At 38.2% G+C, this 84,399-nt stretch carries 62 protein-coding genes and 1 pseudogene; 40 read left to right on the plus strand and 23 right to left on the minus strand.

All coding sequences use genetic code 11. The features are described 5' to 3' along the window. Positions 1-142: 142 nt before the first annotated feature. Positions 143-1,420, plus strand: coding sequence for a hypothetical protein (locus I6E70_RS15395; RefSeq protein ID WP_197189067.1), 1,278 nt, complete (start codon positions 143-145; stop codon positions 1,418-1,420). A 676-nt stretch (positions 1,421-2,096) separates the two neighbouring features. Here the strand turns inward: I6E70_RS15395 and I6E70_RS15400 are convergent. Together I6E70_RS15400 and I6E70_RS15405 are read right to left on the minus strand one after the other, a co-directional pair. Next, the gene (locus tag I6E70_RS15400; RefSeq protein WP_197189068.1) at positions 2,097-3,224 is read right to left on the minus strand and encodes a zinc-binding dehydrogenase; all 1,128 of its coding nucleotides are present in this window, start codon (positions 3,222-3,224) and stop codon (positions 2,097-2,099) included. Between the two features lie 106 nt (positions 3,225-3,330). Beyond that, positions 3,331-4,008, minus strand: coding sequence for a glutathione S-transferase family protein (locus I6E70_RS15405; RefSeq protein ID WP_197189069.1), 678 nt, complete (start codon positions 4,006-4,008; stop codon positions 3,331-3,333). Positions 4,009-4,182: 174 nt separating this feature from the next. Between I6E70_RS15405 and I6E70_RS15410 the strand changes: the two genes are divergently transcribed. From I6E70_RS15410 to I6E70_RS15425, 4 genes are all read left to right on the plus strand, one after another. Then, positions 4,183-5,109 carry a LysR family transcriptional regulator gene (locus I6E70_RS15410; protein WP_197189070.1) on the plus strand — a complete coding sequence of 309 codons (927 nt, stop codon included), beginning with the start codon at positions 4,183-4,185 and terminating at the stop codon, positions 5,107-5,109. 159 nt (positions 5,110-5,268) lie between these two features. Next, positions 5,269-7,227 carry a hypothetical protein gene (locus I6E70_RS15415; protein WP_197189071.1) on the plus strand — a complete coding sequence of 653 codons (1,959 nt, stop codon included), beginning with the start codon at positions 5,269-5,271 and terminating at the stop codon, positions 7,225-7,227. A gap of 95 nt (positions 7,228-7,322) precedes the next feature. Continuing rightward, the gene (locus I6E70_RS15420) at positions 7,323-7,781 is read left to right on the plus strand and encodes a TlpA family protein disulfide reductase (RefSeq protein WP_197189072.1); all 459 of its coding nucleotides are present in this window, start codon (positions 7,323-7,325) and stop codon (positions 7,779-7,781) included. A 215-nt stretch (positions 7,782-7,996) separates the two neighbouring features. Beyond that, entirely contained in the window at positions 7,997-8,383 is a 387-nt protein-coding gene (locus tag I6E70_RS15425) for a hypothetical protein (RefSeq protein WP_197189073.1), read from the plus strand. Positions 8,384-8,448: 65 nt separating this feature from the next. Here the strand turns inward: I6E70_RS15425 and I6E70_RS15430 are convergent, their stop codons facing one another. After that, positions 8,449-9,327, minus strand: a complete 879-nt coding sequence (locus tag I6E70_RS15430) for a LysR family transcriptional regulator (RefSeq protein ID WP_197189074.1) — start codon at positions 9,325-9,327, stop codon at positions 8,449-8,451. 121 nt (positions 9,328-9,448) lie between these two features. Between I6E70_RS15430 and I6E70_RS15435 the strand changes: the two genes are divergently transcribed. Beyond that, on the plus strand, positions 9,449-10,528 hold the full coding sequence (locus tag I6E70_RS15435) for a YeiH family protein (protein WP_197189075.1): 1,080 nt from the start codon (positions 9,449-9,451) through the stop codon (positions 10,526-10,528). Between the two features lie 29 nt (positions 10,529-10,557). On the opposite strand, the gene I6E70_RS15440 is transcribed toward I6E70_RS15435, so the two are convergent. Both I6E70_RS15440 and I6E70_RS15445 read right to left on the minus strand, forming a co-directional pair. After that, positions 10,558-11,877: a DASH family cryptochrome gene (locus I6E70_RS15440; RefSeq protein ID WP_197189076.1), complete on the minus strand. Its 1,320-nt coding sequence runs from the start codon at positions 11,875-11,877 to the stop codon at positions 10,558-10,560. A 131-nt stretch (positions 11,878-12,008) separates the two neighbouring features. Further along, positions 12,009-13,736 carry a DUF885 domain-containing protein gene (locus I6E70_RS15445; RefSeq protein WP_197189077.1) on the minus strand — a complete coding sequence of 576 codons (1,728 nt, stop codon included), beginning with the start codon at positions 13,734-13,736 and terminating at the stop codon, positions 12,009-12,011. Positions 13,737-13,964: 228 nt separating this feature from the next. Here I6E70_RS15445 and I6E70_RS15450 point away from each other — a divergent pair, with 228 nt between their 5' ends. Both I6E70_RS15450 and I6E70_RS15455 read left to right on the plus strand, forming a co-directional pair. Next, entirely contained in the window at positions 13,965-14,552 is a 588-nt protein-coding gene (locus tag I6E70_RS15450) for a DUF4202 domain-containing protein (RefSeq protein ID WP_024592999.1), read from the plus strand. 41 nt (positions 14,553-14,593) lie between these two features. Continuing rightward, positions 14,594-15,097 carry a TFIIB-type zinc ribbon-containing protein gene (locus I6E70_RS15455; protein WP_197189078.1) on the plus strand — a complete coding sequence of 168 codons (504 nt, stop codon included), beginning with the start codon at positions 14,594-14,596 and terminating at the stop codon, positions 15,095-15,097. A gap of 80 nt (positions 15,098-15,177) precedes the next feature. On the opposite strand, the gene der is transcribed toward I6E70_RS15455, so the two are convergent. The 9 genes from der to ndk form a co-directional block, all read right to left on the minus strand. Then, complete coding sequence (der, locus tag I6E70_RS15460) at positions 15,178-16,644, minus strand: ribosome biogenesis GTPase Der (RefSeq protein ID WP_024592997.1); 1,467 nt, start codon at positions 16,642-16,644, stop codon at positions 15,178-15,180. A 74-nt stretch (positions 16,645-16,718) separates the two neighbouring features. Beyond that, the gene (bamB, locus tag I6E70_RS15465; RefSeq protein ID WP_007583433.1) at positions 16,719-17,897 is read right to left on the minus strand and encodes an outer membrane protein assembly factor BamB; all 1,179 of its coding nucleotides are present in this window, start codon (positions 17,895-17,897) and stop codon (positions 16,719-16,721) included. Positions 17,898-17,907: 10 nt separating this feature from the next. Further along, positions 17,908-18,528 (minus strand): YfgM family protein, encoded by a 621-nt coding sequence (locus tag I6E70_RS15470; protein ID WP_007583431.1) that lies wholly within the window; start codon positions 18,526-18,528, stop codon positions 17,908-17,910. A 19-nt stretch (positions 18,529-18,547) separates the two neighbouring features. After that, complete coding sequence (gene hisS, locus I6E70_RS15475; protein ID WP_007583429.1) at positions 18,548-19,828, minus strand: histidine--tRNA ligase; 1,281 nt, start codon at positions 19,826-19,828, stop codon at positions 18,548-18,550. A 398-nt stretch (positions 19,829-20,226) separates the two neighbouring features. Then, positions 20,227-21,345: a flavodoxin-dependent (E)-4-hydroxy-3-methylbut-2-enyl-diphosphate synthase gene (ispG, locus tag I6E70_RS15480; RefSeq protein ID WP_007583427.1), complete on the minus strand. Its 1,119-nt coding sequence runs from the start codon at positions 21,343-21,345 to the stop codon at positions 20,227-20,229. A gap of 5 nt (positions 21,346-21,350) precedes the next feature. Next, complete coding sequence (locus tag I6E70_RS15485) at positions 21,351-22,220, minus strand: RodZ domain-containing protein (RefSeq protein ID WP_024591180.1); 870 nt, start codon at positions 22,218-22,220, stop codon at positions 21,351-21,353. Then, positions 22,217-24,055: a type IV pilus biogenesis/stability protein PilW gene (pilW, locus tag I6E70_RS15490; protein ID WP_197189079.1), complete on the minus strand. Its 1,839-nt coding sequence runs from the start codon at positions 24,053-24,055 to the stop codon at positions 22,217-22,219. The genes I6E70_RS15485 and pilW overlap by 4 nt, the downstream gene beginning before the upstream one ends. A 126-nt stretch (positions 24,056-24,181) precedes the next feature. Then, positions 24,182-25,312: a bifunctional tRNA (adenosine(37)-C2)-methyltransferase TrmG/ribosomal RNA large subunit methyltransferase RlmN gene (locus I6E70_RS15495; RefSeq protein ID WP_197189080.1), complete on the minus strand. Its 1,131-nt coding sequence runs from the start codon at positions 25,310-25,312 to the stop codon at positions 24,182-24,184. A 167-nt stretch (positions 25,313-25,479) separates the two neighbouring features. Further along, positions 25,480-25,911 carry a nucleoside-diphosphate kinase gene (ndk, locus tag I6E70_RS15500; RefSeq protein ID WP_007377442.1) on the minus strand — a complete coding sequence of 144 codons (432 nt, stop codon included), beginning with the start codon at positions 25,909-25,911 and terminating at the stop codon, positions 25,480-25,482. Between the two features lie 279 nt (positions 25,912-26,190). On the opposite strand from ndk, the gene trhP reads away from it, so the two are divergent. After that, positions 26,191-27,576 (plus strand): prephenate-dependent tRNA uridine(34) hydroxylase TrhP, encoded by a 1,386-nt coding sequence (trhP, locus tag I6E70_RS15505; protein WP_197189081.1) that lies wholly within the window; start codon positions 26,191-26,193, stop codon positions 27,574-27,576. Positions 27,577-27,807: 231 nt separating this feature from the next. On the opposite strand, the gene I6E70_RS15510 is transcribed toward trhP, so the two are convergent. Continuing rightward, positions 27,808-28,188: a GreA/GreB family elongation factor gene (locus tag I6E70_RS15510; protein WP_197189082.1), complete on the minus strand. Its 381-nt coding sequence runs from the start codon at positions 28,186-28,188 to the stop codon at positions 27,808-27,810. A gap of 624 nt (positions 28,189-28,812) precedes the next feature. Here I6E70_RS15510 and I6E70_RS15515 point away from each other — a divergent pair. Beyond that, entirely contained in the window at positions 28,813-29,685 is an 873-nt protein-coding gene (locus I6E70_RS15515) for an EamA family transporter (protein ID WP_197189083.1), read from the plus strand. A gap of 44 nt (positions 29,686-29,729) precedes the next feature. Here I6E70_RS15515 and I6E70_RS15520 read toward each other — a convergent pair whose 3' ends face one another. The 3 genes from I6E70_RS15520 to I6E70_RS15530 all read right to left on the minus strand — a co-directional run bounded on the left by I6E70_RS15520 (position 29,730) and on the right by I6E70_RS15530 (position 32,573). After that, positions 29,730-30,623: a LysR family transcriptional regulator gene (locus I6E70_RS15520; RefSeq protein ID WP_197189084.1), complete on the minus strand. Its 894-nt coding sequence runs from the start codon at positions 30,621-30,623 to the stop codon at positions 29,730-29,732. Positions 30,624-31,000: 377 nt separating this feature from the next. Then, complete coding sequence (locus I6E70_RS15525; protein WP_197149767.1) at positions 31,001-32,293, minus strand: type II toxin-antitoxin system HipA family toxin; 1,293 nt, start codon at positions 32,291-32,293, stop codon at positions 31,001-31,003. Next, on the minus strand, positions 32,283-32,573 hold the full coding sequence (locus I6E70_RS15530; protein WP_024604372.1) for a helix-turn-helix domain-containing protein: 291 nt from the start codon (positions 32,571-32,573) through the stop codon (positions 32,283-32,285). The genes I6E70_RS15525 and I6E70_RS15530 overlap by 11 nt, the downstream gene beginning before the upstream one ends. A 486-nt stretch (positions 32,574-33,059) precedes the next feature. On the opposite strand from I6E70_RS15530, the gene I6E70_RS15535 reads away from it, so the two are divergent. The 4 genes from I6E70_RS15535 to I6E70_RS15550 all read left to right on the plus strand — a co-directional run bounded on the left by I6E70_RS15535 (position 33,060) and on the right by I6E70_RS15550 (position 37,480). Further along, on the plus strand, positions 33,060-33,233 hold the full coding sequence (locus tag I6E70_RS15535) for a hypothetical protein (RefSeq protein WP_197189085.1): 174 nt from the start codon (positions 33,060-33,062) through the stop codon (positions 33,231-33,233). A gap of 633 nt (positions 33,234-33,866) precedes the next feature. Then, positions 33,867-35,003, plus strand: a complete 1,137-nt coding sequence (locus I6E70_RS15540; RefSeq protein ID WP_024604373.1) for a PD-(D/E)XK nuclease family protein — start codon at positions 33,867-33,869, stop codon at positions 35,001-35,003. Positions 35,004-35,342: 339 nt separating this feature from the next. Next, positions 35,343-36,317, plus strand: coding sequence for a helix-turn-helix transcriptional regulator (locus I6E70_RS15545; protein ID WP_231620123.1), 975 nt, complete (start codon positions 35,343-35,345; stop codon positions 36,315-36,317). A 74-nt stretch (positions 36,318-36,391) separates the two neighbouring features. Beyond that, positions 36,392-37,480 (plus strand): cell division protein FtsZ, encoded by a 1,089-nt coding sequence (locus I6E70_RS15550; protein ID WP_197189086.1) that lies wholly within the window; start codon positions 36,392-36,394, stop codon positions 37,478-37,480. Between the two features lie 571 nt (positions 37,481-38,051). On the opposite strand, the pseudogene I6E70_RS20725 reads toward I6E70_RS15550, so the two are convergent. Next, positions 38,052-38,338: pseudogene (locus I6E70_RS20725) on the minus strand (transcriptional regulator). 561 nt (positions 38,339-38,899) lie between these two features. Between I6E70_RS20725 and I6E70_RS15555 the strand changes: the two are divergent. Next, the gene (locus tag I6E70_RS15555; RefSeq protein WP_182720721.1) at positions 38,900-39,292 is read left to right on the plus strand and encodes a hypothetical protein; all 393 of its coding nucleotides are present in this window, start codon (positions 38,900-38,902) and stop codon (positions 39,290-39,292) included. 199 nt (positions 39,293-39,491) lie between these two features. Next, positions 39,492-39,959 carry a hypothetical protein gene (locus I6E70_RS15560; protein WP_231620124.1) on the plus strand — a complete coding sequence of 156 codons (468 nt, stop codon included), beginning with the start codon at positions 39,492-39,494 and terminating at the stop codon, positions 39,957-39,959. A gap of 291 nt (positions 39,960-40,250) precedes the next feature. On the opposite strand, the gene I6E70_RS15565 is transcribed toward I6E70_RS15560, so the two are convergent. After that, on the minus strand, positions 40,251-41,129 hold the full coding sequence (locus I6E70_RS15565) for a hypothetical protein (protein WP_197189087.1): 879 nt from the start codon (positions 41,127-41,129) through the stop codon (positions 40,251-40,253). An 810-nt stretch (positions 41,130-41,939) separates the two neighbouring features. On the opposite strand from I6E70_RS15565, the gene I6E70_RS15570 reads away from it, so the two are divergent. Continuing rightward, on the plus strand, positions 41,940-42,149 hold the full coding sequence (locus I6E70_RS15570) for a hypothetical protein (RefSeq protein ID WP_197099277.1): 210 nt from the start codon (positions 41,940-41,942) through the stop codon (positions 42,147-42,149). A 1,484-nt stretch (positions 42,150-43,633) separates the two neighbouring features. On the opposite strand, the gene I6E70_RS15575 is transcribed toward I6E70_RS15570, so the two are convergent. Continuing rightward, positions 43,634-44,398, minus strand: coding sequence for a hypothetical protein (locus tag I6E70_RS15575; protein ID WP_197189088.1), 765 nt, complete (start codon positions 44,396-44,398; stop codon positions 43,634-43,636). Positions 44,399-44,744: 346 nt separating this feature from the next. On the opposite strand from I6E70_RS15575, the gene I6E70_RS15580 reads away from it, so the two are divergent. The 20 genes from I6E70_RS15580 to I6E70_RS15675 all read left to right on the plus strand — a co-directional run bounded on the left by I6E70_RS15580 (position 44,745) and on the right by I6E70_RS15675 (position 75,465). After that, positions 44,745-46,265 carry a sigma-54 interaction domain-containing protein gene (locus I6E70_RS15580; protein ID WP_231620125.1) on the plus strand — a complete coding sequence of 507 codons (1,521 nt, stop codon included), beginning with the start codon at positions 44,745-44,747 and terminating at the stop codon, positions 46,263-46,265. 62 nt (positions 46,266-46,327) lie between these two features. Further along, positions 46,328-49,864 (plus strand): type I restriction-modification system endonuclease, encoded by a 3,537-nt coding sequence (gene hsdR, locus I6E70_RS15585; RefSeq protein ID WP_197189089.1) that lies wholly within the window; start codon positions 46,328-46,330, stop codon positions 49,862-49,864. An 89-nt stretch (positions 49,865-49,953) separates the two neighbouring features. Then, on the plus strand, positions 49,954-51,573 hold the full coding sequence (locus I6E70_RS15590) for an N-6 DNA methylase (protein ID WP_197189090.1): 1,620 nt from the start codon (positions 49,954-49,956) through the stop codon (positions 51,571-51,573). Further along, positions 51,573-53,081 (plus strand): restriction endonuclease subunit S, encoded by a 1,509-nt coding sequence (locus I6E70_RS15595; protein WP_197189091.1) that lies wholly within the window; start codon positions 51,573-51,575, stop codon positions 53,079-53,081. Before I6E70_RS15590 ends, I6E70_RS15595 begins: the two co-directional genes overlap by 1 nt. Before the next feature lie 109 nt (positions 53,082-53,190). Then, on the plus strand, positions 53,191-54,000 hold the full coding sequence (locus tag I6E70_RS15600) for a DUF726 domain-containing protein (protein WP_197189092.1): 810 nt from the start codon (positions 53,191-53,193) through the stop codon (positions 53,998-54,000). Between the two features lie 72 nt (positions 54,001-54,072). Continuing rightward, entirely contained in the window at positions 54,073-54,807 is a 735-nt protein-coding gene (locus tag I6E70_RS15605; RefSeq protein ID WP_197189093.1) for a DUF3944 domain-containing protein, read from the plus strand. Position 54,808: 1 nt separating this feature from the next. After that, positions 54,809-55,714 (plus strand): hypothetical protein, encoded by a 906-nt coding sequence (locus tag I6E70_RS15610; protein ID WP_197189094.1) that lies wholly within the window; start codon positions 54,809-54,811, stop codon positions 55,712-55,714. Between the two features lie 67 nt (positions 55,715-55,781). Further along, entirely contained in the window at positions 55,782-56,336 is a 555-nt protein-coding gene (locus I6E70_RS15615) for a hypothetical protein (RefSeq protein ID WP_197189095.1), read from the plus strand. A 132-nt stretch (positions 56,337-56,468) separates the two neighbouring features. After that, a complete protein-coding gene (locus tag I6E70_RS15620) occupies positions 56,469-58,691 on the plus strand; it encodes an AAA family ATPase (protein WP_197189096.1) in 2,223 nt (740 codons plus the stop codon). Further along, a complete protein-coding gene (locus I6E70_RS15625; protein WP_197189097.1) occupies positions 58,691-60,019 on the plus strand; it encodes an McrC family protein in 1,329 nt (442 codons plus the stop codon). The genes I6E70_RS15620 and I6E70_RS15625 overlap by 1 nt, the downstream gene beginning before the upstream one ends. Positions 60,020-60,045: 26 nt before the next feature. Then, entirely contained in the window at positions 60,046-61,062 is a 1,017-nt protein-coding gene (locus I6E70_RS15630; protein WP_197189098.1) for a hypothetical protein, read from the plus strand. Between the two features lie 176 nt (positions 61,063-61,238). Next, positions 61,239-62,501, plus strand: a complete 1,263-nt coding sequence (locus I6E70_RS15635; protein ID WP_197189099.1) for a DUF2130 domain-containing protein — start codon at positions 61,239-61,241, stop codon at positions 62,499-62,501. Positions 62,502-63,191: 690 nt separating this feature from the next. Next, positions 63,192-63,527, plus strand: coding sequence for a hypothetical protein (locus tag I6E70_RS15640; protein WP_197189100.1), 336 nt, complete (start codon positions 63,192-63,194; stop codon positions 63,525-63,527). A 45-nt stretch (positions 63,528-63,572) separates the two neighbouring features. Next, positions 63,573-64,265 (plus strand): vWA domain-containing protein, encoded by a 693-nt coding sequence (locus I6E70_RS15645; RefSeq protein WP_197189101.1) that lies wholly within the window; start codon positions 63,573-63,575, stop codon positions 64,263-64,265. Then, a complete protein-coding gene (locus I6E70_RS15650) occupies positions 64,259-64,972 on the plus strand; it encodes a PP2C family serine/threonine-protein phosphatase (protein WP_197189102.1) in 714 nt (237 codons plus the stop codon). Before I6E70_RS15645 ends, I6E70_RS15650 begins: the two co-directional genes overlap by 7 nt. Next, a complete protein-coding gene (locus I6E70_RS15655) occupies positions 64,962-66,422 on the plus strand; it encodes a serine/threonine protein kinase (protein ID WP_197189103.1) in 1,461 nt (486 codons plus the stop codon). Before I6E70_RS15650 ends, I6E70_RS15655 begins: the two co-directional genes overlap by 11 nt. 4 nt (positions 66,423-66,426) lie before the next feature. Beyond that, positions 66,427-69,705, plus strand: coding sequence for a DEAD/DEAH box helicase (locus I6E70_RS15660; RefSeq protein WP_197189104.1), 3,279 nt, complete (start codon positions 66,427-66,429; stop codon positions 69,703-69,705). Then, positions 69,702-71,204, plus strand: a complete 1,503-nt coding sequence (locus I6E70_RS15665; RefSeq protein ID WP_197189105.1) for a hypothetical protein — start codon at positions 69,702-69,704, stop codon at positions 71,202-71,204. Before I6E70_RS15660 ends, I6E70_RS15665 begins: the two co-directional genes overlap by 4 nt. Beyond that, positions 71,204-73,624: an AAA family ATPase gene (locus tag I6E70_RS15670; RefSeq protein ID WP_197189106.1), complete on the plus strand. Its 2,421-nt coding sequence runs from the start codon at positions 71,204-71,206 to the stop codon at positions 73,622-73,624. Before I6E70_RS15665 ends, I6E70_RS15670 begins: the two co-directional genes overlap by 1 nt. Continuing rightward, a complete protein-coding gene (locus tag I6E70_RS15675; protein WP_197189107.1) occupies positions 73,624-75,465 on the plus strand; it encodes a DUF2357 domain-containing protein in 1,842 nt (613 codons plus the stop codon). Before I6E70_RS15670 ends, I6E70_RS15675 begins: the two co-directional genes overlap by 1 nt. Positions 75,466-75,846: 381 nt before the next feature. On the opposite strand, the gene I6E70_RS15680 is transcribed toward I6E70_RS15675, so the two are convergent. Together I6E70_RS15680 and I6E70_RS15685 are read right to left on the minus strand one after the other, a co-directional pair. Then, on the minus strand, positions 75,847-77,298 hold the full coding sequence (locus I6E70_RS15680) for a tyrosine-type recombinase/integrase (RefSeq protein ID WP_231620126.1): 1,452 nt from the start codon (positions 77,296-77,298) through the stop codon (positions 75,847-75,849). A 233-nt stretch (positions 77,299-77,531) separates the two neighbouring features. Then, on the minus strand, positions 77,532-79,205 hold the full coding sequence (locus I6E70_RS15685; protein WP_197189109.1) for a tyrosine-type recombinase/integrase: 1,674 nt from the start codon (positions 79,203-79,205) through the stop codon (positions 77,532-77,534). Positions 79,206-79,464: 259 nt separating this feature from the next. Here I6E70_RS15685 and I6E70_RS15690 point away from each other — a divergent pair, with 259 nt between their 5' ends. The 3 genes from I6E70_RS15690 (at position 79,465) to I6E70_RS15700 (ending at position 83,958) form a co-directional block, all read left to right on the plus strand. After that, a complete protein-coding gene (locus tag I6E70_RS15690; RefSeq protein ID WP_165726734.1) occupies positions 79,465-79,713 on the plus strand; it encodes a YfhL family 4Fe-4S dicluster ferredoxin in 249 nt (82 codons plus the stop codon). Positions 79,714-79,927: 214 nt separating this feature from the next. Further along, positions 79,928-80,641 carry a metallophosphoesterase gene (locus I6E70_RS15695; protein ID WP_197189110.1) on the plus strand — a complete coding sequence of 238 codons (714 nt, stop codon included), beginning with the start codon at positions 79,928-79,930 and terminating at the stop codon, positions 80,639-80,641. 395 nt (positions 80,642-81,036) lie between these two features. Then, positions 81,037-83,958 (plus strand): TonB-dependent receptor, encoded by a 2,922-nt coding sequence (locus tag I6E70_RS15700; protein ID WP_197189111.1) that lies wholly within the window; start codon positions 81,037-81,039, stop codon positions 83,956-83,958. Positions 83,959-84,399: the final 441 nt, after the last annotated feature.

Below are 84,399 nucleotides of genomic sequence, written 5' to 3' on the forward strand. Positions count from 1 at the left end.
AATTTGATTGCAGCGGAGTACGTTGCACGGTTTAATTTTGTCATTTTTTTCACCCAAATTTGTATGCAAATAGCATAACATTTCTTTCTTAATGGGTGACCAAAATTACTCTACCACTACACCATTAATAAACGTTATAAACGTGCTGTCTCTAGAGGAGAGTAAGCAACATTCAACAGAGGCCTTATACTCATTTGAAAGGCATATTTTAAGTTTAGAAGATGTTGAAAGATCCTCATTTGAAAACGCTCTTTTAAAATTTTCTGAGTCAGTTTTTCGACCACTGGATTTTATTACTGCAAAGCTAAAGCTAGATAGAGTAAATATCGAGTTTTTGAGAATATTATTTGAAGACGCATACAAGCTATTATGTTGTGAAGAGCTAAGTGATGTATGGGAAGGCTTGCTTTTAAAGCATCGCAGACATCTAGAAGGGATGGGGCAACTTGTTACTCGGTTTGGGGTTAATGAACTTCGAACGCAGATAAGCTCATTCAATATCAAAAAAGGTTTAACGTCACCAATTGAAGCAGAGCAACTTTTGCTAAATTATCACAATACTGACATTGATACTAAATTGCACAGCTCAAAACTACGTTTTGGAAAAGGAACTGATATTAATCAAGTAAGCTTCCAAGTAAATGGTGCGATGTTATCTAAATTCTTAGGGATAAAAATGAATTCATTGACGTATATGGTAAAGGAAAATACGTTACCAGCATTAAGTTGTAGTACTTGGCCTGAAAAGTCATTCTTTGAGCTTGAAGCCATCAAAAACATTATGTTTAAGTCATATGAGCCGAGTACTCAAATGGAGACCTTAGATAAGTTTTATAACATTAATGACATACCACAAGACATCTATGATTTATTTGATTTAACTGCTGAGGAATTGGTTGATTATGCAATAACTGGAAGAGTCGAATCTCAGTTTAAAGTTAATAGCTCTTTACGTCATGTAAACTCCTTGCATATATCTGAAATCGGACTTAAAGAATTACTCAAAAGTAAATGGCAATTATTTAAAGATATGGAGCATAAGAATGTTACTAAAATGCTTAAGTTGGATAATAAAACGCTCCTCAAATTAATAAATGAAGGTTTTCTTAAACTTACAAAAAATAAGAAGTTAATAGATGCTAACTCTATCCGACAGTTTGTAAGTCATTATATTGTACTGAATAGAACAGCAAACTTTGAAAGATCACGTGATTGTGAGAAACGAGTTAGAGATTGCTGTAAAGCGGAACCCGTTTTCATGATTTACATGAATGGTTATTTAACTGACTTTGTAGTATACAAAAAGGAAAGTTTAAACGACTGTTGCTTGCGAAAGCTGGAGTCTAGATTCAGATATTTTGGAGAACCCAAATTAGATTTATCTAAAATAGTGATTACTTATCAAACCAAGCCTAGTTAGATGATCCCTGACTAGACTGAGTCTTATATTTTGATTTAGTAATTGAAAAGCATGTACGGTAACTGCGAATAGTTCATACCCCCTTTGGCAAAACAATATTAGTAACGAATTGACTCCCCACTCATCAATACTTCGACTTCTTAAAGTAGGAGGTAGAAGTTTATTTTAAATCCCCGCTAAAATAATCTATTATGAATATATCTTTAGAAGCTAGCTCACTTAGGGCTATTTTTTTTTTCGCCTTAAATTTACCAAAAAGTTAGGTTTGGGATTAAAAACTTCTTCATTCCAGCGTTAATTGAGAAATTAGCTTAATTCCAGCATTGAATGGGAAATATTCCAAATTCCTATTGGAAAATCACTTATTAAATCCTCGCTGTATATAGATCCTAATTCCAAGCTTGAATGAGAAAGAACATTTGTTGAAATTTTATAATGCTAGAAGGTGATCCCAGGTGATATTTCTAAAGATACGTTCTTAAATGCGTTAAGTAATTTAGATATTCATTTACACCAAAATTTCATTGATGGCTTGAATGAGTGTATTAAAAATTATAAATTCAATAACAATTAGCGAGCCTATTGCGCATTCATTATATTTTTAAGTTTTTATTACGACAAAAAAGCAGATACCTAATTAGCATCTGCTTTTATATTTCTAACGAAGAATATTCAATTAAGCTTGAGGTTTAATTAAGTACTTCTCGCCGGTAGCTTGTTTAGAATAAGCCGCGATTGATTGTAAATGTAATACCTCAGCTAATGACACTTCGTGCGTGTAGTTGCTCGCAAATGTAGTGGTAATTTCATCAGCAACGCGTTTGCGCATTTTCATTACTGTATCTGTGCCTAATTTACCTAAAGCATTAAATAACAAGAACCCGTTTACAGCCCAAGCAAAGCCAAAGTTACGGTTTAATGTAATAGGGCCGCGGTCTAGTGCGCCATAAATGTACACTTGTTTAAATGTATCAGAGCCATAAATTGTGTGCTCTTTCATATCGCGCGCAGCTGCAACTTCCATACAGTTAAGAATGTCACTTGTTAGTTGGCCGCCACCAATAGGGTCAAACGCTATAGTTGCACCTGTCTCAATTATTGCAGCTGTTAGGTCAGCAAGAAAAGTGTCGCTGCTTGAGTTAACAATATATTTTGCACCCATATCGCGCAGTAATTTTTCTTGTTCTGGCTTGCGAACAATATTAATTAAATCAACGCCATCGGCAATACAAATACGGTTTAGCATTTGGCCAAGGTTAGAAGCTGCAGCGGCATGGATAATGGCTTTATGGCCTTCAGCGCGCATGGTTTCTACCATTGCAAGTGCGGTAAGTGGGTTAACAAAAGATGATGCACCTTTTTTAGCGGTAGTCCCTTCTTTTAGCTCCAGGCAACTTTGTACATTGGCACAAATAAATTGACGATACGTACCGCCGCCAATTACTGCAACGGTTTTACCCATTAATGCTTGTGCGGCTGGTGATGAGCCTGCTGCCACTACGGTGCCTGCACCTTCATTACCTACGGGTGTTGCTTTTCCAACACGGGTTTTAAGTGATGGCATAAATTGAGGTGGAACATCGGCAGTAATTACTGGGTCTACATCAGTACCCGATTGTTTTGCAGTAGACATATCAGCTGCGCTGAATAAAACGCCTAAGTCTGATGGGTTTAATGGTGCAGCTTCAATGCGAATAACCACTTCATCGGCACTTGGTTTTGGCATCTCGATGTTTTTTAAGGCAAGTGTTAGTTTATTGTCTTCGCTGATAGTTGAAGTAAGTTGGATATTTTTATCTGTCATAGGTGTCTCCTGCAAAGAATTAAATTTGTTAAGCCAATTACGTTATTGTATTGGCGATACAGTGTTAGTAATTAAAATTTAGAATAGATACTTTTATAGCTACGCTTTATTTAGCGTTTGCTGCTTGAATTTGCGCTTTCACTTTTTGCATAAATTCAGCCATATTTGATTGGCGATCGGCCTCTATGCTTTGGGCAATGGCTAATTGGCTCATTGATTCGTTCCACTCTTTCATGCCGGGTACTTGTGCAAGTACATCCCAATCAAGCTGGCTTGAGCCAAAGGCGCTAACAATGGTGTTTACGTAATAAACGTAAATGTCTGCCATTGTAAATTGCTCGCCTGCAATCCAAGGTGAAAACTTACACACGCTACTCAAAGCGGTTACGCCACGCGTTAATACTTGGCGTACTTCGGCTTTAGTTGTTTCAGGTACTTTAGCGCCTGAAAATACATAAGGGATGAACCGTCTGCTTGGCAGTTCAAAATAAAGCTCTGCCATTTTCATAATTTGACGTACAACTGCGCGCTCACCTGCATTTTCAGGATATAGCGGGGTTTGTGGGTACGACTCTTCAATAAAGTCGCAAATAACACTCGACTCAGAAATATTAAGGCCGTTAGCTGTTGTGATTGCAGGCACTTTGCCTGCAGGGCTGATTGCTAATAACTCTTCACTTCCGCCGTAAACAAGGTGTTCTTTAAATGGCAGTTGTTTGTGTAAAAGTACATGTTTAACTAGGTTGTAATAGTTGCTAGCAGCAAAACCGTGCAAAGTAATCATAAGTCAGCTTTCCATCATTAAGTGAAGGTGTTTAATTGCAAAAAAATGCAATTTAAGTCCCTGTCTTTAGGTTGAGTACATTATTACTTGTTTTAATTTGCTTATATATAGGGGAAAATGCGAATCACTTTTGTCTTTAAGACAATAAAGCATTTTATTTAATGGAGAAGCGACTTGGATCAACTAAAAGCCATACGGTATTTTATTATGGTGGTTGAAACGGGCAGTTTTACCAAAGCTGCCAAAGCTTTTGATGTGCCGCCCTCGTCGTTGTCGCGGCGAGTTGCTGATTTAGAAAAAAGCCTAGGGGCTACGCTTTTAAAGCGTTCTACCCGCATAGTTAAATTGACCGAAGTTGGGCAAATTTACTATAACGATGTTCAGCAAATATTAAATCAGCTAGAGCAAAGCCACGAAACTGTGCGCAGTTATCAAACAACACCAATGGGGCGATTATGTATAAGCTCAATGGTGAGTTTTGGTGACAAAATATTACTGCCACTGCTTGATGAATTTAGCGCGCTATACCCCGAAATTATATTAGATGTTAGCTTAAGTGATGAGCTGTCGACACTTGGGCGTGACGATGTTGATATTGCGATTCGCGGTGGCTATGCGCCAAATGAGCGCGTGTTGGCAATAAAACTGATGGATAACGGCTTTATTCCTGTTGCGTCACCGAGTTATTTACAAAAATACGGTGTACCTACTAATGTTATGGAATTAAAGGGTCACAGTGGCCTTTATTTTAAAACGCCAGCGGGGCCAACTCCGTGGTTATGTAAAGTGGATGAGCAATGGCACGACGTTTCTGGCCCTGCGGTCGCTATTTCAAATAACGGATCGTGGCTGGCTAAAAAAGCATGTAATGGTGAGGGCATTTTAATGTCAACTCGGTGGGCGCTCGACTCATACCTTGAGTCTGGCCAGTTACAAGAGCTTAAATTTGAGCATGAGTTAGCGATAAGCCAAAATGCGACCATGGCGGTTTATTTGTTGTATCAAAAGCAGCGTTATTTAGTACCAAAGGTAAAAGCGGCGGTCGACTTTTTAGTACAAAGAATAAAAGAAACAGATGGAAGTGTTAAGCGAATAGAATAGTGAATTGTCGGATGGCGTTGTGCTTATCTGACCTACACTTATCCGATTTATTAATGGGTTGTTTGTATAAATAATAGGTAAAAAACGTCTCCTTAAGCTAAAGCTTTTAATGCTGCGACCGATAAATTACTTAATAGGGTTTAGCGATTAAGGATAATCATGGTTAATAATGCACTTGGCAGCCAGTCTAATTTAAGCACTTTACTTGCCCAATCAGTTAATAACGCTAACCAAACCTCTGTGAGTCCTTCACTACTAACCGGTAGCGACCTTCAAGCTATTAATGATTTACAAACTAACGCCCCCAAAATATCCGATGAATTATTAAGCCAGCTAAATAACGAAACTATTGACGAAGCACTAGCCAGTAATCAAAAAGCAGGGGACGTGTTAAAGCAGCAACTTACCTCGTTATTTACTATTTCAAGCACGCTTAACTATAAACTCTCCGATGAAGAACTCGCCCTGCGCACCGTAATAAGTTCTCAGCATGAGGGGTTATTAAAAAACGAAAACAGTACCCAATTAATTGAGCGATTAAATACGTCGGTTAAAAATATTCAGGGTGCTTATGCTAATACCAGCGATATTTTATCGAGTTTAGGTCAGCTTGGACATGAGCAAAAAACGTTTTTAGCCTCAAGCCAGCAACGTGTTGAGCGCTCACTTAATCCATACATGGAAAGCCTTAATCGCGCAAAATACGAGGATGACGATAACTACCTGTTTGAGCTCTCGGTAAAAACTAAAGAAGGCGATGTTATAAACATTACCTTTAACTCATCGCAAGGGTACGATGAAAAAACAGGTGAAGCGATAGATGGCTTTGGCATAAGTTACGAAGTTAATGGCGATTTATCTGAGGCTGAACATACGGCTTTAACGCAGGTTATGGCGGGTGTTGGTGAAATGGCCGATGAATTTTTTAAAGTGAGTGAAAATTCATTTAATCCTCTTATAGTGCCAAACCAAACAGACATGAGCTTAGATTTTTTAGCGGGCTTTAATAGTGAACAGTTAGCCGGTTTTAATGTGTCGTTTTCGACAACGCAAAATAAAGATCTTGATTCGAAAGAGAACAATCTTGATTTAAGTTACTCCATTGATGAAGCATTAAACCAACAAGCACTGGTATTTAAAGCAGTAGGTGGGCAAAACGACATCGATTTTGCACTCGATATGTCAACCATTGGCGCTAAAGACACGCAGCAAATGCAGCAGTATTTAGCGTCGCTCGATCAAAGCCTAGAAGATAGCCGAGTAAACAGTACCGAAGACGATAAAGAGTCGGCATTTGGGCGCAAAGGCGACGAGGCAATGCAGCAAGGTTTTGCTTTGTTTAAAGGGGCTTTTGCGAGCATGTCGTCGGCTGCTGAGCGTTATAGCAATTTGGAGTCACTTGCAGATCAGCACTTTAATGACGGGCGCGCCATGGTTGCCGATTTGGTTGATAACATGATTACAAACGATGTCCGTTACCAAGGGCTTGGTAATAAAGCGCCAAATACATTAGGCACGGGTATTTCTAAGCTCGCTGATTTTGATGCTACGTTTTCTTATGCGTTTGATAACGGCGACTATCAACCTAAAAGTACCATTGAGCTAAGCCAAGCGACTGAACAAGCCCAATTAGGGGAGCTTAGCAGTGTAACGCAAAGTAAAAATGTAAGTAGCCACTTTGATTATCAATACAGTCGCCCTGATTATTACAACAAAGAAGAGAGTTATAACGTAAACACCGCCGTTAAAAATAAAGAGCTTGTGGGGCTTGATCAGTCTCACGAGGTTGATGTTGATACAAAAATGTTTGAGTTTAATCCGCAAACTAATCAATACGAGCTGCAAATGGCGATGCAAGAGCAAACCATTAGCAAAAGTGACATTCGCTTAATTGATGATATTTGGCTTGAAGAAAACGAAAACAGCTACAACATGAATAAAAAAGAGCGTGTTGAGAGCGACGAAAAACAAGATGAGTTTAAAAAAACAAGCAGCCATTCTCATAATAAACTAGTTACCTTGATTGGTGATTTAGACAAGCTAGCTGAGAATAAAGACGTAAGGCGAGAATATTTAACTAACTTATCGCAAGTTAACTTTTTTATGGATAAAAAGTAACGGTCTTGAGTTGTTCACTCCACACTCAATATTGGGTATAGTCTTTTAATACCTAAATTAATACCTAAATTAATACCTAAATTAAGAGCAACCTTATGTTTAAACAATTAATTTTACTCTGCGCTTTAAGCATGCCGCTTGTAAGCTGCGCTGCTGATGCACCGTTTTCGGGCGGAATTAGCACTGATGTACTGCTAAGCGACTACGACAAGTTTAACGAACAATACAAAGCGTTTACGCCAACAGCACAAGACATTGCCCTAATGCAAAAGCTAGAAGGCAAAGAGCTAATTGTATTATTTGGAACGTGGTGCCACGACAGTGAGCGCGAAGTTCCAAAACTCATTAAGTTACTTTCTACGTCGAAAGTACAACTTGCAAGCATTGAATACGTGGCCGTAGGTTACAACAAGCAAGACGATGCAGGCATTGCAGAAGCTAACGATTTACAATACACACCTACGTTTATAGTAAAAGACGATGGTAAAGAGTTAGTACGCGTAATTGAAAAGCCAACGGGTACATTGGCGCAAGATTTAACGCAGGGTTTGTAAATAGAGCTTGTTCGTATTTGGGGTTAACGATTTAGCAAATAGGTTTATAAGTTAGCTGTTGGGCTGCTATGAGTAGTTTCCTGATACTTTAATGTGTAAGGCCAAAAATTTCCCCCTTTGGCTGAGCCAAAATAGGAATTCAGCTATGGTTTGCATATCAATTAAAACAAATAAAAAACTAATTAATCTACAAGCTCGTTATGGTGTTTCTTAATATGTCTAAGGATCTACGTAAAAATTTGATTGCTGCGATTTTTAGTCCTTTAATTGTATTACCAGCCCTTGGTTTTTGTTATTTTTATGCGGGTATAGAAAATTATACTTCTCTTAGTTCATTAATCTCAGGTGTTGGTTTTGGTGTATCAATAGGGATGGGAAGTTTATTTTATTTCTATCCTTTAATGTTCATTTACGGATTACCTATTAGCTTATTACTCCAAAAGTTAAATTTATTCAAATTACCTGTAGTTTTAATCTTAAGTATACTTCCAGTTTTTTTACTTAGTCTTTTTAGTGAATTTAATCGTGCAACATTGGTTCTTCATTTATTAGTACTTTCAATGGGTTTAACTAGTTGGCTTATATATAATAAATTAAGGTAACACCACAACAAGCGATTAATGTTACACAACCGTTTTCTTACTCGACTTACAGCTCAGATCAAACATTATTCACTAAATAGGCTTTTTTCGAATGCTTGCGCAGCATGTGAAGACGGTCTGTCTTTATAATGTAGTTGATACAGTGGCCGAGAGAGTTGCTCGTTATTTTTTTGACTCAGGCGCGTTAATTTACCAAGCTGCACTAAATCCTCAGTGACTACATTAGGCAATAAAGCAACGCCCATGCCTTGAGTGACGGCCCTTGCTATTGCTTCGTTACTCCCGAGTTGCATATTATTTTTTGCTGTAATGCCATGTTGCTGTAGTAATTTAACCGAGACCTCTAAAGTGCCCGAGCCTGGTTCGCGCAGTAGCCAAAACTGTTTGTTTAACCATGGTTTTAAGTCTTTCGTGGGCTTAAAGTTACTGGGTATAACCACACTCATTAAATCGTGCTTCCAGTGCTTACTTATAATATGTGGCTCGGTTGGTGTGCCTTCAACCAGTGCTAAATCGATAGTGCATTCAAGTAGGGCGTGCTCAATTTGCGCGGTATTGGCAACTTGTACTTCTACTTTTATATGGGGGTACTGCGCGCAAAAATTGGCTAAATAGGGCGGTAGCCAATAGCTGGCAATGGTTGTACTGGTGCCTATAACGAGTGTGCCGCGCTTAAGCCCTGTGCGTGATTTAATATCTTCAATGGCTGCCTTTTCAATAGCAAAAATACTACGTGCATGATCATACAAGGCTTGGCCGCCCTCGCTTAAGGTAAGTTTTTTGCCTTTAGATGCACGCTCTATAAGTTGTATATTTAGCTGATACTCAAGCTCTTTTAAAGCTTTAGATACAGCCGGTTGGCTTATAAAAAGTGCCTCAGCTGCGGCTGAAAAACTACCAAGCTTTGCTACCGTATAAAACACCCGTAGTGCATGCAAGTTCATTGTGCCTCTCAAATCACATAACCTTAAGTTATCGAATCATGATTTTAATGTATTGGAGTTATATTTTGCGCTTTCTTAAAATGAAGTCAATTAATTACGATGACTTTATTAAGGGATGATTATGCTTAGTGCAATTAAAGATATGCCACAGCCTTTTAGTATTAATACTAAGCAGTATACCAACTCGCGTTGGTGGCTAGGAATGCTATTGGTTATAGTTTTAGCGGGTGTTGCTGTTGCCATGAGTAAGTTGCTGGTAATGCAAAGTGCCCAGTTTAGCTCCTTAACTATTGGTATTGTGCTTGGCATTATTGTGGGTAACAGTGTGTTTTCGCGTATTGCTACGCAAACCGATATAGGTGTTGATTACGCTAAAAGTATTTTACTCAAAGCGGGTATTATTTTATTTGGTTTTAGAATTACCTTTGCACAGGTAGCAGGCGTTGGCTGGAGTGGATTGCTAACCGACATTGTTATGCTCAGCGGTACGTTTATATTAGCAATGCAGCTTGGTAAACGTGTATTTAAACTTGATGAACAAACAACCATATTAATTGGCGCGGGTAGTTCTATTTGTGGTGCCGCTGCGGTTATGGCAACTGAGCCGGTTATAAAAGCGCAAGCGCATAAAGTATCAGTAGCGGTGGCAACGGTGGTGGTGTTTGGTACGTTGAGTATGTTTGCCTACCCAATTATGTTTGAGTATATGGGGCTGAGTGAGCACGCATATGGTATTTTTGTAGGCTCAACCATTCATGAAGTAGCGCAAGTGGTTGCAGCGGGCACAGCTGTAAGCGCCAATGCAGCAGATACCGCCGTTATAGAAAAAATGCTACGCGTGATGATGCTTGCGCCATTTTTAGTGGGCTTATCGTTTTGGCAAAATAAAAAGGCGAGTAAACAAAGCACACTAAATCACGGGACTCACAAAGGCGGCGTTACCATTCCTTGGTTTGCTGTATTGTTTATTGTGGCAAGTGGTATTTACTCGCTTGCTATTATTCCTAAAGCGACCACCGACGTAATAGTACAGTTCGACAATATACTACTTACAATTGCCATGGTGGCTCTAGGATTACGCACCCATATTGGAGCAATTCGCCAAGCGGGTATTAAACCGTTGTTACTGGCGCTGTGTTTATTTTTGTTTTTAACGTTGGGCGGCTTTGCCATTAATATAGGTATTGCTGAGCTGTTTTAAACGTTACTTGGTAAAAGTTGATTGGCGGCTTAAATCGGCCAATCAACTTCGTTTAAAGTATCTAGCTGTTTGCTGGTGTTTTCATTGCCTTGCCATTTATTAGTGTAAAAAGCGTGCGGGTCAAACTGTAACGTTTGTTTTTCAATATTGAAGTGCCTACCACCACGCGGATCTACGCCTACACCTGCTATATATTGCCAATTACCCCAATTAGCGGCTACATCGTAATCAATAAGTTGTTGTTCAAAATAAGCCGCGCCGTAGCGCCAATCAATACCAAGTTCGTTAACTAAGCAGCTTGCGGCAATTTGCCTTGCTCTATTTGATATATAACCGGTCGCATTAAGCTCGTTCATAATGGCATTGACTAATGGGTAGGGTGTTGAGCCATTACACCACGCAGCAAAGCGGTTTGGCATAAACGTTGTAAGGGGTTTTGTTTGCTTTTGGCCTTTAAAGCTAAACAGGCTTTTACCTGCCTTAAGTGCATGCCATTTAAAATACTCCCGCCATAGCAATTCAAATTTAATCCAGTAGGTAGACTCGTTTGTTATTTGATTATGTTCGTACGCCTCAACGGCTTTATAAACTTGCCGCGCACTTACACAGCCAAAAGCAAGCCAGGTACTAAATTTTGTGGTGTTATTGAAGCCATCAAGCTCGTTTCGAGTTATTTTATAAGTGCTTGGTAGCAAGCCTGAAAAGTATTGATTTAAATGTGTTTGCGCACTTTTAAACCCGCCATGCATTACTGCGTTGTTATAATTAGTATGCTCATTAAGCTCAATTGGTTTTGCAGCACATAATGTTATAGGCTGAGGGAGTAAACCTTTAGGTAGAGCTGAGATTGTTATAGGTATGTTTATCGCCTCTACCATTTTTCTAAATGGGGTAAAGCTTTTAGGCAGCTCGTCTAAATCAAAAGGGAGGTCGCTTTGTTGAAATAAAGTGTCTTGTTGAGTTGTTTTAAATATGACATGTGGGCAATGTGCTTTTAGTCGCGCGAGTTGGCGCTGCTCATAGGTTCCAACTAGTTCACTGCACACCACTTCGTCAATGTGTTGCTCAGCTATGCGCTGCTTTAAAACACTAACCGGTTCACCCTCAAGTACGTGCAATGTTTGCCCGCGTTCAATTAGCGCTTGTTGGAGTTCATACAAGCTTTGCATTAAAAACTGTTGTTTATGCACACCATATGGCTTTTGTTGGTAATTATTATTTTTAAACCAGTGCGGGTTAATAACAAATACAATATCGAGCGCACATTGCCCGGTAGCAAGTTCGCTTAAAATAGGATTGTCGTCTATTCGTAAATCGTTTTGTAGCCAATATAAAATGCGTTTGCTCATAGGTTTGCTCTGGTTTTTGTAATCATTAAGTTTACGAAGCAAAAGCGGGTAGGGATTAGTTTTGAGGTGTTTAATAAGGTTTTAAAAAGGGGCGATAAGTTTACCGCCCCTTAGTTTGTAAGAGCATTGTTTTAACTCGCTGATTTTTGCTCTGCAATCCAATCGTTTATTACGTCTTCTAGCACTTCCATAGGGAGTGATCCTTGGCCGATTACGGTGTCGTGAAAGCTGCGAATATCAAACTTAGCCCCGAGTTCTTTTTCGGCTTTTGCACGCAGTTCGCGTATTTTTATTTCGCCCATTTTGTAAGAGAGCGCTTGGCCTGGCCATGATATATAACGATCTATTTGATCCTCCACCGCGCTTTGTGGCAAAGCAGTGTGATCTGCCAAGTAGTCAATTGCCTTTTGGCGGCTCCAGCCAAATGCATGAATACCGGTATCAACAACGAGTCTCACTGCACGCCACATTTCGTAACCTAAACGACCAAAGTCGCTGTATGGGTCTTGATAAAAGCCGGCTTCTTTACCTAGGCGTTCGGTGTAAAGTGCCCAACCTTCGCCAAATGCTGAGTGGCTAAGTGTGCGTCTAAACTGAGGTACATCTAACTCCATTGCAATAGCGTTTTGTAAATGGTGACCTGGTATTGCTTCATGTAAGCTAAGTGCTTCTAAATTATACAAAGGCTGTAGCTTAGGTGTTGAGGCTAAAAAGTAAGTGCCAGGGGAGCGGTTATCAGCAGGTGGCATATAAAACGCGCCGCGACTCGCTGAACCTTTTATAGTAAAGGTGTTACGCGGTAAATGATTAAAGTAGGTGGGTAACTTGCCATACATTTTTTGCGTAATAAAGGCTGTTTTTTCAAGCAGGTCTTGCGCGTCTGTTGCGTAAAATTGCTCATCGGTCGCTAAAAATTCTAAAAACTCAGCATACGTGCCATCAAAACCTACTTTATCAATGATGTTTTGCATTTGCGTTTTTATACGCGCCACTTCTTTTAAGCCAAGCTCATGAATTTGCTTTGGTGTGGCATTGGTTGTGGTGTAGTAATTAACTGCATATTTGTAATACTCAAGCCCGTCTTTAACGCTTGAAATACCTGGCTCTGTTCTACAGTTCGGCATGTAATCGTTTTCAAAAAAGTCGTAAAAGTGCTGATAAGCCGGGACTACTTTTGAGCTAATTAAGGCTTTTGCTTTGTTTTGGTATGTGGCCTTTTGCTCTGCTGTAAACGTATTTGGTATACGTGTAAAGGGCTCGTATAAGGCACTGTTTTCAGGTTGCTTAACAATATGAGCGTTAATGCTCTGGCTGTAATTTTCAAATGTTTTGCAGTAGTGCGTATACCCCAGTTCAATTCCTTCCTTCATCAAGTTAATGTTTTCTTGGTTAAAGCGAGGGTAGTCGGCAAGGCTTACTAAAAATGCGTTGTAATCATCAGGTGTTAAAAATGCCATATTAGCTGGTGCTTCGGCAAAGTAGGTATGCCAGCCACTTAAAAAGTTAACCTGAAAATACTTATCTTGAAAAAGGTAGCTTTGCTGCTCTGTTTCTCGCTCGTATTTAAATAAACGGTAGTTCATTAGTTGCGAGCTGCTCAGCGTTTTAGGATCTATTTTACTTAAGTTTTTTAATACATTGTTATTATAAGCTTGGCGCTTTGCAACGGCTTGTTCGGTCCAATTTGGTAATGTACCACTGGGTTTCCAGCCGTCAGGGTCGGTACGAAAGAATATTTTTTCGGCTTTTGCGTTTTGCCAGTGGTTATCAATAATGGTTTTTAAATCTGCATTGCTATCGGCTGCGCTCGGCAGTGATGCTACAGCTAAGCAAATAGCTAAAATTGTTTTTTTAAACATATTATTCTCATTTTTAGCGCGTTAATTTTTATTAGTGTACGCACATTTATCATTTTTGTTTTTAATATAGTACCAAGTTAACTTTATTAATGCGCTTAATTTTATAACCTGTATCTATTGGTTTTGCTTTTTGATTGAACAAATTTCACTGTGCAAGTGAGTGACGCACTAGTTTATTGCTTTATCAGCGTTTAGAATGATTAAAACTAATTACAATAAAAGACCGTCATGTTTAATAAAGTAATAACGCTGATTGATGAAGCTAATAACCAAGACCCTAATACTGAGCAGCACAATGGAGAAAGTTTTCCAAAAGAGTATTTATACTCACAGCGTATGAGCGAAATGCTAACTCGCTTTAAACCTGATGCCGATGCACTCATGCAAATTGCAGTGCGTGCACAGCATATTCAGCGTTGGAAATCGCCACGTAGCGACTTTGAAATGAACAAGCAGGGTTATCATCAATGGCGTAGCGCACTTTATATTTTTCATGCGTCACTAGCCGTTGAATTAATGAAACAAGCTGGGTTTAACGATACGGACCAAAACCGTGTTTATAACGCGGTTGCTAAAAAAGATATTAAGCGCAATCCAGATAGCCAATTAGTAGAAGATGTAGCGAGTTTGGTGTTTATTGAACACTACATGCTTGGGTTTGCCAATGCAAAACCAGATTACAATGAAGAAAAATGGATTGGTATTATTCGCCGCACATGGCAAAAAATGTCAGATGAAGCCCATGAGTTTGTACTTACAGGTAATATTACATTACCAGATCCACTTGTTGGGCTTATTCATAAAGCGCTTGAGTAAAGTAGTGTAAGCTAGGTATTAAAATAAAAAGGATTTTTAGAATGTTATGCCCACGTACAAATGCCTCTCTTGAGCCGTTATTAATTGGCGGTATTACTGTTTACACTTCAGTGCAAGGTGGCGTATTTTTTGATAACAGCCAAATTTTTAAGTTTAGCTCGCCAGCGTTAAAACATGGTCAGGTATTACTTAAACATTTAAGTGATCATATCGAGAGTGAATACGATGTATCGCTACGAATTAATTGTCCACAGTGCAAAAGTATTGTGATGATGCGCAGGTATTTTTCGCCAGTAAAGGCTGTCGAAATAGATGAATGCCCAGGCTGTGCAGGCATATGGCTTGATAGCGGCGAGCTGGCAAAAATACACGAAAACCATTTAACACCTCGAGAGCGTAAACTGTTAGCCCACGAAATGGCCACCAATCATGGGTTTATAACTATTAAATCACCTGCTTCTAGGTTTACGCCAACTAATAAAAATAAAAGTGCACATGAAGCCACGGTGGAGAACTTAGTGCGCTTAGCTTTACTTGGTTTGTAACTCTTAATAACATATTAAAACAAAAACGGCGTACTAAAAAGTACGCCGTTTTTATAGTAATAAACTAACTCTTGAAAAGTTTATTTATTACGGTTTTCTTTAGCAAATGCACGTATTTTACGCTTTTGCGACAGTGTTACTTTATTAACACGACCAGCAAATGGGTTTTCACCTTCTCTAAATTCGATTTTGATAGGTGTGCCCATAATTTTAAGCGCTTTACGGTAGTAGTTCATCAGGTAGCGTTTATAACTATCTGGTAAATCTTTAACTTGGTTACCGTGAATAACAATACGTGGTGGGTTATAACCACCGGCATGCGCATATTTGAGCTTAACACGACGACCACGAACAAGTGGCGGCTGGTGATCGGCTTGAGCCATGTCCATAATACGACGTAACATTGCAGTACTTATACGTTTAGTCGCTGATTCATACGCTTCGTCAACAGACTCGAATAAATGACCAACACCTGTACCGTGTAGTGCAGATATAAAGTGTAGGCGTGCAAAGTCAATAAAGCCTAAACGGCGATCGAGCTCTGATTTAATACGATCTTTAACATAATCGTCTAAGCCATCCCATTTGTTCACTGCAATTACCAATGAACGACCTGAGTTAAGAGCAAAGCCTAATAAGCTTAAATCTTGATCAGAAATACCATCGCGAGCATCAACAATCAATAACACAACGTTACAATCTTCGATTGCTTGAAGCGTTTTAATTACAGAGAACTTTTCAACTACGTCGCTTACTTTTTTACGCTTACGAACACCTGCGGTGTCAATTAACACATACTCTTTTTCATTTCGAGTCATCGGAATGTAGATAGAGTCACGTGTTGTACCTGGCATGTCGTATACAATTACGCGATCTTCACCCAGTATACGGTTTGTAAGCGTTGACTTACCAACGTTAGGGCGACCAATAATTGCAAGCTTTACAGGTTTGTCTGCAAATGCCTGGTGATCGGTATCGCTGTCTTCATCTTCTTCGTAAAGATTAATAAGCTCTTCGTCATCGCCTGTTACGTCTTCGTCTTGTGCAGCTAATTCAGCAATAAGCGGCTGAAGTGTTTGCTCAAGTAATAACGTAATACCACGGCCATGCGATGCAGCAATGTGATGAATTTCACCTAATGATAATTGGTAAAATTCAGCACAGTTTGAATCTGCATCAATACCATCGGTTTTATTGGCAACAACAAAACACTTTTTATCTTGTTTACGCAAGTGATTAGCAATTGCTTGGTCAGCTACGGTCATACCTACACGAGCATCTACTAAAAACAGAACAATGTCAGCTTCTTCAATAGCTAGCAGAGATTGATCTGCCATTTCGATTTCGATGCCTTCTTCTGAGCCATCAATACCGCCCGTGTCTACCACGATAAATTCATAGCCATCGTAACTAGCTTGGCCATATTTTCTATCTCGTGTTAAACCTGGAAAATCGGCTACGAGTGCATCACGAGTACGTGTTAAACGGTTAAATAATGTGGATTTGCCCACATTGGGTCGCCCAACTAGAGCGATCACGGGAAGCATAAACTACCTCTTTAAAAAACAACAAAAGGCTTCGCAGTGCGAAGCCTTAAAAAAACCATATGACTATTAGTAACTTAGTTTGGTATTTTTACCATACTAACTTCACCATCACGGGTGTATAAAATTAGCTTATCGTCGGCAACAACTGGCTCAACAAAAAAGCCCGAGCTGTCAAAGTCTTCACGAGATACTAGCTCGCCAGTTTCTTTATTTAGCCAATGTAGGTTACCTTCTTGGTCGCCTAAAGCTAAGTGGCTACCTGCAACTGCAGGGCCTGTTAGGTACCAACCGCGTAGAGCGGGTTGGCTCCAACGTTCAATACCTGAATTTTTATCTAATGCGTAAATAACACCATCGCTATCTACTAAATAAATTGTTTGTGCATCCATCGCAATTTCGCGGTAGCTGCTGTACTCGCGTTTCCATACAACATTGCCAGAGCGAATATCTACAGCGGCTAAGTTGCCGTTGTAAGCTATAGCGTAAGCGTATGGACCGCTAATAAGTGGTTGAGTGTCTACGTCAACTAGGCGTTCAAATTCTGATGCGCCTTTAGCAACCGCAATTTCTGCGCTCCATGCTGAGTAACCACTGTCTGAAATTAATACGCTTAGCTTGCCTGTCTCAAGGCCTACTAATACACCACCGTTAGCAACGGTTGGCGAGCTTTGTCCGCGTAATGTTAGTGGTGGAACTTCTTGTTCAAAGCTCCAACGCTCTTCGCCTGTATCTGGGTGAAGGGCTAACAATTTACCAGAGCCTAAATTTACAAATATTAAGCCATCGCCTGCTGTTGGTTTAGACAGAGATTCGCCTGGTACGTTTTTACGCCAAACTTCTTCACCAGTTTCGCGATCAAGAGCAATAATAAAGCCGTGTTCAGAACCAATATAAATTTTACCATAGGCTTGCAAAATACCACCTGATAATTTTGCATTACCGTTGTCAGCCCAAGGCCAAAACGATAAATCTTGGCGTACATCGGTTTCCCATTTTGTATCGCCATTATCAAGCGAAAGCGCTTCTACTTGGCCTTCGCGGCTAGCAACATACACAGTATCTTTGTAAACTGCGGGTGTTAAACGAGAAAAATAATGCTCTACGCCATCACCTACAGATTCTTGCCAAACAACGTCAGTTTCAAATTGGTTTACAATTTCAGGAAGTACTAGTTCATCTTCATCATCACTTGATGAACAACCCATCAGTGTTGCCATACATAGGGCAAGGGCTGCTGTTGTAAATTTTTTCATGCCTAAAACCTTATGCCGCTGGGCTAGTTACTGCTAGGTCATCTAACTTAATTTGTAATAGTGGGTTACTTGTTAATCCACCCGCATCTATTGCTGCTTGGTATGCAGTACGTGCTTGATCTTTATTACCTTGCTCAGTGTAAATATCGCCTTTAAGCTCGGCCACGTTTGCATTGAACGCTTCAGGTAATGGTGCATTTAATGTTGTTAATGCATCGTCATATTTAGTTTGCGCAATTTGAACACGTGCTAAACGTGTAATCGCAATTGCTTTTAATTCTGTATTTGGAGTATTAGACACAACCCAGCTTAGCTTTTCGCTTGCTACGTCTAGTTTTTTTGCTTCTACTGCGTCTTTTGCAGCAACGAATGCAGCAAGTGTTGCGTAGTTTGTGTCTTTATTTTCGCTAATAAACGCATCAGCTGAAGATAATACATCGTCGCTTTCAACAAGCGCTGTATATGAATCTGATGCTTTTTCAGCGGTAGTAATTTGGTTTTGGTTATATGCTTTCCAGCCATATAAGCCACCTAGGCCAACAAGTATACCTAGCGCAAGTGAAATGCCGTTTTCACGGAAAAAGCGTTTAATGGCTTCTGCTTGTTGTTCTTCTGTTGAATAAATATCCATTCTTACCTCTAATGTTCGCTTAGCCGTTAATAAGCTCAGCTAATAGTGCTTTAGCTTGTTCTAATTCTAATGTGACTTGTTCTTTACGCTCGCGTAAATACTTGATGGTCACAACGCCTTTTTCTAATTCATCTTCACCAATAATCACTGCAACAAGTGCATCGCTTTTATCAGCACGTTTTAATTGTTTTTTAAAGTTGCCGCCGCCCGCATGTACCATAACGCGTAAACCCGGTACGTCTTTACGTAGTTGCGCTGCAATTGCAGGAGCTTGAATGCTTGCTTTGTCGCCCATTGCTGCTAAATATACATCAGCATTACGACGAATGTCACCTACACACTCAAGTGCTTGTAGTAATAATACTAAGCGCTCTAGACCCATTGCAAAACCAACTGCTGGCGTTGCTTTGCCGCCAAGTTGTTCAACTAAGCCATCGTAACGTCCGCCAGCACATACAGTGCCTTGTGCACCTAAACTGTCGGTTACCCATTCAAATACAGTGCGGTTGTAGTAGTCTAAACCACGTACTAACTTTTCATTAACCGTATATGAGACGCCAGCAGCGTCTAAACGTTCACATAAATTTGCAAAATGTTCTTTTGATTCAGCATCTAAATTTTCAGACAATTTAGGCGCATCAGTTAAAATTGCTTGTACGTCTGGGTTTTTGCTATCAAGTACGCGTAATGGGTTTGAATACATACGACGTTTTGAGTCTTCATCAAGCACATCAATGTGTTGCTCAAGGTAGGCTACTAACGCATCACGGTAATCTGCACGCGCTTCGTTAGATCCTAGAGAATTTAGCTCTAAGCGAACGTGGTCAGTAATACCAAAGGCTTCCCATAGTTGCGCTGTTAATAAAATAACTTCTGCGTCTATATCTGCTGTAGCAATACCAAATGTTTCTAAACCAAATTGGTGAAACTGACGGTAACGACCTTTTTGCGGACGCTCGTGACGAAACATTGGACCCATGTACCAAAGGCGTTGTTCTTGGTTGTATAGTAAGCCATTTTGGTTGCCAGCACGTACGCATACTGCGGTGCCTTCTGGGCGAAGTGTTAATAAGTCGCCATTGCGATCAGCAAAGGTGTACATTTCTTTTTCTACTATATCGGTAACTTCACCAATAGAGCGTTTAAATAAGTCGGTTGATTCTACAATAGGAAAACGAATTTCTTGATAACCGAACGATGCTACTGTCTCGCGTAAAATGTTTTCTACTTTCTGCCAAACTTGTGTATCGCCCGGCAGACAATCGTTCATACCGCGAACTGCCTGAATTTGTTTTGCCACTGATAAATCCTAAATGCTGTTTTTTTGTGTAATGAAAAATGCTTACACAACAAGAATGCTAAAAATTGACCCGTCATTATATACCCAAATGACCCCATGATGCGAGTTTCAGTTGGAATTAAAAGCGATTTAGGCAAGGCATTGATTGAAAGTAATAGTGGTTCTATTGTTAAAATCAATAACGCAGTATAAATCGCTTTTAAACCAACCCGTTGGGCGGTTCACAGACACTTACTCTCATCGTTGTTACTTTTTAAAAGGGATTGCCATTCTTGCAAAGTAACGCCTTGATATTAAGAGCCTGTGAAACGCTGAATTCTGTATCTTGGGGTCGTTTGGGTATCCACTAGCTATAAAGGTAAACGGCAAACCACGGGGTTTGCCACCTTAAACGGTATTTATTCGACTATTTTTATGTCAATCGGTGTTTGGCTCTGCTTTTTTTCTATAAAGTCGCGTACATAACCTTCAAGCTGGTCAACAATATTATTGTTATCAATGCGCGCTTTTTGGCGTTCGCCATTTATATACAAACCTGAACGACGATTTGCACCGGCAAGCCCTATATCACTCACAAGCGCTTCACCTGGTCCATTTACAACGCAACCAATTACCGAAACTGACATAGGTTCGATAATATCCTCTAAGCGCTCTTCAAGTTGGTTCATGGTGCTTACCACATCAAACTCTTGGCGTGAGCAGCTAGGGCAGGCAATAAAGTTAATTCCACGCGAACGAATGCGCAATGAATTTAAGATATCAAAGCCTACTTTAATTTCTTGTACCGGGTCGGCAGCAAGTGATACACGCAGGGTATCGCCAATACCTTCGGCAAGAAGCATACCTAAACCTACTGCAGATTTAACAGAGCCTGAGCGCATGCCGCCCGCTTCGGTAATACCTAAATGTAGTGGTTGGTCTATTTCTTTAGCGAGTAAGCGATATGCACCTACAGCTAAAAATACGTCAGACGCTTTTACTGATATTTTAAATTGGTCAAAATCAAGGCGGCGCAAGATATCTACATGGCGCATTGCTGATTCTAATAAGGCTTCTGGTGTTGGTTCGCCGTATTTTTCTTGTAAGTCGCGCTCTAGTGAACCGCCATTTACACCAATACGAATAGGAATGTTGTGCTCGCGTGCTGAGTCTACTACGGCTCTAATACGCTCTTCACTACCTATATTCCCCGGGTTTATACGCAGGCAATCTACACCGTATTTTGCTACTTTTAAGGCAATACGATAATCAAAATGAATATCTGCAACTAGCGGAATCGTTACTTGCTCTTTTATACTTTTAAACGCTTCGGCTGCATCCATTGTTGGTACTGATACACGGACTATGTCGGCACCTGCATCTTGTATTGCCTGTATTTGTGCAACAGTTGCATCAACATCCATGGTGTCGGTGTTGGTCATTGATTGCACTGCAATAGGGGCACCATCACCAATAGGGACGTTACCTACATTGATTCGGGTGGATTTTCTGCGTTTAATTGGAGATTCTGAAAACATAGCGACTACTCTGCTAGTGGTAATGTAAATTTGGCTAAACGGTTTTGAGGAAATGCAGAAACATCTACAGGTTCACCGTTTAAAGTAATGTCTACAGCGTCATGCTTACCAAGCACAACTGAAAAAGGAGGCGTACCGCTTACGGTCATAATGTAGCCTGCTTTTTTAACGCCGAATGCTATTTTTTCGCCTTCGCCGTCGTAAATTTCAACCCAACTTTCGCCATTAAAGTTCATGACAATTGTGCTGCTAGCATCTTCTTGGCTTGCATTGTTAGAAGCAATAGGAGCCGTTTCTTTAACTATTTCTGGGCTTGTTGATGTTTCACTAGACGTGCTTTGTGATTCTAATAATGATTCATCGTCAATTTCGGCTTGTTGCTGTTGCTCTGAGATACTGGGTTGAGCGGCTTGGCGCTCGCTCATTTTTGAGTTGGCAACGTTTATGTTACTTGTTTGCTCTTCAATAGGTGTCGCGTTTTGCCAAAACCATAAAGCAGATGAGCCAATAACAATCGCTAAAATTAAATAGCTAAAAAACATTAAACGGCTGTCGTTTGCTTCTTTTTCTGTACGGCGTGAAAAACTCTGCATATTAGCGGGTTTAGCCGGCTCCGGTGGGGCTGGCATCATTGCTAATATAGGTGCGCTATCTACTTTTAATTCACGGCAATAGTTTTTTATATAGCCTTTAACAAAAGTAATAGGGCCGAGTAATGTAAATTCATCATTTTCAAGGCGCTTAATTTGAAGTTCAGACAGCTTTAACGGTGCAGCAATAGTCGCTATGCTAACGTTCGCTTGTTCTCTGTGATTTTTTAATATTTGGCCTACAGTTGGCTGTTCGCTCTGTGTTTGCGTATTTTCTTCATTCATAATGTGTATGAGTCTGGATCCACTAGTAAAAGTTTGTGCCCTGGTTTTAGTGCTATATCAGGACTTAATTTATTCCATCGCATTAATTCATCAATTAATACATGCCGCTGGGTAGCTATATCGTAAAGGGAATCACCAGCTTTAATTTCGTAATAAATATTTGGATCGTTTAGGTATATTTTACTTCCATTCATTACCCGATCCGACTCTTTTAGACCATTCCATTGCAGGAGCTTTTGTAGTTTAACATTGTATCGCACCGAAATGCTAAATAGGTTTTCGCCAACAGCAATTACGTGAAATGGCACGCGTAAAGGCGATACTTTAGGGTTAAGCATTGGGAGCTCTGTTTTTTGTACTGCTTCGTAACTTTTAAATTCAATATCTGCATCATTTTGATAGCTGCTATTTTCAAATACAGTTGTATTTTTAGTCGCTTCGTAGAATACCACGTCACTACTATTTTTTTGAGCGGTAACTGCAGGAACTGAATTACTATAGTTACTAGTTTGCTGCGAATTAAACTGGCCTGTTTTAGGTGCGCCAAACGAAATTATTGTAACTTCGTCATCAGCTTTAGTTGGTTGCTTTCCTGCTATAGCTTCTTTTTGAGGTTCGTAAACGGGCTTAGCTTTTTTAGGTGCTGCTACTACGGAATCTGCAGAGTCGTGCTCAGTAGTAAGTGCAAGCATAACAGCCGATGTATCGGTAGGTTTGCTTGGCGCGACGACTTTAGGAACTTCTTCTTTTTGAGTTGTTACTTGTTTTGCTATTACGGTTGCTTCGTCGGCTTGCTTACTGACCGTGTTTTGTACCGCCTTAGCTTGCTTTTCTCTTACTATAACTGGATTTACATCTTGGTTATTTGCTATTGCGATCTTTTTATCTGTTTTTTGCGCGTCGTTTGTTACCAAGCTTGTTGAACCGTCTTGTGGTGAACGTTTCTTTCTGATTACTTTTATTTTTGGTTTTGAACTAACGTGCGCGCCGCTTTCGTCATTTTTTAGTTCTTTTAACTGCGCTTTGCGGTATTTTTCTCGCAGTATTTCAAACTCATTAAAACGTGTTCTTTTCTCTTTTAATGCATAGGCTTCGTTACTGCTAGAGTAAGTTTGTAAAATAGTGCTGGAAATTTTTTCAGCCTCTTCTATTTTGCCCATTCTGTTTTTTACAAGGTAGCTAAGCATTAATGCGCGAGAAGATACTCGACCTGTGCTTTCGTAGCGTTTTAAAAGTTCACTGGCTTTGTATAAGTCACTTTTTGCGTAATACAGCGCTGCTAAACTAATTAACGTAGATGTACGCTGAGAGCTGTGATTAAGTGCCTGTTGAAAGTAACTTTCTGCATTTTCAAAATCATCAAATTCAATAGCACACAAGGCTAAATTTTCGTAACTTTCGGCAACGCGAATATAACTTGGTACTTCAATGGCTTTTAAAAATTGATCAGTTGCACGATCGTATTCATCAATACCACATAAAAACACGCCGTAGTTATTAAGGGTATTAGGATCGTCAGGCTTTATTTCGAGTGCTTTTTGGTAGGCTTTATCAGCTAGCGGGTTTTCGCCTACTTGTTGATAGTAATAAGCAAGAGAGTAATGTACTTCAGGTAGGTCAGGAGCAAATGCAGCTGCACGTTCTAAATTGTATTTGGCTTGAGAGTTATTACCCGTTTTTAAATACTGTAGGGCTAAAGCAATTCGTGTTCGTGCTGCGCCAGTATTATTAATTTTATTTTCGACGACGGGCTTATTACTGCCGTTATAACTACTTTCGCTAACACAGCCACTTAAGGCAAGTGTTGATAGTGTTATAGCAAGTATAGATCGCATTACCTTATCTCTTTATTTTTAGTCCATGGCGCCTATCTTACCTAAAACCTTTGTTGTTGCATCATTTATTTAAAAATAAACAACTTAACCACCCTACATGACTAATTCACATAGGGTGGTTACAGATTATGCTTGGTGGATATTAACGCTAATTGCGTTATCGTCACGCATTTTCTTTTTAGCTAAACGTTTAGTACGGTCAACTACATCACCTACTAACTGTCCGCAAGCGGCGTCAATATCGTCACCGCGAGTACGACGCACAATACAGGTAACGCCTGCTGCTTGTAATACTTTTGAAAAACGGTCAATACGGCTATTGCTTGAGCGCGTGTATTCATTACCCGGGAACGGGTTAAACGGAATAAGGTTTACCTTACAAGGTGTGCCTTTTAACGTTTGCACTAATGCATGCGCCTGATCGGTGCTGTCGTTAATACCGTTAAGCATCACGTATTCAACCGTTACATCTTTATTTGCTTTTGAGCCATCGATATAACGACGACACGAGGCTAAAAATTCTTCAATAGGGTACTTTTTATTAACTGGCACTAAAATGTCACGCAGTGCGTTATCTGGTGCGTGAAGTGATATAGCCAGTGCTACGTCAATTTTCTCTCTTAGTAAATCAAGTGCAGGTACAACGCCTGAAGTACTTAATGTTACGCGGCGCTTAGATAAACCAAAGCCCCAATCGTCCATCATTAGTTCCATTGCTGGCACTACGTTTTTAAGATTAAGTAAAGGCTCGCCCATACCCATCATTACAACGTTAGTTACTGGGCGCTTTTCGCTATGACCATCAAGGCCTATATCTTTAGCTACACGCCAAACTTGACCAATAATTTCAGATACTTTTAAGTTACGGTTAAAGCCTTGTTGAGCAGTAGAACAAAAAGTACACTCAAGAGCACAACCCACTTGTGATGATACACATAACGTAGCGCGCTCTTTTTCAGGGATCCAAACGGCTTCTACTTCTTGGCCGCCTTCCAGAATAAGTGCGTACTTAATAGTACCGTCGCTTGCTTGTTGGCGAACGGTAATTTCTGGCGCTACAATTTCGCACTCAGCTTTAAGTTTTTCTTTAAGCTTTTTGTTTACGTTGCTCATATCGTCGAAGTTATCTACGCCAAAATGATAAATCCATTTCATCACCTGGTCACTACGAAACGGCTTTTCACCGAACGATGCAAATAGCTCGCGCATTGCTTCTCGGTTTAAATCTAATAAGTTAATCTTTTTTTGCTCGGTCATGAAACAACCTCAATCGGTGACGGTGGAGATAAAATTTACGAGGACGAATTGTACACAATTCACTCACTTTAATCATTAAGTAAAACATCATGAGTTTCTGATTAATACTTTACGTAATGACTAAAAAAGGGCCCGAAAGCCCTTTTCAATATGTTAACGAATTCGAATTAACGAGTACGTGAACAAAGCTCTTCGTCAGCGAAGAAGTACGCGATTTCGCGAGCAGCAGATTCAACAGCGTCAGAACCGTGAACAGCATTTTCGTCGATGCTATCAGCGTAGTCTGCACGTAAAGTACCAGCTAGTGCTTCAGCAGGGTTAGTAGCACCCATGATTTCACGGTTTTTAAGAACAGCGTTTTCGCCTTCAAGAACTGTAACCATTACTGGACCAGATGTCATGAAAGATACTAAAGCACCGAAGAAAGGACGTTCGCTATGTTCAGCGTAGAAACCTTCAGCTTTCTCTTGTGAAAGGTGAACCATTTTAGCTGCAACGATTTTAAGGCCAGCAGATTCGAAACGGTTGTAGATAGCGCCAATGTGGTTTTTAGCAACTGCATCAGGTTTTACGATTGAAAAAGTACGTTCTAAAGCCATCTTTATGCTCCAATAATTTTAAGTAAAAGTGTGAATATTAACGGGCGCGAATTATACGCGTTTTAAGTGAAAAATCCTAATTTTATTAAAAACCAGTTTGGTTGCCGTTTTGTGATCTCGATCAAATACAAATTATTGACCGCATTTATACTGCCGCGCTTCTGTTTACTTATTTGTTAATGACTAATCTGAATTCTGCTTGGGATAGATTTATTTTTCAGAGTTTAGGTTAACTACTTATGCAACTGGCTTAAACCCAGTTTGATGTATGGAGCGCACATGTCACCCGTTATTTCTTCAATGCCTTTTATTCCTGAATTACTATGCCCCGCAGGCAGTTTAAAAAACATGCGCTACGCTTTTGCTTATGGCGCAGATGCGGTTTATGCAGGGCAGCCTCGCTATAGTTTGCGTGTGCGCAATAATGAGTTTGACCTTGATACTCTGCAAGTAGGCATTAGTGAAGCGCATGCGCAAAATAAAAAGTTTTATGTGGTGTCTAATATTGCACCGCACAACGCTAAAGTTAAATCGTATTTACGTGATATAGAACCTGTTATTGCGATGCAGCCCGATGCGCTGATTATGTCAGATCCTGGTTTAATTATGCTTGTTCGTGAAAAATGGCCAGCCATGCCTATTCACTTATCGGTACAAGCAAATGCGGTAAATTACGCGAGTGTACAATTTTGGGCAAAACAGGGGATTGAACGTGTTATTTTATCACGGGAGCTGTCGCTCGAAGAAATAACCGAAATACGCACACTCTGCCCAGACACCGAACTTGAAGTGTTTGTACATGGTGCGCTTTGTATGGCGTATTCGGGGCGTTGTTTACTCTCTGGTTATATAAACAAGCGCGATCCAAATCAAGGGACGTGTACTAATGCATGTCGTTGGGATTACGATGTAAAACCTGGTGTTGAGAACGAAACCGGCGAAATGGTGCATAAAATTGACCCCAAACAGGTGATTCCTACACTGGGTGAAGGCGCGCCAAGCAAAGATGTATTTATGCTAGAGGAACAAGGTCGCCCTGGTGAGTATATGCCTGCGTTTGAGGATGAACACGGCACGTATATTATGAACTCAAAAGATTTACGCGCTGTGCAATACGTAGAGCAGTTAACAAAAATGGGTGTACATAGTTTAAAAATAGAAGGGCGTACTAAGTCATTTTATTATGTAGCGCGCACAGCACAAGTTTATCGCAAAGCAATAGACGACGCAGCTTCGGGTAAACCATTTGATACTAACTTATTTAAAACACTCGAAAATCTAGCACATCGTGGTTATACCGAAGGCTTTTTAAAACGCCATGCCCATCAAGATTATCAAAATTATGAATACGGTCATTCGGTATCAACTAAGCAGCAATTTGTGGGAGAAGTACTTGAGCGCTGCGAAAATGGATTAGTTGAAATAGACGTTAAAAATAAATTTTGTACAGGTCACTCCTTAGAGCTTATGACACCACAAGGTAACATTACTTTTAAGCTTGAATATATGGAAAACAAAAAGGGGGAAACTATTAGCGATGCTAAAGGCTCTGGTCACATTGTAAAAATACCGCTAAATGAAGGCATTAACTTAGCGCACGCTATTTTAATGCGTAATCTTGAGGAACACCAAGATACTCGTAATCCATTTAAACAAGCTGTTTAGCTACAGCTGAATATAGTTTTTTCAAAAAAATCGGGGTTATAAAAACCCCGAGTTTGCGACTTTATTTAAAATAATATTAATTATTTTTCAAGTTGCTTTAGCTTATCTCTTCGCTCTTTACGTTTTTGTTTTAATGTTTTGCTTGCATGTTTTTTAGGTTTTTCTTTACTCATTACAAATAACTCCAATTAAATATATAAAATTAATAAATAAAAATTGAAATAATTTACTCTATATTTCCTCCTTAATATTAATGGCTATTATTTCCCAAAGGTGGGATTCCCCAGCTTCTTTATATTCAATAATATGATTTATTTTATGCCCTAAAAGAGCGACCCCAAGAGAAGAGTGAAATGATACGTCACTAATAAAGTGCTTTCGTTGGATTGGAGGCACTAAAGTTATACGGCGCTTAAAACCGGTGGTTATATTTTTAATAACCACCGTGCTATTAATTTGTACATGCGGATTGAATTTTGACCAAGGCCGCTGTGAATACTCGACTTCTTGTAGTAAATACGCAAGCTTCAGCGGTTGTAATAGTATCGCTGCGTCTGTGAAGTCATTTTTAGACAGGAAAGGTTTTTTACGCTCGAACATAAAAGAAAGCATGGACTTATCCCCACAAAAACTGAATCGAATTTAAATATATAAAGGTACAGTGTAACTGCCGAGTGTAAGGGTTACACTCGGCTTAAATTCCGAAGGTGGTATTTGTTTTTAGCAGGTATGTGATTAAAGTAAACATATTATCCTCTTTGTTTAAATCAATCATATTGAGTTTAAAAATAAAGTCAATTGAGTTTTAGGTTAAAAATATATTGGCGATAAAATTACAGTTTAAAACTGTTTTTTATGTTTTTATAAATTCGTTTTTTCACTAAGTTGTTGTTATTTCTGTGTGTTAGTTGGTCACTATGTGATTAAATTTAAAAGACTAAATAGTTAAATGCTATTTATGGGAAATATAGTGCCATTTATGCCTATTTATAATATTTATAGATTAAATATACTGGTGTTGTTGTTTATTAAAGTGTAATTGTGTGGCTAGTATTTTATTATGTGAAGCTTAAGCTGTTTATTTTATAGAGTAGAAGCTAGGTATCGGGTAACGCTTTTGTAGTGGCTACGTGTTTTACAGCTGAACCTTTATGTAATAGTTACTCCATTCAACAATGTTAAATAACCACTTTTTATTCGGGTTTATCAAAGTAAATTATAAAGGGTCTCATTTATATGTGGATAATTTTTGCATTACTCGCCACTATTTTTTTTGGTGCGCGAGGAATAATGTACCAATGGACGTCACAAAAAAAGATTAATCGTAATCTATTATTATTCGGTGTTTTTTTTGTGGGGTTTATAATTAGTGCGCTAGGTACTGTGGTGTTTGAGCACACGTGGTACGGCTGGGCTGATATTACTGTTGGGCTCGCTTTAGGTTTTGGATCTTTTGCGGCTAATGGGTTTTTGCACAAAGGGTTTTCGGTTGGGAAAGCGTCTTTAATTAGCATCCTGTCGGGGTTAACGCCTTTATTTGTACTTTTATTTGCCTTTTTATTATGGCAAGAAACCTTAACTGCTATTCAATTAATCGGCTTTTTTATTATTTTTGGTGGCCTTTATATCATTCGTTATTCAAGCGATATTTCGTTGAATAACCTACAAGGTGCACAATGGGGATTACTCGCTGCACTTGCCTTTGCATTTAATGATTTAATGGGTAAGCAATCAACACTTCTTGAAGCGGATACGTTTGCAACGCTAACATCTATGTTCGGGTTTGGTAGTTTTCTTTTTGCTGTTAGTTGGTTAGTAAAACGTAAAAAAATGTTAGCAGAGCAAGGCACTTCTCAAGGGGATTGGTCTGCGAGTAAAACATTTTCATGCGGGTTACTGATTGGATTAACAAACGTGGCAGGTATGGTGGCAATAATATCGGCTTTTGCAATTGGTAATACAGGGCTAGTTTCAGCGATTTCAGGTATGAATATTTTAATTATTTTGTTGTACTCACGCATCGTTCTAAAAGAGTCTTTTACACGCCAAGAAGTTATAGGATTAACAACGGCGTTTTTAGGTGTAATTGTACTAAGGCTTAGTTTTTAACGGTCGAATTAGCTTAATTATTTCAATGATAAAAACCCACACTGCTACATTTTAGTAAAGTGTTGCAGTGTATGCTCTATAAGTAATCGCACTCGATAAGGGATTTGTTTTCTGTCGCGATAAAGCATAGAAAATGGCTGCCCTTTGCTTTGCCAATCAGGAAGAATGTGTTTAAGCTTTCCGGCTTTAATAAGTGGTAATGCTATATAATCAGGGATGTAGCTAATACCCACACCAGACTCAACTGCTTGTTTCATCATTTGAATTTCATCAACTTCTAATCGAACATGTGTGTTTGGATTAAAACTGTACTCTTCACTCGTTTGCTGATTTTTTAATTGCCACGGTACCAACCCAACGCACGTAACTTTTGATTGCTCTTCTAATTGCTCAGGATGAGTGATGGATTGATAATCATGATTTAAGTGAGTACATAATATATTGTGAGTAAGCTTAAGCTCCCTAATAACCCAATTATCAATAGCAGGGTTTCTTACTCTAAACGCTATATCAATCCCTTCTTTTTCAATATCAATAAGGTTATTTGAAAAGCGTAAATCTAGTTGAATATCGGGATACTGCAGTAAAAAATTACAAAAAATAGCACTTAAAAAATGTTTACCCATGTAAATGGGTGCGCAGATCCTAATTTTCCCTTTAGGTTGGTCTTTCTCATCACAAAGTGCTTGCTCTATACACTCTACTTCATCGAACAGTTTACGATAGCGATCGTAATATAACTCGCCAGTATGCGTAAGTGTAACTCGATGGGCATCTCGATTTAGTAACGTTAATTGAAGTGCTTGCTCTAATAAACGTATTCTACGGCTTAAAGTTGATAGTGACATATCAAGGCTTATTGATGCTTTTTTAAAGCTACCTAATTTTACTATGGTGCAAAAGTAACGTAAATCATCGAGAGAATAACTAGCTGCCATCAGAACTACTTTATTGTTTAGGATGTAGGAATATAATATTAACAGCGACGCTTTAAAATTTCATTAGAGATTAAGGGGGGGAGGGAAGAACTGAAATTAGGCAACCAAATTTTATGTGATTTTAATTTAATAACTCTCAATAAGAGCACTGGTAAATAATGTAACTCAATCTGATCAGCTAAATGAATTAAAAGTAGTTTGAAGTTGTGCTTGTTAGAGTCATTGAAATAGATTTAGAAATGTTAATTAGAAATAAAGTTGCCGCTGCCTTTTTAGAGGTATAAATAAAACGATACTTTTAAAAATTAAAACCTCGGCACAAGTAAAGTAAGCAGCGAGGCTTTATAAATAGCTCAATACTATTAAGCTTAATACAATTAACGACCCGTTAAATGCTTATTCATGGCGTACGTGTTATCAAGCTGTTGCTCTATTAAACTAATCGTTTGTTTATTTACGTCTAATGCTTTAGCTGTGTCTTTAAAGTTTAAAATAATCTCTGCTATTTCAGATATTATAACTTGTACTTGTTTCCAGTTTGCATAACCTGCTGCAGAGGCCAGCTTTTGAATCGCTTTTAGTGGCGGGTTTTTTCCAAATCCAGCAAACGAAGTAGCATGCTCATTAAAAGGGTGAGGACTAAAAGTTACATCATAAAAAGGCGCTAAATCCCACTCACCAGAATCACCTTGTAAAAAAGCCCAGTTTTTACTGTGGTCATCTTGGTTACAGCTAAATAAATTAAACATAGCCCGACGAAATTGTAATTGCCCTGCAGCAGGTGATTTGCATAAAACACGGCTCGCTTTAATTAAATCCTCATAATCTAATGTAGGTGTGCGAAAATCAGCATCTAGCAAGCCACATGCACTATGCATATGTTTGCAGCCCATTTTATCACCCATTAATTTAAACCTATCGAATCGTTTTAAGGCAAGCCATTGCTTTGCACCGGTCCCTTCTGGGGCGGGTACCAGTAACCTCTGAGGAGGGTTTAATCCCGCTTGTTCAGCTAAATTCAAATACACAGCTTCACATAACCCTTCCTCATGTCCTAAAGCGAGGTTTTTGGATGTGAATTTGATTAACCAAGCATCATCACCTGTTTTAGGTTTTGTTCTACATTCTTGTATATTATTGTCAGGAAAATAAATTTGGGCTTTAGGGCGTGCACCGCCGGAGCTACCAGCAGCCACTAACGCAGAAAGTACTTCTTCTGTTTGTCCGTCAAATATTGCTTGGGCTTGTTGACCCAATGTAGCAAGACCAGCTTCATCGTTATTTGTGCCATCATAATGAGTTTCAGGTGTAAACGATAATGCTCCCATAGCCGAATGGCCAACAAAAGATAAGCGGTCCATTGCGGTAACAAAGTTAGGCATTATATTATTTTGTCTGAATACACGGTCCTGTAGTAGTAGCCCCCACCCATCAGGTAAACAATCAGAAAAGACCCCATGCAATCCATTATGTGGGCTTTTGGGTGCTAACTGAACATCTCTATTGAAGGCGAGTGAGAATGGCGAAAGATTACCATATGTGTCTAAATAGCTTTGAGCGAATTGAAAGTAAACACCTTGTCTATTTTGAGCAAGTACACCCACCATTAACTCTGTTGAGTCTGACAGTGTACGTTTTACTTCTAGCTTTTCTATGGGTTTAAAGGCCATTGTTTAATACCTGAGCAATAGACGTTGGCGCATTATTACCTTGAGTTGGCGCTTTTGTTAATTCATATAAACGAGTCAAATCGTCGAGAGATTGCCATAAAAGCAATAGCTGCCTAAACGAAATAAGCCCTGTAACCTCAAACTTTTTTATTGTAGAAGCAGGTACTGTGCTTTTTTTAGCTAACGCCTCGCGTGACATTTTTGCTTTTTTGCGACGTTCTTTTAGGTGCTCAGCAAAAGCTAGCTGCACATCACCTTCGCTTAATAATAAATAATTAATAATAGAGCCTCCAAAAAGACACTTGTGTATCCAAAGTCTATTTTAAATAGGGTTAATGGGTACTATAGTGTCTATTTTGTTGCGAGTAAAGCGTTTGAGATGTGTTAATGCCAAGCAAAGTAGATACTGACTAATTTTGTTCAGGTTCCTTATACAATAGAGTGTAAATCAAATTAGAAGCGTAAAAAATTAAAACGCATTTTAGTGTTTTTTACTTTTCATAATAAAGTGCCTTTTAGGGATCATTAAGCTGCATTTAAGGCCTTAAAGTGACTTATAGGTCACTTTAACTGGCGACGGTTATACCCAAAAGTTTTGTATTTTTTTTTACTTAATTTACTTTCTTAGCTTGTGTATTTGTCTTAAAAGCAAAGCGCCCAATTCCTGCGCGCTTTTTTAGTGTCGTCATTTTTATAATGCCAAAAATCATATTATAATATCTTAAAGTCTGTTGCAGTAAATGTAGGCTTAAATTAGGCTCGGACTATGAACCCTTATGATGATATTTTTGAAACGGTATTAGCGTTAAACGAGCCTAATAGCAACGTAGCTGATAGTGATTATAACCTCAACTTAAAAGAGGTTAATTCGGCTCACTACCTCAGTATTTCAACTAATGAAAAGCGAGTTCTATTAGAAAAGCTTGGCATTTTGATTTAGTAAAATCAGACAATAAAATCGCATTGTTAAAACATGATACCCAAAATGTTCATTTAATCGCTGTAACAAATACCAAAATAACTAAAAAGTCAGGCTTAAAAGTTACAAAATGTATTATGACGCGCTTTGATTCGGTATATACCCCTAGAGATGTAGCTGATCATGTAATGTCAAACACATACTCGCGAGCACGGAGGTGTTAATTACAGATCTCCATAAAGGAGGTAGCGATGGGCGTTTTTGGAGCTCAAGAATTAGCACCGCATTCAAATTAGGATGCTTTGTGTACTTTTTAGATTATGAAAAAAAAGAAATTTTGCATGCTACTGACCCAAAACATTTCAATGCTTATATTCACTCAATGGAAATTAAATACTCAGACCCCCAGAAACTTAGGGTAATTATAGCTGATAGGTTAATTGATAATATTGAAAGTGACGCATTCTATGCTAAATTGCGTTATTACTTTTAAATTATTATGCACTTACAGATTTTTAAGCATCTATGTGGGTCTTTTCCTCTAACTTTGCTGGTCGACATGCAAATTAGTTAAATAAACTCTAATCTAGTTTAATACGAAAATGAGGCTAACTTGCTAAGTTAGTTAGCGGAGCAATTTTACAGGTAGTAATTATGGAAAGCCTTTTAGTCAATTTAAGAAAATACCGCCCTAGAGAAAATAATGATCCACTAGAAAACTTTTTAACAGAAGCGTTTGCTTGGCTGTTAAGAAGTAACCGAGAAGTTTTACAAGCAGTACTGGAGTGTATAAATAACAAACTGCAACCACCAATTAATGTGCCCGATGGTGATGTTTTTATTTCAACGCAGGAAAATTTTAATAATAAATTCCCTGATCTAGTCATTAGTTGGCATGATTGCACGCTTGTATTTGAGCACAAGGTTAATTCTCCATTGCATTTAAATCAACTTCAAAACTATCGAGAATATGCACTCAAAACTTATGACAACCACAAAATAATATTAATAACCGCTACTTCTTTTCAGCACGCTCAAAAGCCTGATGCCGCATTATGTTGGGAGGAAATTTATAAATGCTTAATAGTTTTGGCTGATAAAATAAATGATGAGCACGCGAGTTGGGCAATCGAAGATTTCTTATCATTACTAAAATCAGAGGGATTAGGGCCAAAAACGCCAATGAATCGCTTCTCAATTGCTAATTATTTAGAGGCCGTGAAGTTTAGTGAACAAGTTGACTCTATCTTCAAAGAGGCTCAAAAACTAGTATGGCCGCTACAAAGCATAGGAATGGAGCCTGTATTTAAGCGCCAAGGAACTGAGTCAAGAGTTGGGCTAGAATTTTGCCCTACGATTAAAGATAAAGGCAGGCAATGGCTTCCTGGAATATTTTGTGGTGTGTTACTCGATGGTGCGGATCACGGGGTTAAAAACTTTACAAACAATGAACTAAAATTATGTTTAGTTTTTGACTTTAATCGAACAGGCCAAGAAACGATTAAACATTCAGAGAATTATAAAAAATTTAAAGAGGGACTTAAATCGTTTGTTAATGATTGGGAGTATATAGATACGGCTGTAGAGCCAAACGCAAAACACAATAAATGGCACCCAATTATTATTTTAAAGCCAATGCTCCCTCTGTTTGAGAGTACCAATACTCACCAAGAACAAGTAAATATAGTGCTTGGGGTGTTTAGCGAATTACAGAAAAACCTTATTGAGAGACCCGAATTTATAAAATTAGTAGAAGAGCTTACAGTGACAAAATCAAGTGTTACTAAGTAGGATTTAACAACCCCATTTTGCAACATGTAAAGTTAGCAAAAGGTAAAGAAGCAGGTTATTCATTAAGCTAAAATAACCTAGCTTTCTAAATAAATGACATGCGGGAAATTTTATTACTAAAAGCCGAAGATCTTCCTCTTCTTTATTATAATACCCATATTATTTCCCTTAATAATAGCTAAAATCGATATCTGAGATGTACTAAAGTACTAGTATTTTAAATTTATATTAGAGGTTTATTTGATATGTATTAATTTAATTAGATATTTGAATTGATTGATATTAATAACACATTATGAAAATTAGATAATTTTGTCCTAGCTGGTAAGACTAATAAAAATGAAACCTTTTCGATACCTAACTCTTTTAGAATATATACCTATCAGCCCTTTAAGTATTTCAGTCAAACAGCTACAAGATGATTTATCACAGCGAGGTGTTGAATTATCAACCCGCATGCTCCAGCGTGACCTGCAATCACTTTACGATCAAGGTTGTTTTGGTCTTGAAAAAGATATGCGAAGTAAACCTTATGGTTGGTCTATCAATGCGCAGTGGCGAGGTGGTAACGCGAAAAGAATGAGCAGCGAAGTAGCGGAGCATTATTTGTTGTTGGAGCAGTTACTACCGCAATCGATACCAAATGAGACTAAACAGTCCGTACATATTAAAGCTGAGCAGGCACTTAAACGTTTTAATGGCCATGTTCCTAATTGGCTTTCAACCCTGGCAAAACCTCCTTTAAAAGTTAATATTGATACTCAGTTAGTAGAGCAAATAGAGCATGCGATCAGGCACAAACGTGCTGTAAGTGCTGAGCTTTATAGAGTACTTTACGATGAGGCACATTGGCTTAAGTTTGCTGAATTGAGTTTTTATAACTTAGTTGAGCAAGGCGGAGTGTTGATGGCGGAGTTTATGGTGGGGTCGCTTCACGATAAATGCTATCAAATGCCGGTTTATCGCATTCGTAATGTACATGTACTACAAAAAAATCGTAGAGAACCGAGTGCTGAACAACTAAGAACGTTGCGCAGTGCTATTAATAAATGCATGAACCAAGAGTGTATTGAACTTATTGTAAAAGCTCCCAAACACTCTGCTGTTAATCAAGGATTTATTGAGCTTGGTGAGCTGACTGACAAGCAAAGTATTGATGAAAAAAACGTATTACTTACCTACCAAACTATTGATACCGAGCAATTAACCGATGAGTTGCTTAAATGTGCACATTGGCTTGAAGTGATTAAGCCGGAAAAGCTGAGACAAAGAATTATTTCTAAGCTTAAAGCGGCCACTACAAACTATCTTTAATTGATTTCAAACTTAGGTGCGTCAAAAGTTGACGCACCTATTTGTTATGCTCCTTTAAAAGTTAAGGAGTAGTTATGTTCCAATTAATTCAGCAAAATGATGGTTTATCAATCGGTGTATTTGGTATTGGTGGGTGCGGCTGTAATACGCTTAACAGTATTTTTGAGCAACGCGAGTCTGAACAGGCGCACTTGTACAGTGTTAATACCGACAAAGTGGTGCTTGAGCATACGCAAAGTGATGAAGCTGTGCTTATAGGTGCTGAGCTAACTCATGGTTATGGTGCCGGCGCCGACCCTAAAGTTGGTTTACAGGCTGCGGAAGAGAGTAAAGATCAGCTTTTAACGTTAATTAATGGCTGCGATATAATACTCTGTGCAACAGGATTGGGTGGTGGTACTGGGACTGGCGCAAGTCCGTATATTGCTCAACTTGCTAGTGAGCAAGGTAAACCCATTATATTTGTTGCTACATTGCCATTTAGTAGTGAAGGGCAATTTAGGAGTAATATAGCGCAAGCAGGTTTAAATGAGCTTAAAGAGCATGCTAATGCTGTTATTACTCTCCCAAACGATCAACTGATTGAAGTGCTAGGTAATGATATTGGTTTATTTGACGCCTTTAAGCATAGCAACCAAATACTTCATTCACTGATAAAATCATTAATAGACATGCTTTGTTTTCAAGGTTTGATCAACGTTGATTTAAATGATTTTGCCAAAATTATGGACTGCCAAGGCGATGCGGTATTAGGTGTTGGTAAATGCAATGAAGAAAGTGAGCTTACTACTGCGCTCAATGGGGCACTTAATAACCCGTTAGTTAACCAGGTCGATATGTCATCAAGTACGGGGGTAATTATACAAGTAAATTGCAAAGATGAGATTTCTTTAGGAAGTTATAATCTAATTACAGATACTGTGCGCCAGCAGGTAAGTCCTAATGCTTTGGTTATTTGTGGTGTTTCAAAGATTGAAAACTTAGCAACCAATTATGAGCTATTAGTTATTGCTACGGGCGCGAGTTCAAAAATGGTCGTTGATAAAACTCAAAGTGATTCAAGTCCTGACATCGCGACTAGTAAACCAAAGCCATCTGATATTTTTGATATCCCTGCTTTTATAAGAAATCAATCTGCACCACCTAGTAAAAGCGCTTTATAGGGTTTGCAAGCAAAGACAGCGGTATATAGCTATGTGTAAGCACAACTACAGGACGATTTAGATAGAAATTTATTAGCTTTGTTATAACCTATATAAATAAAGGCTTTGCGGATATTTATATTGATTAAGATCAACAAAGCAACAGAGAAAAATAGGCATAATTCGTGGCTGCAATTTACACCTAAAAATAAAATGGTGTGTTACGAATGTGTGCTACGATTTAAAGAAAAATAAAGGTTTATTATTGAACTGGACTTGTATCAAAAGTAGTCAAAAAACATTTAGTTTAACTCTATCTTTTTGTTTTATAATGATATTAATTGAAAAGGCTAAAAAGTGGCTCTACTCATAAATAGTAAATGCATTAACTGCGATAGTTATAAGGTTGTCAATTAAAGTCTTTAAAAACAGGTTGTTACTTTGTCGTGCTATGGCTTGTGCTACGATTTTACGTAACTCGTTAGCACTTGGTTAGTATCTTAAAAAGAACCTTAAAAGGCAAATTGTATTAACTAAAAAATTAAAAACACAAACTACCATAACCTTTGAATCGATATTATTTAATAACGCTTTAATAACGCTTTAATAACTGTTCGATAGACGTTGGCGCATTCTTACCTTGAGCTGGCGATTTTGTTAATTCATATAAACGGGTCAAATCGTCAAGAGTTTGCCATAAAAGTAATAGCTGCCTGAATGAAATGAGCCCAGTAACTTCAAACTTTTTTATCGTAGAAGCAGGTACCGTACTTTTTTAGCTAACGCTTTGCGTGACATTTTTGCTTTTTTGCGACCTTCTTTTAGATGTTCTGCAAAAGCTAGCTGCACATCACCTTCGCTTAATAGTAGGTAATTAATAATGTAACCCGCAAGTAAAAGAGACACAGCTGTATCTAAAATGGATTTAAAATAAGATTAATGGATACAATAGTGTCTATTTTTTGCGAGTAAAGCGTTTGAGATGTGTTAATGCCAAGCAAAGTAGATACTGACAAATCTTGTTCAGGTTCCTTATACAATAGAGTGTAAATCAAATTAGAAGCGTAAAAAATTAAAACGCATATTAGCGTTTTTCACTCCTTAAAATAAAGTGCCTTTTAGGGAACATTAAGCTGCATTTTGGGCCTTAAAGTGACTCATAGGTCACTTTAACTACCGTCGGTTATATCAAAAAAGTTAAGTTTTTTACTTAATCTACTTTCTTAGCTTGTTTAACAAGCTTAATTAGAATTATCGTCAACACAGCAGCTGGTAATAGCCATATAAAATCACTCATTTTTAATTCTCAATATTTGAAACAATATCTTAACCTTAATGTTTTTGAGGTGTTTTGCAAATTTACGTCGTTTGTCTATTACCTTTCAATTTTTCTCCTCACTTATGCCTAGTTAGTTTTAGGACAAATAATTAGGAAAAATCATGAAAGATCAAAAGTCACCGTTTATACGCCAATATGTACGCGCTAGTAAATCCCCCTGGGAGGATGCTTCCACCATTTTGCTATTAGCTGATGTTGTTGATAAGCAAGAACTTGAACTGGGCTTCACCAATTACGTTTATTTACACCGAGATAGCGTGGGGTGTGTGCTGGGTATTAGTATTTCTCAACAGTTACTAGCTGCTAATCCTGAGTTCTCGGAGAGGTATTTGGAAGGTATTGAGATGTATGCTTTTTTACTCATACATATTGAAGACATAACAAACTTTTGCAGCTTGTTTAGTGCAGAATTTGAGCAGCTATTTATGCTAAAACCCAACGTATATTTTGCAGCTGCAGAAGACAGTTGGTTACGGTTAATAGAAAGCTCATAAACTCTGGCGAGCCTTTAGGCTCGCTTTTTAGTTTTAAAGATTCTGATCCAATTGTGTTTTAAATAAATAATTTAAACTCACAAAAAAAGTCACTATTTCTCCCTGAGAGTGCCTATTTATAAATAACCTCATAATAAGGGGAGTAAGTAATTATTAACGGATAATAATTATCAAAATTAATTTACGATAAGGAAATTCAATGACTTGCAGATATACCTCTACTCTAGACATTATCACCCTGTTAGAAGATGTCAAAACGGTTGTAAGGGATAACGATCATAAAATAAACAAACTCATGCTAAGTGCCGACAACCCAAACTTTAAGGGTTTATGGGCTATTGTAGAGCCTCAAGTTTTTAATAAAAAGCACCTTAATTATCGTGGCGTAAAAGTTCTGATATATAAATTAATGATTTGTTTAATAAACGATGTACACCAACCCGTAACAGCATATCCTGATTACGATGACGAGTTTTATGAAGAGCCAGATCAAGCCTTTAGTGATGCGCCAGAGGACCGCTTTGATTCAGTTTTTGATAGCAAGTTTGAGGATGAATTTGAAGACCACTATAAAAATGATATTGAAAATGAATTTGTTGACGAGTTTGAGCAAGATCGTATTGATCGTAATATCCAAGATTCAATAAACAGTCTTCTAAATAAATAATAAAGGACAAATATAAGTTATTTTGATAATAAAATAACTGCCTAATCATTACCCCTAAAATATGCCATGAGTCATTATTTGCAGGCTCACTGCTTAAGCTGAAATCTGGTTTAAGCAGCTCAATCTCATTAATAGAGATTACACCTCTAGGGGAAGGCGTGATGCAAATATAGCGCCTTGTTATTACTTCACAAAAGCGTGTTTTTAATAATAATGTTGGCAAGGCTTTAAATAGGCCAAAAGCAAAGAGGGAATGGATTAATATCCATTCCCTCTTTGCTTATCTATCGCTTATTGATAAAACATTTCATTAATTTCCTCACATAATTTAGTACGGAAAATAATAGACGAGTGAAGTAATTCAGCATCGCTATCACTGAGAAGTGGTGCTCGTGTCTTCTTGTCAAAACGTTGCGGCATTTCCTCAAATAATTGTGTATGAAGTCGTTTTATATCATCGAAGATTTGCTGTGACTGTGAAAATAAAAAAATCTTACTGTAATCACCATTTTTTAACGAAGCCAAATATTTTAGCAAAATGGCCTGTCGTGCAGTTTTGTTTTTAAAAGAGTGTTCCACCTCAATAGCGACTATTGAGCCATCAGGAAGTAGCACAGCGCCATCCACGGTTCGTGTAGCGGATAGGCCGTTAATTCGTTGAAATTCAGGCTCGGTAATAAACCCCTTCCACATTGGGGCGTACGTTTCATCACTATGATAATTATGTATACCGCGCAGCATGACAAAAGCGTTTACCAAATTGTGCATAACATTATTTTGATTGAACTGCAGAGCAGGGTTTTTATTACTCCTAAAGTGCACGTCGATTCCCATTAGCTCCTCTGCAAATTTAGCAGCAGTATAGGTAGGAATATATACTCGACCGTCAGGGCTTCGGTGTGTTTTTACCACACGCAGCAAACTGTCCTTTTCTAGGCGGTTCAGATGCTCTAATGCTAACCGATGATTAATGCCGTAGAGCCAGCGAATAATCCCTGGTGTAACAATGGAAAACCGGATAGCGATTAGTACGGTCAACCTAGTTCTGTTAACCCCTTTTTGATGGTTGCTTACGGCTGCACAATACCGCATATCAATATCAAAATAGCGAGGGTAGTGAGCATGTAGTGGGTTGTTCGTTTCTAAATTTTTTGATGGTTGTTGCGTCATTTTCTAAAAGCTCTCAGGTTAGTTAATTGGTAAAATTAACTAGTATCACAGTACACAAATTACCGTTATTTGATGACTTAAACCCCGTTTTTCATTCCGAGATGCTTTAACAGCATGCACGTAATGATTGTTGCGATAATAATCGCAACAAAAAGCAGCTTTCAGCTGATGGTCTCTCAACTTCGTTGTTCAACCATAGGGTCTAAAACGCCCGTCAGCTCTGGTGTTGCTCCGCAACGAGCTGACTCGACGCGCTATCGCGCTAGCGTTTTAGACCCCGCGCGAATGTACCGTGCTCCGCCCTGTACTAACCGCCATACTGCCGCTACAGACAATGCGATGGGTGCCCCATTATCCGCATTTTTCTTCGCTTTTATTTTCTACGAAAATAGATGGTTCGATCTCAATTTGTGCCAAATTTTAATCGAATTTCGCTGATGCGAAACATTATCGCGGTTAGTACAGACCAGCTGTACATTCGCGCAACTCCATGTGTCCTAAGCTTCGCTTATGCCACATTACGCGCTTGTTGGCCTCATTCTGAGACGCTTTTTTTTTGCAGTTTTTCGTGCCGAAAAATGCGTTCTAAAAACCCGTCTTTTAGACAAAAGCGCCTTCAAAATAAACTTATGGATGCTCTTTTTAGAAAAGAGTAAAGGATTTAGCTTAATAAAAATTAGGTGAAGTAAGAGGAGGGGGAACTACTTATGCAAACTGTTTGTTGCTGAGCTGCGCAGTCAAACGAGTTTGTTTTTTATCACGAAATCATTAAATTGTGAAGTGTAATTAATAATTAAGAAGGTTTAAAAAATGAAAAATAATGACGTTACTGATATTGCTATTAATCCAGCCAGCGGTCTTCCTATTACTAATGCGAGTTGCAATATCGTAGATGTAGGCGGCAATGTGATAGGCCAGCCTAATAGAGTAATGACTGTTTATGAGATTGATGAGTCGATAGAGGACTCTATAGAGCAAGATTGTTTTGATGCTTTTGATCCGTTCGGTGACGGCTTTTAATGCCCAAAATATTGAAAGCTATTAGTGGGTATCGAATAGAAGTTGTCTATTCGATTATCGCATTAAGTGGCTCAGCTGTACTTTCTTTCCTGTACCAATCGACTCAAAATTTTGCTTGGCTTATCGCCCTGGGTTTGTTTTGCACTAAAATTGCTATTGGCATAATTAACTATGAGCAATATTGCCAAAGCAATAAGCGAAGTTTGAAGATAGCACTCAAATATTTGCTATTTAAATTTGTATAACCCTTGTTTATTTGTCCGAAACGCAAAGCGTCCTGATTTTATTAGGGCGCTTTTTTTGTTGAAAGCATTAATTAGACTATCACCAGATAAAAAAGATTAAGGTGTATATAAAAATGAGTTTTTAAAACTATTAAATACGACTGAATAGGAGGAAGTAACTTAGAGGTAGATGGTTCAATGAGTCGATAGATATGTAAAAATACATACCTACCAACCACAAGGAATATACAGATTAGTTTTCATATACCTCTGCTTACGCGGAGGGTAAAAATTAGTAGTTACAATTGCTAACTAAATTTTCTTTACTACAGTGATTTTGTCGCACACCCCGCCAAAGCGGGGAAACCAATTTAGCAGCACGACCCTCTAACTAAATTTTCTTTACTACAGTGTTTTGTCGCTCACCCCCGCAAAAGCGGGGAAACCAATTTAGCAGCACGACTGTCTAACTAAATTTTCTTTACTACAGTGTTTTGTCGCTCACCCCCGCAAAAGCGGGGAAACCAATTTAGCAGCACGACTGTCTAACTAAATTTTCTTTACTACAGTGTTTTGTCGCTCACCCCCGCAAAAGCGGGGAAACCAATTTAGCAGCACGACTGTCTAACTAAATTTTCTTTACTACAGTGTTTTGTCGCTCACCCCCGCAAAAGCGGGGAAACCAATTTAGCAGCACGACTGTCTAACTAAATTTTCTTTACTACAGTGTTTTGTCGCTCACCCCCGCTAAAGCGGGGAAACCAATTTAGCAGCACGACTGTCTAACTAAATTTTCTTTACTACAGCGTTTTGCCGTTCACCCCCGCCAAAGCGGGGAACACAACTTAGTAGCACAACAGGCTAACTAATTTTTTATAAACTAATTGTATATTTTGATTCTTCTCCATTTACCACGGAGATCGCAGAGGATTAACATTGCTAACCTCTTATGTTTCGAACTTTAAATGCTCCTGTTTTATAATGCAAGCCTTTAGTTGTTTTTAATTTAAAAAATAACATGAACGGCAATATTTGTAGGTTTTTAATGGCTATTTCGAAGTAGATAGGTGTTTTTAATGGCAAGGTTTAAATTTAGTCCAATCGTTTTATTAACATTAAAAGCAAAATTACACTGTGTTTTTGTTTTTTTAAGTGTTTTTATATAAAGGGAGCATTTCGCTCCCAGATATCAGTAATACGATTCATATGGCTTTACTTTATTAAAATATAGAGAAAGTAAAGCCAGCAAATTTACGCTAGCTACATTTCTAATTCCCAGCTTATCAGGGTGGAGCGAACCATATTTATTACGAAATATAGTGAACGCTGTGATTTAACATGTATGTAGTCTGGGTCTGCGGTAATTTCGCGCTCACAGTCACTAGATTCATAGATTGGAGAGTTTGATTCGTACCACATCCCATAAGAAGTTTCACCAATTTCGTCTTCATAGATTGTATCTATTAGGTCATACTCAAAAATACGTAGGCTGAACTTATTAAGCATATCGCAGAAGAGGTCTGCATTGCTTTCGGTTGCAGCCAATGGTGACGGCCACAGCTTAGTACCATTTCCATTACCCTGAATGAAAACTTCGTTTGCAGGATAAATAAATGTATCTGCCTGTCCATTATTCTTGTCTACCATTTCTTCAAACTCAATTAGCTGTGAGTTATATATTGTATTGGTGAAATTTACCTCCCCCTTCTCTTCATCTTCATACTCATCTTGTTCATCTGAATGTTCACAACTTTCTTCGGACATTGTTTCAGACGATGTTTGTTCTGCACTTAATACTGCTTCTGGCAACGTTAACATTTCCTCGTTCAGGGGCTCATTTTGTCCATAATCGTTGGACGAAAAAGCCTTTAATGCTTGCTCCCAAGTTAAATTCATTTCACTTTGAGCAATTTCATCTAGTGCTTGGTTTAAAGGGATTGCCTTTGCTTTTTTTAGTTTTTTTGCATCTTTTTTGGCGCGAGAAATAGACAGGCCAGAAGGAAAGTATTGTTCTAACTGATTCATAGTGTAAACCTTAAATATGCTTACGTCCGCCCACTAACATTACGCATGTTAAATGTTTAACTATTTTTATTTGAGAGTATGATTATCCGACAGGACTGCGCTTAAAGTGGGCGAAACGAGCTCATCAGTAAAGCTCTGAAAAGGTTATTAAATAAATTAAATAGGATCGCAACCTCTTTTATTAAAACGCATAAAAAGGCTGTATTGGCATAAAACAAGCCTGCTAAGCTTTTAAACAATTTACCAATCCATTTGTATTAATCTTTGTATAAAAAAGAATGTTAAGTAGCTATTTTTTATGGGTAAATTATATTATTTAATGTAATATACTTTACAAAGTAACAATATGAGCAAACGGACTGTGAATATACTTCTTTCTTGGCTGGGCACCAAAGACATTGATAATATGCTCGATGGTGAAAAAAATGCTTCAATTTCAACTCTCGCTACTAACTCTCAAACACCTTTTGATAAAATTGTAATACTCTCAAATCATCAGCATAAGTATTGGGAAAAGTTTGAAAATTTTGTAAAAAAGCGAATGGCTACAATTGGAAGGCCTCATCAAGATATTCAGGTACATAAAGCCAATATAGCCAGCCCAATTGATTATGAGTCTATTCACCAAGTAACAGCGATTTGGATCAATAAATTAAGTAAAGAAGCTGATTCGTTATCAATAAACCTGACCTCAGGCACGCCAGCAATGACCACTTTATCGGTTCTTATCGGTAAAGGTAAATCGAACGTTCAATTTCTTCAAGCAACCCCACAAAATGAGTTACTACACGTTGATATCCCCATTGATTTTGGCCAAGAATATGTAAAATCAGCATCTAAAAACATAGCCAATACAGCAACCTCTGAGCCTAAAATTGAGCAAGCTTTTTCAAAACTCACTGCAAAATCAGTGCAAATGCAAAATGTAGTCAACAAAGCTAAAAAAATTGCAGCCTCAGAAGTACCTGCACTTATCCTTGGCGAAACCGGAACCGGTAAAGAGCTAATGGCCACAGCCATTCATAAAGGAAGCTTGCGAGCAAATAAGCCATTAAAAGTAATTAACTGTGGAGCATTTGCAGAAAATCTTGTTGACTCAACCTTGTTTGGTCATAAAAAAGGGGCCTTCACTGGAGCTGAAAAAGATCACCCAGGGCTTTTTGAACAGGCCGATGGCGGTACTTTATTTTTAGATGAGGTGGGTGAATTACCCCCCGAAATTCAAGTAAAGCTTTTAAGGGCATTACAACAAGGCGAGATCAACCGTTTAGGTGACACCCAAACCACGAATGTTGATGTACGTGTTATTGCAGCCACACATAAAGATTTATCAAAGCTAGTAGAAGAAGGTAAGTTCCGCGAAGACTTATTTTATCGCTTAGCAGTGGGCATTATACAAATGCCAGCACTACGAGAGCGTATTGAAGACATCACTGTTATTGTTAATCAACTTGTAGAGCAAATAAATAAAGCAGCTAGCAAGCATCCCGACTACATAAGTAAAAATATTTCCGAAAAGGGAATAAAGTTTATTTTATCTCAGCCGTGGCAAGGGAATATTAGAGAGCTGTGGAGTACACTAAACCGTGCTTTTTTATGGTCTGACTCACAAACAATAACTGAAAATGACTTAGCAAGTGCCATGATTAACCGCGCTAAAAATGAAAGCTTTACAGATGTTACACTGTCATACGACGACAAAATAGATATTACACAATTAGTTGATAAATATAAAAAAGCTTATGTTTTAGCTGCTTTAAAAGCAAGTGGGAATGTTAAAAGCCACGCTGCCCAAATGCTTAATTTAAAAGATCACCAAACGCTTAGCAATTGGATGAAGCGCCTAAACATCAAACACGAAAAATAAAAAGGACAATAGTGTTGGTATATAAGTTGCCAATACCTATTGAGTAAAAGGAGAAGTAGCCAGTGAAAAAATCAAACTTTGAATTCTTAAAAGGTGTGAACGATATTCTTTATCGCATGGCGTTTGCTGCGGAAAAGAATTTTCCTGACGATCCTAATACCACATTAGTAAAACTGCGCATGTTTGGAGAAGCGTCAGCCAAGCACATTGCTAAACTTCTTGATTTAGACCTTCCCCCTACGCAAGTTGACCTAATCAGAGAGCTTGCAAAAATATCGTGGGTTGATGACTCTATAATCAATATTTTCCATATGCTGCGTAAAGTAGGTAACCAAGCTGTTCACGACTACCACAACGATTTAGACGATGCCGAAATGGCACTGCGTTTAGCATTTCGTTTAAGTATTTGGTACTACCGACTAATTAATAAAGACGTTGATTTTGCAGCGCCTATATTTGTACTACCAGATGGCCAACAAGAAAACGAATACCAACACCAAGTAACAGAGCTAAAGCAAGCGCTACAACAAGCATTAAATAGTAACGCGCAAACCGACACAGAACTTGCTCAAAACAAAAATCAACTTACCGCACTAAGTGGCTATATTGCTATTTTAGAAGGCAAGCAGCAAGAAACCGAGCAGCAAACACTAGACCGAGTAAACGCGCTTGAAGCACAGCTACAAGCCAAAGAAGCAGAGCTTGCACAAAAAACACAAGCAGAGCGCAAAGCCTACAAGCAAGAAATCACTCAGCGTGCTGCAGCGCGTCGCCTAGACCTATCAGAAAAAGAAACGCGCTTTCTTATTGATCAGCAATTGCGTGATGCAGGCTGGTCTGCCGACACGCCCGTGTTAAATTATGCAAACGGTACGCGCCCACAAATAGGTAAAAACTTAGCCATAGCAGAGTGGCCAACCGATACCGACGAAACAGGTAAAACAGGCTTTGCCGACTATGTATTGTTTGTGGGTTTACAACCGGTAGGGGTTGTTGAGGCTAAAAAAATAAATACCGACGTATGCGGCAAATTAGCCGAGGCGCAGCGCTACAGTATTTACTTTAACCTTGAACATTTAAACGCCGAAATTCAAGCGCGAGCTGCAAACGATGCAGAGCATCAAAAAGTAGCAGAGCAACTACAAACTCAAAACAGCTACCAAATTACGTGGAAAGAATCCAAAGAGCCAAACGCACGAAGCTATAAAATACCGTTTGTATTTTCAACAAACGGGCGAGAGTACCGTCGCCAGTCATTAAGTAAAAGCGGTATTTGGTATCGCGATGTTCGTAAAGTGAGTAACCAAGCTAAAGCATTACCTGCATGGCATACACCTGGCGAGCTAAAAGCTAAGTTCGATGGCAACATAGATGCCGCGCAGCAATGGCTCGAAACTAACGAACCAACAGGATTAGGGCTTCGTTATTTTCAAAAAGAAGCCATAACAGCCACCGAGCAAGCCATTAAAAAAGGTCAGCAAAATATATTACTTGCTATGGCAACCGGTACAGGTAAAACTCGTACCGCTATTGCGCTAATGTACAGGTTAATTCAGTCACGTCGATTTAATCGTATTTTGTTTTTGGTCGATAGGCGCTCATTGGGTGAGCAAGCATTAAACTCCTTTGATGACACACGCATAAACGATGTGCCTTTTAACACCATATTTAATATAAAAGGCCTGACCGATAAGTTCCCGTCAGACGCAACTAAAATACATGTATCAACTATTCAATCGCTAGTTAAGCGCACGCTACAAAGCGATGAATTTATGCCAGTAGAGCGCTACGACTGTATAATAGTAGACGAAGCACACCGTGGTTATATTCTTGATAAAGAACAAACCGATGGCGAAATGGAATTTAGAAACCAGCTCGACTACGTATCAACTTACCGCAGAATACTTGACCATTTTGATGCAGTTAAAATAGGGCTTACTGCAACACCTGCATTACACACAACCGACATTTTTGGTTTACCTGTGTACCGTTACAGCTACCGCAAAGCGGTGATAGACGGCTACTTAATAGACCAAGCACCGCCTATAAAAATAATTACCAAACTTAACCAAAATGGTATTTATATAGATAAAGGCTCAGAGGTAACACGCTTAACCTCTCAAGGGGAGCTAATTCAAGATACCCTTGAAGACGAGCGCGACTTTGAAGTAGCCAGCTTTAACCGCGATATTATTGCATCAAACTTTAATAAAATAGTTGCCGAATCACTCGCTACAAAGCTCGACCCAACAGGTAAGCAAAAAACACTCATATTTTGTGTAAACAACACCCATGCCGATAACATGGTGATTGAGCTGCGTGAGGCTTTTAAAAAGCACTATCCAAACCTTGAGCACGACGCCATTATAAAAATAACCGGCGAAAGCGATAAAGATCCTAAAAAAATACAAAGTATGATCACCCGCTACAACAAAGAGCGTTTACCTAATATTGTGGTAACGGTAGATCTACTCACTACAGGGATAGACGTACCGAGCATTTGTAACCTGGTGTTTTTACGTAAAGTAAAAAGCCGTATTTTGTACGAGCAAATGAAAGGGCGCGCCACACGTTTATGCCCAGAGGTTGGCAAAGTAAACTTTACCATTTACGATGCCGTCGATTTATACGACTCGCTCGAATCGGTAGATACAATGCGCCCAGTCGTTGTGCGTCCAAACGTTGAGTTAAACACCTTAGTAAACGAAATAACTGACTCACAAACTTATAAAACACTGGAAGCCGATGGCCGCTCGTTTGCACACCACAGCCACGAGCAACTAGTGGCTAAAGTACAGCGCATTGTCGGTCATGGTGTATTTAATCAAGACAAGTCAGCCCAAATAGACCAATCAATAAAACGCCTAGATACCGTATTGGCCGGTGCTGCCGGTTGCGACTTCGCAAGCCTTGCCCAAACCCTAAAAACCAAAGGGCCAGAGCAAAGCGCTGAAATTTTTACTCAACTTCCAAAATTGGTCGAAAACCTAGAGCACCTTAAAAAGCAAATAAATGAGCTACGCCACGAGCCTATTTTTACCGATATAGAAGACGAGCTGATAGAATTTAAAGAAGGCTATGGCGATTACGACAACGCCGAAGACTTTTTAGAAGCGTTCGACAAACTCGTAGAGCAAAGTGAAAACAGTCAAGCTGCACTACAAACCGTTATAACCAAACCTAAAGATTTAACCCGTAAAGCATTAATAGAGCTGCAAGAATGGTTTGATGCGCAATCGTTTGACGAGTCAACACTTAGGGTTGCATGGAAAAAAACCACCAACCAAGATATTGCCGCACGGTTAATAGGGCATATTCGCCGCGCAGCATTGGGCGATGCTCTACTACCGTTTGATGAGCGTGTAAATAATGCACTGGCTAAAATAAAGCAGCAAAAACCGTGGAGTAACGAACAGCTACAGTGGTTAGAGCGCTTAGCCAATAGCTTAAAAGAGCAAGTAGCCATTGACGACGACACCTTTAAAACCGGTAATTACCGCCGACGTGGTGGTAAGCGCAAGCTCGATGCCATTTTTAATAACGAGCTTAACCAAGTGCTAGAACAATTTAATAACTATATGTGGGAGCAACCTGCCTAATTAATGCAGGTTTACCTTAACTCCTATATTACAATGCCAAACACTGTAAAGCGTTGGCCTAAAGGCCAACCTACAAATGAAGAGACACTATGAACAACAATGATTTAGTAGCCAAACTTTGGAAAATGTGTGACACCCTGCGCGATGGCGGCGTGTCTTATCAAAACTACGTAAACGAGCTGGCCACATTGCTGTTTTTAAAAATGACCGAGCAAACAGGCACCGAAACCGACCTACTACCACAAGGTATGCGTTGGAACGACCTAAAAGGCAAAATAGGGCTCGACCAACTGCAATTTTACCGCAACATGCTCGTGCAGTTAGGTAACGACGACCACGCCATTGTGCGTGCCATATTCCAAAACGTAAATACCACTATTACCAATGCAGGGCAGCTTACAGAGCTTGTAACCACAATGGACAGCTTAGATTGGTACGAAAGCGGTGATGGCGAAAACATCGTTAAAACCCGTGACGACTTTGGCGACATGTACGAAGGCTTATTACAAAAAAATGCTAACGAAACTAAATCGGGTGCCGGCCAATATTTTACGCCAAGGCCGCTAATAGAAACAATGGTACGTTTACTAAAGCCGCAGCCTCGCGAAATTATTCAAGATCCCGCAGCAGGTACCGCAGGCTTTTTAATCGAGGCCGACAAATACATTAAAAGCCAAACTAACGATTTAGACGACCTAGACGACGACACCCAAGAATTTCAAATGAAGCGTGCCTTTGTTGGGCTTGAGCTGGTACCTGAAACTCGTCGCCTTGCATTAATGAACTGTTTATTACACGACATTGAAGGCAACGACGAACTAGGCGGTGCAATACGCCTTGGTAACAGCTTAGGGAACGATGGCGAAAACCTGCCTAAAGCCAACGTAATACTCACAAACCCACCGTTTGGCTCTGCAAGCAGCACTAATATTACCCGTACCTTTGTATACCCAACATCAAACAAACAACTGTGTTTTATGCAGCATATATACAATAGCCTTGAGCCAGGTGGTCGTGCTGCAGTAGTAATACCCGATAACGTATTATTTGAAGGCGGCAGAGGCGCTGAAATACGCACCGACTTAATGCACAAATGTAACCTACATACTATTTTACGCTTGCCTACCGGTATATTTTACGCCGCAGGTGTTAAAACTAACGTGTTGTTTTTCCAAAAAGGTACGCCAGAAAACCCAAATCAAGATAAAGACTGCACAACCAACACCTGGGTTTACGACTTACGTACTAACATGCAAACCTTTGGTAAACGCAGCCCATTTACTCATAAATACCTTGAAAGCTTTGAGGCGGTTTACGGCGATGATGCTAACGGCCAAGCAGAGCGAGAAGAAGGCGTTTACAATATTTTTGGTTGTACCACACCTGTTAACGATGAAGATATTAAAAACACTGACAGCTCAGAGCTAATAGAAAATGCTCGCTGGCGCAAATTCTCACGTGAGTTTATTAAAGCTAAAAACGACAGCTTAGATATAACCTGGCTTAAAGATAACTCAGTAACTGATGCAGCAAACTTGCCTGAGCCCGATGTACTAGCAACAGAAGTAATGACAGAACTCACCGAAGCGCTGCGCGAAATGAACCAACTGATGATCGAACTAGGCGCAAGTGAACAAGCTGAGGGGCAAGTTGCATTGTTGGCTGAAGAGTTTGGGCTTGAGAAGAAAGTCATTGAGGGTGCTGAATAATGACTCAGCAGGAAGTAATGAAACCACCTAAAGGCTGGGAATTGCTTAACATTGGTGATATTTCGACCTTTCAAAATGGTTTTGCTTTTAAAAGTGGTTGGTTTACCGATAGCGGTAAATTTCAAGTCATTAAATTAGGGAATGTGAAGGATGATTATTTAAAGTTAGAAAAATCTCCTGCATTTGTTAGTTTAGATATTGCCAATGAATACATGAAATATAAGCCCGATGTAGGTGACATACTAATAAGTATGACAGGAACAAAGTACAAAGGTGACTATGGATATGTTTGTAGAGTTAATGAAGATCTATCTATATTAATCAATCAACGAGTAGGCAGAATAATAGCCAAATCAGAGCTGATTGAAGGTGAATTTTTACATCATTATATGCGATCTGAGTTTTTTAGAGTTGAATTTTTTAAAGGAGAAACTGGCGGAGTAAACCAAGGCAATGTAGGTACAAAGCATATTCAATCTTGTTCCATTGGAATTCCACCACTCCCAGAACAAAAGCGCATTGTTAAAAAGCTTGATAGTTTATTGGCGCAGGTCGACACCATACAACAACGCCTAAACAACTTACCGGATATCATCAAACGCTTCCGCCAATCCGTCCTCGCCGCCGCCGTCTCCGGTAAACTCACCGAGCAATGGCGTGATGAGAATTCAATTTCAGAATCTAGTGAAGAATTACTTGAGCGTTGGCTTAAAGAAAGAAAAGAACGTTTTAATGCTGAACAACTCAAATTAGTTTCTGAGGAGAAGATTAAGAGACCTAGAAAGTTCAAAGAACCAAGTTTGCCTGATCTTGAAAAAAGAAATCTAGGGCTTCCTCATACTTGGACGTTGGTTAGCGTATCACAATTTTCAGATTGCTTAGACTATATTCGAGTGCCGGTTAAGAAAGACGATAGGAATAGCGCTAAAGGTTTGTACCCATACTTTGGAGCAAATGGGATTGTAGATTATGTAGATGATTACTTATTTGATGATGAATTGGTTTTAGTTACAGAGGATGAAACTTTTTATGGCCGGACTAAGCCTATTGCATTTAGAAGTAGTGGGAAGTGTTGGGTAAATAATCATGCTCATGTATTGAGACCGGTAACTAAGATAGCTAGTGAATATTTGTGTTATTCACTTATGCATTACGACGTTCAACCTTGGTTATCTGGCTCTACGGGAAGGGCTAAATTAGGACAGGCAGCTTTGAATGAATTACCAATAGGATTGCCACCAGAAACAGAAATAATTGAAGTTGTTCGAGTCATAGAACAATACTTCGCTTTAGCCGATACCTTAGAAAAAAACCTCGCGAATGCTAAACAGCGTGTTGATAGCTTAACCCAGTCGATATTAGCCAAAGCGTTTCGTGGAGAACTTGTACCACAAGACCCAAACGACGAACCCGCCGATAAGTTATTAGCACGTATAAAAGCAGCCCGGCTTGAAGCCGAAAATCTAGAAAAAGCCGCCAAAAAAGCAGCAAAAGCCAGTAAGAAGTAACACGCTATTTTGTAGGTCGTTTTATGCCGTCATGGTTATGGGGTGAGTGGAAAAAGAGCGACTTACATATATAAAAATTATCAAAATTTATTAAAACAAGGAAGTAACAGTGTTAAATCAAGTTAAATTATTTTTAGCTAAAGATAGTAAAGTTAATAGAGCAATAGATACAAAGCGTTCACTTGAGTTAATCGAAATAAGAAAAGGGATACAGCCTACAGTAATTATTATTAATGGCTTCTTATCTAAAAATACCAATGAGGTTAATGACTGGTTAGAAGTAGTTGATGAACTTTACCCTGATAATCGAGTCGTTCATGCTAAATGGGATGCTGGAAATTTACTCGATGTTATTTCTGATAAAGGCCTACTGGAAAATACACAGCCAAATAGACTTCCTAAAAATGGGGTTGCTGGTCTTATGGCGAGTGCAGTTGCCATTGGTGTAAATAAAGCAGCTGGGCACTGGAAAAATGCTTTTCATGAAACACGTGCTGTAGGTGTTGAGCTATCTGCCGCAATTGAAAATACCACTCAATTGCACGGTTGTATTCTGATGGGCCACTCTCTAGGCGCCAGAGCTATTCATCATACACTGGCTGAGCTTCAAACGCCTTTAGTATCAAAAGCCTACTTTCTTGCGGGTGCTGTTTCAAGTGAACCAGAGGTTTGGGACAGCATTTTTACAAAGCACAGCCACACTAAGTTTATAAACTGTATGAGTAAAACAGATAGCACTCTAAAATATGGCTACAGCGCAGGTTGCTTGTTTGATCACCAGCCTATTGGTTTAAGCCCATTAAGCAACAGCATGTACTTAAATGTAATAAATATAGATGCATCAAAGCAAGCAAAAGGGCATCAAGATTTTAAGAATAGAAAAATTGGGCAGTTTTTAAAGCAAGAGTTAACAGACTGAAATGAATAACTACTTTACGAAAGTTAATGTCGATAACACAGAACTAGCGATGAGCTTGTAGAAGGAATTTAAATGTCACATAAATATAGAGAAGATCAAGATTTAGCATTTTTACATTATGCAGATACAGAAATGCTAGAAGTACTTGTCAAGCATTTGATGTTTGATAAAGACGGGAAAAAACGAAATACAGAATCTTTATCTGGAGATAAAGCATTTATTGATGCTAAAGGTGACTACAGCAAAATATGGACGAGTGTAGCTGCAGAGTTGCAACATTATGGAGGTGACACATTGGTTAACTTTGTTCGTAAAAAGGGTGTTACTTATCGTGAGATTTTAATTGATGTTTGTAAGCGCATAAAAGTCAAAACCGATTTTGATGCAGCTACGATTGAAATAGAAAAAGCAATGTTTGCCAAATTAATAGAGACTTCATGGGATGATATGACCGATGACCAAAAAAGTGAGTTAACAAAGGCACTAAAAGTTGACCCGAAGTTAGTTGGCCCTGCAGCAATGACTGCAATAATCACGGCAATTAAGCTTGGTGGTTTTGCTAGTTACCAGGTTGCGCTAATTGTAGCTAACTCTATTGCCAAAATGATTATGGGTAAAGGTTTACAGTTAGCAGCTAATGCTGGCATTGCTCGAGCTATAGGTATTTTTGCTGGGCCGATAGGTTGGGCTATTGCAGGACTTACAACTTTACCAGCTATTACAGGCCCAGCATTTCGCGTTACCTTACCAGCTGTTATTCAAGTGGCGGCAATGCGCCAGCAATTAGAAAATAAGGACGTTTTTTAATATGAATATGGAACAATTATACATTTTTGATTGGTCAAAAGTTAAACCAGAAGTAATTGAAGGAATATCAAAGGGGCTTGTAGAGCTTCGAGATGGCGTCGCCTATAAATTAAATGAAGCAGGGCATTTTGTTATTACACAACATATGCCTCTAAAAGAAGTTTCGATTAATAGCTCATCCAATATCGAAGGTGTTTTAAAGCATTTAAACGCCGCACAAAATATTCAACTTGCTGCAACTGCTATATCTACTGGCTTAATTTTAGGAGCTATAGTGGTGCAAACCATGTATTTAGCTAATAAAATTGATAAGTTACAAGACCAAATTGATTTAGTTTCGCAAGATGTACACTCTCAAAATGTATTGTACTTTATGGGAAAACTATCTGAGTATTTTGGCTTGATAGAATCAGCGAGAGTTCTTCTTTTAGATAAAGCACTTGTTGAAGAGTCACAAGGTATTGCGGAACAATATATGGCGCAACTAGCAGCTAAAAGAAATGAGCTTCTATCACTGATTGATAATTTAATTGACTACGTAGATACGGCGAGCGAGCGACATGCAAAACTTATGTTTGATTTTGTAAATATGATGATGGATATATTACCTAAAACAATTAGCTTAGAAACTCAGCTTTATGAGCGTTATGGAAAGTATAAAATGGCTGATCATATTCTTGCTACTTCAGCAAAAAGCTACACTAATATTTTAACCAACTATAAAACTTGGTGTAACTCTAAGATTCAAGAGGTTATAAGTGGTAATGCACCTCAGCATATGCAGCTAATGAATGATAAGGAAGATCTTTTAAAAGAACTTTTTAATTCTGAGATTAACCAAGCAATATTAACCGCAAATATTAAGAAAAACTTAGAGTATGCGCCGGTCAGTACCTCGGCTAACTAGCACAAGTTGCTAGTTAGCTTTTTAGTGGATTATTGATTATAAAATTAAAGCCCTATAGGTACTAAATATGTCGTTCATAGAAAATGAATTAAATATAAATAAAAAAGAAATTGAGCAAGAAATTAAAGCGGATTATGAAAAGCAAGGAATTGATTATACACAAGCGCTAGTTGATGAAGCCGTTATGGTTTCATGTTTACAGAGCTTATTAGGCAAGTTAGAGGATTATAAAGAGTTGCATATAGCTTATGACGGCGGGTTTAAGGATTATATTTTTGATACGAATGAGTTTGATATGCTAGCTGAGGAGTTAGAACACTATTACGATTCTTTAGTTGAATTTCCAGAAAATTTAGAACGTGATAATTTTGATGAGGAACATCCAGACCTAATCAGTACTGTTGCAACTCATTGTAGTGAATCACCATACGTTAATAGAAAAGACCTCTATGAGCAATTATGTAATGAAGTTGAACATGGAATAGACCCTGAAGATGAGGACGACGCACTATATGGCACCGGTAATACTAAAGAGTTTGATATAGCAAAATTAATTAAAATAGAAGAGTGTTATGTTGAATACTTATGTGAACTGGATAGTCAATTAAACTTTAGAATTTGAAACGTTATAATTAATCGTTTGAGAGTACCTTATAGAATGTAAATTATAAAAATAGCGATGTATTACATGCATCGCTATTTATTTGCAAAGGTGTTTTTTTTGTACAGCTCACGCAAAATAAAAGGATAAAAAATGGAATTTGAAGAGTTTTTAATTACTTATATGGATGAAAGAAATACGGTGTTTTTAGAATCTCGAAGCAGTAAGCAACAAAGACTGTTTACTGAGGTTTATAGTTTAATTCGTCAGTATTTCCCACAGTGTGATTGCTATACCACGCATAATACCAAAGAAAAAAAACGTTATTTTAGGTTTGGTGTAAAAGATTTAAGTTTAAAACAAGGTATACCTCGTATTACGGTAAGTTTTTTTTCCGATGCTGTAAGAGTATCTCTTAATAGTAAGTTTTTTAAAGAAAAAAAAAGGATAGAGCTAACTTCAATAGAAAAACTTTCCCCATTTTTAGACAATATAAAAGAGCAATTAAATAGTGAAATGGATGGGGGTCAAAGAAATCCTATAGATTACTCTCAAGATGAAGAAACTACAGAACAAGATACTACAGAACAAGATACTACAGAACAAGATACTATAAATTATAGAAGTGAATGTGAGGTATCTGCATCCCCTCTAAACCAAATCCTATATGGCCCTCCAGGAACAGGTAAGACTTATCATACAATTGAAGCCTCAGTAAGAGCCGCTGAGCCAGAGAAATACGAAGCGCTAAAAAGAAACCCTGCATTGAGTACAGCAAAATCACAAAGAGAAGAGCTCATAAAGCTCTACAAATCTCTGGTAGATGATGATCGTATTCGTTTTGTAACATTCCACCAAAGTTATGGTTATGAAGAGTTTGTAGAGGGGTTGCGTGCTCTTACAAATGAAGAAAAGCAAATAGAATATAAAGTTCTACCAGGTGTATTTAAAAAAATCAGTGATGATGCTGCTAACACAAATATTAAGAAAAGCCTCGAACTGAATGCAAATCCAAAAATTTGGAAGATATCTATTGATGGTGTAAAACCTGGTGCGATTAAAAGCTATTGTTTTGAAAATAAAGTGGCTGCAATTGGTTGGGGGCATACCGGTGATATGGCACAAGATGAGCGCTCTCCTGAAGAAAATGCTTACTTTGAAGGGCTAACTAGCCAAAATAAAAATACTATTACTCAGTTTTGTTCTGCAATTAATGAAGGTGACTTATTATTATGTATAAGTAGCGCGAAGACTATTAAGGCTGTTGGTGTTGTTAAGGGGGATTACGAATATAAAGAACAAGGGATTTTAGATAGAAATGACTTTCGCCATACTCTACCTGTTGAATGGTTGAAAACGGATCTTGACCTTGATATTTATTCTTTAAATGGTAATACCAACCTAGTTCAAAAAACGGTTTATGAGCTTGATAGGTTTACAGAGGCTGACTTTTTTCAACTTATGGAAAAAAATGAAATATCATTTGGCCAGAAATCAGTTCCAGAGACTAAAGATAATTATGTTTTAATTATTGATGAGATTAATCGAGGTAATATTTCAAAAATATTTGGTGAACTTATTACGCTTATTGAACCATCTAAGCGAGCCGGAAAAGATAATCTAGAAACTTTAAAAGTAACTTTACCTCATTCAGGAAACCCATTTTCAATCCCTAATAACCTTTATATTATTGGCACTATGAATACGGCAGATAGGTCGTTAGCGATGATGGATACTGCATTGCGACGTCGTTTTGATTTTATAGAAATGATGCCTGACTGCCGTGTCTTAAATGATGAAAGCGGTATGCCATATTGCATAGATATTGACGGTGTTAAGTTGAATCTATCTAAGCTGCTTTTAACAATGAATGAACGAATTGAAGTACTTTATGATCGTGAGCATACCTTAGGACATGCGTTCTTTATGCCAGTACTAGATGCATTGAATAGCGGTGAGGAAAATAGTGACGTTAAAGCTTTTAGTGAGCTTCAGCGTATATTTAAAAATAAAATTATCCCATTATTAGAAGAATACTTTTTTGAAGATTGGAACAAAATACGTTTAGTTCTGGGGGATAACCGCAAAAAGACCGATGCGCAGAGCCAGTTTGTATTTATTCAACAGCATACTGCTTCATACAATGATATTTTCGGTGAAGCACATGGTTTAGAAACCTACGACGATAAAAAGACTACCTACAAACTAACTGACTTTAATGACGAAAGTGGAGCATGGCACCAGGCATTGGCTTATCAAGCCATTTATGATGCGTCGGTATTAGAAAAACAAGACAAATCGGCTAATTCAGATAAAGAACCTAATTTGGCTGAGCAGACCGTTACAGGTATAGAGTCTGAAACGAGCAATTCATAATGCTAGCAGTAAAAAAGCAAACTACTGTTTTTGAGTTTGGCTATTTAGGTAATGGTGATGATGAAAGTGACAAAGTAAAAGCATCGCTCCAGATAAAACCTATTTCTGGAGAAGCATATAACTATTTAAAAAAATTATGTTTATGTGATGAATCAGAAAGCCGATTTATGCGCTTAAAGCAAGTTGATAACTGTGAAGTATTACAAGTTAAAAACTATGCTGGTGTGATTTTTACTCCCGATGGAACTCAAATAGAAGTATTGCCTAAAGTAGCTAAAAATAGTGATGACAGCGCCTCGCGCGCGTCATTACTCATGATGCTTAAATCACTTAAGCAGTTTAGGCACTTACAAACTAATAACGCTAATTTAGCTGAAAATAAAATACCTTTACTAGAGGTTTTTATTAGCCAGTTTTTAGCCTCTGTAAATACCTTAATAAAGCGCGGGCTTAAAAGTGACTATGTACTAAAAGAAGATAACGTTGCCTTTTTAAAAGGTAAGCTTTTGGTAGGTAAACAAGTTAAGCATAACTTTATTAATAAACATAAGTTTTATGTTGAGTACGAAGAGTATTTACAAGACAGGCCGGTTAATCGATTAATACACACCGCACTTGTAAAGGTGAAAGGCTATAGCCGCAGTGCTAATAACCAAAAACTACTGCAAGAGCTGTTATTTGCTTTTGCAGACATACCACTAAGTAATAATGTAAAAAATGACTTTGCCAGCGTTAAGCTAGATAGAGGAATGAAGTATTACGAAGCCCCACTGGCGTGGACAAAGCTAATTATTGATGGGTTTTCTCCGTTAACTTTGCAGGGCAAGAGCAATGCATTTTCGTTGTTGTTTCCTATGGAAGCGGTGTTTGAAAGTTATGTAGCTCAGTATTTAAAAAAGCATATTATAGGTTTGGGTGAGGTATCTGCCCAGGTGAGCAGTAAGTCTTTAGTTGATTATGGAAATACGCCTTATTTTTTACTAAAACCGGATTTATATATTTCACACAAAGGTGATATTGATAAAAATAATGACATTGTGCTTGATACAAAATGGAAATTAATAAACGAGAAAAACTCTATACGAAAAGACAAGTTTGGGCTTTCTCAGGCCGATTTCTATCAGATGCTTGGCTATGGTCATACTTACTTAAATGGTAAAGGAGATTTAGTTCTTATTTATCCTAAAACAAAAGCGCTTGAAAACCCGTTTGAGCATAGTTTTAATTACAAAGACGGAAAATTGAAGCTGTGGGTTGTGCCTTTTGATATACAAGCTAAGTGTGAAAAAAGAATAGATTTGAGCTGTTTAAATATCGGTTTTATTTAATATTAACGTTGCGAGTGGAGCAATCGATGCAACCAATAGAAGAAATGATCAAAGAGTTGAGAGTACATGACTTAGATAACGTTGGTTGCAGCAATGTGGGAACTTTATATTGGAATTACAAAAATAACCCAACAGTCAGAAACCTAAGCATATTAAATAAATTTGGTAACGTTGCTAACAATACATTACTTCAAAGCAATGAGCCTTGGTTAATAGATTTACTTGATAATAAAGATAAAGTTTATGCTAAAACATTAATTAATGAGCTAAGTTTAAAAGATGTTATCAGTCAACTAACAGTTAGATTTGAAGATCAACAAAGCAAAATACATCAATTAGAAAGTAAACTTATAGACGTTAAATCTGAAGCTGATTTTTTTAAGAGCTTAGATATAGCGTCAATTATTAGTAATGATAAAAAGTTTATAGAAATAGACATTACAGAGGAGTTTATTGAACTTAATTTTACTTTTGTTAGGCCTTACGTCAGAGCAGTTAAAGTTAGACAGCAAAATGCTAAGCATGAATTAGTATTAGAGCTAAATTCAGGCGTTGAGTTAACAGAAGAAATAAACATTCAAGCAATGTTTAAGCGACCTTTTCAAAGTCAGGTGAAAATGTCGGCTTATGTGTACCAGCATTTGCTCTGTCTCCGTGATGTATTTTTTAGCTTAGTTAAAAATCATCAGCATGCACTTGAACCCCTTAATAAGTTAGCACCAGACTTTATAGATGCAGTATTAAATAACGATATAGTTATTGAAGGCAGGCACACATTTGAACTATGTAGGTATTTAGGTGTGCGATTTGAGGTGGATTCTAGTGAGTTTCTCAAATGTATAAACGAAGTGAATAAAAGCCAATATATTCAGGTTGTAGTTGATAATAAGATTGAAGTGAATTTAATTGATTTTAAAAATTCACTCTCAATTTATAGTGCAGATATCGGTCCTGGGGAAATTGGCGAGTTAAGTGTGTTTAATATGGCTCTTTATCAAGCCGTTCAAACTTTAAGCAGAACACAAATTTACGAAAGGGCATAACGAATAAATAAATTTATATCTATAGCTCATTTGATGGTAATTTTATTCACATAAAAGTAATTTAATTACCATTTTACAATGTGATTGTATATTTAAGTCATTATAAAACAGTGCCTTATACTTTGGCATTAAGCTTGTAATAGTTTATTTGTATTTAACTATTACAAGGCTTAGCCATGACTTCTAAAATTATCCTTAATGCAAACGATTTAATAACCTGTCCTCATTGTGATACTGATTTTCATGTAAAAGATGCGATAGCAAAGCATTTAATTGAGCAACATGAAAACGAGTATGAGCAACTACTCAACCAGCAATTAACTTCCTTTAAAGCCCAAGCCACAAAAGAGGCAGAAAAATCAGCGTCAAAAATATTTCAGCAGCAATTAACCCAATTAAAAGAGCAATTAGAAGATAGTAAGCAAAGTGCAGAAATACTAAATGCTAAGATTGAATCTGAAAAAGCAAAAGTAGAGCAGCGCGTGAGAGAGGCTGTCAGTTTAGAACAACAAAGCCTAGAAGAGTCTATTAAATCTAAAGATGAGCAATTAGATCAATTTAGAAACGAAGAGCTTAAACTCAGAAAAGCTAAAACAGAGCTTGAAGATAAACAAAAAAACTTTGAGCTTGAATTAGCACGTAAAGTTGAAGAGCAAAAGCAGTTACTTCGTGATGATGCTGCAAATGAGTTCAAATTGATAGAAGCTGAGTACCGTAAAAAAATTGATGATGCTTCCAAAGCTAATAACGACCTTAAGCGCAAGCTAGAGCAAGGGTCACAACAGTTACAAGGTGAAGTTTTAGAGCTTGAGCTAGAGACTACATTGGCTCAGTTATACCCAGTAGATTTTATTGAACCTGTAAAAAAAGGAGCTAAAGGCGCAGATGTTATACAAACGGTTTGCATGCGCTCGGGTACTGTATGCGGAAAAATAGTTTGGGAAACAAAGCGAGCTGAAAATTGGTCAAACGCCTGGGTCAGCAAACTTAAAATAGATGTACAAAATGCTGCTGGTGATATTGGAGTGCTAGTAACAACCGTTTTTCCTGCAAATACAAATGAACCTATGTTAATGGTTGATGGAGTTTGGTTAGTTAAACCTGCTTTAGCAAAAGGGCTTAGTGAGGCGCTTAGAATCGTACTTTTAGAGTCACAGCGCCAAAAGACGGTTAGTGCGGGTAAAAATGAACAAATGGAAGCTATTTATGATTACATATGCAGTCCTCAATTTGTTCATCGTTTAAAAGCTGTTGTAGATCATCAAGAACAAATGAAAGTTGAACTTGATAAAGAAAGAAACGCAATGCAAAGGATCTGGAAAAAGCGTGAAAGGCAAATTACAGGTATCACAGCGCAAATGATGTCAATTTGTGGTGAGCTGCAGGGCCTCTCGCATGGCGGAATGCCAATGTTGGATGAGATAGCTGCTCTAGAGTAATGGACCAAGACCAGTCGAGAGCATGTTTTGCTCTTAACTGGTCTCTAAAATAAGTGATTTATCTAAATAATCACTTAACCACTTGATTTGAGTAAAATGAATGGTAGATTAACGCTAGTAGTATATAACTATCCCAAGGTCGGGAAGCAGTAAAAAGGAATTGCAGTGATAATACCCCAGCGTTACCCCTCTATTTATAGCTCTGCTCGGATAATAAAAATATCAAACGAGCCAATCATCCTTCTACCCGTAGCTTTATATAAAGCTAATGCATCAATTGATGAGGGAATCCCCTGTGCAAAATGATTTTTTAACTCCATCTCAATGGCTTTCTCAGTTTCTTTCTTCTCGTAATTTAGACTCAGTAACTGAGAATAAGCTAGTAGTTTGCATCGAAGAGAGCATATTTAAAATGCTAATGAATATTTTTAACTTTAAAGATGTTAATAACCGACTATCTCAAATATACGGGGCGTAAACGTGTTTGATTGGAAAACAGTTTTGTATATGAATATATGATCGTTATCAAACTCTTTTACTCAAATTACATTAAGGTAATAAAAATTACCAAAATGTAATTTGTTTTATACGCTACGATTTAAAAAACAATTAACCTATTGTTTTTATAGGTTTTTATACTTGGAACGGTTTTCGCTTTATATGGTTATCTAATCATATGAGGAAAACGCTATGGCTTTTATTGTCACAGAGGATGATCGATTTTTTGTATTACCTGAAGTAACCAATAGTAAACACGCTCTGGTTAGAGAGGGACAAAAAGGGATATCTAAAAAGCAGGTAATGCTAGCTTATAAATATGGTCGAGTGATACATGCAAGACGAGCCGTTTATCGTGTGATTGGAAATAAAGAGATTGAAAAGTATGGTTCTATAGAGCCAGAGTTAAAAAATATGAATGGAATTCAACTTGTTATGTCATCAAAAGGGACTGTGTTAACTACCTTCCGTAACAAGGACTTAAGAAAAGTTCGTCCATATAAGCATAATCATAAACATTTACATTAATTGAAGTTTGATTGACACAGATTTAATCAAAAATAAGGATAGAAGATGAGTTTAAAAAAATTCGCGGTAGCAAAAGCAAGGGCACTACCAGTAATCATTTTAGCTGACACCAGTGGCAGTATGTCGGTAGACGGAAAGATCGCTGCGCTTAATGAAGCCGTTCAGAGCATGGTTTCTACATTTAGACAAGAATCAGCACGACAAGCCGAAATTCAAGTGGGCTTAATTACCTTTGGTGGTGATAAGGCTGAAATGCATCTACCACTTGCTAAAGCATCAGAAATAGAAGCTATGCAGCCATTAGAAGCTATTGGCCGCACACCAATGGGTCATGCGTTTGAATTAGCAACCGAGGTGCTTGAAAATAAAGAACTGATCACATCTCGCGACTATCGCCCCGTATTAATTCTGCTTTCTGACGGTATTCCAACTGACGCTTGGCAGGCAGGTTTAGAACGTTTAACAACAAGTGAACGCGGTCAAAAAGCCAGTCGTTTTGCAATGGCAATAGGAGCTGAAGCTAATATCGATGTTCTTGAGGCATTTAACAATGACTTAGAAGCGCCAGTATTTAAAGCCAATGAAGCCAGAGATATTCATCGTTTCTTTAGGGCTGTCACCATGAGCGTAACAGCACGCTCTCAGAGTAGAACCCCTAACGAACTTGCACCGATTAACTTTGATGAGTTAGAGAATGATGACGACGATTTAGGCTTAGATTTAGAAGGCAAATGGTAAATATTCGTCACCTAAGTGTTTCTGTCATAGGGCCTGGTCATTTATTAAATAGTCAGCCCAATCAAGATTCAGTACTAGTAAAAAGGGTGCCAAGTGGTTGGCTCGCTGTTGTTTGTGATGGCATGGGGTCTAAGCCTCATTCAGGTTTGGGATCAAAACAAGCATGTCGAGCTGCCTTTGACGTGATTAAGAAGGTTGATTTCAGCATTGAAAGTAAAGCGTTTATCAAGCGAGTTTATCAAAAGTGGTTGAACTCGCTTGGCGATATTAAAGCCAGCGATGCAGTGACAACGTGTTTGATTGTTTGGGTTTCTGATAGCGGAGAACTAAGAACGTTTCAGTTAGGTGACGGTTTAATTTTAACATCGCAACAGACAATAGAGCATTCGAATACAAATGATTTTGGCAACATCACTACTGGCTTAGGTAAATCTAAACAGTTTTCAGACTGGCAGGTAACGCAGCAGCAATTGAGTGTTGGTGATGTGATTGCGCTTATGACCGACGGCATTAGTGAAGATCTGCACCAAGGCATGGAGCTGGACTTTGCAAATTCGATTGTTGAAAGCACTAAGGGCAAGAGTATTAGACAAGCTAAGGCTTGGTTAAAAAACGAATTTAGGAATTGGGGTACACCGAATCACACGGATGATAAAACCCTCGCCCTATTGGTTTTGAATTCAAGGGTTATAAAAAATGACAACTGAACAAACAAGAAAGCGCATGGTTACCGATACCTTTGGTCAAGAGTTCGAGTTAGTAAAAAAGATTGGACAAGGTGGTCAGGGAGCTGTTTGTACAACTCAGGTTGATAACGTGCTGGTTAAAATGAGCACGCAGCGAGATAAAGATAAAAAAAGAAATTGGCTTGAGCATGTTCATTGGTTAATGAGGCAACCTTTAGAGCAATTAAACATTGCTAAGCCATTCTCGCGCATTGCCATGAAAGGGAATAACTTTGGTTATGCAATGGAGCTGATGGATGGATTAATTCCTCTAGAATCGCTAATGAATGAAACTGAAGAGTTAATTGCAGCGGAGGGTTCACCAGAGCATTACTTATTAACAGGTGGCTTAAAACGTCGAATGACTATTTTGGCAAAGCTTGCCAGAACACTGTCAGATCTTCATGCAAGAGGTTTAGCATACGGAGACCTATCTCCGGCTAATATTTTTGTTTCAGAAAACCCTGATTACTCTGAAGTGTGGTTGATAGACTGTGACAACATTTGTGTCAATCAACGAGAAAGTTTTGACTCTTTGGTTGATGAAGGCAAGCCTAGCCGCATTTTTAGCCCAGGTTTTGGTGCACCAGAAGTTGTTAATGGCGACAGCTTTGTTTCCTCGCTAACGGATGCATGGAGCTTTGCAATCGTCGCAATGAAGCTATTAACAACTAACCATCCATTTATTGGTGAAGCTGTTGAAAATGGTACACCTGAAGACGAAGAGCGAGCATTTGCGGGTGAGTTACCTTGGATATACCACCCAACTGATCATGCAAATGCGCTAGATGAAGATTACCCCAAAGGCATTCCATTAGAGCTGGTTGCGCTAAAGCCTCTTTCTAATTTATTTGAGCAATGCTTTAACGCGGGTAAAAACGATCCGCTAGCCAGACCGAATTTAAGTGAATGGGCGGAAGTCTTTGAACAGCTGGCGCATATGCTAGTAAAGTGCCAAAACAACGAATGTAATGCTTCTTTTAATTTCTTGGTGAGTGACGGCCATTTAGAGTGTCCTTTCTGTGGCTCCTCAATGAACAACAGCCAGGTCTTGTATATTCGTAATAACCTCCAAGATTTATCAATTCTAGAGCTACCGAACACAACGATTTACGACACATACGTTGATACGGGGTATCACCAAACGCTTAATATTGGCGAAACCATTGTACTCAAAAACTCTTGCCCTGGTTCTATGTACTGGTCTGAATCACAAGAGCTACTGTCGATACGCTTTACCAAAGAGGGTTTAGAGATTACGCCAATAGGTGCTAAATCTTTTGAGATGGGGATGGGTAAAAACAAACTTCAAACCTTCAACTCGAAAACACCAATATCGGCTTCGACAAGAGCTAATCAATGGCTACTTATTAAGCCAATCGTCGAGGCCCCTGAGCCGCAAATAGTTAACCTGTTCAGGTTGAGGTGGTAAGCTGATGAATGCACAAGATCTAAAGCATTTGACTCAAGAAAAGATCATTGAAGTTGCTATAGAGGAGGGGGCTATTTCTGCCCTCGACTGTGAACAAGATATCTCTTTTCACATTATTCACAACGAACTGTTTATTAAACAAAATGATCTTTTGGCACCGGTTACTAACGCTGAAGTATTTGATAGCTATGGTGACATTGAGCACTTTATTTGGATACCGATTTCTAAACAAGAAAATAAGGTGCTTATTCAAGCAATCCCCTGTTTACCAAATAATTTAGATTTTCACGATCTACAAGTTTCTGTAGATGAAAACACTATTGAGCAAGTTGCTAAACTCGCAAAGCTAAAATACAAAGACATTGATAGCGTTACAGAGTGGCTAAGAAGCGAGTTTTTACTCCAAGTTAATAACCAATCGAAAGTGTTAACTGCGATCAGTAGTGCAAGCATTGCTGAGAAGAGAGGGTTAACGATTGTAGGTAAAACTAGCTTGCTTGAAGTGCAATATACTCCAGAGCAAAGGATGTGGGCGAAATCGATTAAGAAATTGCGCCGAAAGGTTAAGTTCGATCTAAGTTCGATAGATAGTGAATTATCGTTTGTTGACTATACCGCAGTTGCTCGAATCAATGATCCATTGATTAAGCAAAAACTGGAGGAGTTAAATCGAGACAACTCAACATACATAAACTTATGGAATCAATATAACCAAAAAGTTAAAGAAAAAGCGGTAGAGCTAGCCAATAACGCAGGCTTTGTTCGATATATCAAAATCGATAAAGAAGACTCAGTTGATGGTGTGAAGTGGAATTTTTACTTTCAAGAAAAAGATATTGAAAAAGTTAAACAGCTTGCCTCTATTTTAAGAGAAGAGCCTAACCATACGTTAGAGATAAACAAGCGATTGCCTAGCTGGTTAGAGAATAATATTGGTGATATAGGGCTGGAAAAGGATGAAAATGTAGAGAGTATTGCTGCTCAATTTTCGGGGCACACTAATCAGTACATAACACTCAACTTAAACTCTTACGGAAAGCCTGAAGAAAAAGGAGTTATTTATTTGTCGATTAGTGGCTCAATTGTGCAGATGCAACGACGGGAGCAAGCAAGAGATTCTATTACAGGCTTTTTGAATCCAATGAAAGACCTACGTCTGTTAATTGAAGATCAAGACTTTAGTATTTCTAGGCAAAAACAAGCCAAAAACAAATTGAAGCCGTTAACCGCTGCTGCGAGAAGATCATTTAAAGGTAAGCCAACTGAAAAACAAATAGAAGCTTTAGATGTCGCTTTAAATACACCCGATATAGCACTAATTCTTGGCCCACCAGGTACAGGTAAAACCCAAGTTATTAGTGCTCTTCAAAATAGATTGGCAGAAGAACATAAGAGTAATTTAACGGGGCAAATATTACTAACCAGCTATCAAAATGATGCGGTGGATAATGTCATCGCTAGATCCGAGGCGTTTGGTATTCCGGCTATTAGAGCCGATGACAATACTCGTGCTCCGTATTTATTGGAGCAGTGGAGCCAGAAACAAACAAGTAATTTAACTGAAGTTGCGAATGAGTTAGCTCAAAATGACGGCAGTTATAAAATTATCAAAAACATTCGAAAGGATATAGCCACGATTTTAGCTTCTCGTGTAGATAAAAAACAAAAACACGAGCGGATAAAAAGTCTTCTTGAGGATATTGATAACCTTAGAATAAACCACGGTTTTGATATTCCTCAGTCCTTAAAAGCAAAACTTGAGCAACAGTTTGACACTCAAGTCGATGAAAAAAAGGCAACTTCTAGCCCCCTGTTACTAAGCCAAGTGAGAGGGTTACGAACGACTGAAAGATCGTATGACGATGATGGTTATGAACAGTCATTCAAATGTCTAACGGCTTTACGTAGAACGGGGCGTTATGAAGAAAAAGTAGAAGTTCTCGAGGAAATTATCGAAAAGCTGACTCTCAGTGCTGAGGACTTTGAAAAACTCAGAGAAATAAAAAATAAGTTACTCGATAATTTAATACCCGATTACCGACCTAAATCGTTACAAGTTGAGCTTTCAAAAGATGAAATATCAACGCTCCATCAATTGAATGAGGTTATCTCTAAGCATGCAATGAATTGTGCAGCAGGAATACCTGATGTTATTGAAGAGTATTTAGACATAATTAAGTATCAACCTAATTACCTTGCAAAAAGTGTAAGAGACTACACAACGTCAATTGGTGCATCGTGTCAACGCTCTGCGGGTCAGCAGGTTGTAAAGTATAAAGAGCAAATAAACGCTTCTTTGGATGAAGTTGGTGGAGACGTTACCTTCGATACGGTCATCGTGGATGAAGCTGCCAGAGCAAACCCGCTTGATTTATTTATTCCTATGGCGCTGGCAACGAAGCGAATCGTTCTGGTTGGAGATCACTTCCAGCTACCTCAAATGTTAGAACCCGATATTGAAAAGGAAATGATTGAAGCTGGTGACTTGCAACAAGAAACAGCTAAAGCAATCAAAATGAGTCTTTTTGAGCGATTATACAAGCAATTAAAAGCTCGCCAAGCCAAAGACGGAATTCAGCGAACTGTGATGCTGGATACCCAGTTTAGGATGCATCCAGATATCGGCGGGTTTGTTAGTCGTTCGTTTTATGAAGCTGAAGGAGAGCCAAAACTTGAAGCAGGCTTAAGCGAAGATGATTTCGATCTCGGCATTGCTAAGTATAAAGGTAAAGTAGCCGAGTGGATTGACCTGCCATTACTGTCTGGCAAAGAACAGCGTTCAGGGACTAGTTGGCAACGCGATTGTGAAGCACAAAAAGTTGTTAGTGAAGTGCAAGAGCTGTTTGCAGAGAATCCTAATTTAAGTGTGGGTGTCATTACCTTCTTTGCCGCACAGCGAGAGTTAATTTTAAATAAGCTTGCCCAAGTAGGTATTTGCCAAAAATCAAAAGACGGTTGGGAGTATCTACCTGGCTTTAAAACCACTGAAGAAGGAGAAGAAAAAATTCGAGTTGGCTCTGTTGATGCTTTTCAGGGGAAAGAGTTTGATGTGGTGATTCTATCAACGGTTCGCTCAAATGATTTTTCGGCATCAGATGAGAATGCATACCGAAAAAAATATGGCTTCATTCGTACACCAAACCGTTTAAACGTTGCGTTTAGTCGAGCGAAGAGCTTGATTAAAGTTGTTGGTGATAAAGCGATGTTTTCTGGTGAGTCAGCCGAAAAAGCTATTCCACAAGTATGGGCATTTATTCACGAACTCTGTGAGGTCAAGTCATGATTACACATAGAGATATTCAAGATGTTTGCTACTTAAAAAGTAGGCAAACTAAAAAAACGCATTACGAAAGTCAAAAAGATATTTTTTGGCCGTTTTATTTATGGCGTGTTGCTGCACCTAAAAGTAAGCCGAGTTTGAATGTTTTTCAGATGCTGGTGCTAAAGCTTATATTAGCTGGGTGTCGTGACAACGAAAAACTGTGTCGATATAGCAATTTAGATAAAGAGCTTATCAGACACATATTAGCTGAGTTAACTAATGAAGATTACCTTGATGGTTGGAGTCATACAGACAAGGCCAATAAGCTACTTTTAGGTGTAGAAGAGTCTACAAACGAGAAAACAAGCTATTACATACTTCAAGATGCGACAACGGGAAAGTTGATGCCGAGAGTACTTTCGACATTACCGCATATAGAAGGTATGGATTTTAATGAGCGTTTTCCTCAATTTGTTCGAAGTAAAGGCTCAGGGAAGCTAGTAAAGCCTTTGTTAATAAATAATACTGTTAAGCCAGAAGCGCCAACGCCAGACCAAATGAACACCAGCTTAAGAGCCTATCGCAGAGTTTTGAACCAGTTGAAGCAAGCTGACTTTTATATATCTGACGATGCGCTAGAAGTAACCTACTCAATTGAGTTTATTGAGCCTGAACCCATCGCAGCGTTTACCCACGCTAAGTTATTTTCAACAATTTCTGGTGAGCGTTCGTGGTATTTATCTGATCCAACTGGGTTAACGGAAACTCTTCCAGAGCTAAATGATGTTGCAGAACAGTTGTTGGAATCAAATAGGCACTTTGCTTCTAGAGTTAATGAGGTAATGGGTATCGCTGAAGATGAACATACGCTCAATTACAAGCAACAAGAAAAACTATTTGAAGAACAAGCAAAAGTAGAATTGTTATCTAATTATCCCTGGGTTCAAGAATATGCACTGATAGAAAAGCATGTCTTAGCAACACTGCGATTTAAAAACCAGGCTGAACAATTTCAAACACCTAGACCAGAGATCTTGGAAGGGTTGTTGAGCGAGTTGCAAAAAATCATCGAAGCTTGGTTAAAAACCTTAATGAAGCCTAATGCAGCCAATAATAACTGGGAAGTTTTAGTAATGCGGTGGAACGGTAATAGACCTGTTTTTCAACATGACAAAAGACTTATTGAGCAAATTTACTCAGGTGTTAGCGGCGTTAGTGTCTATACCGCGAAAAGGTTAGCAACCGTCAGAGGGGGCAATGTTCAGTCAGCAATGACAAGAGGTAATCAATCATTAAAGCCTATGCTAGCCGCGATGTTGTTAACGTTTCCAAAAGTTGTGGAGCAATTATCAATGCAACTGCCTAACTGGTTAGATGAGGCAATAAGGCTTGCTGAAGACAGAAACAATAAAGCGAGCCATGCCAGTGGCGAAGTTTTAACAAAAGAAGAGGTTATAAATCACCTCAATTCAGTAGATGAATTATTAAAAGTTTTAGAAAGAATATTAGGAAGTAAATAATGGCAAAACGAAGCAAAGCACGAAAGCAGTCTGTAGCGACAAATGTAACAAATACATCAAATTCAGCAGTGGATAAAATAGGTAGTGCATTAGCTGCTGTAGACAACCTAACAGAAAGTGATGACGGTTCAATTTTTGGCGCTTTGGCTGAAAAGCTCAAGCTAGCAAAAACGTCACATGATGCAGCGAGTGAAGAGCAAAAAAAAGAAGCATCAGAATCTTACGGCAATGATATTCAAGATTTGGTTGGTGAACTTAAAAAGCTAGTAGAGCAAAGCAAGAAGATTGAAGCGGATAATAAACAGAGTTTATCAAGATCAAAGCAATTAGAAGAGTCGGTAGAAGAACTTAAAAAGAAAATCGAGTTAGAGAAAAAAGAATTAGATAAGCAATCTAAAGAGCTATTAGCGAACAAAAAGAAGAATGTAGAAGATACGGCTGAAATTGCCAACAAGCTCGAAGAGCTAAAAGAGCAAGAACTTGATGCTGAAAGTGGTTTTGCAGCAAAACATATGAAAATGCTTGAATCGTTTGAAGAGAAGCAAAATAAGCTCACAGAATCATTGGAACAAAAAAAGTTAAACCTTGAAAAAGAAGTTGATGAGCTAACTAAAGCCAAACAATCGTTGAATGAAGCGGAAAAAGCCTTGCTTGAAGAAAAGTTACAAGAGTTATCTTATAAAGAATTGGCTTTAGACGAAAAAGAGTTCCAATTAAACCAAGAAAAAACACTAATTGAGAGAAAGCGTAAGCAAGCACAATTAACTAATGAAGAAGCGAGTAGTTATAAAGCTTCACTAAAAGGTGAAATCGAACAAGAATTTACTTATCAAATATCTTCACTGGAAAATCAGAAAGAAAACCTTGAAAAGCAAATTGCTCAATATGACCTGGGTGAAAAGCAGTTACTTGCAAAGTTGAGTTCATTTAAAGATATAGAGAGACAATTTGGTGACGATACTCCGCAAGAGATTTTGGAACAACTTAATCATTACAAACAAACTGTAAATAAGCTTCGCTTAGAGTTAGATGAGAAGCCTAGTGAACAGCTTGAGCAAAATTACAAAGAGCTTAAAAAAATCTACGAAGCATTAGAGCAAGAATACAACAATGCTCATGCAGAGCTACAGCAAAATAAAGTGCAGCTTACGAAAAGTAGAATGTCAGTTATAGAGTTAGAGCAAGTTCAAAAGCAGAAGCAGACTTTAGAAAAACACAATCAATTGTTAAAAGCAGCAGTTGATCAACTGAGTACCGATGTTGATGATCTAGTTAATAAGCAACAAGCTAAAACCGCATTCCCAGCTTTATTAGAGCTTGATAGCAAACTAAGAGCAAAAGGGATAACTGAGACTGTTCCTTCATTAACAGACTTTGCTAAAGATCTTCAACATCGTATTGCTTGGGACGCTGATGAACAGAAAGAATTGTACTATCGTCTTGAAGATATTTGGCTATTCATTGCTGGCCTTTCTATGAGCCGTTTACATATCCTACAAGGGATTAGCGGCACCGGTAAAACAAGCTTAGCAAAAGCATTTGCAAGAGCTGTTGGTGGAGGTGTGAAAACCATATCTGTTCAAGCTGGTTGGCGTGATAAAGGAGATTTAATCGGTCATTTTAATGCGTTCGAGAAGAAGTTTTACGAACAAGAAACTTTGCAAGCTTTATATGAAGCACAATCTCCGGCATACAGTGATCGCCCATACATCGTTTTACTGGATGAAATGAACCTTTCAAGACCAGAACAATATTTTGCAGAGTTTTTATCAGCTTTAGAGTTAGATCCGAAAGACCGTATTATTACGTTAATGACAACAGGACAGCCTAATGGGCCAGAAAAGTTAATTGATGGGAGAAAAATTAAAATACCTGAAAACCTCTGGTTTATTGGCACAGCTAACCATGATGAAACAACCTTTGAGTTCGCTGATAAAACTTATGACCGTGCCCATGTAATGGAGCTACCAAGGCATAAGAATACGTTTGAAATCAACAAAGATCTTGAGCTAGTTACTTACAGTTTTGATTCACTAGAGGCAGCCTTTGAAGCGGCAGCTAACAAACATAGCTCTAAAGTCACTAAGCTTATAAAAGAACTAGATAGTTCTGAGCTGTCAATGATATTAGAGGAAGAATTCAATGTTAGTTGGGGTAATCGACTAGAGCGGCATTTTGTTAGATTTATACCTGTCATGCTTGAGTGTGGTAGTGATTTGGGGTTCGCCTTAGATCATATGTTATCAACTAAGGTGTTAAGAGCTGGTAAGGCGACTGGCCGTTATGACACTGAGCATGAAGATATTTTAAGCCTTATTGATGCATTAAACGACTTTTGGCGTACTCAAGGTTTTAATTCTAAACCTGAAGCGAGCTTGAAACTCTTAAATAATGAATTGAAGAAAAAGAGTAGTCTTTGATGGTTACTTGGTATGACAGATTTAACGGGAAGTTAGTAAAACAGCTTCCTGAAAATATTACGTCTGGAAGATATGCGGCTCAGGAGTCGTGCATTTTTAATGGATATTCAAATATCCGCCCAGATGATTTTCTTATTAGTGATGGAACTGAAAAGTTTCATATTAGCTCTCAGGTAGGCTCATTTATTCATAATGAAAAGACGGAAAAGTTTGAGACTGAATTAGAAATTATCGAAAGTGCAATACTCGCATACCAAGAAGCGGTTGACTTGGGGAGAGATAGCTCTTTTCTTATACCAGATAAATTACTTGCTCGCTTTGAATTAACTAAATTTGAGGAATTACTAGTTGATGTCCTAAAAAAAGGGCATCTCCAAGAAATTGCCAGACGGCCTAGAATGGAGTTAATTTATGAAGAGCACCTTGTTCCTGTATCCAGAGCTAAAAAAGTAGCTAGTTCTGCCAATGCTCACCTGGCTTCACATTCAGAGTGTTGGCAAACCAGAACACTAACAGGAGTAATCCCTAAACAAATTCTCGCTTTGGAAAGTGAAGATCAGCTCAACATTTATGAAAACCGAGTGTATGTGAAACTACTGGGTAATATTGAGCAATATTTAGTTAAGCGCATATTGGAAGTTAAGAGGTTAGAAGAAATATTTCAGCAAGCTGTGAGCTTTCAAAATGCGGAAGGTATTTATTTTGAGTTGAGAGACAGTATATTTACCTTGTGGGGAGAAGGTTTTTTCGATGATGAACAGGCTGATGATGCCGCAGTACACGGTATAGCAACACTTGAACTTCTAACCAAAATGTTAAAAAAAGTGAGAATATTACAACATTCTGGCTTGTATCTTTCTTTGGCCAACAAGATTCATGTATCACTTAAATTAAATATGACAAACGTTTTGTCACATGACCAGCATTATCGTCATGTAGCAAGGTTATGGAACAGTTGGTTGGATACTAAGCAATCTAATAACCTCGACCCCAAGCAAATTTTTCAACGAAATAAGAAGCTTTCAGCTGCATATTCGCAGTATTGTTGTGACTTAGTGAAACGAACGCTGCATGAACTTGGTTTTAATGAATTGACACCAAATTACTTTAAAAGAAATGGAAACCAGACCATCTACCTTGAGGTAACAGCTGCCTCTGAAATTGTGTTAAAAGCATCTAAACAAAGTTTGTGCTTTGTTCCATGCTTCACCAACAATATTGACTTATCAAACACCGTGGCGATAGAAAACAACCAAAGGGTATTGCTTTCTTTAGGTGATGTTGCAGAAATGAGTGAATATCATCTTTGTACTTCGCCAATTAATTTTTATTCATTAGAACAGCTAGCTATATTGATTTCGAAGTGGTTAACCAGCCAAGTATTCCAAGCTCTTGGAAGCACTGTATCTAAAGCTCCATCAGCACTCGTGCAAATGTTAATTAGAATGAATGCAGATGGCTATTGGAAGGTTGAAAATAATAGCGTCACCATAATAAAGCCATGTCTAGCTATTAAACCTAAACTATTAGAATTTAAGAAGGAACACAGTAGAGATGTTTCATTAGATCAAGCAGTTGGTGCTATTGTTGAGGCTACCGAAAGTTTCGAAGAGCTATTGTATTGCCCTTGTTGCGGTGTAAAAGCTGATGCAAACCAATGGCTCCCTAGAGATGACAACTGCTTTGCTATTAGAAAGTCTGGATGTAACCACAAGTGGGAAGTTAATCGTCAACCAGATGGGACTAGTGTATTAGTGATAAAACCAGCTAAATTATCAGAGCCTGATTTCCCATATAAGTTTGAAGATTATGGTCGATACCTAATGCAGATTAAATTATGATAATTCAATAGATATGATTTTGACTTTGAAAATTTCCAAATAAGAAATCATGTGTTTAGTTAGCTGGAAATAAATATAGCCGCTCTTGTGAATAAAGCACTTATCTTTACTTACACATTTAATTATTGGCAAGGTGGTAGGTAATCAAAATTCTACTTTGCCAAAAATATTAGATGTAGTTGTAAATGTTTCGTAAGGCTTTTGCGGGGAATGTTAATTCAACGCTATAACTTAATTCTGGATTGTATTCCGCTGGCGCCACAGCGTACTTCAGTTTACGACTTGAGAGTCAAGCTTGTAGATCGCGGCTTTGAGATTTCAACCCGCATACTCCAGCGCGATCTTCAATCACTCGACCATTACAGTAGCTATATGTAAGCGCTACTCTAATATTTGCAAAGGGCGGCTCTTTTTAAGCTTTTGGGTTTGCTGAACTATATTACCCCAGATAGTGGAATAAGCACTTATTGTGCTTTTGACTTTGGCGATGAATTTATTTGAATTATCTAATTTTAAAAATGATTTTTTAGTCGTTTTGATTTTTAACTTAGCCTGTATTTTTACTTCTTTGAGTACTTCCTTCTCAAATAGGGAAAAGTTTTTATAAAGTGCCTTAATATCAGTGTTATATATTTTATTCGAGTGGTCATAATGTTTACTCATCGGATCGTGATCTGAAACAGAGTGATGAAGCATTTTTTTAGACTCAATTTCAGCAATTGTTGATGACCCAATTTTTTTAGTTAGCACTTCTTTCATATGCGATTTTAAGAAGCTGCGAAGTAAAGTTGGAAATGCTCCGGCTGAGCCTTTTATATTTATGTTATCTCGCGAGGCCACCACCATGTCTTTTGGCGCATGATATTTAAGAGTTCGGTTTAAACTCTCTTTACTAATGGGTTTTGAGTCGTCTTTAACCTTGCAAAATAAGTAGGTGCGGTTTATGTCTGGGTTTAATTTTAACTCTTGTTGTATTGCTTTTTTCATCTCGGGTGTGAGTTGTATTTTAAACTCTTTTTGGTTTTTCATAGCACCGCGAGTGGTATGGGTTGTTTCAGGAAACGTTAAAAATTTAGGATTATTTAAATCATCTATATACGACAGACGCAGATTACAAATATTTATGGGCCTTAGCCCAGTAAACATCATCAGTAGTACGGCATTTATTAATGTATTATTTTTAGCCGCTTTTAGGCCTATGTATAGCTGAGAAATTAGAGATATATCAGTATATGCCTTACAAGGAATAGGCTTCGCCGTTCGAGAAGATATATAATTATTGTCTATCTCTAGGAATGGATTAGTGCCGTTATTATATTTATTTTTTGCGAACACCCACAGCTTTTTCATCTGCTCGAATAACTTAGCCACATGCGGACCACTTTTCTCTGTTAGCAGTTGGTCAAGCGTTGCTTCTATTATCTTAGGCGTAATAGTTTGAAATAACGTATTTTTACCAAAGGCATTTTGAATTGCATTAAGGTAAGAGGTGTATGTTGTTACTGTGGTTTCAGCTAACTTGCTAGGGCTATGTTTATTAATTGCCTGTAAGTTTTCTATTTGTTTACTCACTACAAATTCGAATGTGTAATTAGAGGTGTTCTTTTTGTATATTTCGGCCGCTTTTAATTTTGCTGCTGAAAAACTCATATTATTAGAATCACCAATCTTTGTGTTTTTTATGCCATGTTCTTTTTTTAAATGAGTAAAAAATTTAATAATGCCATCATGCTGGAATACAATTCTTATTTGATCTTTGAGCTGGTACTTTGAAAGCCTTCTACCTTTGTCCTGCGCTAATATAATAGTCGCAAGGCTTGCTAGCTCTTCCATTGACTCGTCATTATACGGTGGCCTAAATGCATTAAATTCAGCCATGTAAAGGTCACGACTTTTAATCGTGACCTCACATGGTTTTATTGAATTTAATACTGATGTTGCCATTAATATATAAGCCTTAAAAAGTTAAAATCATCAAATAACTGATGAGGTATCGCTCTAATAAGGCAATGATATGAATTTAATTTTTTTTACAAAAACTTTGGTAAGTCGAAATTAAACTTTTTTTAATTATTTTTTGCTTTAGCTTCTTGGTCAGTTAAATACCTCTCAACAACAGCTCTTCCTTCTTCGGTTAAGATCAAATCTTTTGCTACTCTGCCCGTATCACCAAGAGGCTGATTAATGAAGTTTACATAACCTCGTTTATAAACTAGATGATCTTTAATCCTATCTCTAAGGGCTTTCTTTTGGTTGTTTTCTTTAAGGTTTTTAGCTTGTTTACTTTGCATACCTGTAAGTCTGAGTTGTTGGCTTTCGAGTTCTTTCGCTCTTTTTAAAATACTGGCTTCATGAATTTTGAATACATTAAATTTTAGCTTTGTTGAAGTGCCAAATAGCTCTTCAGATTTATCATAATTCAAGCCGTTTGGATCGTCCTCTTTTCTGAGGTGATGAAGCGCGAGTCTGGTGAGTTCTTCTGCGTGCTTAAAATGATAGCCGTTGGCAACCATAATCGCTTTTGCGTTGGATTTAAAAAAGCTTCGGCACATTGTGCAAAATGCACCTGCAGATCCTTTCATTACAATATTTCTTTTATCTCCTTTTACTGCATCAACAGGTGAATAATCTTTAATGATCTTATCCAGCGACCTTTTAGCAAATGGTTTGTTAAGATCGCGAGGCTGAAGAAATATATGATCAGGGTTACAGTTGGGTAATGCATTTTCCATCCAGGCTCTCTGCTCTAAAATAATGGCGCGCATGGCCTTGGTTAATGGCAGCTTATATTCTTTTTGGTTTTTCATTTCTCCACGAACCCCAACAACAGATGCCGGAAAGGTAATTAAGGTTGGAAAGTCGATACTATTGAGCCACTCCCACTTCATTTGTGGAATATTAATAGGGCGTATGCCTGTCAAAATCATAAATCGCGCAGCATTTTTTTGATGTACATTTGGGGCCGATGCGAGGTTTATCCATAATTCAGCTATCGAATCTAAGTCTGTATAAACTTGGCAAGGACGGGGGCTTTCTACACGGTCAGATACGTAAAAATCATCGATATCAGCAGCTGGGTTTTTACCTGAGTTAAATTTGTTTTTAGCAAATCGCCATACTCTTCTAATTTGTGCAAACAGCTCGATTGCTTGGTTATTGGACTCTGCTTTGATAATTATATCAACAATCTTTTCTAACTCTCCAGCTGTAAGAGATTGGAACGCTCTCTTAAGCGGAAAGTGATGCCTAAGCTTTTTTATTCTGCATTGATATGTTCTGAGCGATGAAGCTGCAAATTTGGTAGGTGCGGTATTATGGCGCTCTATTAAGCTTTGTTCATATTCATCAAACACAGTTTTAATATTATGATTATTTAAAACGCCATATTTCATTTGTTCAGTGAGCTTACGCGCTTTTGCTATTGTTAATTCAGGTGCTTCACCTAACTTGGTATTCGCTATACCAGATGATTTTGGGAAGTTAGAGTAGAAAATAGCGGTGCCAGACTTGGTGAAAATTAGTCGAATATGGTGTTGTGCTTCGTATTTCGATAATCTTTTAGTCCGACTAGGTCTAAGGCCTTGTTTATCTGCACTTTTTTCTTCAAAAAATATGATATTTTGAGCCAGCGTAGCACACCGATTTATGTGCTGCATAGAAAATGGAGGTTTGAGCTGGTTCCATTCTAGTTTAGCTTTCGTGTATTGAACTTTGGTAAGCGTTGATAAAGAGTGCTTCACTTTGTAATAACCTATATAAATAAAGGCCTTGCGGCGATTTTTATTGATTGAGATCAACAAAGCAACAGAGAAAAATAGGCATAATTCGTGGCTGCAATTTACACCTAAAAATAAAATGGTGTGTTACGAATGTGTGCTACGATTTAAAGAAAAATAAAGGTTTATTATTGAACTGGACTTGTATCAAAAGTAGTCAAAAAACATTTAGTTTAACTCTATCTTTTTGTTTTATAATGATATTAATTGAAAAGGCTAAACAGTGGCTCTACTCATAAATAGTAAATGCATTAACTGCGATATGTGTGACCCAGAGTGCCCTAATGAGGCTATCTATATGGGCGCTAAAATATACCGAATAGATGCTAGTAAATGTACTGAGTGTGTAGGGCATTATGATAAACCTACTTGTGTAAGTGTTTGCCCTATTGACTGTATAAAGCCCGATCCTAATAAGCGTGAAAGTTTAGATGAGCTGGCTGATAAATTTGTGTTGTTAACTAACTTATAACTTGTTTAGGTATTTTGCTAAGCCGCTTTTTACTATTGGCTAAAAACTATCTACATTACTTATTTAGCTTGTAGCTAAAGTCCGCTGTCATGCATTTTTAGTTTCAATCAAATTTTATTACCTTCATTAATTATCAATTATATTGTGTTACCTTAAGGCTTTATAAACTCAAGTATTAATCTAAGTTTTAGATTGCATTCTATAGGAGTCTATTTTGCATATAGGTATTAACGCTATTCAGGCTGTATCTTCAAAACAAGCAATATTTATTAATGATGAGTGCCGAGTATTTGTAATTGGCGATCTTGATGGTGATTTACCTGCCTTAAAAAGCGCACTTAATAACGTAAATTTTAACCCTGAAAGAGATACTTTGTTTTGTCTAGGCGATTTTGTTGATCGCGGGGATAAAACATATGACTTATTTACATACTTACAAGCCATTAGGGCATGTATGATATTAGGTAATCATGAGCATTTAATGTTGGAATCATTATTAAGTAATGATGAAGCGGCTTTTAAATTATGGACTGACAATGGTGGCAATTGGCACAAGTCGGTATCGAGTGAAAAGCTCAATGTTATGTGCGATGAGTTACTAACTAAGCCTCTTTCAATAGTACTTGAATATCGCGGCTATAAAATTGGGTTGTCTCATACATTTGCCCAATCGTGGGATTGGGAAAATTACCCTGATGATAAATCGATGATTGTGCAATCTCTATTGTGGGATCGCGAAGTAGTTAAACAAAATAAGGTAGTTAAAAGTCATGGAGTCGACTTTTCAATACATGGACATAACTCAACTAAAGCACCTTTTTGGGTGGACAATAGTTACCATATAGATACCAACTATCACGGTGGAAAGCCGACATTACTCGAGCTTTCAGAAGTTATTGCTACGCTTGAAAAGTCATCTGCTCTTTAGGGTTTTCTACTTTTTAAATATCATTTGGCAGCTTTGCTTTTTAAAATGTAAGCTGCTGACTACTACACCTAATTATCCCCCTTTGTTTTTTCTATACACTCTATGATGATTTATGCACCGTAATTATTTTATTAAGCTATTAAATACAACAAAGCCGCTCTTAGTTTGTTAATTGAGAGCGGCTTTGATGTGTCGGCTGAGTTTTAGCTTTCATTTAATAGGTATAAATACAGTTAAAAGAGGATTCACTCGATTTTATATTGTTGGTTAACAAACGGTTAAGTTTGGCTGTGTAGAATTGGGAACAATTTTTTCCATTACGTGAATAATTTGCGTAAAAGGACTAACTTCTCGCTTTAGTTTTATGAGCAGATTTAAATGGAACAGCCTCTCACATGATAGTAGTAAGTATATACCCTTTCCCTTTTTCAACGTTTTGTAAGTCATCACTTTATGTATCAATTTTTTCTGCTTTGGGTTCTACGTGTGCTTTTGCAGCGCAAGAAAACTCGCAGCATACAAAAAATATAGAAGTTATAGAAGTACGTGGTATCCGTTCAAGTATGGCCGAAAACTTAGATGTAAAACGCATGTCTGGCTCAGTGGTTGATGCAATTACTGCGGAAGATATTGGAAAGTTCCCTGACAAAAACGTTGCTGACTCTCTTCAGCGCGTACCCGGAGTAGTAATTGAGCGTGACGGCGGAGAAGGTTCATCAGTTAGTATTCGTGGTTTATCGTCAGAACTTACTTTTACACAGCTTAATGGTAATTTTATTGCGTCTTCACCAGGGGAGCCTTCGCGTTCGTTTGATTATGCTTTATTACCATCTTCGATGATTGAAAGCGTCGAGGTTTATAAATCGCCAGAGGCACGCTTAGATGAAGGTGGGGTTGGTGGCACTGTACTAATGCACAGCCGAAAACCTTTAAATATGGATGCAAACTCAGGTGTATTTAATGTAGAGAGTACTTACGCTGATGTTACAAAAGAGTATGAGCCGCAGTTTACGGGTTTGTATTCATGGAAAAACGACAACGAAAACTTTGGTGTATTAGTTGGCTATACCTATCAGGAACGAACAAACAGGACACTTTCGGGCGGAACTGATGCAAATGTATGGCGCTATACTGGTACTGGGCAACCTACAGATATAAACGGGAACGCAGTTAATAACAATAATGGGTGGGATACTATTAATGATGCAGGTGGTAACAGTTACGATGGTGTTTGGTTTCCACAAGTTGTGCGAGGTTCCGTCCTTAACGAAAAACGTGAGCGCGAAGGAATTCAATTTAGTACGCAATGGCGACCAACAAATCGTTTAGAGCTTGGATTTAATTACTTTGGCTTTACACTCGGCCAAGACCGAACTGAGTCTGTAATTGATATACCTGAATGGTCACTCAACCCAGACTTTTTAACTGCGGTTAATCTTGACGAAACAGGCACTATTGCAACTGCTATGCAATACGATGCGATGGCAAGCGGTATTGAAAGTGATATGCAGTTTCCGTGGATGCGCGGCAGTTATGTACGTGAAGAATCCACATCCGATACCTTTGATTTTAATTTAACTTATGAAGGCGATAATTTTAAAGCGCGTTTTGTCGTGGGTAATACAAAATCAGAAGGGGGGCCGGAAGAAAGCTGGGAAGCTGCATATAAAAGTTCAAACGCGGGCGAAAACGCCACTGCTATTCAAAATGCTGCTCAAACGGCAGGCTGGTCACTAGAGCAAGATAACGTATCACTTAATATTGACCCAAATACACTCACTAACTTACAAAGTGGAATTGGAGGCGGTCGTGATGCTGGCTCTTCAAACTCAAGTTTTGTACGCAGTGAGCTTGAGGAAGATTACTACCAGGCTGATGTGGATTTTTATGTTGATTGGGGCTTTTTAAAAACAATTAGAACCGGTGTCAAATATCGTAACTCCACGCTTCATCGTGAAACTGGCAATACCTTCTTTTTAGATCCTAATTTTGATATTGCTGCGGGCGAAGCAAGCGAGCAAGGTATTACTCGTTTTGATAGCTACCAGTGGAATGGTGGAATGCCATTAGCTCAAAATGTATTTACTAGTGAGAATAATATTACTGGTGGTTTTGATATAAACCAAATGCCAAGTATCGACTGGAATAAATACCGCGATATGGTCACTGCTAATTATGTACCTTATACACGTATTGAAGATAATTTTGTGTACGATATAGAAGAAAAGATATCTGCTTTTTATATTCAAGGCGATTTTGAATTTAGTGAAGTAAGAGGTAATTTGGGCGTGCGTGTTGTGCAAACAAAAACATTTACTTCATCTACCGACTTATATACCTACCAATTAGATCACACAAATGATGAAACAGGTGAGCCAGTAACTGGTGACGCACGCTTTGTAGAAGACTATCAATTAGTCACTCAGCAAAACGAAGACACTCAAATACTACCAAGCTTTAATATAGCGTGGGATGCAACTGACGATTTAGTTATTCGTGGGGCAATAGCAAAAGTAATGTCTCGTCCTGATTACAGCGATTTAGGTGCGCAGCAGCGTATTACGTTTGTATCGGATGAATGGGCAAATGATAGAGCTGCATTTAATGAACAGCCAGGTTTTAGCGGTAGTGGTGGTAATAAAAACTTGAAGCCATTTGAATCGGTGCAAGCTGATTTATCTATTGAGTATTATTATGCAAAGGGTTCTGCGGTTGGATTGGCACTTTTTCATAAGAAAGTAGATAACTTTGTTGTGCCACTGATAATTGATGTAGAGCAAAACTTTGCCGGTAAAAATAATATAGTAGATGCAGGAACCATTAATATAGCTCCGTATAGCACTGTAGGTAATGGTACTGATGCAGTATCAAAAGGCGCGGAAGTATTTATTCAGCATGCCTTTGATAATGGTTTTGGCTTTTACGCAAATTACACCTATAACAAAACTAACAAAGCAGATGTAACTGTAAATGGTGAAGAGTTTGGTCAGTCGGCATTAATAGGCAGTGCAAAGTATCAGTACAACACCTCTGTTTATTATGAAGGTGACGCTTTTAATGTGCGCGCTTCATATAACAAACGAGGGGAGACAGTATTAGGCCTCAATAGTGGGTTAAATGTATATCAAGATCCATACGAACAGGTTGATGTTAATGCATCGGTTAATTTGTATGAAGGGCTAAGCTTAACAGCTGCTGTTATTAATTTAACTAAGTCGGAATCGGTAACGCGTTTAGGTGATGATACAGATGCACGATTACTTAACTCAAGCTATTCAGGGCGACGCTATTACGCAGGCTTTAATTATAGTTTTTAATTAACGGCATACGTAAGACTTTATTAAACGCCAACTAGAAACCGTAGTTGGCTTAGTTTAACGCACCTAATATTGTAGTTTTATGTATGCACGTAGTTTAGTTGCTCATGTGTTGGTTGTTTAATAGGCAGAAAAACCCTGTGCAGCCCTTTATTTGTATAGCTTTCATACTAAATTCATTTAATTGTCAAAAAGCTGAAATAAAACATTGACCCTCACTCGTTTATCCCTATAATGCGACCCCACTGAGACGGGAAACGCCAACGCATAGCGAAGCACGAACTACTCAGAGAGTTAAATAAAACTTCGGTTTTAAATTATCTAAAAAGAAAGTTTAAAACTAAGTGTTGACTCGAAAAATAAAGGGTGTATTATTCGCATCCCTTGAGACGCTAAAGCGACTCAAAACGTTCTTTAACAATATAAAGCAATCATCTGTGT

Source organism: Pseudoalteromonas sp. NGC95, from assembly GCF_015864705.1.
In the GTDB taxonomy this organism is placed as follows: domain Bacteria; phylum Pseudomonadota; class Gammaproteobacteria; order Enterobacterales; family Alteromonadaceae; genus Pseudoalteromonas; species Pseudoalteromonas arctica.

What these genes read in the sequence shown, in the direction of transcription:
- I6E70_RS15620 (WP_197189096.1), top strand. Translation starts at nt 56,469, where the DNA reads ATGGAATTTGAAGAGTTTTTAATTACTTATATGGATGAAAGAAATACG.
- ndk (WP_007377442.1), bottom strand. Translation starts at nt 25,911, where the DNA reads ATGGCTTTAGAACGTACTTTTTCAATCGTAAAACCTGATGCAGTTGCT.
- I6E70_RS15435 (WP_197189075.1), top strand. Translation starts at nt 9,449, where the DNA reads ATGCTTAGTGCAATTAAAGATATGCCACAGCCTTTTAGTATTAATACT.
- I6E70_RS15610 (WP_197189094.1), top strand. Translation starts at nt 54,809, where the DNA reads ATGAATATGGAACAATTATACATTTTTGATTGGTCAAAAGTTAAACCA.
- I6E70_RS15635 (WP_197189099.1), top strand. Translation starts at nt 61,239, where the DNA reads ATGACTTCTAAAATTATCCTTAATGCAAACGATTTAATAACCTGTCCT.
- I6E70_RS15405 (WP_197189069.1), bottom strand. Translation starts at nt 4,008, where the DNA reads ATGATTACTTTGCACGGTTTTGCTGCTAGCAACTATTACAACCTAGTT.
- I6E70_RS15650 (WP_197189102.1), top strand. Translation starts at nt 64,259, where the DNA reads ATGGTAAATATTCGTCACCTAAGTGTTTCTGTCATAGGGCCTGGTCAT.
- I6E70_RS15640 (WP_197189100.1), top strand. Translation starts at nt 63,192, where the DNA reads ATGGCTTTTATTGTCACAGAGGATGATCGATTTTTTGTATTACCTGAA.
- I6E70_RS15525 (WP_197149767.1), bottom strand. Translation starts at nt 32,293, where the DNA reads ATGGCCTTTAAACCCATAGAAAAGCTAGAAGTAAAACGTACACTGTCA.
- I6E70_RS15560 (WP_231620124.1), top strand. Translation starts at nt 39,492, where the DNA reads ATGACTTGCAGATATACCTCTACTCTAGACATTATCACCCTGTTAGAA.
- I6E70_RS15515 (WP_197189083.1), top strand. Translation starts at nt 28,813, where the DNA reads ATGTGGATAATTTTTGCATTACTCGCCACTATTTTTTTTGGTGCGCGA.
- I6E70_RS15440 (WP_197189076.1), bottom strand. Translation starts at nt 11,877, where the DNA reads ATGAGCAAACGCATTTTATATTGGCTACAAAACGATTTACGAATAGAC.
- I6E70_RS15565 (WP_197189087.1), bottom strand. Translation starts at nt 41,129, where the DNA reads ATGACGCAACAACCATCAAAAAATTTAGAAACGAACAACCCACTACAT.
- der (WP_024592997.1), bottom strand. Translation starts at nt 16,644, where the DNA reads ATGCTTCCCGTGATCGCTCTAGTTGGGCGACCCAATGTGGGCAAATCC.
- trhP (WP_197189081.1), top strand. Translation starts at nt 26,191, where the DNA reads ATGTCACCCGTTATTTCTTCAATGCCTTTTATTCCTGAATTACTATGC.
- I6E70_RS15495 (WP_197189080.1), bottom strand. Translation starts at nt 25,312, where the DNA reads ATGACCGAGCAAAAAAAGATTAACTTATTAGATTTAAACCGAGAAGCA.
- I6E70_RS15670 (WP_197189106.1), top strand. Translation starts at nt 71,204, where the DNA reads ATGGCAAAACGAAGCAAAGCACGAAAGCAGTCTGTAGCGACAAATGTA.
- I6E70_RS15535 (WP_197189085.1), top strand. Translation starts at nt 33,060, where the DNA reads ATGAACCCTTATGATGATATTTTTGAAACGGTATTAGCGTTAAACGAG.
- I6E70_RS15665 (WP_197189105.1), top strand. Translation starts at nt 69,702, where the DNA reads ATGATTACACATAGAGATATTCAAGATGTTTGCTACTTAAAAAGTAGG.
- I6E70_RS15700 (WP_197189111.1), top strand. Translation starts at nt 81,037, where the DNA reads ATGATAGTAGTAAGTATATACCCTTTCCCTTTTTCAACGTTTTGTAAG.
- I6E70_RS15555 (WP_182720721.1), top strand. Translation starts at nt 38,900, where the DNA reads ATGAAAGATCAAAAGTCACCGTTTATACGCCAATATGTACGCGCTAGT.
- I6E70_RS15455 (WP_197189078.1), top strand. Translation starts at nt 14,594, where the DNA reads ATGTTATGCCCACGTACAAATGCCTCTCTTGAGCCGTTATTAATTGGC.
- I6E70_RS15415 (WP_197189071.1), top strand. Translation starts at nt 5,269, where the DNA reads ATGGTTAATAATGCACTTGGCAGCCAGTCTAATTTAAGCACTTTACTT.
- I6E70_RS15420 (WP_197189072.1), top strand. Translation starts at nt 7,323, where the DNA reads ATGTTTAAACAATTAATTTTACTCTGCGCTTTAAGCATGCCGCTTGTA.
- I6E70_RS15680 (WP_231620126.1), bottom strand. Translation starts at nt 77,298, where the DNA reads ATGGAAGAGCTAGCAAGCCTTGCGACTATTATATTAGCGCAGGACAAA.
- I6E70_RS15540 (WP_024604373.1), top strand. Translation starts at nt 33,867, where the DNA reads ATGGAAAGCCTTTTAGTCAATTTAAGAAAATACCGCCCTAGAGAAAAT.
- I6E70_RS15545 (WP_231620123.1), top strand. Translation starts at nt 35,343, where the DNA reads ATGAAACCTTTTCGATACCTAACTCTTTTAGAATATATACCTATCAGC.
- I6E70_RS15625 (WP_197189097.1), top strand. Translation starts at nt 58,691, where the DNA reads ATGCTAGCAGTAAAAAAGCAAACTACTGTTTTTGAGTTTGGCTATTTA.
- I6E70_RS15595 (WP_197189091.1), top strand. Translation starts at nt 51,573, where the DNA reads ATGACTCAGCAGGAAGTAATGAAACCACCTAAAGGCTGGGAATTGCTT.
- I6E70_RS15550 (WP_197189086.1), top strand. Translation starts at nt 36,392, where the DNA reads ATGTTCCAATTAATTCAGCAAAATGATGGTTTATCAATCGGTGTATTT.
- I6E70_RS15450 (WP_024592999.1), top strand. Translation starts at nt 13,965, where the DNA reads ATGTTTAATAAAGTAATAACGCTGATTGATGAAGCTAATAACCAAGAC.
- I6E70_RS15445 (WP_197189077.1), bottom strand. Translation starts at nt 13,736, where the DNA reads ATGTTTAAAAAAACAATTTTAGCTATTTGCTTAGCTGTAGCATCACTG.
- ispG (WP_007583427.1), bottom strand. Translation starts at nt 21,345, where the DNA reads ATGTTTTCAGAATCTCCAATTAAACGCAGAAAATCCACCCGAATCAAT.
- I6E70_RS15645 (WP_197189101.1), top strand. Translation starts at nt 63,573, where the DNA reads ATGAGTTTAAAAAAATTCGCGGTAGCAAAAGCAAGGGCACTACCAGTA.
- I6E70_RS15520 (WP_197189084.1), bottom strand. Translation starts at nt 30,623, where the DNA reads ATGGCAGCTAGTTATTCTCTCGATGATTTACGTTACTTTTGCACCATA.
- I6E70_RS15570 (WP_197099277.1), top strand. Translation starts at nt 41,940, where the DNA reads ATGAAAAATAATGACGTTACTGATATTGCTATTAATCCAGCCAGCGGT.
- I6E70_RS15615 (WP_197189095.1), top strand. Translation starts at nt 55,782, where the DNA reads ATGTCGTTCATAGAAAATGAATTAAATATAAATAAAAAAGAAATTGAG.
- I6E70_RS15575 (WP_197189088.1), bottom strand. Translation starts at nt 44,398, where the DNA reads ATGAATCAGTTAGAACAATACTTTCCTTCTGGCCTGTCTATTTCTCGC.
- pilW (WP_197189079.1), bottom strand. Translation starts at nt 24,055, where the DNA reads ATGCGATCTATACTTGCTATAACACTATCAACACTTGCCTTAAGTGGC.
- I6E70_RS15655 (WP_197189103.1), top strand. Translation starts at nt 64,962, where the DNA reads ATGACAACTGAACAAACAAGAAAGCGCATGGTTACCGATACCTTTGGT.
- I6E70_RS15400 (WP_197189068.1), bottom strand. Translation starts at nt 3,224, where the DNA reads ATGACAGATAAAAATATCCAACTTACTTCAACTATCAGCGAAGACAAT.
- I6E70_RS15580 (WP_231620125.1), top strand. Translation starts at nt 44,745, where the DNA reads ATGAGCAAACGGACTGTGAATATACTTCTTTCTTGGCTGGGCACCAAA.
- I6E70_RS15510 (WP_197189082.1), bottom strand. Translation starts at nt 28,188, where the DNA reads ATGCTTTCTTTTATGTTCGAGCGTAAAAAACCTTTCCTGTCTAAAAAT.
- I6E70_RS15430 (WP_197189074.1), bottom strand. Translation starts at nt 9,327, where the DNA reads ATGAACTTGCATGCACTACGGGTGTTTTATACGGTAGCAAAGCTTGGT.
- bamB (WP_007583433.1), bottom strand. Translation starts at nt 17,897, where the DNA reads ATGAAAAAATTTACAACAGCAGCCCTTGCCCTATGTATGGCAACACTG.
- I6E70_RS15675 (WP_197189107.1), top strand. Translation starts at nt 73,624, where the DNA reads ATGGTTACTTGGTATGACAGATTTAACGGGAAGTTAGTAAAACAGCTT.
- I6E70_RS15630 (WP_197189098.1), top strand. Translation starts at nt 60,046, where the DNA reads ATGCAACCAATAGAAGAAATGATCAAAGAGTTGAGAGTACATGACTTA.
- I6E70_RS15485 (WP_024591180.1), bottom strand. Translation starts at nt 22,220, where the DNA reads ATGAATGAAGAAAATACGCAAACACAGAGCGAACAGCCAACTGTAGGC.
- I6E70_RS15660 (WP_197189104.1), top strand. Translation starts at nt 66,427, where the DNA reads ATGAATGCACAAGATCTAAAGCATTTGACTCAAGAAAAGATCATTGAA.
- I6E70_RS15590 (WP_197189090.1), top strand. Translation starts at nt 49,954, where the DNA reads ATGAACAACAATGATTTAGTAGCCAAACTTTGGAAAATGTGTGACACC.
- I6E70_RS15425 (WP_197189073.1), top strand. Translation starts at nt 7,997, where the DNA reads ATGTCTAAGGATCTACGTAAAAATTTGATTGCTGCGATTTTTAGTCCT.
- I6E70_RS15470 (WP_007583431.1), bottom strand. Translation starts at nt 18,528, where the DNA reads ATGGATATTTATTCAACAGAAGAACAACAAGCAGAAGCCATTAAACGC.
- I6E70_RS15605 (WP_197189093.1), top strand. Translation starts at nt 54,073, where the DNA reads ATGTCACATAAATATAGAGAAGATCAAGATTTAGCATTTTTACATTAT.